97 protein-coding genes and 3 pseudogenes (1 of these 100 cut by a window edge) are annotated in these 112,840 nt (G+C 74.3%); 33 read left to right on the forward strand and 67 right to left on the reverse strand.

Features of this window, described 5'->3' with window-relative positions; translation table 11 throughout:
• Positions 1–434: 434 nt before the first annotated feature.
• The 5 genes from ACFY3N_RS28560 to ACFY3N_RS28580 all read right to left on the reverse strand — a co-directional run bounded on the left by ACFY3N_RS28560 (position 435) and on the right by ACFY3N_RS28580 (position 5,171).
• Positions 435–776 (reverse strand): hypothetical protein, encoded by a 342-nt coding sequence (locus ACFY3N_RS28560; RefSeq protein WP_390819638.1) that lies wholly within the window; start codon positions 774–776, stop codon positions 435–437.
• Positions 773–1,246, reverse strand: a complete 474-nt coding sequence (locus tag ACFY3N_RS28565) for a DUF6232 family protein (protein WP_390819639.1) — start codon at positions 1,244–1,246, stop codon at positions 773–775. Before ACFY3N_RS28565 ends, ACFY3N_RS28560 begins: the two co-directional genes overlap by 4 nt.
• A gap of 773 nt (positions 1,247–2,019) precedes the next feature.
• Complete coding sequence (locus ACFY3N_RS28570; RefSeq protein WP_390819640.1) at positions 2,020–3,285, reverse strand: ABC transporter substrate-binding protein; 1,266 nt, start codon at positions 3,283–3,285, stop codon at positions 2,020–2,022.
• 114 nt (positions 3,286–3,399) lie between these two features.
• Positions 3,400–4,221 carry a carbohydrate ABC transporter permease gene (locus ACFY3N_RS28575; protein ID WP_390819641.1) on the reverse strand — a complete coding sequence of 274 codons (822 nt, stop codon included), beginning with the start codon at positions 4,219–4,221 and terminating at the stop codon, positions 3,400–3,402.
• Positions 4,218–5,171, reverse strand: coding sequence for a carbohydrate ABC transporter permease (locus ACFY3N_RS28580; protein WP_390819642.1), 954 nt, complete (start codon positions 5,169–5,171; stop codon positions 4,218–4,220). The genes ACFY3N_RS28575 and ACFY3N_RS28580 overlap by 4 nt, the downstream gene beginning before the upstream one ends.
• 430 nt (positions 5,172–5,601) lie before the next feature.
• Here ACFY3N_RS28580 and ACFY3N_RS28585 point away from each other — a divergent pair, with 430 nt between their 5' ends.
• Together ACFY3N_RS28585 and ACFY3N_RS28590 are read left to right on the forward strand one after the other, a co-directional pair.
• Entirely contained in the window at positions 5,602–8,232 is a 2,631-nt protein-coding gene (locus ACFY3N_RS28585; protein WP_390819643.1) for a family 78 glycoside hydrolase catalytic domain, read from the forward strand.
• 76 nt (positions 8,233–8,308) lie between these two features.
• Positions 8,309–9,304 (forward strand): LacI family DNA-binding transcriptional regulator, encoded by a 996-nt coding sequence (locus tag ACFY3N_RS28590; RefSeq protein ID WP_390819644.1) that lies wholly within the window; start codon positions 8,309–8,311, stop codon positions 9,302–9,304.
• Positions 9,305–9,320: 16 nt separating this feature from the next.
• Here ACFY3N_RS28590 and ACFY3N_RS28595 read toward each other — a convergent pair whose 3' ends face one another.
• Positions 9,321–10,352, reverse strand: coding sequence for a LacI family DNA-binding transcriptional regulator (locus tag ACFY3N_RS28595; RefSeq protein WP_390819645.1), 1,032 nt, complete (start codon positions 10,350–10,352; stop codon positions 9,321–9,323).
• Positions 10,353–11,118: 766 nt separating this feature from the next.
• Positions 11,119–13,212: a beta-glucosidase gene (locus ACFY3N_RS28600; protein ID WP_390819646.1), complete on the reverse strand. Its 2,094-nt coding sequence runs from the start codon at positions 13,210–13,212 to the stop codon at positions 11,119–11,121.
• Between the two features lie 731 nt (positions 13,213–13,943).
• Between ACFY3N_RS28600 and ACFY3N_RS28605 the strand changes: the two genes are divergently transcribed.
• Positions 13,944–14,138 (forward strand): alpha/beta fold hydrolase, encoded by a 195-nt coding sequence (locus ACFY3N_RS28605; RefSeq protein WP_390819647.1) that lies wholly within the window; start codon positions 13,944–13,946, stop codon positions 14,136–14,138.
• Between the two features lie 52 nt (positions 14,139–14,190).
• Here ACFY3N_RS28605 and ACFY3N_RS28610 read toward each other — a convergent pair whose 3' ends face one another.
• Entirely contained in the window at positions 14,191–14,547 is a 357-nt protein-coding gene (locus ACFY3N_RS28610; RefSeq protein WP_390819648.1) for a winged helix-turn-helix transcriptional regulator, read from the reverse strand.
• Between the two features lie 140 nt (positions 14,548–14,687).
• Here ACFY3N_RS28610 and ACFY3N_RS28615 point away from each other — a divergent pair, with 140 nt between their 5' ends.
• On the forward strand, positions 14,688–15,719 hold the full coding sequence (locus tag ACFY3N_RS28615; protein ID WP_390819649.1) for a zinc-binding alcohol dehydrogenase family protein: 1,032 nt from the start codon (positions 14,688–14,690) through the stop codon (positions 15,717–15,719).
• A gap of 303 nt (positions 15,720–16,022) precedes the next feature.
• Here the strand turns inward: ACFY3N_RS28615 and ACFY3N_RS28620 are convergent, their stop codons facing one another.
• Positions 16,023–16,994 carry a pirin family protein gene (locus ACFY3N_RS28620; RefSeq protein WP_390819650.1) on the reverse strand — a complete coding sequence of 324 codons (972 nt, stop codon included), beginning with the start codon at positions 16,992–16,994 and terminating at the stop codon, positions 16,023–16,025.
• 442 nt (positions 16,995–17,436) lie between these two features.
• On the opposite strand from ACFY3N_RS28620, the gene ACFY3N_RS28625 reads away from it, so the two are divergent.
• Positions 17,437–18,270 carry a pentapeptide repeat-containing protein gene (locus ACFY3N_RS28625; RefSeq protein WP_390819651.1) on the forward strand — a complete coding sequence of 278 codons (834 nt, stop codon included), beginning with the start codon at positions 17,437–17,439 and terminating at the stop codon, positions 18,268–18,270.
• Positions 18,271–18,357: 87 nt separating this feature from the next.
• Here ACFY3N_RS28625 and ACFY3N_RS28630 read toward each other — a convergent pair whose 3' ends face one another.
• A complete protein-coding gene (locus ACFY3N_RS28630) occupies positions 18,358–18,762 on the reverse strand; it encodes an SRPBCC family protein (protein WP_390819652.1) in 405 nt (134 codons plus the stop codon).
• 79 nt (positions 18,763–18,841) lie between these two features.
• Positions 18,842–19,036, reverse strand: a complete 195-nt coding sequence (locus tag ACFY3N_RS28635) for a DUF2795 domain-containing protein (RefSeq protein ID WP_390819653.1) — start codon at positions 19,034–19,036, stop codon at positions 18,842–18,844.
• A gap of 203 nt (positions 19,037–19,239) precedes the next feature.
• On the opposite strand from ACFY3N_RS28635, the gene ACFY3N_RS28640 reads away from it, so the two are divergent.
• Entirely contained in the window at positions 19,240–19,899 is a 660-nt protein-coding gene (locus ACFY3N_RS28640; RefSeq protein WP_390819654.1) for a lysophospholipid acyltransferase family protein, read from the forward strand.
• Between the two features lie 8 nt (positions 19,900–19,907).
• Here ACFY3N_RS28640 and ACFY3N_RS28645 read toward each other — a convergent pair whose 3' ends face one another.
• A complete protein-coding gene (locus ACFY3N_RS28645) occupies positions 19,908–20,351 on the reverse strand; it encodes a DNA-binding protein (RefSeq protein ID WP_390819655.1) in 444 nt (147 codons plus the stop codon).
• A 164-nt stretch (positions 20,352–20,515) separates the two neighbouring features.
• Between ACFY3N_RS28645 and ACFY3N_RS28650 the strand changes: the two genes are divergently transcribed.
• Positions 20,516–21,994 carry a glutamate-cysteine ligase family protein gene (locus ACFY3N_RS28650; RefSeq protein ID WP_390819656.1) on the forward strand — a complete coding sequence of 493 codons (1,479 nt, stop codon included), beginning with the start codon at positions 20,516–20,518 and terminating at the stop codon, positions 21,992–21,994.
• Between the two features lie 38 nt (positions 21,995–22,032).
• Here ACFY3N_RS28650 and ACFY3N_RS28655 read toward each other — a convergent pair whose 3' ends face one another.
• Positions 22,033–22,419 (reverse strand): hypothetical protein, encoded by a 387-nt coding sequence (locus ACFY3N_RS28655; RefSeq protein ID WP_390819657.1) that lies wholly within the window; start codon positions 22,417–22,419, stop codon positions 22,033–22,035.
• A gap of 310 nt (positions 22,420–22,729) precedes the next feature.
• Here ACFY3N_RS28655 and ACFY3N_RS28660 point away from each other — a divergent pair.
• Positions 22,730–22,930: pseudogene (locus ACFY3N_RS28660) on the forward strand (hydrogenase expression/formation protein HypE); the annotation flags it as partial.
• Positions 22,931–22,979: 49 nt separating this feature from the next.
• Here ACFY3N_RS28660 and ACFY3N_RS28665 read toward each other — a convergent pair.
• Entirely contained in the window at positions 22,980–23,702 is a 723-nt protein-coding gene (locus ACFY3N_RS28665) for an FAD binding domain-containing protein (RefSeq protein ID WP_390819658.1), read from the reverse strand.
• Positions 23,703–23,910: 208 nt separating this feature from the next.
• Entirely contained in the window at positions 23,911–25,362 is a 1,452-nt protein-coding gene (locus ACFY3N_RS28670; protein ID WP_390819659.1) for a WGR domain-containing protein, read from the reverse strand.
• A 130-nt stretch (positions 25,363–25,492) separates the two neighbouring features.
• On the opposite strand from ACFY3N_RS28670, the gene ACFY3N_RS28675 reads away from it, so the two are divergent.
• Positions 25,493–37,297 carry an amino acid adenylation domain-containing protein gene (locus ACFY3N_RS28675; RefSeq protein WP_390819660.1) on the forward strand — a complete coding sequence of 3,935 codons (11,805 nt, stop codon included), beginning with the start codon at positions 25,493–25,495 and terminating at the stop codon, positions 37,295–37,297.
• Here ACFY3N_RS28675 and ACFY3N_RS28680 read toward each other — a convergent pair.
• Positions 37,274–37,825 carry a tellurite resistance TerB family protein gene (locus tag ACFY3N_RS28680; RefSeq protein ID WP_390819661.1) on the reverse strand — a complete coding sequence of 184 codons (552 nt, stop codon included), beginning with the start codon at positions 37,823–37,825 and terminating at the stop codon, positions 37,274–37,276. The two genes, ACFY3N_RS28675 and ACFY3N_RS28680, sit on opposite strands and share 24 nt — an antisense overlap.
• 177 nt (positions 37,826–38,002) lie before the next feature.
• Between ACFY3N_RS28680 and ACFY3N_RS28685 the strand changes: the two genes are divergently transcribed.
• The gene (locus ACFY3N_RS28685) at positions 38,003–39,136 is read left to right on the forward strand and encodes an acyltransferase family protein (RefSeq protein WP_390819662.1); all 1,134 of its coding nucleotides are present in this window, start codon (positions 38,003–38,005) and stop codon (positions 39,134–39,136) included.
• Positions 39,137–39,383: 247 nt separating this feature from the next.
• Here the strand turns inward: ACFY3N_RS28685 and ACFY3N_RS28690 are convergent, their stop codons facing one another.
• Together ACFY3N_RS28690 and ACFY3N_RS28695 are read right to left on the reverse strand one after the other, a co-directional pair.
• Positions 39,384–40,616 carry a ricin-type beta-trefoil lectin domain protein gene (locus tag ACFY3N_RS28690; protein ID WP_390819663.1) on the reverse strand — a complete coding sequence of 411 codons (1,233 nt, stop codon included), beginning with the start codon at positions 40,614–40,616 and terminating at the stop codon, positions 39,384–39,386.
• Positions 40,617–40,780: 164 nt separating this feature from the next.
• On the reverse strand, positions 40,781–41,137 hold the full coding sequence (locus tag ACFY3N_RS28695; RefSeq protein WP_390819664.1) for a hypothetical protein: 357 nt from the start codon (positions 41,135–41,137) through the stop codon (positions 40,781–40,783).
• A gap of 276 nt (positions 41,138–41,413) precedes the next feature.
• On the opposite strand from ACFY3N_RS28695, the gene ACFY3N_RS28700 reads away from it, so the two are divergent.
• Entirely contained in the window at positions 41,414–41,836 is a 423-nt protein-coding gene (locus ACFY3N_RS28700; protein ID WP_390819665.1) for a DUF350 domain-containing protein, read from the forward strand.
• 376 nt (positions 41,837–42,212) lie between these two features.
• On the opposite strand, the gene ACFY3N_RS28705 is transcribed toward ACFY3N_RS28700, so the two are convergent.
• The 10 genes and pseudogenes from ACFY3N_RS28705 to ACFY3N_RS28750 form a co-directional block, all read right to left on the reverse strand.
• Positions 42,213–42,737, reverse strand: coding sequence for a hypothetical protein (locus ACFY3N_RS28705; protein WP_390819666.1), 525 nt, complete (start codon positions 42,735–42,737; stop codon positions 42,213–42,215).
• Positions 42,738–42,885: 148 nt separating this feature from the next.
• A complete protein-coding gene (locus ACFY3N_RS28710) occupies positions 42,886–43,848 on the reverse strand; it encodes a YihY/virulence factor BrkB family protein (RefSeq protein ID WP_390819667.1) in 963 nt (320 codons plus the stop codon).
• Between the two features lie 388 nt (positions 43,849–44,236).
• Positions 44,237–44,578 carry a DUF3140 domain-containing protein gene (locus ACFY3N_RS28715; RefSeq protein WP_390819775.1) on the reverse strand — a complete coding sequence of 114 codons (342 nt, stop codon included), beginning with the start codon at positions 44,576–44,578 and terminating at the stop codon, positions 44,237–44,239.
• 5 nt (positions 44,579–44,583) lie between these two features.
• Complete coding sequence (locus tag ACFY3N_RS28720; RefSeq protein ID WP_390819668.1) at positions 44,584–44,814, reverse strand: DUF2945 domain-containing protein; 231 nt, start codon at positions 44,812–44,814, stop codon at positions 44,584–44,586.
• Between the two features lie 129 nt (positions 44,815–44,943).
• The gene (gene katG, locus ACFY3N_RS28725) at positions 44,944–47,175 is read right to left on the reverse strand and encodes a catalase/peroxidase HPI (protein ID WP_390819669.1); all 2,232 of its coding nucleotides are present in this window, start codon (positions 47,173–47,175) and stop codon (positions 44,944–44,946) included.
• Between the two features lie 33 nt (positions 47,176–47,208).
• Positions 47,209–47,646 (reverse strand): Fur family transcriptional regulator, encoded by a 438-nt coding sequence (locus tag ACFY3N_RS28730; protein ID WP_390819670.1) that lies wholly within the window; start codon positions 47,644–47,646, stop codon positions 47,209–47,211.
• A gap of 109 nt (positions 47,647–47,755) precedes the next feature.
• A complete protein-coding gene (locus ACFY3N_RS28735) occupies positions 47,756–48,301 on the reverse strand; it encodes a DUF488 family protein (RefSeq protein WP_390819671.1) in 546 nt (181 codons plus the stop codon).
• A gap of 197 nt (positions 48,302–48,498) precedes the next feature.
• Positions 48,499–48,621: pseudogene (locus tag ACFY3N_RS28740) on the reverse strand (diacylglycerol kinase family lipid kinase); the annotation flags it as partial.
• 57 nt (positions 48,622–48,678) lie between these two features.
• Complete coding sequence (locus ACFY3N_RS28745) at positions 48,679–50,730, reverse strand: discoidin domain-containing protein (RefSeq protein ID WP_390819672.1); 2,052 nt, start codon at positions 50,728–50,730, stop codon at positions 48,679–48,681.
• A gap of 129 nt (positions 50,731–50,859) precedes the next feature.
• On the reverse strand, positions 50,860–51,210 hold the full coding sequence (locus ACFY3N_RS28750) for a hypothetical protein (RefSeq protein WP_390819673.1): 351 nt from the start codon (positions 51,208–51,210) through the stop codon (positions 50,860–50,862).
• 132 nt (positions 51,211–51,342) lie between these two features.
• Here ACFY3N_RS28750 and ACFY3N_RS28755 point away from each other — a divergent pair, with 132 nt between their 5' ends.
• Together ACFY3N_RS28755 and ACFY3N_RS28760 are read left to right on the forward strand one after the other, a co-directional pair.
• Positions 51,343–52,173 (forward strand): PP2C family protein-serine/threonine phosphatase, encoded by an 831-nt coding sequence (locus tag ACFY3N_RS28755; protein WP_390819674.1) that lies wholly within the window; start codon positions 51,343–51,345, stop codon positions 52,171–52,173.
• Positions 52,174–52,224: 51 nt separating this feature from the next.
• Positions 52,225–53,232 carry an MASE1 domain-containing protein gene (locus ACFY3N_RS28760; RefSeq protein ID WP_390819675.1) on the forward strand — a complete coding sequence of 336 codons (1,008 nt, stop codon included), beginning with the start codon at positions 52,225–52,227 and terminating at the stop codon, positions 53,230–53,232.
• A gap of 338 nt (positions 53,233–53,570) precedes the next feature.
• On the opposite strand, the gene ACFY3N_RS28765 is transcribed toward ACFY3N_RS28760, so the two are convergent.
• Positions 53,571–54,356, reverse strand: coding sequence for a L,D-transpeptidase family protein (locus tag ACFY3N_RS28765; RefSeq protein WP_390819676.1), 786 nt, complete (start codon positions 54,354–54,356; stop codon positions 53,571–53,573).
• Positions 54,305–55,333 carry a hypothetical protein gene (locus tag ACFY3N_RS28770; RefSeq protein WP_390819677.1) on the reverse strand — a complete coding sequence of 343 codons (1,029 nt, stop codon included), beginning with the start codon at positions 55,331–55,333 and terminating at the stop codon, positions 54,305–54,307. Before ACFY3N_RS28770 ends, ACFY3N_RS28765 begins: the two co-directional genes overlap by 52 nt.
• Before the next feature lie 160 nt (positions 55,334–55,493).
• Between ACFY3N_RS28770 and ACFY3N_RS28775 the strand changes: the two genes are divergently transcribed.
• Positions 55,494–56,207: a hypothetical protein gene (locus tag ACFY3N_RS28775; RefSeq protein ID WP_390819678.1), complete on the forward strand. Its 714-nt coding sequence runs from the start codon at positions 55,494–55,496 to the stop codon at positions 56,205–56,207.
• 15 nt (positions 56,208–56,222) lie between these two features.
• On the opposite strand, the gene ACFY3N_RS28780 is transcribed toward ACFY3N_RS28775, so the two are convergent.
• The 9 genes from ACFY3N_RS28780 to ACFY3N_RS28820 all read right to left on the reverse strand — a co-directional run bounded on the left by ACFY3N_RS28780 (position 56,223) and on the right by ACFY3N_RS28820 (position 66,346).
• Positions 56,223–58,121 (reverse strand): DUF2264 domain-containing protein, encoded by a 1,899-nt coding sequence (locus tag ACFY3N_RS28780; RefSeq protein ID WP_390819679.1) that lies wholly within the window; start codon positions 58,119–58,121, stop codon positions 56,223–56,225.
• Positions 58,118–59,143 carry a hydroxyacid dehydrogenase gene (locus tag ACFY3N_RS28785; RefSeq protein WP_390819680.1) on the reverse strand — a complete coding sequence of 342 codons (1,026 nt, stop codon included), beginning with the start codon at positions 59,141–59,143 and terminating at the stop codon, positions 58,118–58,120. Before ACFY3N_RS28785 ends, ACFY3N_RS28780 begins: the two co-directional genes overlap by 4 nt.
• Positions 59,144–59,174: 31 nt before the next feature.
• A complete protein-coding gene (locus ACFY3N_RS28790) occupies positions 59,175–60,038 on the reverse strand; it encodes a carbohydrate ABC transporter permease (RefSeq protein WP_390819681.1) in 864 nt (287 codons plus the stop codon).
• Entirely contained in the window at positions 60,035–61,024 is a 990-nt protein-coding gene (locus ACFY3N_RS28795) for a carbohydrate ABC transporter permease (RefSeq protein ID WP_390819682.1), read from the reverse strand. The genes ACFY3N_RS28790 and ACFY3N_RS28795 overlap by 4 nt, the downstream gene beginning before the upstream one ends.
• A gap of 25 nt (positions 61,025–61,049) precedes the next feature.
• Positions 61,050–62,381, reverse strand: coding sequence for an ABC transporter substrate-binding protein (locus ACFY3N_RS28800; RefSeq protein ID WP_390819683.1), 1,332 nt, complete (start codon positions 62,379–62,381; stop codon positions 61,050–61,052).
• Between the two features lie 119 nt (positions 62,382–62,500).
• Positions 62,501–63,610, reverse strand: a complete 1,110-nt coding sequence (locus ACFY3N_RS28805; RefSeq protein WP_390819684.1) for a substrate-binding domain-containing protein — start codon at positions 63,608–63,610, stop codon at positions 62,501–62,503.
• A gap of 201 nt (positions 63,611–63,811) precedes the next feature.
• Positions 63,812–64,609, reverse strand: a complete 798-nt coding sequence (locus ACFY3N_RS28810) for a transferase (RefSeq protein WP_390819685.1) — start codon at positions 64,607–64,609, stop codon at positions 63,812–63,814.
• The gene (locus ACFY3N_RS28815) at positions 64,606–65,871 is read right to left on the reverse strand and encodes a glycosyltransferase family 4 protein (RefSeq protein WP_390819686.1); all 1,266 of its coding nucleotides are present in this window, start codon (positions 65,869–65,871) and stop codon (positions 64,606–64,608) included. Before ACFY3N_RS28815 ends, ACFY3N_RS28810 begins: the two co-directional genes overlap by 4 nt.
• Positions 65,872–65,935: 64 nt before the next feature.
• The gene (locus ACFY3N_RS28820) at positions 65,936–66,346 is read right to left on the reverse strand and encodes a hypothetical protein (RefSeq protein WP_390819687.1); all 411 of its coding nucleotides are present in this window, start codon (positions 66,344–66,346) and stop codon (positions 65,936–65,938) included.
• A gap of 360 nt (positions 66,347–66,706) precedes the next feature.
• Here ACFY3N_RS28820 and ACFY3N_RS28825 point away from each other — a divergent pair, with 360 nt between their 5' ends.
• On the forward strand, positions 66,707–67,204 hold the full coding sequence (locus ACFY3N_RS28825; RefSeq protein ID WP_390819688.1) for a hypothetical protein: 498 nt from the start codon (positions 66,707–66,709) through the stop codon (positions 67,202–67,204).
• 54 nt (positions 67,205–67,258) lie between these two features.
• On the opposite strand, the gene pgm is transcribed toward ACFY3N_RS28825, so the two are convergent.
• The 8 genes from pgm to ACFY3N_RS28865 all read right to left on the reverse strand — a co-directional run bounded on the left by pgm (position 67,259) and on the right by ACFY3N_RS28865 (position 75,677).
• Positions 67,259–68,899 carry a phosphoglucomutase (alpha-D-glucose-1,6-bisphosphate-dependent) gene (pgm, locus tag ACFY3N_RS28830; RefSeq protein ID WP_390819689.1) on the reverse strand — a complete coding sequence of 547 codons (1,641 nt, stop codon included), beginning with the start codon at positions 68,897–68,899 and terminating at the stop codon, positions 67,259–67,261.
• 102 nt (positions 68,900–69,001) lie between these two features.
• The gene (locus ACFY3N_RS28835) at positions 69,002–69,430 is read right to left on the reverse strand and encodes a hypothetical protein (protein ID WP_390819690.1); all 429 of its coding nucleotides are present in this window, start codon (positions 69,428–69,430) and stop codon (positions 69,002–69,004) included.
• 54 nt (positions 69,431–69,484) lie between these two features.
• Positions 69,485–70,333, reverse strand: a complete 849-nt coding sequence (locus ACFY3N_RS28840) for an STM4011 family radical SAM protein (RefSeq protein ID WP_390819691.1) — start codon at positions 70,331–70,333, stop codon at positions 69,485–69,487.
• 11 nt (positions 70,334–70,344) lie between these two features.
• A complete protein-coding gene (locus ACFY3N_RS28845) occupies positions 70,345–71,721 on the reverse strand; it encodes an STM4012 family radical SAM protein (RefSeq protein ID WP_390819692.1) in 1,377 nt (458 codons plus the stop codon).
• The gene (locus ACFY3N_RS28850; RefSeq protein WP_390819776.1) at positions 71,718–72,539 is read right to left on the reverse strand and encodes an STM4013/SEN3800 family hydrolase; all 822 of its coding nucleotides are present in this window, start codon (positions 72,537–72,539) and stop codon (positions 71,718–71,720) included. The genes ACFY3N_RS28845 and ACFY3N_RS28850 overlap by 4 nt, the downstream gene beginning before the upstream one ends.
• Before the next feature lie 52 nt (positions 72,540–72,591).
• On the reverse strand, positions 72,592–73,767 hold the full coding sequence (locus tag ACFY3N_RS28855; protein ID WP_390819693.1) for an STM4014 family protein: 1,176 nt from the start codon (positions 73,765–73,767) through the stop codon (positions 72,592–72,594).
• Complete coding sequence (locus ACFY3N_RS28860) at positions 73,748–74,704, reverse strand: STM4015 family protein (RefSeq protein ID WP_390819694.1); 957 nt, start codon at positions 74,702–74,704, stop codon at positions 73,748–73,750. Before ACFY3N_RS28860 ends, ACFY3N_RS28855 begins: the two co-directional genes overlap by 20 nt.
• Before the next feature lie 7 nt (positions 74,705–74,711).
• Positions 74,712–75,677 carry an STM4015 family protein gene (locus ACFY3N_RS28865; protein ID WP_390819695.1) on the reverse strand — a complete coding sequence of 322 codons (966 nt, stop codon included), beginning with the start codon at positions 75,675–75,677 and terminating at the stop codon, positions 74,712–74,714.
• 220 nt (positions 75,678–75,897) lie between these two features.
• Between ACFY3N_RS28865 and ACFY3N_RS28870 the strand changes: the two genes are divergently transcribed.
• The 8 genes from ACFY3N_RS28870 to ACFY3N_RS28905 all read left to right on the forward strand — a co-directional run bounded on the left by ACFY3N_RS28870 (position 75,898) and on the right by ACFY3N_RS28905 (position 82,107).
• On the forward strand, positions 75,898–76,224 hold the full coding sequence (locus tag ACFY3N_RS28870) for a hypothetical protein (RefSeq protein WP_390819696.1): 327 nt from the start codon (positions 75,898–75,900) through the stop codon (positions 76,222–76,224).
• A gap of 55 nt (positions 76,225–76,279) precedes the next feature.
• Positions 76,280–77,332: a DUF6745 domain-containing protein gene (locus tag ACFY3N_RS28875; RefSeq protein ID WP_390819697.1), complete on the forward strand. Its 1,053-nt coding sequence runs from the start codon at positions 76,280–76,282 to the stop codon at positions 77,330–77,332.
• 89 nt (positions 77,333–77,421) lie between these two features.
• Positions 77,422–77,571: a hypothetical protein gene (locus ACFY3N_RS28880; protein ID WP_390819698.1), complete on the forward strand. Its 150-nt coding sequence runs from the start codon at positions 77,422–77,424 to the stop codon at positions 77,569–77,571.
• Between the two features lie 70 nt (positions 77,572–77,641).
• Positions 77,642–78,058, forward strand: a complete 417-nt coding sequence (locus tag ACFY3N_RS28885; RefSeq protein WP_390819699.1) for an ATP-binding protein — start codon at positions 77,642–77,644, stop codon at positions 78,056–78,058.
• 70 nt (positions 78,059–78,128) lie between these two features.
• Complete coding sequence (locus ACFY3N_RS28890; RefSeq protein WP_390819700.1) at positions 78,129–78,857, forward strand: adenosylcobinamide amidohydrolase; 729 nt, start codon at positions 78,129–78,131, stop codon at positions 78,855–78,857.
• Between the two features lie 148 nt (positions 78,858–79,005).
• Complete coding sequence (locus tag ACFY3N_RS28895) at positions 79,006–80,673, forward strand: PP2C family protein-serine/threonine phosphatase (RefSeq protein ID WP_390819777.1); 1,668 nt, start codon at positions 79,006–79,008, stop codon at positions 80,671–80,673.
• The gene (locus ACFY3N_RS28900) at positions 80,670–81,752 is read left to right on the forward strand and encodes a B12-binding domain-containing protein (RefSeq protein WP_390819701.1); all 1,083 of its coding nucleotides are present in this window, start codon (positions 80,670–80,672) and stop codon (positions 81,750–81,752) included. Before ACFY3N_RS28895 ends, ACFY3N_RS28900 begins: the two co-directional genes overlap by 4 nt.
• A gap of 58 nt (positions 81,753–81,810) precedes the next feature.
• On the forward strand, positions 81,811–82,107 hold the full coding sequence (locus tag ACFY3N_RS28905) for an STAS domain-containing protein (RefSeq protein ID WP_390819702.1): 297 nt from the start codon (positions 81,811–81,813) through the stop codon (positions 82,105–82,107).
• A 31-nt stretch (positions 82,108–82,138) separates the two neighbouring features.
• On the opposite strand, the gene ACFY3N_RS28910 is transcribed toward ACFY3N_RS28905, so the two are convergent.
• The 3 genes from ACFY3N_RS28910 to ACFY3N_RS28920 are packed head-to-tail and all read right to left on the reverse strand — an operon-like array spanning position 82,139 to position 85,676.
• Positions 82,139–83,704 carry an FAD-dependent oxidoreductase gene (locus tag ACFY3N_RS28910; protein ID WP_390819703.1) on the reverse strand — a complete coding sequence of 522 codons (1,566 nt, stop codon included), beginning with the start codon at positions 83,702–83,704 and terminating at the stop codon, positions 82,139–82,141.
• Positions 83,701–84,435, reverse strand: a complete 735-nt coding sequence (locus ACFY3N_RS28915; RefSeq protein WP_390819704.1) for a class I SAM-dependent methyltransferase — start codon at positions 84,433–84,435, stop codon at positions 83,701–83,703. The genes ACFY3N_RS28910 and ACFY3N_RS28915 overlap by 4 nt, the downstream gene beginning before the upstream one ends.
• Before the next feature lie 47 nt (positions 84,436–84,482).
• Positions 84,483–85,676: a lycopene cyclase family protein gene (locus tag ACFY3N_RS28920; RefSeq protein WP_390819706.1), complete on the reverse strand. Its 1,194-nt coding sequence runs from the start codon at positions 85,674–85,676 to the stop codon at positions 84,483–84,485.
• Between the two features lie 243 nt (positions 85,677–85,919).
• Here ACFY3N_RS28920 and ACFY3N_RS28925 point away from each other — a divergent pair, with 243 nt between their 5' ends.
• Genes ACFY3N_RS28925 through ACFY3N_RS28940 form a run of 4 tightly spaced genes read left to right on the forward strand, consistent with a single transcriptional unit; the run spans position 85,920 to position 90,758 of the window.
• Complete coding sequence (locus ACFY3N_RS28925) at positions 85,920–87,224, forward strand: polyprenyl synthetase family protein (protein ID WP_390819707.1); 1,305 nt, start codon at positions 85,920–85,922, stop codon at positions 87,222–87,224.
• Positions 87,221–88,750, forward strand: coding sequence for a phytoene desaturase (locus ACFY3N_RS28930; protein ID WP_390819708.1), 1,530 nt, complete (start codon positions 87,221–87,223; stop codon positions 88,748–88,750). Before ACFY3N_RS28925 ends, ACFY3N_RS28930 begins: the two co-directional genes overlap by 4 nt.
• Positions 88,747–89,748: a phytoene/squalene synthase family protein gene (locus ACFY3N_RS28935; RefSeq protein ID WP_390819709.1), complete on the forward strand. Its 1,002-nt coding sequence runs from the start codon at positions 88,747–88,749 to the stop codon at positions 89,746–89,748. Before ACFY3N_RS28930 ends, ACFY3N_RS28935 begins: the two co-directional genes overlap by 4 nt.
• The gene (locus ACFY3N_RS28940; protein WP_390819710.1) at positions 89,745–90,758 is read left to right on the forward strand and encodes a DUF5914 domain-containing protein; all 1,014 of its coding nucleotides are present in this window, start codon (positions 89,745–89,747) and stop codon (positions 90,756–90,758) included. Before ACFY3N_RS28935 ends, ACFY3N_RS28940 begins: the two co-directional genes overlap by 4 nt.
• 41 nt (positions 90,759–90,799) lie before the next feature.
• On the opposite strand, the gene ACFY3N_RS28945 is transcribed toward ACFY3N_RS28940, so the two are convergent.
• The 7 genes from ACFY3N_RS28945 to ACFY3N_RS28975 form a co-directional block, all read right to left on the reverse strand.
• Entirely contained in the window at positions 90,800–91,675 is an 876-nt protein-coding gene (locus ACFY3N_RS28945) for an SDR family oxidoreductase (RefSeq protein WP_390819711.1), read from the reverse strand.
• Positions 91,672–92,145, reverse strand: a complete 474-nt coding sequence (locus ACFY3N_RS28950) for a hypothetical protein (RefSeq protein ID WP_390819713.1) — start codon at positions 92,143–92,145, stop codon at positions 91,672–91,674. Before ACFY3N_RS28950 ends, ACFY3N_RS28945 begins: the two co-directional genes overlap by 4 nt.
• 45 nt (positions 92,146–92,190) lie before the next feature.
• Positions 92,191–93,837 (reverse strand): phytoene desaturase family protein, encoded by a 1,647-nt coding sequence (locus ACFY3N_RS28955; protein ID WP_390819714.1) that lies wholly within the window; start codon positions 93,835–93,837, stop codon positions 92,191–92,193.
• Positions 93,830–94,336: an SRPBCC family protein gene (locus ACFY3N_RS28960; RefSeq protein ID WP_390819715.1), complete on the reverse strand. Its 507-nt coding sequence runs from the start codon at positions 94,334–94,336 to the stop codon at positions 93,830–93,832. The genes ACFY3N_RS28955 and ACFY3N_RS28960 overlap by 8 nt, the downstream gene beginning before the upstream one ends.
• A 314-nt stretch (positions 94,337–94,650) precedes the next feature.
• Positions 94,651–95,526 (reverse strand): oxygenase MpaB family protein, encoded by an 876-nt coding sequence (locus ACFY3N_RS28965; protein ID WP_390819716.1) that lies wholly within the window; start codon positions 95,524–95,526, stop codon positions 94,651–94,653.
• 91 nt (positions 95,527–95,617) lie between these two features.
• Positions 95,618–95,884: a hypothetical protein gene (locus tag ACFY3N_RS28970; protein WP_390819717.1), complete on the reverse strand. Its 267-nt coding sequence runs from the start codon at positions 95,882–95,884 to the stop codon at positions 95,618–95,620.
• Between the two features lie 35 nt (positions 95,885–95,919).
• Positions 95,920–96,714 (reverse strand): restriction endonuclease, encoded by a 795-nt coding sequence (locus ACFY3N_RS28975; protein ID WP_390819718.1) that lies wholly within the window; start codon positions 96,712–96,714, stop codon positions 95,920–95,922.
• Positions 96,715–96,883: 169 nt separating this feature from the next.
• Between ACFY3N_RS28975 and ACFY3N_RS28980 the strand changes: the two genes are divergently transcribed.
• Positions 96,884–97,576 (forward strand): GAF and ANTAR domain-containing protein, encoded by a 693-nt coding sequence (locus tag ACFY3N_RS28980; protein ID WP_390819719.1) that lies wholly within the window; start codon positions 96,884–96,886, stop codon positions 97,574–97,576.
• Between the two features lie 15 nt (positions 97,577–97,591).
• Here the strand turns inward: ACFY3N_RS28980 and ACFY3N_RS28985 are convergent, their stop codons facing one another.
• Positions 97,592–98,173, reverse strand: a complete 582-nt coding sequence (locus ACFY3N_RS28985) for a hypothetical protein (RefSeq protein ID WP_390819720.1) — start codon at positions 98,171–98,173, stop codon at positions 97,592–97,594.
• A gap of 152 nt (positions 98,174–98,325) precedes the next feature.
• On the opposite strand from ACFY3N_RS28985, the gene ACFY3N_RS28990 reads away from it, so the two are divergent.
• Positions 98,326–100,917 carry a SpoIIE family protein phosphatase gene (locus ACFY3N_RS28990; protein ID WP_390819721.1) on the forward strand — a complete coding sequence of 864 codons (2,592 nt, stop codon included), beginning with the start codon at positions 98,326–98,328 and terminating at the stop codon, positions 100,915–100,917.
• A gap of 164 nt (positions 100,918–101,081) precedes the next feature.
• Here ACFY3N_RS28990 and ACFY3N_RS28995 read toward each other — a convergent pair whose 3' ends face one another.
• Entirely contained in the window at positions 101,082–101,270 is a 189-nt protein-coding gene (locus ACFY3N_RS28995) for a hypothetical protein (protein ID WP_390819722.1), read from the reverse strand.
• Positions 101,271–101,500: 230 nt separating this feature from the next.
• Between ACFY3N_RS28995 and ACFY3N_RS29000 the strand changes: the two genes are divergently transcribed.
• A complete protein-coding gene (locus ACFY3N_RS29000) occupies positions 101,501–102,466 on the forward strand; it encodes a DMT family transporter (protein ID WP_390819723.1) in 966 nt (321 codons plus the stop codon).
• Between the two features lie 105 nt (positions 102,467–102,571).
• Here ACFY3N_RS29000 and ACFY3N_RS29005 read toward each other — a convergent pair whose 3' ends face one another.
• The 3 genes and pseudogenes from ACFY3N_RS29005 to ACFY3N_RS29015 all read right to left on the reverse strand — a co-directional run bounded on the left by ACFY3N_RS29005 (position 102,572) and on the right by ACFY3N_RS29015 (position 106,270).
• Entirely contained in the window at positions 102,572–104,515 is a 1,944-nt protein-coding gene (locus ACFY3N_RS29005) for a DUF1996 domain-containing protein (RefSeq protein WP_390819778.1), read from the reverse strand.
• Between the two features lie 277 nt (positions 104,516–104,792).
• Positions 104,793–105,445 (reverse strand): annotated as a pseudogene (locus ACFY3N_RS29010) (lytic polysaccharide monooxygenase).
• Positions 105,446–105,637: 192 nt separating this feature from the next.
• Entirely contained in the window at positions 105,638–106,270 is a 633-nt protein-coding gene (locus tag ACFY3N_RS29015) for a GNAT family N-acetyltransferase (RefSeq protein WP_390819724.1), read from the reverse strand.
• Between the two features lie 105 nt (positions 106,271–106,375).
• Between ACFY3N_RS29015 and ACFY3N_RS29020 the strand changes: the two genes are divergently transcribed.
• The gene (locus ACFY3N_RS29020; protein ID WP_390819725.1) at positions 106,376–107,458 is read left to right on the forward strand and encodes a YihY/virulence factor BrkB family protein; all 1,083 of its coding nucleotides are present in this window, start codon (positions 106,376–106,378) and stop codon (positions 107,456–107,458) included.
• Between the two features lie 16 nt (positions 107,459–107,474).
• Here ACFY3N_RS29020 and ACFY3N_RS29025 read toward each other — a convergent pair whose 3' ends face one another.
• A complete protein-coding gene (locus ACFY3N_RS29025) occupies positions 107,475–107,927 on the reverse strand; it encodes a flavodoxin family protein (protein ID WP_390819726.1) in 453 nt (150 codons plus the stop codon).
• Between the two features lie 119 nt (positions 107,928–108,046).
• On the opposite strand from ACFY3N_RS29025, the gene ACFY3N_RS29030 reads away from it, so the two are divergent.
• Both ACFY3N_RS29030 and ACFY3N_RS29035 read left to right on the forward strand, forming a co-directional pair.
• A complete protein-coding gene (locus ACFY3N_RS29030) occupies positions 108,047–108,688 on the forward strand; it encodes a class I SAM-dependent methyltransferase (protein WP_390819727.1) in 642 nt (213 codons plus the stop codon).
• A gap of 97 nt (positions 108,689–108,785) precedes the next feature.
• Complete coding sequence (locus ACFY3N_RS29035; RefSeq protein WP_390819728.1) at positions 108,786–109,235, forward strand: SRPBCC family protein; 450 nt, start codon at positions 108,786–108,788, stop codon at positions 109,233–109,235.
• 249 nt (positions 109,236–109,484) lie between these two features.
• Here ACFY3N_RS29035 and ACFY3N_RS29040 read toward each other — a convergent pair whose 3' ends face one another.
• The 4 genes from ACFY3N_RS29040 to ACFY3N_RS29055 form a co-directional block, all read right to left on the reverse strand.
• Entirely contained in the window at positions 109,485–109,835 is a 351-nt protein-coding gene (locus tag ACFY3N_RS29040) for an ArsR/SmtB family transcription factor (protein WP_390819729.1), read from the reverse strand.
• 148 nt (positions 109,836–109,983) lie between these two features.
• The gene (locus ACFY3N_RS29045) at positions 109,984–110,409 is read right to left on the reverse strand and encodes an ATP-binding protein (protein ID WP_390819730.1); all 426 of its coding nucleotides are present in this window, start codon (positions 110,407–110,409) and stop codon (positions 109,984–109,986) included.
• Positions 110,406–112,136 (reverse strand): SulP family inorganic anion transporter, encoded by a 1,731-nt coding sequence (locus tag ACFY3N_RS29050; RefSeq protein ID WP_390819731.1) that lies wholly within the window; start codon positions 112,134–112,136, stop codon positions 110,406–110,408. Before ACFY3N_RS29050 ends, ACFY3N_RS29045 begins: the two co-directional genes overlap by 4 nt.
• A gap of 117 nt (positions 112,137–112,253) precedes the next feature.
• Positions 112,254–112,840, reverse strand: the 3' portion of a protein-coding gene (locus ACFY3N_RS29055; RefSeq protein WP_390819732.1) for a hypothetical protein. It continues 10 nt past the right edge of the window; only the last 587 of its 597 coding nucleotides appear in the window; its start codon lies beyond the right edge, outside the window; it ends in the stop codon at positions 112,254–112,256.

Genomic DNA, 112,840 nt, shown 5'->3' on the forward strand with positions numbered 1-112,840 from the left:
ACGAACTCATCACCGGCTCCCTCGGCGTCATCCTCATCGGCGCCTCCTTCTGGTCCTCCGTCCGCCGCAACAAGCGGCTCGCGGCGGCCGAGGGGGGCGGCACGGGCGGGAAGCAGGAGGAGATGGCCTCCGTGAGCTGATCGCCCCGGCGCCCGCGCACACCGATCGGTCCCTTGCCGCAGACGTACCGGCGGGGGACCGTTCGTCGTCCGCGCACGCGAAGGGGCGGCCCCGGCGCAGTTCACCAGGGGGTGGTCTTCCAGTGGACTCCGTCGGGGCCGTCACAGGGGTCGAGGGGCCCGTCCACGTCGAGGGACAGGAGTGGTCGGTCCACGATCTCCCGCTGCCGTGCGCATCGTTCGGCTGTGCCGGTGGGAGCGTGAACGAGTGGCGCGCCGACGAACACGGCACGGTCGGCGTCACCTTCGAGGACACTAGCCCAGCAGCGCGAGCAGCCGCCCCACCGCCTCCGCGGCGGGCTGGCCCACCGCGCCGACAGCGGCCGCGATCTGCGCGACGGACGCCAGGACGATGCCGCGCTCACGCAGGGCGTCCCGGTCCACAGTGAGTTCGGGCAGCGCGTCCTCGACGGTCCGGACCTGGTCCGGGGTGAGGTGGGGGCGCAGATCCCGGAGGAGGCGGCTGAGATCCTCGACGGCGGCGCGGAGTTCGACGTCCTGGGCGGCACCGCCGACGGTGCCGTAGTTGACGCCGATGTTCTCGCGGCCGCCGTTCATGTTGACCACGGGCCCGTAGTGGTTCGACGTATCGCTCACAGCTTGAACCCCGTGTTCTCCCGGCCACCGTTCATGTTGACGACAGGACCGTAGTTGTTGGTGTTCTTGTTGTTGAACTGCTGCACGATGGCGGTGAACTCGGCTTCCGGGTTGTCGATCGCGTACACGATCCGTCCGGCGATCCGCCGCAGCTCGTCCATGCTCGGCAGGGTCACGATCACTCTGGAGCCGCTGTTCATCTCGACGACCAGCACCGGCTTCGCCGACGTGAACAGGTCCTTCAGGACGACGGCCAGGCCGATCACGGCAACGACGAGCACGAGGTTGCCGTTCTCCCCGACACGCGCCTCGTCCTTGCTCGCGTAATTGAGCGCGGCATGAACCAGGACGGCGCCGACCAGCCACTTCAGGAAGCGGAGGACGGCCGCGCCCCAGTCGGGCTTGAGCCTGAAGGCGTCGACCCAGGCGATGTTGCGCAGCGGGATGGCCGCCGACCCCACCCACAGCATCCGGCGACCGACCCGGAGGACCAGAGGGCCTCCCCTGGAGGGAGCCGGCGGCAGCGGAGGAGGCTGGGGAGGCGGCTCGGGCGGTGGTGCGCCGACGTTTCCCGTGTGGTCCATGGCTCCCCCGTGGTGTCGTCACTCCCGCCCGCATGTCGCGGGAGCACCATTGAGCGCTTGCGGGTGATTATGGGGCAGACGAGAAGCAGCCAATCCGTCACAGGGTGGCCGATATACGACTTCGGGGCGGGCGGTCCGGGTGGTACACGGGCCGTACGGCAGACCGTCCCCCACCGGTCGAAACCGTTCCGTCCGCTGAAGCTGTCGGCGGAAAGCGGCATCCCACCTGCCGTTCCGCGCTTCTCCACCGCTCCTTCGTGCCCTGTGGCCCTCCGCTCCGCCGTAGGTGCGCATCCCCGTACCGGCCATCTCGGGGGGCGCCTCGACGAACACGATGCCGGTCATTTCCCGGAAACCGTGCGCTGACCGTCAAGGAAGTCTGCGCTCTCGGCGGAGGACCGGACCGATCAGGTGCGGCGCAATGGTGCTCCGGCTGGGAAGCGAGGGGTGCGGGAGGGGAGTCGAGCGGTTCCGGTGGAGAGGCTTCAGACGGCACTCTTTCGGGCTGCCGGATCTCAAAGAGCTCCGCAGCGTCGCCGTCCGGGATCGGCGGACCGGTCCACTTCGACGGCCGGTGGGCCCCGACCGGATCGGGGCCCACCGGGACGGCGCGCTTTCGGGGCGGCGCGGCACCCGCGCGTCCGTCGCGTCGTCGGGCGTCAGTCGGTCTCGACGGCGTCGTCCATGCTCTTGAGCGCTTCCTCGACGGTCGCGTCACCGGAGAACAGCTTCTGCACGGCGGTGAAGTGGGCCTGCTGCACCTCGGGGTTGGGCCAGCGCTGGTCCATGAACGGGATCGTCCTGCCGTCCTGCTGCATGTCGATCAGGACGTTCAGGGCGGGGTCCGCCTCGAAGGAGTCGTTGGGCAGGGCCGGGAGGGTGCCGCCTTCCTCGGCGTAGATCTTCTGGCCGTCCTGCGAGGCCAGGTACTCGATGAACTTCTTGCCCGCGTCCGCCTTCTTGCTCGCGGCGTTCAGGCCGTACGCGGCGGAGACGGCGCCCGGGATGCGGGTCTGGGCGGCGTCGTTCGAAGCGGGCAGCGCGAACATGCCCAGCTCGGCGTCGCCGGCCTCCTTCTGCACCTGCGGGATGCTGGTGGTGACCTGGACGACGCCGACGGCCTTGCCCGAGCCGACGTCGGACAGGGACGTCTCGTAGCTGGTGCCGTTGGGGTTCTCGGTGAAGCAGCCCGCCTCGTCGAGGTCCAGGTACTGCTGGAAGGTGTCCTTCCAGGCGGAGCCGGCGAAGGTGGCCTTGCCGGCGCTCAGCCGCTCGTCGAAGTCGGCGTCCTGGGTGTAGACCGTGGTGGCCGCGAGCGCGTAGCCGGCGAGCTGGGTCACCCACGGGGTCTGGTTGCCCAGGGCCAGCAGCACCTTGTCGTGGTCCTTCGCCTTCTCGCACAGGCTCAGGACGTCGTCCCAGGTCTTGGGTTCGCTGCCGCCGATCTCCCGCAGCGTCTTCTTGCTGTAGATGGCGCCGATGCCGTTGAAGGTGACGGGGACGATGTAGGTCTTGCCCTCGACCTGGGTGACGCTCTTGTCTCCGTCGGCGATGTCCGGCACGAAGTCGTAGCCGCTGAGGTCGGCCAGGTAACCGCCCTGCTGCAGCACCTGGACCGCCGCGGGGTTGCCGTTGCCGGGCCAGACGGTGAAGACGTCCGGTCCAGTGCCCGAGGACAGCTGGGTGCGCAGCGTGGACTGGAGCTGGTCGGTGTCGGCGTAGGTGACGTTGACGTCGATGTCGGGGTTGGCCTTCTTGAACGCCTTGACGACGGCGTCCATCGGGACCCGGTCGGTGGAGTTGGCGGCGACGCGCAGGGTGTCGCCGCCACCGCCACCGGTGGCGGCGTCGGAGCTGCACGCGGCGGTGAAGCCGGCCAGGCAGACGGTGGCGAGGGTGGCGGCAAGGGGACGGGATGCTCTCATGACGGCTCCAGGAGACAGTGGGACGTGGGGTACGCGGCCGGCACCGGGCATGTGACGCCGTTCGGGCGGCTCGGAGGGGGAAAACGGCGGAGTGGAGGAGGGCAGGGGGTGTGGTCAGCCCTTCAGCCCGCCGGCGAAGCCCTGGATGATGCGCTTCTGCATCAGGAAGTAGGCGATCAGGACCGGCAGGATGCCGATGATCAGCCCGGCGAAGACCATGGGCCACTGTGAGACGTACTGGCCGACGAACCCGAAGAGGGCGACGGGGATGGTCTGGCGGCCGGAGCCGCTGAGGTACAGCAGCGGGGTGAGGAAGTCGTTCCAGACGAAGATGACGTTGAGGATGACGACCGTGCCGGTGATGGGCCGCATCAGGGGAAAGACGACGCGGGTGAAGGCCCGGACGGGACCGCACCCGTCCATGAGGGCCGCCTCCTCGTAGCCGGGGTCGAGGGAGCGCAGGAATCCCGTGTACATGAAGACCGAGAAGGGCAGTTGCAGCCCGGTGTAGAAGATGATCAGCGCGAGCGGGTTGCCCAGCAGGTTCAGGTCGCGCATGGTCTGGTACAGCGGGATCAGCGCGAGCTGGAAGGGCAGCAGCAGGCCCAGCATGAACAGGGCGAAGACGCCGCGCGACCAGTACCGGGTGGACCTGGCCAGCGGATAGGCCGCCGCGGCCGCCAGGCCGACGATCAGCACGACGCTGCCGACGGTGACCAGGAGGCTGTTGCCGATGGCCGCGCCGAGCCCGGCCTGCCGCCATGCGTCGCCGAAATTGTCCAGCGTCGGGCTGGAGGGCAGGGCGATCGGCGAGGCGCCGTCGCCCTCCGTGCGCAGGGCCATGGAGATCAGGACGTAGACGGGGAAGGCGAACAGGAGGGCGACCACGATCATGACCGCTTCGAGGATGCCGGTGCGCCACGTGTAGCGGTTCATGAGTTCTTCTTCTCCTGGCGGCTGAGGTAGCCGTACTGAAGGCCGCTGACGACGACCACGAAGAGGGTCAGCACCAGACCCATGGCGATGCTGTAGCCGTACTTGTTGAACTGGAAGGCCTGCTTGTAGATGACGGTGGACAGGGTGTCCGTGGCCCCGCCGGGCCCGCCCTGGGTCATCACCCAGACCTGGTCGAACAGTTTCAGGCCGCCGATGACCGACAGCATCAGGTTGATGGTGATGGCCGGGGCCAGCATGGGGCGCACGACGTACCAGAACCGGCGCAGCGGTCCGGCGCCGTCGATGGCCGCCGCCTCGTAGATCTCCTGGGGGATCGACTGGAGACCGGCGAGGAAGATGACCATGGAGTAACCGGCGAACTGCCAGATGACCACCGCGACCACCGACCACAGGGCGATGTCGGGGTCGCCGAGCCAGTCCTGCGTGAGCGAGCCCAGCCCCACCGCCTCGAGCAGCGCGTTGATCGCGCCTTCCGGGGCGTACAGGTACTTCCACAGGTACGCGGTGACCACGGGCGTGATGACGGCCGGGGCGAAGAAGAAGACCCGCAGGATGGTGCGGGACTTGATCCGCGCGTTGACGCCCAGAGCCAGCAGCAGGCCGATGGCGTTCTGCACGACCGTGATCGCGATCGCGGCCAGCAGTGTGGTGCCCACCGCGTCCCGGGCCGCGGAGTCGTCCCACAGTTTCCGGAACTGGTCCAGGCCGACGAAGTTCTTGACCGGGCTGATGCCGTCCCAGTCGGTGAAGGCGAAGTAGCTGCCCTGCACGCTGGGCACGAGGACCACGAAGGCGAAGAAGACCAGGGCCGGCAGGACGAACCACCAGGGGGCCCTGTTCCCCGCGGCGCGCTTGCCGCCGGGTGGGGGCCCCTGCGTGGGAGGCCCGTCCCGGTGCTTGCGGTGAGGGCTGGTCGCCACTGTGGCCATGAGGGCTCTCCATCGAGTCACGCGGCGCCGTTCCGCCGCCAGGATGCCGTGTTAACGAAGCTGAAACGCTTCAAATCCTGGCGAGAAACTAGGTTCCGACGGCGACGGTGTCAAGAGTTCGATCCGCATTCCTCGACCGGGCGCGCGCTCTTCGCTCGACACCTCCGCCCGGCCCGCCTTGGCGACAGACCGAGCAGTCCTATGCGTCACCACAGCTCACACCAGCCTTGTCGGCACAGCGGCGACCGATCGGAGACGACTTCCCGCGTCGAGGACTGCTTGACGTAGTGACGCGGACGTTCGTACGGTGAGCCCGACTTCACGGTTGAAGCGTTTCAAGCAGTTTTTCGTTTGACCGACAACCCTTCCCAGGGACGAGGACACCGCGGCCGGTCCAGCCACCCGGTCGGAACAGAACAGGAGCCGATCCATGCCCGAGAACCCGTCCGCCGACGCGTCCGTGGTGGTCGCTGCGCCGACCGTCGAGCACCACTGCGGCGGCCTCGGCATCGGTGAGGCCCGCCCACGGCTGTCCTGGGTGACCGAGTCCGCACCGGGTGGATGGCTGCAGAGCGCCTACGAACTGGAGATCTCCCCCGAGGCCGGCCCGGTGTGGAGCAGCGGCCGCGTCGAAAGCGGCGAATCCGTCCTCGTCGCCTGGCCCGACGACATCCCCCCGCTGGGCTCACGCGAACGCCGCACGGTGCGCGTACGGGTCTGGGGCACCGGCGGCACCCGTTCCGACTGGAGCCCTCCCCTCGCCGTGGAGGCGGGGCTGCTCGACACCGGCGACTTCACCGCCATCATGATCACGCCGGCCGTGCCCGAACTCACCAGGCCCGCCCTGCTGCGCACCTCCTTCGACCTGCCGGCCCCCGTCGTGCGCGCCCGCCTGTACATCACCGCCCACGGTCTGTACGAGGCCGAGATCAACGGCACACGCGTCGGCGAGGAAGTCCTCGCACCCGGCTGGAGCAGCTACCACCACCGGCTGCGCTACGCCACCCACGACGTCACCGGCCTGCTGACCGAGGGCCCCAACGCGCTGGGCGCCTGGCTGGGGGAAGGATGGTTCAGCGGACGTTTCGGCATCCACGGCGGCCGCACCGCCCTCTACGGACAGCACACCGGCCTGCTCGCCCAGCTCGAGGTCGACTGCGCCGACGGAAGCCGCGTCGTGGTCGGCACCGACGAACGCTGGCGCTGCGCCTACGGGCCCATCACCTTCGCCGGCCTCTACGAGGGCGAACGCTACGACGCCCGCGCCGAGCTGTCCGGCTGGTCCCTCCCCGGCTTCGACGCCTCCGGCTGGCAGTCCGTCCGCCCCGTCCCCCACGACCCCGGCACCCTGTGCGCACCGAGCGGCCCTCCGGTACGCCGCGTGGAAAGCCGCGCCCCCGAATCCGTACTGACCTCCCCCAGTGGCAGGCGCATCCTGGACTTCGGCCAGAACATCGCCGGCCGGGTGCGCATCCGCGTGCGCGGCAGGGCCGGGACCACCATCACCCTGCGCCACGCCGAGGTCCTCCAGGACGGCGAGCTCTACACCCGGCCCCTGCGGCACGCGACCTCCACCGACACCTACGTCCTCAAGGGGAGCGGGGCCGTGGAGGAATGGGAGCCGCGCTTCACCCTGCACGGCTTCCGCTACGTCGAGGTCACCGGCTGGCCCGAGGACCAGGCGCACCTCGACGTCACCGCCCAGGTGATCCACACCGACATGCGCCGCACCGGCTGGTTCTCCTCCTCCGACGCCCTGCTCGACCGTCTGCACGAGAACGTCCGCTGGAGCATGCGCGGCAACTTCGTCGACGTCCCCACCGACTGCCCCCAGCGCGACGAACGCCTCGGCTGGACCGGCGACATCCAGGTCTTCGCCCCCACCGCGTCCTTCCTCTACGACTGCGCCGGCTTCCTCACCTCCTGGCTGGCCGACCTCGCCCACGACCAGTACGCCGACGGCACCGTCCCCTTCATCGTCCCCGCCATCCCCGTGCCCGAGTGGACGCCCGCCTGGCCGGCGGCCCTGTGGGGCGACGCCGCCGTCCTGGTGCCGTGGACCCTGTACCAGCGCTTCGGCGACCGCGGCGTGCTGCGCGCCCAGTACGCCAGCGCCCGCGCCTGGGTCGACCTGATCGCCTCCCAGCGCGGCGAGGACGGCGTATGGCGCCACGGCAAGCAGCTCGGCGACTGGCTCGACCCGGCCGCACCCCCGGAAGACCCCTGGCAGGCCCGCACCGACCCCTATCTGGTGGCCCACGCCTACCTGGCCCGCTCCGCGCAGGTCCTGGCCCTGATCGCCGGCGAACTCGGCGAGGGCGCCGACGAGCACCGCTACCGCACCCTCGCCGAGGAGGCCCGCGCCGCCTTCCTGCGGGCCTTCGTCGGACCCGACGGTCGCATGACCTCCGACACCCAGACGGCCTACGCACTCGCCCTCCGCTTCGACCTGTTCCCGGACACCGCGTCGAGGGCCGCGGCGGGCGAACGGCTCGCCGAACTCGTGGGCAAGGACGGTCACCGCATCGCCACCGGCTTCGCGGGGACGCCCGAGGTCTGCGACGCGCTCAGCGAGACCGGCCACGACGACACCGCCTACCGGCTGCTGCTGCAACAGCAGCGCCCCTCCTGGCTGTACTCCGTCACCCAGGGCGCGACCACCGTGTGGGAACGCTGGGACAGCATGCTGCCCGACGGCACCGTCAACCCCGGCGAGATGACCTCGTTCAACCACTACGCGCTCGGCGCCGTCGCCGACTTCCTGCACCGCGTCGTCGCCGGCCTGGCCCCCGCGGCCCCCGGCTACCGGCGCCTGCGCATCGCCCCGCGCCCCGGCGGTCACCTCACCCACGCCGAAGCCCGCCACCTCACCCCCTACGGAACGGCCGAGGCCGGCTGGCGGCTGGCGGACGGCACCCTCGCCGTCACCGCGACGGTGCCGCCCAACACCAGTGCCGACATCGACCTGCCGGGCCTGGACGTCATCACGGTCGGCAGCGGAACCCACCGCTTCGAGGTGCCCTGGCCCGCTCGGCCGTCCGGCCAGGACGGCCAGGACTAGACGGATACGATGTGGCTCAAGGCTTGAAGCGTTACAACCGACCGTCGCCGGGCGGCCGTTCGAAGGGCTCGTGGAGATGAACACCATCGGGATCAAAGACGTCGCGCTGCACGCGGGTGTCTCGATCGCAACCGTCTCCAACGTGCTCAACCGGCCCGAGAAGGTGGCGCGGGCGACGCGGGAACGGGTCGAGAGCGCCATCGACGTCCTCGGCTACGTCCCCAATCTGGCCGCACGGCAGCTCACCGGCAGCCGCGGCAGCATGGTCGGTCTGGTCGTCTTCGACGTGCGCAACCCCTTCCTCACCGACGTCGCCCGCGGCGCCGAGGACCTGCTGCACGCCCAGGACAAGACCGTCATGCTGTGCAACAGCGACGTCCTGGCCGACAAGGAGGAGCGCTACCTCCAACTGCTCGCCCAGCAGAACGCCACCGGCGTCCTGATCACGCCCGCGGACCTCAGCCGCGGCTGGCTCGACGGCGTCCGCGCACGCGGCCTGCGCATCGTCCTGCTCGACAACGCCGACACCTACCCCGACGTCTGCTCCGTCGCGGTCGACGACGTCGCCGGAGCCGACGCGGCCACCACCCACCTGCTGGCCCGCGGGCACCAGCGCATCGCCTTCGTGACCGGCCCGATGCACATGCGCCAGTCGCAGGACCGTCTCGCCGGCTGCACGCAGGCCATCGAGCGTGCGGGCCGGCCCGCCGACGCCCTGCACGTCGTCGAGACCGCCGCGTTCACCGTGGACCAGGGCCGACGCGCCGGCGAGCAGCTGCTGACCGCCGGCGAACGGGTCACCGCGGCGTTCTGTGCCAACGACCTGCTCGCCCTGGGCCTCATGCAGACCGCGTTCCGCGCGAAACTGCGCATCCCCGACGACCTCGCCGTCGTCGGCTACGACGACATCCACTCGGCCGCGACCGCCGGTGTACCGCTGACCTCGGTGCACGTGGGCGGGTACGACCTGGGCAAGGCCGCGGCCGAGCTGCTCCTGGACGAAGACCGCCCCGGCCACACCCATCGGCGCCTGGTGTTCCCGCCCCGTCTGGTCGAACGCGGCTCGTCCTGACACGGGCACCCGGCGTTCAGCCTCGATCGGGAGGCGCACCGCTGGAGGCGCGGACGACCAGCGACGGTGTGACGACGTGGTGCTGCGGCTCGGTGCGCCCGTCGATGCGTTCCAACAGCATCGCGACCGCCCGCTGCCCCATCTCGGCGCCGCGCTGGTCCACGGAGGTCAGCGAGATGGCCGGGTGCGCGGCCAGGTCGGTGTTGTCGTAACCGACCAGGGAGACCGAACGAGCGGCGCCGTGCTCCACCAGCGCGGCCAGGGCGCCGAGGGCGAGCTGGTCGTGGCTGGCGAACACGGCCGTGGGCCAAGGCCGTTCGGCGAGCAGGTCGCCGACGGTGGCGCGTGCGCTCGCCTCCGTCTGACCGGTGCCCGCGACCCTGGCACAGAGCCCGTGGCCGGCTGCTTCCACGGCCTCCTCGAACGCACGCAGCCGCAGCGCGTGCGGGCTGCCGGCGTCGGGGGCGCTGATCGCCGCGTGCTCGGTCAGATGCACGATGCGCCGGTGGCCGAGCCCGAGAAGGTGGTCCATGACCTGCCGGGTGCCTGCGATGTCGTCGCCCACGACGGTGTCGTAGTGCGCGGAGCGGTCGTGCCGCCCGAGCATCACCACGGGGACACTGCTCGCCAGCCGCTCCAGCCACGCGGCGTCCACCCGGGGCGAGACCACCACGATCCCGTCCACCTGGCGGTCGGCGAGGGCCTCGATCGCTCCGTAGCCCTCCCTGCCGTCGGCGGGCGCGATGACCAGCTGGTAGCGGGTGCCCGCCAGCGCCCGCATGGCACCGTCCACGATCTGGGTGAGGAACCGGTTGCCGAGGTGCGGTACCTCGAGGCCGAGGGTGTAGCTCGCGCCGCGCAGGGACCGGGCGGCCACGCTGGGCCGGTAGTTGAGCTCCTCGATGGCCGCGTTGACCTTGGCGCGCATCGCGGGGCTCACACCGGAGGCGTCCCGGATCACCTTGGAGACCGCAGCCCGGGACACTCCGGCCGCCCGTGCCACGTCCTGGATCGTGACCGACCGGCGTCTGCTGCTGGCCTGCGACACGTGGTCCCTCCCGTGCGATCACCGTCACCGCAGCCTTCCCTATCGGACACGGGATCCGCAAGCCTCCCCGGGCGCCCCGGGGGATCCGGGGTGTCCGGGCACGGTGGGACGCGGTGCGGACGGCCGGGCGTTCCCGGTGCGGGCGGTGGTCGGCGTCTCACGGGATGTCCGTCCGTTCGGCGCCGCCCCTCGGCGACGGTCCTCTCCGCGTACGGCCGGACGACGACGGGACCGACGAGCCCGTACGGCTGCTTCGCGTCGTACGCGGCGTTGCCGAGCAGCGTCGCCACGTGCGCCTCGGTCACGTTCCGGCCGGTCCTCACACGGCCGGCCGGACCGACGGCCGGGGTGCCCGACGAGGTCGGCCTCCGGCAGGGCCCGTCCGTCGACCTCGGCGGTGCGGGTGCCGTTCACCCCGCCCGGGTCGAGCGTGGCTCCTCCGTTCCTCACCACGGACGCGTCCAGGCCGACGGCGGTGCGGTACGCCGACGTCCCGGACCGGTCCTCCAGGCCTGCGACGTCCGGCAGTGTCCGGCAGTGTCCCGTCGGCGCCGCGTCTCGTGCCGGCTGGTCCCATGCCCGTTCCCCGTGGGGTGCGGGGGGGGGGGGGGGGGCGGCCCCCCCGGGGGGGGGGGGGGGGCGGGGGCGCGGGGCGGGGGGGGCGCGGGGGGGGGGGGGGGCGGGGGCGGGGGGGGGGGGGGGGGGGGGGGGGGGGCGCCGGGGGGCGGGGGGGGGGGGGGGGGGGCCCCCCCCCCGGCCGGGGCGGTCAGCGCTTGCCGAGGGTGAACCTCGTGGACAGCGTGGTGTCCGAGGACGTGCCCACGTGCGCGGTGAAGGTACCGGAGGGGGTGCGCCACGCGTCGCGGTCGCTGTCGTAGTACTGGGTCAGGCGACGGGTCTCGACCTGCTTCTCCGTCAGCTTGATCGTGACGGTCCTGCTCTGGCCCGCCTTCAGGGACACCCGGTCCCAGGCGATCAGACGCGCCGACGGCTCGTCCGCGCTGCGCGGCAGCTCCAGATAGACCTGGGGCACCTCGGTCCCGGCCCGCTCACCGGTGTTGGACACCTTGAACCGGACGGTCAGCCCTCCCTCGCCGGAGGAGGAGACCTTCAGCTCCGAGAGGGCGAAGTCCGTGTACGACAGACCGTGCCCGTACTCGAACAGCGGCTCCTCGCCCTGCGCCCGGTACCAGCGGTAGCCGACTTCCAGGCCCTCGCTGTACTCGACCTGGCGGATGGTCTCACCCTCGGCGCGCACACCCGGGTACTGCGCCTCGGTGCGGGCGGGCTGCTGCTCCTCGGAGGTGGGGAAGGTCATGGGCAGCTTGCCGGAGGGGTTGACGTCACCGAACAGCAGCGCGGCGATGGCCGGTCCGGCCTGCTCGCCCGGGTACCAGGTCTCCAGGACGGAGTCGACCTTCGACAGCCACGGCATGGTGGTGGCGGTACCGGTCTCCAGCACCACCACGGTCGAGCGGTTCCGGTCCGCCACGGCATTGATCAGCGCGTCGCCGCCGGCGTCCAGGCTCAGGTCCTTCGGGTCGGCGAACTCGCCCACCTGCTTGTAGCCGAAGACGACGGCGACGTCCGCGTCGGCGGCGACCTGCGCGGCACGCCGCGCGTCACTGCCGTCGTCGTAGACCACCTCGGCGCCGAGCCTCGCCGCGCGCTCGGTCAGGGAGTCCAGCGGTGCGATCATGTCCTCGCAGGCCATGGTGTTGCGGCCGCTGGTGGTACCGCCGAAGTTCAGCGGGAGGCTGCACAACTGCCGTGCGGTCATGCCGGAGTCGGGGTCGTTCGAGGCGACCGAGCCGATCACCGCGATCTTCTCGCCGCTCCGCTCGTCCAGCGGCAGGGTGTCATCGCTGTTCTTCAGCAGGACGGAGCCCTCCTCGGCGATCTGCCGGGCGAGCGCCTTGTGCGCGGGCGTCGAGACGTCCGCGGCCGGCTCGGAGGGCAGCGCGCGGTCGAACAGCCCGCCGCGGATGTAGGAGCGGACGACGCGGAAGGCGGCCTGGTCGACGTCCGCCTGGGTGATGTCGCCGGCGGCGAGGGCGGCGTCGAGCTTGTCGGGGGTGTAGTGGAGGGGCCGGTTCAGTTCCTGGTCCAGTCCGGCCTTGAGCGAGGCGGCGGTGGAGTGGACCGCTCCGAAGTCGCTCATCACGTAGCCGTCCAGGCCCAGTTCGTCCTTGAGGCTGTCGTTGAGCAGCGGATTCTCACAGGCGTACACGCCGTTGATCTGGTTGTAGGAGCACATGACGCTCTCGGGCTCGCCCTCGTCCAGGGCGATGCCGTAGGGCAGTTCGTAGATCTCCTTCAGCGTCCGCTCGTCGATGTTGGAGGAGCTGGTCGCCCGGTCGGCCTCCTGCTCGTTGGCCACGTAGTGCTTGAGGTCGGCCAGGACGGGCTTGTCCTCGTTGCTCTCGATGCCGCGGGCCTGGGCGCCGGCGAGGACGCCGTTGACGACCGGGTCCTCGCCGAAGTACTCCGGCGTCCGGCCGGCCAGCGGGGTGCGGCCGGCGCCCACGCCCGGTCCGAGGACGACGTTCTTGCCCTTGTCGAAGGCCTCGCTGCCCATCGCCCTGCCCTTGGCGTAGGCGGTCTCCTCGTTGAAGCCGGACGCCAGGGCTATCTGCGCCGGGAAGGTGGTGACGCCCTCGCCGGAGCGCACCCCTTCGGGGCCGTCGACGTAGGTGACGCTGGGGGTGCAGACGACCTGCACCGGATAGGTCACGCCCTGGAAGTCGGTCCGGGTGGGGTCGTTGGCGGGCTGCTCGACCAGCCAACGGTACTTCTGGTGCCGGGTGCTGGCGGTGAGCAGGGCCTTGGCCCGCTGATCGGCGGACTTCCGGGTGTCCATCCACGGCACCTTCGCGCAGTCGTCGGCCGGGCGATGGCCTGCGGACGCGGTGCCGACCGTGGTCGGCATCAGCGTGATGAGCAGGGTGGACGCGACGATCGCAGCGCCTTTGAGTCGACGGCGGCTCGCCGTTCGCGATCGCTGCCATTCGGACACGATGCCTCCTTGTAACGTTTCAATTCAGGGCCGCACGCGCGGAACCCACACGTGAGGCCGCAGGGGGCCGAAGCCATGAGGGGCAGAGGAACGAGGCGGACCAGGAGAGCGGCGGGACCGCGTCTGGCGCATGCGGCGCAGGCCTGGCGCCCCGCGCGCGGATGAGCGGGCACGGAGGTGCACCGCCTGGCCGCCCGAGCATAAAAAGCGCACTCCACGGGCTTGTTGCTGCATCACCATCGACGCCTCCCGGGAAGCGGGGACCACGGCTCGCCCCACCATTCGAAGCACCGCGTAGATCGATCCACGCGGTGACGGCCTCACCGTAGGGCGCGCCCCGCGCGACGGCAATGCCTTGGACAAAAAACGTTTTACGCGAAGGGGTCGGAGCGAAGTCACCGCAGGACGCGGTGCCCGCAGTCGCAGACGTGCCGGCAGCTCTTCCCGCTGAGGCCGGGGGGCGAGAGCGCCGGGCAAGAACTGGAAGGTGACCCAAGGCTGTTGAAGGCGCCAACGGCGCCGGGCCGTGCACCACGAGCGCCGGAAGGGGGGGCGAATCCGCCTTCCGCGAGGGCGTGCCTGCGGCATCACTCCCGGCGCTGGTGGCCGGCGGCGCCCCCGACGTGATGATCCACGCCTACGCCGCGTACGCGATGCCCCAGCGACTGCCCGATGCCGAGGTCGCCCTCCACAGCGACGCCGGGCACGGTTTCGTCTTCCGTCGCCCGGAGGACTTCGCCCGCGAGGTCAACGGGTTCCTGGACCGGTGACCGGCCCCGGGCACCGCCACGGTCCGGACGGCCACGCCCTCCGGGACGCCCGTCAGGTGATCTCGTCCATGTGGTCCTCCACCCAGTCGCGCAACCGGGCCAGCGGCTCGGCCACGCTGCGACCGAGCGCGGTCAGTTCGTACTCGACGTGCAGCGGCACCGCGGGGTAGACGGTCCGCTCCACGAAACCCCGGTCCTGCAGGCGGCGCAGCGTGGCGGTGAGCACCTTGGGGCTCACCCCCTCGAGCCGCTTCTGCAGGGCCCCGAAGCGCTGCGGCCCCTCTTCCATGGCGCCGATGGCCAGCGCCGACCACTTGTTGGCCAGGAGGTCGAGCACATCGCGGCACGGGCATTGCGCGGCGTACACGTCGTGATGGTCGTGCCGCTGGGACTCGCAGAGTGCCACCATGGGGTCTCCCTCGCCTCCGTCACCTCTCCCACCAGCTTACTTCCCTGAGGGAAGTAGTGGCCCTTGCGGGTTACTACCTCCCCAGAGCTACGTTACGGGCGCAGCGGAAGCCCGCTGTGCCATCACCAGGAGGAGCAGTCATGAGCCGGATCCCGCAGACCATGCCCGCCGTCGCCTACCGCAGGAGCCTGCCGGTGGACGACGCGGAGAGTCTCGTGGACACGACCCTGCCGGTACCGGAGCCAGGGCCGCGCGACCTGCTCGTGCGGGTCGAGGCCATCGCGGTCAACCCGGTCGACTACAAGATCCGCCAGAACAGCGACCCGGGCGGCGAGCCCAAGGTCCTCGGCTGGGACGCGGCGGGCACCGTCGTCGCCGTCGGTGAGGAGGTCGAGTCGTTCCGGGTGGGCGACGAGGTCTTCTACGCCGGAGCCCTCGACCGGCCGGGGGCCAACTCCCTTTACCACGCGGTGGACGAGCGCATCGTCGGCCACAAGCCCGCCTCGCTCTCCTTCGCCGGGGCGGCGGCCCTGCCGCTGACGTCGCTGACCGCCTGGGAGGGCCTCTTCGAGCACCTCGGTCTGCACACCGGCGCCCTCAAGCAGTCGGGGACGCTGCTGGTCACCGCCGCCGCGGGCGGTGTCGGAGCCATGGTCTCCCAGCTGGCCCGCGCCCTGACCAGCCTGACGGTGATCGGCACCGCGTCCCGCCCCGAGACGGTCGAGTTCGCCCGGCGCATGGGCGCCGCGCACATCGTCGACCACCGCGAGCCCCTCGTCCCGCAGGTGCGCGAAGCGGCCCCGGACGGCGTGGACTTCGTCTTCGGCACCACCGGAACCGACCAGAACCTGGCCGCCTACGCCGACCTCGTCAGGCCGTTCGGACGGATCGTGGCCATCGACGACTTCGGCCCGGTCGAGATCGGTCTGCTGAAGTCCAAGAGCATCTCCTTCCACTGGGAGTTCATGTTCACCCGGTCACTGCACCGCACCGCCGACCTGGCGGAACAGGGCCGCATCCTCGGCCACATCTCCCGGCTGGTGGACGCCGGCATCCTCACCACCACGGCCACCACCGACCTCGGGAAGATCAACGCCGAGCACCTGCGGGAGGCCCACCGCGTCCTGGAGTCCGGCAGGGCCATCGGCAAGATCACGATGACCGGTTTCTGACCGCGGTCCCGGGGAGGGAGCCGGCCGGAAAGCCGAAGCCGGGTTCTCGTCGGGACCGGGCTCTCGTCAGGACGTGCTGCGTGACCTTCGGGACCGGGGTCCGGCTCCTCGCTCACCGGCGGGAGGGACCGGGGTCCCGGCTCCTCGCTCACCGGCGGGAGGGAGCGAGGCCGGTGAGGAAGTGCCACCAGCCCCGGCTCTGCCCGTCCTTGGCGCACTGACCCGCGCCACCCCCAGTGGAGTCGCCGGGCAGACGCGGCGGCGTTCTCGCACCCCTTGGCGCAGAACCCCCGTTCTCGCGGGTCAGCGCATCCTTCCTCGCGGCTTCAAGGGGGCGTTCGGCAGCTCCGGCGCGGGCAGTGCGGCCCCGTCGTACCCGCGCACCTCACCGAAACGGGTCCCCGTCATCCAGTCCTCGCGCGCCTGGACGATGTCGTCGTGCGACCGTCCGATGAAGTTCCACCACATGACGATCTCCTCCTGGAAGGGCGGTCCGCCCAGGAGGAGCAGCCGGGCCGGCTCCGTCGCCCGGTTGGTCAGGGTGAGGGCGGTGCGGCCGGGGGGCGCGTAACCGAGTTCGGCCGGCTTCAGGGGGGTGTCGGCGAGGAGGACGTCGCCGCTGTCGACGAGTACTCCGTGTTCGAAGCCGGGGTCGACGTCGAGGGCCACGCGGGCACCCGGGTCCAGGGTGATCTCGGCGCCGAGCAGCGGGGTGAAGGTGCGCACCGGCGAGGTGTCGCCGGCGAGCGTGCCCAGGAAGACGCGCGCCTCGCCGCCGTCCAGCGCGACCGGGGCGGGGACGTGGTGCTGGAAGTCACGGGCCGTGTCGCGGTGTTCGCCGGGCAGTGCCACCCACAGCTGCGCGCCGTGCAGGATCCGGGTGCTCCGGGTGGAGACCTCGGAGTGGCTGATGCCGTACCCGCCCGTCATGAGGTTCAGCTCGCCGGGCCGGACGAAGGCGTGGCTGCCGAGGCTGTCGCGGTGTTCGATCTCGCCGCTGAACAGCCAGCTGACCGTCTGCAGGCCGGTGTGCGGGTGCGGCGGCACCCGCATGCCCCCGGACTCGGTGATGTCGTCGGGGCCGTAGTGGTCGGCGAAGCACCAGGCCCCGATGAGCGTCCGCGCCCGCTGGGGCAGGGTCCGCCGTACCCGCATGGCCCGGGGGCCGCCGAGGGGTACGTCCCTCGGGGTGAGGACCTCGATGCCCGGCGGGGGCGGTCCGTCGACGTCCGCGCCGCAGATCGACTCCGTCGGGTGCGTTTCCGTGTTGCTCATGGGCCGGCCCTCCACCACCACAGAAAAGTTCGGATTTCAACTTTAATGGGTCGATCATAGGCCGGATGTCCCAGGATCGCGCATCCGAGGGCGCGCGAGGCCGGCAGCGCGCCGACGGCACGGTGGCGGCCGGCCGCCGGTGTCCTCGGGGCGGTACGCCGCGGGACGGCGGTGACCATCGGGGGGTGCCGGTCTCCGGGTCCTCGACGATGCGGCAGGGCGGACCGAACACGTCCCCACCGGTCCGGCGGCACCGTCGCGGCCGACGGGTTCCCCTCGGCCGCGACGGTGCCGGCGGCCCTCCCGTCGTGCGCGGCTCCTTCACGCCCCGGTGACCGGCAGCCCCCGGGCGGCCGCCGCACCGGCCGTCCCCGGGGATCCGCGGACGCACCGTCTGCGAGAATGGGCGCCGACCGCTCATCGCACCACGGGAGCCCGCACTGTGTCACCCCAGCACGAAGCCCCCTCGGTCTCCGCGGGCGGCAAGGACCTGCAGGCCGACTGCGCCAACTGCTTCGGCCTGTGCTGTGTGGCCCTGCCCTTCGCCCGCTCCGCCGACTTCGCGGCCGACAAGGCCGCCGGGCAGGCCTGCTCCCACCTCGGGACGGACTTCCGCTGCGGCATCCACGAGGGGCTGCGCGACCGGGGCTACCCCGGCTGCACCGTCTTCGACTGCTTCGGCGCCGGACAGAAGGTCTCGCAGGTCACCTTCGGCGGCACCGACTGGCGCCGGGCGCCGGAGTCGGCGCGCTCCATGTTCCGGGTCTTCCCCGTGATGCGACAGCTGCACGAACTGCTCCATTACGTCACCGAGGCCCTCGGTCTCGCGGCGGCCCGCCCCGTCCACCGGGAGCTGCGGCGGGCGCTGGCCCGGATCGACGGACTGACCCGCGGCAGCGCCGAGTCGGTCGCCGGGCTGGACGTGAACGCGCTGCGCGGCGAGGTCAACCCGCTGCTGCTGCGGGCCAGCGAACTCACCCGGGCCCGGATACCGGGACGCAAGAGGGATCACCGCGGAGCCGATCTGATCGGCGCGCGGCTGTCCGGCGCCGGCCTGCGGGGCGCGAGCCTGCGCGGCGCCCTCCTGGTCGCCGCCGACCTCGGCGGGGCGGACCTGCGCGACGCCGACCTGATCGGCGCCGACCTGCGGGACGCGGACCTCGGCGGCGCCGATCTCACCGGCGCGCTCTTCCTCACCCAGGCCCAGCTCGACGCCGCCCGGGGCGACGCGGCCACCGTGCTGCCTCCCGCCCTCCGCCGCCCCGCCCACTGGTAGGCGCGGGCGGTCCCGGCAGTCCGGCGAGCACGCCGTCCGGGGCCGGCGGGAGGTGGCGGTGGCGGACGCCGGTGGCGTGACGGCCGGTCAGCCGTCGGCGCGGCGCCGCACCTGTTCCTCCAGACGCCGGAGGCAGGTGTCCAGGGCGTCGCCGACGGTCTCCTCGCCCGGGTCGTGGCCGTCGTCGAAGAAGGACAGGTGGACCGTGACCTCGCTGGCCCCGCTGCCGATGCCGGCGACCTGCAGCCAGCCGGTGTAGCCGCCCTGCTCCCGCGTGCCCCATTCGAGCCGCATCTGGTCCCGCCGGGCACGGAACAGCGCGGGGATGTCCTCGTCCGAACGGTCCTCGTGCACGGTGACGGCGGGCAGTTCCTCGGCGTGCACGTGCAGGACCCCGGGCAGCCAGTCCTCCATCCGGTCGATGTCGGCCGCCCGGTCGAAGACGCGCTCGGGCGCCGCGGGCATCGTGTGTGAACGCTCGTACTCGGTCATCGCGGTACCGTCCCTCGTGTCGGGCGTCCGGCGGGGCCGGGGCTGCCGTGCGGACAGCCCCGGGACCCGGGACACGGCGCTATTCGTTGCCGAAGACCGCCTTCTGCACCTCATTGGGGCCGTCGAACCGTTCGGTGCCGGTCTGCGCCAGCTTCTCGACGAGGGTGTCGTCCGCGCCGTTGCTCTTCGCCACCGAGACGAGGTCGTCGCGGTCGGCGGGGTAGTCGGCGCCCTTGAGGGCCTTCTGCAGGTCGATCGGGCTGAGGTCGGCCATGGCAGCCTCCCGTGGTGGAGCGGCGCGGTGTGTCCGCGCGAGGACCCGGCGGGTACCCAGGGCGCCCGGAGGTGATTCAGCCGTGGTCCCGGCCCCGGGCCGAGTAGGCGGCGGCGCCGGTCCGAGTACGCGTACTCAGGCGCGGGGAGCCCGGCGCGCCCGAAGCTGAACGGCAGGAATCCCGTCTGCCGGAAGGACGTCCCTTGCTCAGCCGTGCCGCCGCCGTCCTGCTGCCGTTGTTCGGGCGGCTCACCGTCACCCGTGAGACCGACGGGCCGTTCCCCGCGGGCAGTGTCTTCGTCGCCAACCACGACTCGATGGCCGATCCGGCGCTCGTCCTGGCCGCTCTGCGCAGGGCGGGCGTGGCACCGGCCGTCCTGGCGACGGCGGGGCTGTGGCGGGTACCGGTGCTGGGGCGCGCCCTGTCGGAGGGCGGACACGTTCCCGTGCACCGGGGGTCGGCCCGCGCGGCGGACGCACTGGAGGCCGCGGCGGAGGTGGTGCGGTCGGGACGCCACGTGCTCATCTACGCGGAGGGCGGCCTGCCGTCGCGCCGGGACGCGGGGTGTGCCGCGCCCCGGCCGTTCCGCACCGGGCTTGCCCGGCTCTCGGCAGCCACCGGCGCCGCGGTCGTCCCCGTGGGGCAGGCGGGGGCCCGGCGGCTGGCCTCCGGGCCGGTCGCGAAGCAACTGGCCGGTGTGCTCACCGCTCCGTTGCGCCGTCCGCGCCTCCATGTCCACATCGGCCGTCCCGTGCACCTGCCGCCCGGGACGGCGGCCGGCACGGAGGCGGCGCACCGGGCGGTGAGCGCCGCCTGGCGGCGAGCCGCCCGGGCCGTGGGCGAGCCGGTCCACGACGGCTGACCGGGCGGCTACCGGTCGCCCGTGTCGGTGCGGCCGGCCAGGCGCTCGTAGCGCTGCCGGGCGGCCTGCGGGCTGCGCAGGCCGAGGCCGAAGGCGATCTCGGGCCAGGTCATGCCGCGTCCGCGCGCCATCTCGAGGAGTCCCACCTCCAGCTCGTCCATCTCCGCGCGGGCGCGCGGTACGAGGCTCAGCGCGGCGGTGATGTCCGCGCGGTCCACCTCGGGTTCGCCCTCCACGGGCAACGCGGTGCCACTGAGCAGGAAGGCCACGAGCCTGACCGCCTCGTGCGGGCCGATCACGCCGGGGTGGATCTGGCGGCGGCGCTGTTCGTCCGTGGCCGCGTGCCGCTCGGCGATGCGGAACAGGGAGGCGTGCACCCGCTGCGCTCGCGCCGCGTCGGAACTCGGCGGTGTGAAGGGGTCGTCGGGCTGTTCGGGAGTCGTCGGAGGCATGGCACGAGCATCAGGGAGTGAACATTGTGTTGTCAACGGAAAATTCACCACGGAGACCGACGGCTTCCCGCCCCAGGACGCCTCGGCTCGCGTGGTCGGACCCGCCCGCCGGTGCGACGCTGGGGTGGACAGGTTCCGAGGACGAGAGCCCTGGAGGGAGACCGATGGGACGGGACGTCCCGGCGCTCACCTTCACCCGCGAGGACCGCCGCCGCTATCGGATCAAGATGCAGGAGTGCCTCGAGACGTTCGCGCACATGCTGCGCGCGTCACGGTTCGAGGCCGAGCGGCCCCAGGTGGGGCTGGAGATCGAGCTGAACCTGGTCGACGACCGGGCCGAGCCCGCGATGCGCAACACCGATGTGCTGGAGGCGATCGCGGACCCGGCCTGGGCGACGGAGCTGGGCCGGTTCAACCTCGAGATCAACATCCCGCCGCGGCAGCTCACGGCGGGCGGCCCCGACTCCTGGGAGTCCGAGATCCGCGCCGCGCTGAACCACGCGGAGGAGCGCGCCGGGTCGATCGGCACCCGTCTGATCATGACGGGCATCCTCCCCACCCTGCGCCAGGAGGACGTCGGCGAGGGGGCGCTGTCGGAGAACCCGCGCTACCGGCTGCTCAACGACCAGATCTTCGCGGCGCGCGGGGAGGACCTGCACATCGAGGTGACCGGCGTCGACCGGCTGCGCACCTACGCGGACACGATCACCCCGGAGGCCGCCTGCACCAGCACGCAGTTCCACCTCCAGGTGTCCCCGGAGCAGTTCGCCGCCTACTGGAACGCGGCCCAGGCGATCGCCGGGGTGCAGGTCGCGCTCGCCGCCAACTCGCCCTTCCTGTTCGGCAAGGAGCTGTGGCACGAGACCCGCATCCCGCTGTTCGAGCAGGCCACCGACACCCGCCCGCAGGAGATCAAGGTGCAGGGGGTGCGGCCCCGGGTGTGGTTCGGGGAGCGCTGGATCACCAGCGTCTTCGACCTCTTCGAGGAGAACCTGCGCTACTTCCCGGCCCTGCTCCCCCTGTGCGACGAGCAGGACCCGGCGGAGACGCTGGAGCGGGGCGACATCCCCGAGCTCGCCGAACTGACGCTGCACAACGGCACCATCTACCGCTGGAACCGCCCGGTCTACGCCGTCGCCCACGACAAACCGCACGTGCGGGTGGAGAACCGGGTGCTGCCCGCCGGCCCGACCGTGGCCGACACCCTCGCCAACGGCGCCTTCTACTACGGGCTGACCCGCGCCCTGATGGAGGAGGACCGTCCGGTGTGGTCACGGATGTCCTTCGCGGCCGCCGAGGACAATCTGCGGACGGCGGCGCGGTACGGCATCGACGCCCGGCTGTACTGGCCCGGGATGGGCGAGGTGCCCGCGTCCGAACTGGTCCTGCGGCGGCTGCTGCCGCTGGCGCACCGCGGGCTGGAGCGCTCCGGCATGGACGACGCCTGGCGCGAGCCGCTGCTCGGCGTCATCGAGCAGCGCTGTGTCACCGGCCGCAACGGAGCGGTGTGGCAGAAGGAGATGTTCCACCGCATCGAGACCTCGGCGCACTGCGGCCGCCACGAGGCGCTGCGGCGCATGACGCAGCAGTACATCGACTACATGCACCTCAACGCCCCGGTCCACACCTGGCCCGTCGACTGATCCGGGCGGCGTCCGGTGCCGGGCCCGGACGCCGCCCGTCAGCCCGGCCGGCGTCCGGTGCCGGAGTCGTCGGGGTCGGCCCCGGTGAAGGCGGACTCGTCCTTCGTGCCGCCGGGGCGTGCGGAGCGGCCCCGGCGGCCCGGGTCCCGCCTGCCCTTCTCGCCCCGGTCCGCGTACTCCTCGCCCCGCCGCGCGTCGCTGGGCACGACGTCGCCCGGGACGGATGTGCGTTCCTCCTCGACGTGCTTGCGGCCCGCTCCGCGCGACGGCGCGTGTTCCTCCGCGTGGAAGGAGCGGCGGGCGCTCGGGTTCTCCTCCTGCCGTCTCTCGTCGGCGTCCGGGGACCAGCCGTGGTGCCCGCTCCCCCGGTGACGGCCGGCCCCGCGGCCCGGTGACGGTTGCGGCGACTTGCGATCCTCGGGCATGTGTCGGCCCACCTGTCCGCTCTCGTGGGGGCACGTCCCTCCGCACCCCGGCAGCAAAAGCGTCCCACTCATTGTATTTCAGGGCATATCGGTTGATCCGGGTTCGGTCGTGCCGCCCGGTTCACCGTCCAGGTCACCCGGCCGGCCCAGCGCCGGGCGGGTTCTCGCGGCGCACGCTCGCGGCGCGCGGCGAAGAGGGCCGGGAGCGGGCGCCGCGTGGCCGTCGCGCCACCGGCCGCGGTGCGCGAGCGGGAACCCGCCCGCGTGGACAGGATTCTCCCCGGCCCCGGCGCCCCGCACCACGCACGGAGGAGAGCTCGTCGCCTTCGTGCCGCGGGAGCACGCGGACGCGGTCCTGGCCACGATGAAGGGACATCACCCGGGCGCCGGTGCCGCCGTCATCGGCGAGGTGGCCGCGGAGCACCCCGGCATGGTCGTCGCACGGACCGGACCCGGGGGCATCCGGGTGATGGACCCACCGATGGGCGAACAGCTCCCGCGGATCTGCTGAGTGGTGCGCGCCGGTGCGCCACCCGGGCGGTCCGGGTGGCGCGCCCGGGTCAGCGGCCGGCGGTGCGGTCCAGGATCGCGGTCACCTCGCGGCGCACCTCGTCCCGTGCCTCGGCAGGGAGGGACCCCAGGTCCGTGCGGTCCAGGGTCCGCAGCACCTCCTCGGCTCCGGTGTGGCAGGGCGCGGTCTCGCTGATCACCTCGTAGCCGTCCCGGACGGCGACGAGGAGACGGCGGGCCCCGTCGCTCCCGTGGTGCACGGCGGTGGCGACGACGAAGGGCGGCGGCCCGCCCGGTTCACCGTCCGCCTTGTGGTAACCCGTGGCCACGGGGTCGCGCCAGCGGATGCCGAGCAGCACATGACGCTTGGCCACCACGTCGGCCAGGTCGGTCTCGTAGGCGCCGTCCCGGTCCAGTACGGTCGCCCGCGCGTCCAGGACCAGCGCCGCGGGCAGCAGACAGCGCAGGGTGCTGCCCACGATGTTGCCGCCGACGGTGGCCGTCCGGCGTACGGCGCCGGTGCCCACGGTGGAGGCCGCACGGCGCAGCACGTCCGGCACCCGGTCGTCCACCTGGTGCAGCAGGACGGCGGCGCCCAGCGCCTCGCGCTCTATCAGGTTGGCCTGGGGGAGTCTGCGCAGGGACATCGCCTGCTCGGGGAAGCCGTCGCGCTGCCAGAGGGCCCACACGAGGGTGGCTCCGCCGACGGGCACCGCCCCTTCGGCCAGATACCGCCGGGCTTCGGACAGGGACGTGGGCAGACGCAGCAGCACGACGGTCGACCTGCTTTCCTGAACATGGCCGGGAAACCACGGCTTTTCACGGGGTGATCGCGAGCACTGCATTGTCCGTGGCCGTGCGGGGGGCGCGTACAGGGCTCATGGGTTCACCGTGCGCACCCGCCGGCGGCGGGACCTCGCGTTTCCCCGGCCGTGCGCCGGGGAACGGCCGGGTCGGCTGCCGGGTCGGGGCGCGTCCCGGTCACCGGAGCCGGCGGATCTCGCCGCGCACCCGGTAGAAGCCGCCGGCCGCCGGGTGCAGCGCGTCCACGACATAGCGTGCGCCGGGCTCCCGTATCGCCCGCGGGAACTGCACGTTCCAGGACCCGTCGTAGCCCTCGGAGACGACGTGGACGCGCAGCCGGCCGCTGTCCTGCACGCATTCGACGACGACGGCGCCGGAGGGAGCCTGCGCGACGGTCGCCACCGCGGCCGCGGCCGTGGCCGGCGCGTAGGTCGGCAGGGCCGCGGCGAGCTTGACGTCCCGCGCGACCGGCACCGTGCCCTGCTGCGCCGCGGCGACGGCGGCCTCGCTCGCGTCCACGCACACCAGCGAACCGTCCGTGGTCACCAGGTAGAGCCGCTCGTCGCGGTACTGCATGGACAGCGCCGATCCGCCTCCCGTGCCGAGCTTCCACAGGCGCGTGCCGTCCCGGTCGAAGCAGTAGACGGACGACGCGGCGTCGCCGGCGAAGACGAACCGTCCGCCCGGGGAGGTGGCGCAGGAGTACACGGCGCTGTCGCAGGCGTAGGTGGCCTCGATGGTGCCGGTCGCCTTCGACAGCCGCTGCACCACACGGTGCGCCGTGCCGGCGTAGACGGTGTCGTCCTCCTGCCAGCCGAAGAGCACCCCGCCGCGGGTGGGGGTGTGCCACAACTCGCCGCCGCCGTCGGGCGCGTAGGCCGTGACGCCCCCGTGGTGGCCGTGGTAGACGGCCCGGTCGTCGGCGCGGACCATCCAGGCGTGCTCGCCCTGGCTGCGGCGGGTCCACTGGTGCTCGTCCTCGTGGTCGATGACCGTGAGGCGGCCGTCGCGGTCCGACACGTTCAGCACGCCCTCGTGGATGTCCAGCCAGAAGATGTCGACGTCCGCGGCGATGTCGTAGGCGGCGAACGGCAGCTTCGAGGAGAGGTCGTAGACCCGGCCGTCGTCGCAGCCCGCGTAGATCCAGAAGTCGTCCGCGACCAGGCACTTCACGCCGTCGGGCAGGCTGAAGCGGGCCAGCACCTCGCCCTCGTGGTCCAGGGTGAAGACGTCACCGGACTGATTGCCGACCCAGCAGCGCTCGTCGTCGACGTGGATGCCGAACGCCGAGGAGCCGGTGCCGAACCGCCACAGCACGGGGGCCACGGCACGCGCGGTGGACGGGGCCGAGACCACCTGACGCCGGGTCACCGCGCGCGGCGCCCGCTGCCCCCGCACCGCCGGCGCGTAGCCCTTGCGGACCTTCTCCCCCACCTTCTTCGCCGCGGCGGCCTGCGCCTTCGCGGCCGTGGGGAACGTCGACGTCTGGGTCTGTCCCGTCGCGCCGATCCTGCCGTAGCGCACCGTCACCGTCTGGCCGTCGACCGTCACCTCGTAGAACTTGTGCGCGGCGCCGTCCTCCTGCGACAGCTCCAGATACGTCGTCGACCCCGTGGAACCGGCGGACATGGCAAACCCCTCCCCAGACGGAACCCGCGGCCGTTCCGCCGGGTCCTACTGATCAAACCGTAGGCGCCGCCACTGACAACGGGGTCGGTCGCCGCCGCCGGCCCGTCGCCCCGCACGAACGAACGGACCCATGAACGCCACAACGCTGCTGGACGTCCTGCTGGACGCCGCCCGCCGTGCCCCCGACCAGGTGGTCGTCCACGTCCGGGGGGACGGCGGTGAAACACCCGTCACCTTCCGGCGGCTGCTGGAGGACTCCCTGCGCGTCGCGGGCGGTTACCGTGCCGCGGGAGTCGCACCGGGCACCTGCGTGCCGGTGGTCGCGGACCGCGGTGAGGACTTCCAGCCCCTGTTCTGGGGCGCGCTCGCGGCCGGTCTGGTGCCGGTGCCGCTGGCGCCCGACGTGCGGCGGGTCCGCCCCGTGTGGGAGCACCTCGGCCGCCCCCCGGTCGCGGTGGACGAGGCCTGCGCGGACGTGGCCGGCCAACTCCCGGACGGCGCCCGTGCGCTGCGGCTGGAGGAGCTGCGGACGTCCCGCGCCGTCGAGTCGCCCGCCGGCGCCGCCCCGGACGACCTGGCGTTCCTGCAGTTCTCCTCCGGCAGCACCGGGGCGCCCAAGGGCGTGGAGCTGACCCACGCCGCCGTGCTGGCCAACCTCCGCCAGCTGACCGGGGCCGCCGCGCTCACCGACCGGGACGTGGTGGTCGGCTGGATGCCGTACTTCCACGACATGGGGCTCATCGGCACCCATCTGGCGCCGCTCGCCGCGCGGGCCAAGCAGGTGCGGATCGCCCCGCTGTCGTTCGCGAAGAACCCCCGGCTGTGGTTCGACGTGGCCGCCGCGCACCGGGCCACCCTCCTGTCCGCCGCCAACTTCGCCCTGGCGCTGACCGTCCGCCGGGTCCCCGAGGAGGTGTTCGCCGGGCTCGACCTGAGCACGGTGCGGCTGATCCTGGTGGGCGCCGAGCCGATCTCGGCGACGGTGTGGCGGGACTTCACCGCCAGGACCCGGCCGTCCGGGCTCGACCCCCGGGCGGCGACGCCCGTGTACGGACTGGCCGAGGCGACCCTGGCCGTCACGTTCCCGCCGCCGGGCGAGGTGGCCGTGCCCGTCGCGCTGGAGCGTGCCGCGCTCAGCCGGGGACGGGTGGTGGAGCGGGAACCGGGCGGTGACGCCGTGGAGTTGATGGACGTGGGGCTGCCGGTGCCGGGGTGCTCGGTGCGCGTCACCGACGACCGCGGCCGTCCGCTGGGCGACCGGCGGGTGGGGCACGTCGAGGTGCGCGGCCCGCAGGTCGCCCGCGGGTACCACGGTCTGCCGGAGGTTACGGCGGCCGCCTTCGCCGACGGCTGGCTGCGCACCGGCGACCTCGGTTTCCTCCGGGACGGCCGGCTGTGTGTCAGCGGCCGCCACAAGGACGTGCTCTTCGTCAACGGCCGGACGTTCCACGCCCCGGACATGGAGGAGGTCGCGGCGGCCACTCCCGGGGTGCCGTCCGGGACGACGGTGGTGATCGGGTCGACCGACCCGGTGACCGGTGGGGAGCGGGTGGTGGTGTTCGTGGCCTGGGCCCGGCCGCCGCGTTCCGCGGCCGGGGTGCTGGACCGGGTCGCGGGGCGGGTGCGGGCGGCGCTGGGCCACGACGACGTGCGGGTGTTCGCGCTGCCGCCGTCCGCCTTCCCGCGCACGACCAGCGGCAAGGTGCAGCGGCGGCGGATGCGGTCACGGTTCGAGGCGGGGGCGTACCGGCCCACGGCGGCCTCCGGGGCGGCCCCGGGGAACCGGGAGCCCGCGCGGCCGTCCGGCGGCCCGGCGCCGGCGCCCCGCTCCCGCGCACAGGTGCGGGGCGTGGTGCGGGAGGTCTGGGCGGGGGTGCTGGGGATACCGGAGCCGTCGTTCGGGGACCGGGACCGGTTCGCCGAGCTGGGCGGCGGCTCGCTCAAGGCGATGGAGGCGCTCGCCGAGCTGGAGCGGGCGCTGGACGTGACGCTCGGGCCGGCCGTGATGCGCAACGACACGGTGGCCGCTCTCACGGACCATCTCCTGGACGCGGCGGGGCAGCGGGCGTCCGGGAGCCGGGAGGACGCGGACGGTACGCCGTCACGGCGCACGGAGACCGCCGTGGTGGGGCTGGCCTGCCGGTTCCCCGGCGCCGGCACGCCGGAGGAGTTCTGGGAACTGCTCGCCGCCGGCCGCGACGCCGTGACGACGGTGCCCGCGGGCCGCTGGGGCCCGGCCGGGGCGGCGGAGGACGGACGGTGGGGCGCCTTCCTGGACGACCCCGCCGCCTTCGACGCCGGCCACTTCGGGATCGGCGCCGAGGAGGCGCGCGCGCTCGACCCGCAGGCACGGATCTTCCTCGAACTCGCCCACGAGGCACTGGAACGCGCCGGATACGCCGGGCCGCGCCGCCACGGGCTGCGGATCGGCGTCTTCGCCGCCGTCGGCGACAGCGGCTACCGGCAGATCCTCGCCGACGCCGCCCCCGGCGCCGCACAGCCGGCCGCGGCCGCCCTGACCGGCAACCTCCCCAATCTCGTCGCCGCCCGGGTGGCGCACTGCCTCGACCTGGACGGCCCGGCGCTGGCCGTGGACACCGCCTGCTCCTCGGGCCTGGTGGCGCTGCACCTGGCCCGGCGCAGCCTCGCGGACGGCGAGTGCGACATCGCGGTCGTCGGCGGCGTCAACCTGCACCTGACCCCGGCCGCGCACCGGTCCCTGGAGGCGGCGCAGGCCCTGTCGCCGACCGGGCGCAGCCGCGCCTTCGGCTCGGCGGCCGACGGGTTCGTACCGGGCGAGGGCGGGGCGGCACTCGTCGTGCGGCCTCTGGCGGAGGCCCGCCGTGACGACGACACGGTGCTCGCCGTGGTCCGCGGCACCGCCGTCAACAACGACGGCACGTCGCTGAGTCTGATGGCGCCCAACCCGCTGCGCCAGCGGGAGGTGATCACCCGGGCCTACCGGGACTGCGGCGTCGACCCGGCGTCGGTGACCTACGTCGAGGCGCACGGCACGGGCACGGCCGTCGGCGACCCGACCGAACTGCGGTCCCTGGCGCACGCCTTCCCGCCCCGCCCGGACGGCCGGCCCCGGCTGCTCGGCTCGGTGAAGACCAACCTCGGGCATCTGCTGAACGCGGCCGCGCTGCCCTCGCTGGTGAAGGTGGTCCTGGCCCTCGGTCACGGCCGGCTGCCCGCCTCGCTGCACCACACCCCGCCCTCCGCCGCGGTGGAACGGTCCGGGTTCGCCCTGGTCACCGGCTTGACCGACTGGGATTCGGACGGACCGCGCAGGGCGGGCGTCAACGCCTTCGGCTTCGGCGGCACCAACGCGCACGCCGTCCTGGAGGAGGCCCCGCCCGCACCGGAGCGCACCGCGCGCCGGGCGGGCGGCGGCCCTCGTCTGCTGACCCTTTCGGCGGGCAGCGCGGAGGGGCTGGAGGCGTGGACGTCGCGGCTCGCGGAGCATCTGCGCGAGCACCCGGAGCTCGACGAGGCCGACGTCTGCGCGTCGGCCGCCGCGGCACGGGACGACCGGCCCCACCGTCTCGCGATCGTCGCCGACGGCGATCTGCGGGAACGGCTCGCCGCGGCGTCCACGGCGGTTCGGGGCGCGCTGGCCGAAACGGTGACGCACCGGCCCCGGACCGTCTTCGTCCTGCCCGGTCAGGGCGACCTGCGGCCGGGTCAGGGCCGGGCACTGCACGCCACGGCACCGGTGTACCGCGCCACGCTCGACGAGGCGTCGGCGCTCGTCGGCACGGTGTGCGGACGGGAGCTGAGGGACTGGTGCGTCGACGGCGACGTGACCGAGGACGACCTGGCCGCGACGGAGGTGGCGCAGCCGCTGCTGGTCGCGCACGGTGTCGCCCTCGCCCGGCAGCTGACCGCCTGGGGCGTACGGCCCGACGCGGTCGTCGGGCACAGCGTCGGCGAACTCGCGGCCGCCTGCGTGGGCGGGACGCTGTCCCTGCGCGAGGCGGTCACGTTCGCGGCGGAACGCGGCCGGCTCATGGGCGGGTCGACCGCGCCGGGCGCGATGGCGGCCGTGCGGGGCGCCGGGGAGCGGGAGGTGTCCGCCCTGGTGGACGCCTCCGGGGGCGAACTGGCGGTCGCGGCGTACAACGGGCCGGGGCGGCTGGTGATCTCCGGTACCCCCGACGCGGTCCGCCGGGCGTCGCGGCGGCTCACCGAACAGGGCGCGGCCGTCCGCCCGTTGCGGGTGTCGCGCGCCTTCCACTCCCCGCTGATGGAGCCGGTCGCGCAGGCCCTGGCGGACGCGGCGCGCGGGCTGGCGCCGACGGCGCCCTCGACGCCGGTGATGAGTACGCTCACCGCCGCGTGGCAGCCGCCGATGACCCCGGACCACCTGCGCGAACACGCCCTGCGGCCGGTGCGGTTCGACCAGGCGGTGGCGCGCCTGCTGGAGGAGGGCTACGACACGTTCGTCGAGCTCGGTCCGGCCCGGACGGTCCCGGCGAACGGTGACGCCTTCGTGGTGACCGTGCCGGAAGCGCCGGGCGGAGCACGGGAGTTGATGGAAACCGTGGCCCGGCTGTGGACCCGGGGCGTACCACTGCATCGCACGACCCTCGACGAGGGCCACCGCCGGATACCGCTACCGCCCTACCCGTACCGACGACGCCGCCACTGGCCCGCCCCCACCGCGCACACCCTGCTGCACGACGTGGTGTGGCGGCCGGCACCCCCGTCCGCTGCCGGCGGTCGTGCCGCTGGGGAGGCACCCCGTGGGCGCCGGGCCGCACAGCCCCACCTCCGGCCGGCCCCGGCGCACCCCGGCGGCGGCACCGTCGCGGTGACCGGCGCGGATCCGGCGGCGGCACACCGACTGGCCGACCGGCTGGCCGCCCACGGCGTGCCCGCGGTCACGGCGGCGGACGACGTCGAGGCCCTGGAAACCGTCGTCCTGGTCGGCGGTACGGCTCGACCGCACACGGCGGCGGACCTCGCCGAGCACCAGCGCGACGCGGTCACGGCGTTGAACGACGCACTCGCGCTGCTCGACCGCACCGGCGCCCGCCGCCTGCTGGTGGTGACCCGGGACGCGCACGTCACGGGCCACGGCCCGGAGCACCCGAACCCCGCCCAGGCGATCCTCGGCGGACTGGCCCTGGCCGTGCCCGAGGAATCGGCGGGGGTCGTCGCGAACTGGGTCGACCTCTCCTCCCTCGACGACGAGGAGCAGCACCTGCGGGCGCTGCTCGCCGAGACGTCGGCGCCGCAGGCGGAGGGAGCCGTCGCCTGGCGGGCCGGGCGGCGCTCGGTGCGCGTCGTCGTGCCCCGGCCCGGGGAACGGACGGCCGGCACGGCCCCGCTCCCCGCCGACGGCGCCTACCTCATCACGGGCGGCGCCGGAGGCATCGGCTCCGCCCTGGCCCGGCACCTCGCCGGCCGCGCCCGCCCCGTCCTCGTACTGTCGGGGCGCTCCCCCCGCCCGCCCGAGGGCCTGCTGGAGGAGCTCACCGCTCTCGGCGCCGACGCCCGCTACGTCAGGGCCGACCTCACCGTCCCCGGCGACGTCGAACGGCTCGTCGCCGGCCTCCCCCGGCTGGACGCCGTCTTCCACGCGGCCGGAGTCGCCCGGCCCGGCAGTCTGCGCGGGACGGACGTGCGGGAGACGACGGAGGCGCTGGGCGCCAAGACGCTCGGCACCGTCCTGCTGGCCGCGGCACTGGACCGGCACGGTCGGCGCCCGGGGGTGTGCGTCGCGTTCTCGTCGGTGTCGTCGGTGCTCCCCGGCCTGGCCGGCGCGCTGGGCGCGTACGCGGCGGCGAACGCCTTCCTCGACTCCTTCGCCGGCGCCGAGCGGCGGGCGGGCCGCCCGTGGCTGTCGGTGAACTTCGGGCCGTTCGGCGAGACGGGTCTCGCCGCCGGGGGTGTCGGCGGCCGCGCGGCCGCCGCGGGCCGGCCGCTGGCGACGGCGCCCGCGCTGGCGGCCCTGCGGTCGGCCTGCGGCACGGACGTGGCACAGCTGGTGCTCGCCGATCCGACGCCCGCGGCACCCCCGGCCACCCCCACGGCGCCCCCGGCCACCCCCACACCGCCTCCGGTCACCCCCGCGCCGTCCCCGGGTGACGCGGCGAGCCGGCGGGCCTCGGCCTCCCCCGGTACGGCGGCCGTGCTGCGGGAGCTGCTCGCGCAGTGCCTCGGGGTCCCGCCGGCGGAGGTCGACGACGACACGCCGTTCCTGACCCTGGGCCTGGACTCGCTGGGCGCCGTCGATCTCGTCAAACGGCTGGAGCGGAAGCTGGGGCGGGACCTGCCCACCACGCTCTTCTTCGAGCACCGGACCGTGCGCGAACTCGCCGCCCACCTCGACGACCGGGCCCCGGACCGCCCGGACGGCGAACCCTTCGCGCTGACGCCCGTCCAGCTCGCGCTCCACACCAGCAGCCTGCTCCACCCGGACGTCCCGGCGCGCGGCCATCTGCGGCTGACGATCCGCGGTCCGCTCGACACCGGCCTCCTCGGCCGGGCGCTGGCGCATCTGGCGGAACGGCACGGCATGCTGCGGCTGCGGGTGGACGCCTCGGGCGGGCGGCCGACGCAGCGGGTGGCGGCGCCGGTTCCGGTGGGGGACTGGTACGAGGTGCTGGACTGCGCCGCCGAGGACCTGGCCGGCACCGAGTCCGCCGTGTGCAACCGGCCCTTCGACCTGACGGCGGGTCCGCCGGTACGCGCCGTGCTGCTCCGCCAGGAGCCGGAACTCGCCCATCTGCTGCTGGTCGTGCACCATGCGGCCGCCGACGGGTACAGCCTCAACGTCCTCGCCGGGGAACTGTGGACCTCGTACACCGCGCTGTGGCACGGAGAGCCCGTGCCACGGCCGGTGCCACCGGCGCCGGACTTCGCGCGGTACGCGGCGAGCACGCGGCGCTCCGGCGTGCCGGATGCCGTCCGGCGCTACTGGGCGGAGCGTCTCGCCACCCGCGGCGCGCCCCTGCCACTGCCCTACGACGGTGATCCCGACGCTCCCGCGACCGGCCCGATCGTCCAGCACCACGGCGCGTTCGACGCGGAACCGGGCGCCGGTCTCGAACGGCTCGCCGCCGCGCACGGCCTGTCCCTGTTCCATCTGCTCCTCGCCGCGTACGTGCGCTGTCTCGCGCGGTGGACGGGGCGCCGGGACGTCGCCGTGAACGTGGCCAGGGCCGGCCGCGACGACCGCTTCGACGGGGTGGACCGGCTCGTCGGCCCGCTCGCCGACACCCTGCCACTGCTGTGCGAGGTGGACGGCGAGGAGCCGGCCCTGGCGCTGGCGGAGCGGTTGCGCCGCCTGTGGCTGGAGACCGAGCGGCACGCCGGGGTGAGCAGCCTGGACCTGGCCGGGATGCTGCCCGGCACCGGTACCGGGCCCCGCACGGTGAGCCCGGCGGGCTTCAGCTTCGCCCGGTTCCCGGCCGCGGCGGCCCCCGGCTGCCCGGTGGAGGTGGGGGCGACCGCGGCCGGCACCGGGTCGGCGACGACCCGGCTGTCCCTGCTGTGCTGGGCGGACGGTCCGGTGCTGCGCATGTCGTGGAACTTCCCGGCGCCGCTGTTCGAGCGGGCCACCGTGGCACGTCTGGACCGGGAGTTCCGCGGGGAACTGGAGGCCGTGCTGCGCGCTCCCGCCGAACCGGCGCCGTCCCCCCGGACCGACGGGCGCGTTCCCCTGGTCACCCGGCTGCTCGACCGGTTCCGTGCGCGCTCCGGCGCGATCGCCGTCGACGCCGGGGACGCCTCCCTCACCTACCGGGCGCTGGACCGCGCCTCCGCCGCTCTCGCGGCACGGCTGCGTGGTCACGGCGTCCGTCCGGGCGATCTGGTCGGGCTGCTCACCGAGCCGGGCGCGGACACGGTGGTGGGTGTGGTGGGCATCCTGCGGGCCGGGGCCGGCTGGGTCCCGCTCGATCCGGAGCATCCCCGGGCACGGCTCGCCGATCAGCTGACCCGTGCGGGCGTCTCCACGGTGGTGTGCCACTCCCCCACCCTGCGGCTCGCCGGGACCCTGGCCGGCGTGCGGACGGTGGCGGCCGACGGCCCGTCGGACGACGACGGGCGCACCGCCGCCGCACCGGATCCCGGGGCGGTCGCGTACGTGATCTTCACCTCCGGGTCGACGGGACGCCCGAAGGCGGTGCCGGTCACCCACCGGGCGATGGAGAACTACCTCGACTGGGCCGTCGACACCTTCGGCTACGGCCCCGACGACCGTCTCGCGCAGACCGCGTCGCCGTGCTTCGACGCCTCGGTGCGCCAGTTGCTCGCGCCGCTGATGGCCGGCGGCACCGTGGTGACCGTGCCCCGGCACCTGCTGCGCGACCCCGAACTGCTGCTGGAGCACGTGGAGCGGACGCGGACGACCGTGTGGAGCTCCGTTCCGACACTGTGGGAGCAACTGCTGTCCGCCGCCGAGGCGCGGGCGGCGCGGGGCCTGGAGCCGGTGGACCTGTCGGCGCTGCGCTGGGTGCACGTCGGCGGTGAGGCGCTGCCCGTGGAGCACGTGCGGCGCTGGTTCGACCTGTTCGGCGGCGGCACGCGCATCGCGAACCTGTACGGGCCGACCGAGGCGACCGTCAACGCCACCTGCCACCTCATCGACACGCGCCCGGGCGACGAGGTGCGGCGGCTGCCGATCGGGCGGCCCGCGGCCGGTGCCCGGCTGGAGGTGGTCGGCCCCGACGGGGCCGTGTGCGGGGCGGGCGAGGCCGGGGAGCTGCTCATCTCGGGCGTCGGCCTGACCTCCGGCTATCTGGGCGAACCGGAGCTGACCGCGCGGGCGTTCACGATGCGCGGGGGGCGGCGCTGGTACCGCAGCGGGGACCGGGTGCGCCGGTCGGCGGACGGCGTCCTGGAGTTCCTGGGCCGGGTCGACGACCAGGTGAAGATCCGCGGGAACCGGGTGGAGCCGGGAGAGGTGGAGGCGGCGCTGCAGACCTGTCCCGGTGTCGGGCGGGCCGTGGTGCTCGCGCACGAGGGACGGCTGCTCGCCTTCGTCACCCCCCGGACGGGGGCCGAACGGCCGGTCGCGGGCGAGGTGCGCCGGCAGGTGGCCGGGCTGCTGCCGGCGTACATGGTTCCGGCGCGGATCACGTGCGTCGACGCGCTGCCGCTGACCGGGACCGGCAAGGTCGACCGGGCGGCGCTGCCGGCGTCGGCCTCCGGGACCGTCCCCGGCGGCCCGGCCACGCCGTCCGGTGACGGGAGGACTCCCCCGGCCACGGCGACCGAGCGCCGGCTGGCGGCGGTCTGGCGCGAGGTGCTGGGGATGACCGCCGTGTGCCGGGAGGACGACTTCTTCGAGCTGGGCGGCGACTCACTGCTCGTCCTCCAGGTGTTCGCCCGCCTGGCGGAGCACACGGGTCCGCTGCCCCGGCCGACCGTGGTCTACCGCCACCGCACCCTCGCCGCGCTGGCGCGGGCCGTGGACGCCGCCGCGGCCAGGGACGCCGCGGCCGGGGACGCCGAGCCCGTCCCGGCCGCCGGCCGGGATCCGGGCCCGTTCCCGGTCACCGCCGGTCAGCGCGGGTTCCTCCTCGCCGAGGCGCTCTCGCCGGGCGGCGGAACGTGGCTGGCGCGGCTTCGGCTCTCCGGGCCGCTGGATCCGGACCTCTTCCAGCGGGCGGTGGACGTGCTGGTGGAGCGTCACGGCATGCTGCGCACCGTCTTTCCCGCCGGCGCCCGGCCGCCCGTCCAGCAGGAGCTGCCCCGGTCACTGCGCCTGCCGGTCGACTTCGAGACGGTCGCCGGCCCCGCCGAGGTGGACGAGCGGGCCGCGGCCGAGGCCGGGCGGCGTCTGGAACCCTGGGCGTGGCCGCTGCTGCGGCTTCGGGTGCTCACCCTGGAGCGGCAGGAACACGTCCTGCTGGTGCACGCGCACCATCTCATCGGCGACGGGTACAGCTCGGCGCTGCTGATACGGGAACTCACCGAGGAGTACGACCGGTTGGCGGGCGGCGCCGTGCACGGACCGCCCGCGCCGCGGGCCGGCTTCCGCGACCACGCCCTGGCGGTGGCCGGATCCGGCACCGGCACACCCGCCACGGCGGAACACCGGGCCCGGTCCGGCCGGCTGAACGCCCCGTACCGGCCGCCGGTGCTGCGCACCGCCGGTGTGAGCGGCGAGCACCGTTTCGAGTCGGCCGGGTTCACGCTCGACGCGGCGCTGACGGCCGCCCTGCGCGAGGTCGCCTCGGCCGCGCGGACCACGCTGTACGCCCCGCTGCTGACCGCCTACTACCAGGAGTTGACGGCGGTGACGGGCCAACCGGACCTGGTCGTGGGCCTGGCGGTCAGCGGCCGGGACGGTGCGCTGCCCGACGCGCACCGGATCTTCGGGCCGTTCGCCACCGCCGTACCCGTGCGGCCGGCCGGTGCGGCCGGCGCGCCCCTCGCCGACGGGGAGTTCGGTGACGCGCTGCGCCGGATCGCGGCCGAGGCCGAGGAGGCGCGCGCCCACGAGGACGTGGTTCCCCGGCACGCCGACGGTCTGCCGGTGACGGCGCAGTTCTTCTTCACCCACCTCGACTTCGCCGCGCTGGCCCCGCGGGGCGACGGCGCGCTGCGGGTGTCGTGGGAGGCGGGGGACAGCATGTTCCTGCCGCCGTCGTCGGCGACGGACCTGTTCATGGCGGTACGGCCGGACGGTGACGGGCTGCGGGTCACGCTCCGGGGCTGCGCCGCCGCGTTCCCGCCGTCCGCGCTCGACGGCTTCGCCCGCTCGGTGCGCGGCCGTCTGGTGCGGGCGGCCGGGAACCGCCGGGTCGTGGTGCCCGCGCCGGGGAAACGACGGGGGACGATGGACGCGGCTCTCGTCGGCTATCTGCCGGCGCCGGGGCATCTCGCACGCCTGGCCGGTCTGCCCGAGGCGGCGCTGCCCCGGGCCGAGGTGCGCGACCTGCTCTTCCCCGACGGCGGCCCGAGGCTGCTGGAGACGGTGCGCACCCCGCTGGGCCGGTCGGGTTTCGTGTGCGTGCCGCTGTTCGCCGACGAACTCGGGCGGGGGGCCGGTCTGGTGGACCACACCGCGCGCGCGGTGTCGCTGGCCGCCTCCCTGGGCGCGCGCTGCGTGTCCCTCGCCGGGATGATCCCGTCGCTGACCGGATACGGCTTCGACGTGCTGCGGCACCGGCAGTACCCGACGGCCGTGACGACGGGGCACGCGGCGACGGTGGTGTCGGTGGTCAGGACCGTGCACGCGGCGCTGGACGCGACCGGCCGGGACCTCGCGGACCTGGAGGTGGCGTTCGCCGGGCTGGGTTCGATCGGCGCGTCCTCGCTCGAGCTGCTGCTGTCGCTGGCCGCCCGCCCGCCCCGGCGTCTGCTGCTGTGCGATGTGCGCGGCAGCGGGCCGCGGCTGAGGGAACTCGGCCGCCGGCTGAGGGAGCGCGGGCTGGCCGGCGAGGTGCGGATCACCGAGGCGCAGCGGATGCTGCCGGACGCCGTGCACGCCGCGGATCTGCTGGTGACGGCGGTGAGCGGGGCGACGGCGGTGCTCGACGTCGACCGGCTCCGGCCCGGTGCCGTCGTGGTCGACGATTCCTTCCCGCACTGCTTCGACACCGGACGGGCGCTCGCCCGTATGCGGGAACGGAGCGACGTCCTGGTCCTGGGCGGCGGGCTGCTGCGGGTCGGCGCCACCGGCCGGGAGGTCGCCGCCGGCCTCCCGGCCGCGGCGGCGGCCGGCTACCTCGCCCAGCCCTGGATCGAGGGAACCCTGGCCTCCTGCCGCACCGAGTCCCTGCTGCGCGCCTCGGACGACCGGCTGCCGCTGGTGCACGGCCTGGTGGACGCGGCGGTGGCGCGGGCCCACTGGGACGCCGTGGAGGAGGCCGGGATCACGGCGGCACCGCTGCACCTGCTCGGCCACACCGTCGGCCCGGCGTCGGGCGCCGGCCTCCCCGAACCGCCGTCAGATACCGAACTCCGCCGGTGACAGGCCGAGGGCCGAGCAGGCGTCGCGCACGGCGTACTGCTCGGCCGGCTCGAAGCGGCCGTCGGCCCCGGCGACGACCATGCCGGTCTGGACGACGGCCCGGGCCTCGGCCGGCTTCTTCGCGGCCTTGGCGATGTCCTCCAGCGCCCGGGCCTTGCCCAGCTCGAAGTTGGCGGTGAGCCGGTCCACGTGCTCGTTGAACCGCTTGCGGAGCTGGTCCGCCGGGAAGTTCTGCAACACCTCGTTGGAGACGATCAGTTCCTCCACGCGCTGCCGCTCGGCCGGGTCGACGCGTCCGTCGGCCGCGGCGACCAGCGCGCACATCGCCATGCTGGCGTCCCGGTAGGCGCCGCTCTTGAGTTCCGCCTTGGCCGACGCGAGCTGGGACTTGAACAGCCCCATCAGCTGGGCCTTGGAACCGCCGCCCGAGGAGGAGGCGTGCCCGTGCTGCTGTCCGCCCCCCGCCCGCGCGCCCTGGGACTGCTGGAGGGCCCTGGCCTGCTCCTTGAGCCGGTCGAACATCGCCACTTGGTGCCACCTCTTCTGTCGCTGTCACGGTCCGTCCGGTCAAACGGACGGGGCGGCGACCATGTTCCCGTGCGGTAAAAGAAAAGCAAAGCCGACGGCGCCGGGCATCCGGGCGTCCGGGTCGGCGGCCGGCACATCACAGGTTTGGCCACCCGCGGAACGGGTGAGGCGGCTGGGATGTCCTCGCCCCGCGATCCCGCCGCCGCACCCCGTACCGGAGACACCGCCGCGTCCCGGCCGGCCCGCACGGCCGACGCCGGCGGAACGGAACCACGGCGGGCGCCCGCCGGAAGGAAGGACGACACGTCCCGGCGGGCGCCGCGGCGTGACGCGTTCTTCGACAACGCCAAGTACCTGGCGATCGTGCTGGTCGCGGTGGGGCACGCCTGGGAGCCGCTGCGCGACGGCAGCCGGGCCGTCAGCGCGCTGTACCTGCTCGTCTACGCGTTCCACATGCCCGCGTTCATCGTCCTCGCGGGCTACCACTCGCGCGGTTTCGACGGCAGTCCGGAGCGCGTCAGGCGCCTGGTCACCGGCGTCGCCCTGCCGTACATCGTGTTCGAGACGGCGTACACCCTCTTCACCCGGTGGACGGACGGCGTCCCCGACCGGCCGATCACGCTTCTGGAGCCGCTGTACCTGACCTGGTTCCTGGCCGCGCTGTTCGTGTGGCGGCTCACCACACCGCTGTGGAGGACCCTGCGGTGGCCGGTTCCCGTCGCGCTCGTCGTCGCCATGCTGGCGACGGTGTCCCCGTCGCTCGGCGAGGACCTCGACGTGCAGCGCACCCTGCAGTTCCTGCCGTACTTCGTGCTCGGTCTCGTCCTGCGGCCCGAGCACTTCCGGACGGTGCGCCGCCGCCGGGTGCGGGTGCTGGCCGTACCGGTGTTCGCCGGGGCGCTGGCCGTGGCGTACTGGGCGGTCCCGCGGGTGACGTCCGCCTGGCTCTACCACCGCGACAGCGCCCAGGAGCTGTCCGCCCCGGCGTGGTGCGGCCCCGCCGTGACCCTGGTCCTGTTCGGCTGCTCGCTGCTCCTCGTCGCCTGCTTCCTCGCCTGGGTGCCGGAGCGGCGGACCTGGTTCACGTCGCTGGGCGCGGCCACGCTGTACGGCTACCTCCTGCACGGTTTCGTCGCGCAGGTCAGCAAGTACTGGGGCTGGTACGACCCGGAGTGGCTGTACCGCCCGCCGGGCGCGATCACGGTCACGCTGGTCGCCGCCGTGGTGGTGACGGTGCTGTGCACCCCGCCGGTGCGGCGGGTCCTCCGCTGGGCGGTGGAGCCGAGGCCCGCCTGGGCGTTCAGGCGCTGACCGGGCCGGAGGCTCCTTCTCCCGATCGTCGACGGCTGCTCCACCCGCCTTCGTCCGCGCCGCACAGGATTCGGTCATGGGCATGCCCGCAACAGCCGGTGTGCCCTTCGTCGTGCGGCGGCCGGGGTGGTGCTGCCGGTGGACCTCACCACCCGTACCGCGTCGTTCAGGACGGACTCGCCGGCGGTGACGCGCCGCCCCGGGCCGGCCGGTCCGGGGCGGCGCGTCCGTCCGGACGGGTGCGGGTTCAGCCGACCGTCCACTTCTGGTTGGCGGCGCCCGTGCAGGTCCAGATCTGCAGGCGGGTGGCGTTGGCGGAGTTGTTGCCGGTCACGTCCAGGCACTTGTCGGCCTGCGGGTTGACGATGTCGCGGGCGGCGGTGACGACCCATCGCTGGGCGGCGGTGCCGTTGCAGTCCCAGAGCTGGACCGGTGTGCCGTCGGCCGTGCCGCCCGAGGTGACGTCCAGGCACTTGCCGAGCGCGCGGATCGTGCCGTCGCCGCCCACGGTCCAGTTCTGCGCGGCGGTGCCGTTGCAGTCGTAGAGCTGTACGGGGGTGCCGTCGGCGGTGCCGGCGCCCGCCACGTCCACGCACTTGCCGGCCAGGCCGCGGATCGCGCCGCCGGCCGGGGAGTCACCGGTCGTCACCGACACGTGGTCCACCACGAGTTGCTGCGGGAAGACGGTCGAGCCGTCCGGGTCCCCGGGCCAGTAGCCGCCCACCGCCAGGTTCAGGATCAGGAAGTACGGCTTGTTGAACACCCACTGCTTGCCGCCGAGGTCGGCGGGGGTGCGCCGCTGGTAGACGTTCCCGTCGACGGACCAGGTGATCGAGTCCGGTGCCCAGTCGACGGCGAAGGTGTGGAAGGCGTCCGCGAAGGCCTGGCCGCCCGGCAGCGTGTAGCCGGCGCCGATGCCGCCGGAACCGGAGTAGCCGGGGCCGTGGATCGTGCCGTGCACCGTGGAGGGTTCGAAGCCGACGTTCTCCATGATGTCGATCTCGCCCGAGTCCGGCCAGTCGACCGGCGTGCCCAGCATCCAGAACGCGGGCCACATGCCCTGCCCGCGCGGGACCTTCATCCGCGCCTCGACGTGACCGTACTGCGCGGTGAACCTGCCGGAGGTGTTGAGCCGGGCCGAGGTGTACTGGCAGGTGCCGTACCAGCACTGGTAGCCGGCCGGGTTCTCCTTGCGGGCCGTGATCACCAGATGTCCCCGGCCGTCCAGGGCGGCGTTCCCGGTGCCGGCCGTGTAGTACTGCCGCTCGTGGTTGTTGACGTTGTCGCCGGTCTCGGTCTGCCACTTCGAGGAGTCGACCGCCGCGCCGGCGGGCCCGTCGAAGGTGTCCGAGAACGTCACGGCCGCCGCGGCGGTGGCACCGGCCGGTTCCGCCGTCGCGGTCCCTGCCGCACCGGACGCGACCAGCGCGGCGGACACGGCGGCGATCAGCCAGGTGCGGAGTCTGCGCGGAGAGGACATGGCTCTCCCTTTCCGTACGGCGCCCCGGATGCACGGGCGCGCCGACCGAGGTTGTGGGGGGACGTGCAACCACTTGATTCAAGGAGTGGGACAAGAGGGCGTCAAGTACCTGGTACGGACCAGGAATCGCCGGTGCGACGTCCGGGCCGCGGCCCGGGCCCCGTTCACGCCGTTGTGCCCCACGAGGTCCGGTGTGCGCAGCCGGGGTCGTGCTCGGTCGCGCACGACGTCCACCAGCGTTCGCAGCACGCGGCCTCCACCTCGGCCCGTGCGAGCGCGGCGGCCGCCGCGTCGCGCCACGCCGCCCGGCGCCCCTCCCGTTCCCGCAGGACGGCGACGGTGCGCCGTTCGTCGGCGATGACGGTCTCCCGCACGACACCGATCACGGGAGCGAGCGAGGCGACCACCATCGCGAGGGTGGTCCAGAGGGGGACGGTGCCCCAGGTCCGCACGGCGCAGAAGGAGAGCCAGAGGGCGACGACGGCGTACATGGCGATGAGAGTGCGGCTGCCCCTGCTCATGGCTGGTTCTCCTTCTCGGCCCGTCCGGTGGACTTCTGATGCCCCGGATGCGCGCCGGCATGACTCCCCGGCGGCGGCACCGGGCAGGTCCCTTTCCGGACCGCCGCGCCGCCCCGGCAGGCCATCGCGTGCGAGGTCTCCCGCGAGCCCGGCGGCCGGCATCCGCCGGACGGCACGACAGGGCACCCGACCGGGGTGTCGAACGGGTGCGCTACATTTTGCTCGCCCTCGACCGCGATCACTCACGATCTCTCACGCTACGGAGCCGGCAACCCCATGAGCGACATCGTCAACGGACTCGGCCGGGCCACCGCCTACGGCGCACTCGGACTGGTTCTGCTGGTCCTCGGCATCGTCCTGGTCGACGTGCTGACGCCCGGAAAGCTCGGCCGGCAGATCTGGCAGGAGCGCAACCGCAACGCCGCGGTGGTGCTGAGCTCCTCGCTGCTCGGCATCGGCGGGATCGTGTTCACGTCGATCTGGACCACGTACGAGGACTTCGGCAAGGGGCTGGCGTCGACCGCGGCGTTCGGCGTGCTGGGTCTGGTGATGATGGCCGTGGCGTTCCTGGTGGTGGACCTCATCACCCCGGGGCGGCTGGGCGCCACGCTGGTCGAGCCCGAACCCCATCCGGCGGTCTGGGTGACGGCGTCCTGCAACCTCGCGGTGTCCGCCGTCATCTCCGCGTCCATCGCCTGACGCGGGCGCCTCCGCACCGCCCGGCTTCCGCGTCCCGGGACGCGGAAGCCGGGCGGTGGCGGTTCGGGAGCGGTGGCAGGTGAGCGTGTCCGGCGCCCGCGTCACCGTCGTCGGCGAGGCCCGGGCCCTGTTCGCCGCTGCGGGGGCCCTCCTCCCCCACCGCGTACGGGTCGAGGGAAGGCAGGGGGCACCCTCAGACCGAAAACCCTTCAGGTACATGACAACAATACCGGCGCGTCCGCCCACGGCGTTGCGGGCAGAGATTTCGGGCGTCTTGTGGCCGCACTGCCGCCCCGGTCGGCAGCGGGACACGGATCCGGGCACGGGCCGCATGCCCGAGGCACGGCCGAACCTCGGCGCGCCCGCCCCGCCCCGGTCAGGCCACGCGGGCGCGCTCCCGTGCCGGGCGTGCCGGCTCGGGCCGGGCGCGGGTGACCGGCTCGGGGCGTGTGGCCGACGGGGCGCGCGTGGCCGACTGGGCGCGCGTCGCCGACTGGGCGCGGGCGGCCGACTGGGCGCGGGCGGCGGGGCGGACGCGGTACGTCGTGCGGTTGGGGTCGACGACGGGCTCGCCGAGGGTGATCCGCCCGGCCGCGTGCAACTCGTCGCATTCGGCGGTGGGCAGGGCGGCGTAGCAGCCCCCCGTGCCGGTGGTCGAGTCGAGCGGGCGCCAGTAGCTGTACCTGCGGCGGCCGTTGGCGTACTCGGTGACGTACGTGGGAGTACGGGGGTCGGAGATGATGCGCAGCACGTCGGTGCGGGTGGTGTCGGCCGGGGTGCGCGGCCGGGAGGGGACGGTCGGGAACTCGGTCGTTATCGGCCCGCCACGACGGTGATCCGGTCGGCGGCGCGCGGTCGGCAGAGTGAGGAGGGTGTTCGGGCGGTCGACGGTGGCGAGCATCAGCAGGACCTTTCCGGAGCCGGGATACGAGACCGTCTACCCAGCGCGGCGCCGGAGTTGATCTCCTTTTCCGATCATTGTGCAACCTCACACCGACAACGCGCAGACGCCACGCCCATGTTCGGGCCGGCGTGTTCGCCCCGGCCGGTCAGGAGCCCGGTCCCGGGTCCGGGTGGACCGCCGCGTCGATGCCGGCGCGCGCCGCTTCGAGCTGGGCCGCGAAGGCGATGCCGAGGAAGAGGGCGACGGCGGTGAGGTAGGCCCACAGCAGCAGCGCGACGAAGGCGGTGAGCGGCCCGTACAGGGCGCCGAACGCGCCGCTTCCCTCGACGTACAGCGCGAGCAGCCACGTCGCCGCGACCCACAGCAGGAGATGCACGGCAGAGCCGAAGGCCAGCCAGGTGTATCCGGGCTGGTTGCGCCGGGGCGACCAGCGGAAGATCACCGCCGAGGCGACCCACGCCAGCGCCAGCCCCACCGGCAGCTCCAGCACGGTCCACCACCCCGCGCCGCCGGATCCCCCGGCCACCCGGACCACCGCGTCGCTCACCGCGTCGCCGGCGACGAGCACGACGAACCCGAGGACCAGCGGGAGGCCCGCGGTGAGCGCGAGGAGGACGGCCCTGCCGTACTTGCGGGGGAAGGGACGGTCGCGTTCGATCCCGTAGATGCGGTTGGCGCCCCGCTCGATCTGACCCATGGCGGAGGCGAGGTTCAGCAGGGCGAAGCCCAGGCCGAGCCAGAGCGCCAGCGCGCTCCCGAAGTCGTCGTGGGCGCTGCGCCGGGTTCCCTCGAAGGCGTCCTCGACGATGTCGGCACTGGCGCCGGGCACGATCCGGCCGAGGGTGAGCTCGATGACCCGGCCCATGCTCTCGGTGTGCACGGAGGTCGCCAGGCCGACCAGCGCCACGGTGAACGGCACCAGTCCGAGGACGACTTGGAAGGCGAGCGCCCGCGCGTTGGAGAAGCCGTCCGCGTAGCGGAAGCGGGCGAAGGAGTCGGTCAGCAGCCGCAGGCCCCCGTAGTGCCGCAGCGCGGCGAACGCCTCGTCGCCGGAGAGTTCCTCTCCGATCATGTCCCGGGTCTGCGGGACGTGGACGACGGTTCCCATACGCGGACGCTCCTCGCATCGAGTGGCTCTGCTCCACTCATTGATGGCCCGTTTGCCCTCCGTCACACCTGCGGCGTACCGCGCCGCAGGTGGGGGGCAGGGGGAGTCCACGAAGCACCCGGTCGTGCACGCCGTGCCGCCGTCGCGGGAGGTGGCCGGTGTCCACGCGGGAACCGGGCACGCCCCCATCCGTCCACGAGGGGGTCGCGGTCGAGGGGCGGGGTGGCCGTACCGGCGTCGCGGGCGGGCGCGTGACGCCGTGGCGCGTGCGGTGGGGACAACGCTGCGACGGCGCACGGCGGTCGTGTTCACCGGCCGGCCCCACCGGGGCGGATGCCTCAGGGGTGCAAGGCCCCGGGGGCTCCGGGATGTCCGTGGGCGGATGGCGTCAGGACGCGTCCTCGAGCGGGTCGTGGCCCCAGTTCATCAGCGAGTGGCGCCAGCGCGTGTCGCGTACGTCGCCGGACGGACGCTGGGCGAGGTGGCGGCGGATGTAGCCGACGACCTTGCGCATGTGCTGGTAGTCCTCGTCGGAGAGGTCCTTCCGGCCGGCGCGGAGGATGCCGACGATGCGGCGGCCGGACGCGTGGCCGGTCGACTCGCCGCCGTCGCCGTGCTGCCCCGCGCCGCGGGACTCGTCGGTGGCCAGCCACTTCTCGAGGTCGGCCGGCTTCATGTTGACCAGCTCGCGGAACTCGTCCCACGTCTCGTCCCGGCGTTCCGGTTCCACCGCGCTCACTTCTTCCTCCTGAGCGCGGAGGGCTTGTGGACCGCCGGCTTGCCCGACTTCTCACTGCGCACCTCGTACTGCGGTTCCTCCTCCGAGGCGGCGACCGTGCGCCCGGCCGCCTCGGTGCGTTCGGTGATCTTCTTCTCGACCTTGCCCGTGGTCTCGCTGCCGTGACTGCTCCAGGCGACCTCGTCGCCCTGGTGGAGATCCTTGCCGCGGTCGGTGCCCTCGCCCATGTCCGGCGCCTCCTTCGGTGGTGGTCGGCTCGTTTCCACCCTGGTGGCACGACGGTCCGAGCGCATCTCGGGGCGGCACGGCTCCGGGCCGGCCCCGGAGGGCCGGCCCGGAGCAGCGGGACGAGGGGATCAGACGAGGTCGAACCGGTCGAGGTTCATGACCTTGTCCCACGCCTCGACGAAGTCCTTCACGAACTTCTCCCCGGCGTCGTCGCTCGCGTAGACCTCCGCGAGCGCGCGCAGCTCGGAGTTCGATCCGAACACGAGGTCGGCACGGGTGCCGGTCCACTTGACCTCGCCGGTGGCCGTGTCGCGGCCCTCGAACGTGGTCTGGTCCTCGGACGTCGACTTCCACGTGGTGCCCAGGTCGAGCAGGTTGACGAAGAAGTCGTTGGTCAGGGTGCCGGGGGCCGTGGTGAACACGCCGAGCGAGGACTGCTGGTGGGTCGCGCCCAGGACCCGCAGGCCGCCGACGAGGACGGTCATCTCGGGGGCGCTCAGGGTCAGCAGGTTGGCCTTGTCCAGCAGCAGGAACTCGGCGGGCAGGCGGTTGCCCTTGCCGAGGTAGTTGCGGAAGCCGTCGGCGGTGGGCTCGAGGGCGGCGAACGACTCGGTGTCCGTCTCCTCCTGCGACGCGTCCACGCGGCCCGGCGTGAACGGGACCTCGATGTCGAAGCCGGCGTCCCTGGCGGCCTTCTCGACGCCCGCGGCACCGGCCAGCACGATCAGGTCGGCGAGCGAGACCCGCTTGCCGCCGGACTGGGCGGCGTCGAAGGACTCCCGGACGCCCTCCAGGGTGCGCAGCACAGTCGCCAGCCGGTCGGGGTCGTTGGCCTCCCAGCCGCGCTGGGGCTCCAGGCGGATGCGCGCGCCGTTGGCGCCGCCGCGCTTGTCGCTGCCGCGGAAGGACGAGGCCGACGCCCACGCCGTCGACACCAGGTCGGACACCGACAGGCCCGAGGCGAGGATCTGCTCCTTGAGGGCGGCGACGTCCGCGGCGTCGATCAGGTCGTGGGTGCGCTCCGGCAGCGGGTCCTGCCACAGCAGGGTCTCGGCGGGCACCTCCGGGCCGAGGTACAGCGACTTGGGACCCATGTCGCGGTGGGTGAGCTTGAACCAGGCGCGGGCGAAGGCGTCCGCGAACTCGTCCGGGTTCTCCAGGAAGCGCCGGGAGATCGGTCCGTAGACCGGGTCGAAGCGGAGCGCGAGGTCCGTGGTCAGCATCGTCGGCTGGTGGCTCTTCGACGGATCGTGGGCGTCGGGCACGGTGCCCGCCCCCGCGCCGTCCTTCGGCCGCCACTGGTGGGCGCCCGCGGGGCTCCTGAACAGCTCCCACTCGTAGCCGAAGAGGATCTCGAAGAAGCTGTTGTCCCAGGTCGTCGGGGTGTTGGTCCACGTCACCTCGAGGCCGCTGGTGATCGTGTCACCGCCCTTGCCGGTGCCGAAGGTGCTCTTCCAGCCCAGCCCCTGCTCCTCGAGGCCGGCGGCCTCCGGGTCGGGGCCGACGTGGTCGGCCGGGCCCGCGCCGTGGGTCTTGCCGAAGGTGTGGCCGCCCGCGATCAGGGCGACGGTCTCCTCGTCGTTCATCGCCATGCGGCGGAACGTCTCGCGGATGTCGCGGGCCGAGGCGATCGGGTCCGGGTTGCCGTTCGGGCCCTCGGGGTTGACGTAGATGAGGCCCATCTGGACGGCGCCCAGCGGGTTCTCCAGCTCGCGGTCGCCGGTGTAGCGCTCGTCGCCGAGCCAGGTGGACTCGGGGCCCCAGTAGACGTCCTCCTCCGGCTCCCAGACGTCGGCGCGGCCGCCGGCGAAGCCGAAGGTCGTGAAGCCCATCGACTCCAGGGCGACGTTGCCGGAGAGGATCAGCAGGTCGGCCCAGGACAGGCTCTTGCCGTACTTCTTCTTGACCGGCCACAGCAGGCGGCGGGCCTTGTCAAGGTTGGCGTTGTCCGGCCAGCTGTTGAGCGGGGCGAAGCGCTGCTGACCGGCCCCGGCGCCGCCGCGGCCGTCGCTGATGCGGTAGGTGCCCGCGCTGTGCCAGGCCATCCGGACGATGAGGGGGCCGTAGTGGCCGAAGTCGGCCGGCCACCAGTCCTGCGAGGTGGTCAGCACCTCGGCGATGTCCCGCTTCACCGCCGGAAGGTCGAGGGCCGAGAACGCCTCGGCGTAGTCGAAGTCCTCGCCGAGCGGATTCGCCACGGCCGGGTTCTTGGCGAGGATCTTCAGGTTGAGGCGCTCGGGCCACCACTGGCGGTTTCCGCCGCCCTGGGTGGGGTGCGGGGCGCGCCCGTGCGCGACCGGGCAGCCACCCGCTTCCTCCGTCTTGGGTTCGGTGACGATCGCGTCGTGGTTCTCGGTCATGGGAGTCCTTCCGGGCGAAAGAGTTCGCGCAGTTCAGCTGCTGCGGGAGGGGGAGCAGTCGGGGCACAGGCCCCAGAAGACGACCTCGGCCTCGTCGATCGCGAAACCGTGACCGCCGGACGCGGTCAGACAGGGCGCGTCACCGACCGTGCAGTCGACGTCGGCGACGACGCCGCAGGAACGGCACACCACGTGGTGGTGGTTGTCCCCGACCCGGCCCTCGTAGCGGGCGGGGCTGCCGGCCGGCTCGATACGGCGCACGAGCCCCGCCCCGGTGAGCGCGTGCAGCGCCTCGTACACCGCCTGCAGGGAGACATGCCCCGTGCGCCGGCGCACTTCGGAGGCGATCGCCTCGACTCCGAGGTGGCCGCCCTGGCGGACGGTGTCGAGGAGGGCGACGCGGGCGGCCGTCGCGCGCAGGCCCGCTCCGCGGAGCTCCTCGGCGGTGGTCGGCGGCCGGGATGCGGTCATGCGCCGAACCTATAGCCCAAGACACGAATAATTCCAGGGAACGAACAGGTCCAGTCTTGGGTCGCGTCCGGTAACGGCGGGTGACTCCCGAGTTGCGTCGCGCCGCCGTTCAGCGTGCGGCGGCCTCGGTGTCGTCGTAGACCAGCAGTCCGTCGTCGCGCAGACGTGCGCCCGGTGTGGGGACGTGCCGTGTGCGGCGTCCGTCGTGCATCAGGTGACGCACGGGGACGCCGCGGGCCAGGACGGCGAAGTCGGCGATGAGCCGCCGGTGGCACCGCCACCACACGGCCTCGGCGCACATCACCGCGGTCGGCTCGCGGGCCGCCTGTTCCAGCAGGGCGTCCATCGCGGCGCCGAACCCGGGGGTGCGGGTGTGGGCGGCGTAGCCGCGGAAGGAGTCGTTGCGCCAGACGGTGTCGGGCGAGTCGGGCGGCGGTGCGCGGAAGCCGCCCAGGTCCCGTTCCCAGCGGTAGGCGATGCCCGCCCCGGGCAGCCATTCGGCCAGCCGTGTCCGCGCCAGGTCGGGATCGCGGCGGCTGCCGGGGCCGATCCGGACGTCCACGACGGCGGCGATCCCCGCGTCGCGCAGCAGCCGGGCCAGGGCGTCCCGGCCGGCGGTGCCGTGGCCGAAGGTCGACAGTTCGTGCGGGGTCATGGCACCTCTCCTCGCGGTGGGTACGGACTCCGGGCTCCGGGCGGACGCGGCACCGGCCCGGTTCCGGCGCCCTGCGGCGCGGTGCCCCGCGTACGGGTTCCCCGCCGGCGCCGGATTCCTCCGCGGCGCGTGCCCGCCGCGCGGTCGTACGGCCTCCGGCGGGTGGGGCGGTCGAGGCCGTGGCCGGTGCCGCCGTGGGCGATGACGCGGCCGGAGCCGTGGTGGCCGGAGCCGGCGGCCACCACGGTGCACCCGGTGTGCGGGTGCTCCTCGCCGTCGACGGTGACCCGGTAGCGGGCGGGCCGCCGGGTGGTGACGCTCGGCGTGGTGCGCGAGCTCGTCAGCCGTGCTCCGCCGCAGGGCGGTCGGGCACGCGGTCAGCGGCCGTGGACGCCGACCTCGCCGATCGAGTACCCCCACTCGGTCCCCCGCTCCAGGAACCGGACGCGGAGATGGCGGGCGGGTGAGGGGGTGAACACGGCCGTGTCCAGGCCGCCGTCGCCGGAGGCGGTGGACCAGACGGTGCGCCAGTCGGTGCCGTCGGCGGACAGCTCGATGCGGTACGACCTGCCGTACGCGCGTTCCCAGTCCAGGGTGACGCGCCCGACCCGGTGGGTGGCGCCGAGGTCGATGCCCAGCCACTGGCCGTCGCTCCAGTCACTGGCCCACCGGGTGCCCCGGTCGCCGTCCACGGCCCGGCCGGGCGCGTAGCTGGTGAACGGGTTCCATTCCGTCGAACTGGCCGTGGCGGACGCGCCGTCGGCGAGGTTCACCGCGGCCCGGTGCCGCTCGGCGGCGCCCCAGGTGTCGAGGTAGGACTCGGCGCCCTTGAAGAGGTCGTCCACCACGTGCTGCCCGCCGACGCGCCGGATGTCCTCGATCCAGTCGGGGACGAGGCCGTAGTGCGCGGCTCCGTCGGTGTTCAGGTCCCAGATGCGTTCACCGGTGGTCTGCCGGTCGAGCACGGAGCCGCCGTCGGCGCTGCGGAAGGGGTAGGTGACGGCGTCGGGTGCGTCCGCGCCGCGCGGGGCCGGCCAGCCGCCGACGCCGTTCATGTCCGTGCCGTAGCCGTAGCCCACTCCGTACGTGTCGCGCAGTGCCCCGGTGCGGTCCGCCTCGGCGACGAAGTCCTCCGAGCCGTGCATGTACTGGGCGACGAACCCGCCGAGGCCGTAGACCCGTTCGGTCCAGTCGAGGTCCATCCAGCTGTGCGAGGAGAGGACGCCGGGGTAGGACTCGGCCTCGAAGAGGTCGAGCACCCGGCCGGTGGCCTTGACGCTCATGTGGTCGATCTCGAGCATCATGTTGCGCTTCATCATCCCGCGCACGGCGTACTCGCCGAGTGCGGTGAGCCCGCGGACGTTGCACCGCGCGTCCTCGTCGTACGACGGAACCTCGACGCCCGCCGGGAGCTCCTTCTCGGCGCCGGGCGCGGAGGCGAGCCCGATGGGGTTGTCGGCCTGCGGGCCGGTGCACTCCTCGGTCTGCCAGAAGGTGCCGGTGGACAGGAACTGCCCGACGTTGATCGCCGTGCCGAGCGCGCCCTCGTCGAAGCGCACCCCGCACAGCGCGTTGTCGAACTTGTGGCACAGGAACATGCTGCGCACACCGAGGGCGTACAGCTCGTCCAGTCCGGCGTCGATGTCGGCCCTGTCGCACTGCGCGATGTCCAGGACCTGCTTGCACCCGAACGGTTCGGAGGTCTCGACGCCGAGGACGACCGCGAGCTTGCCCTGCGCGATGACGTCGCGGGCCTGCGCGCTGTCGGTGACGATCCGGAACCAGCCCCTGCCCGGCCCGCCGTACATCCCGTCGACGTAGGCCTGCAGGTCGTACGTCAGCTTCGCCTGCAGCCGGATGGACGTCATCTCGTCGCAGCCGCGGTCCTTGAAGAAGTACACGGAGCAGATCACGCCGTTGGTGACGAGGTCGTTGACCAGCACCCGCTGGCCGCCGCGCCAGGCGCGTTCGATCCAGGCGTAGTAGTTCTGCTGGTGGGTCAGGGAGTCGTGGGCGGGCCAGTCCTTGAACGTGGGCCAGCCGACCGGGTCGTGCTTGCCGTCGCCGCCGCCTGTGAGGAAGTCGAAGACGGCGAGCGAGCCGTCGGGGTAGTGCTCGGGGCAGTCCCTGAGCGCGTCGGCGATCCCCTTCGCGGAGAACGCCTTGCCGCAGATGAGCCGGCCGCCGAACGCCTCGTTGGCCATGACGTGGTTGTGCGCGTCGACGAACCCGCGCACCTCGCCCGCGGCGTTCGTGCCCTTGAACGGCTCCCCGGTGACGCCGATCCCGGAGTCGGGCGCGGGCCGGGCGACCGGGTCCCACCAGTCGCCGTCGGCGGCGGAACTGGGCGTGGGGCCCAGGGCCGCGGTCAGCAGGAGGAGGAGCAGCGATACGACCCCGAGGTGTCGTCGTGTGCGATACGTGGTCATTACGCACGTCCCTCCGTCGCGGAGTTGTCATGACCGGCGCAAAGATATGGGGCGAGGATCGCTACTGGCGCGTACGGCGTCAAGTGCGCGCGCGCCACCTGTCCGCGGGCACGGGCGGGTCGGCCGGAACTACCCCTCGCCGCCCGTCTCGTAGTGCAGGGAGATCGAGCGCAGGACGTCGCCGGAGGAGACGTCGGTGCGGCCCTCGTCGTGGATCTCGGCGAGCTGGACGAAGGCGAAGGTGAGCGCGGAGGTGATCTGCACGATGGCAGGGCCCAGCTTCTCGGTGACGATCTCCGCCACCTCGCGCGCGCTCGCGTCGGCGGGCAGCTGGATCCGCGGCAGCATCTCCTCCAGGAGCTGGGCGACGGCCACGCTCCCCGTCACGTCGGCGTCCGGGTCCGCGCGGAGCCGCCGCCGCATCTCGAGGGCCTCGGTCAGGATCCCCACACCCCGCTGCATGATCTCCCGCTGCTCCATGGGCACAGCCTAGACATGGACTGGCTCGGCCGAACCGATTCCGATTATCATCCTTTACATATATGAAGGAGAGCTTTGTCCATCGAGGGCGGCTGCCGCGCGTGCGGGTGCCCTCGTCCGAGTGAGTGATCCATGTCCCGCACCGGCTCCACGGACGACGGCGACGAGCTTCTGGTCAGGCTCGAAACGCTGACGGCACAGGCACGCGCGCAGGCGGAGGTGCAGCGCTCCCGGGTCGAACTGGCCATCGAACTGCAGCGCGGCATGCTGCCCAGGGGGCTGCCCGCCGCCGACGGGGTGCGGCTGGCCGTGCGGTACGCGCCCGCGTACCAGGGGCTCAACGTCGGCGGCGACTGGTACGACGCCTTCACCATGCCCGACGGCCGGATCGGCCTGTCGATCGGCGACGTCCAGGGGCACAACATCGAGGCGGCCGCCTTCATGGGGCAGGTCCGGGTCGGGCTGCGGGCGCTCGCCTCCGTCGACAGCGAACCGGGCGAACTCCTCGCCCGGACCAATGAACTGCTGTTGTCCCTCAGCCCGGATCTCTTCGCCACCTGCACCTTCATGCGGCTCGATCCGGCCACCCGGCTGCTGGAGAGCGCCCGGGCCGGGCACCTGCCGTGCGTGTGGGCCACCGCGGACGGCCGGTCCGGGGTGACCGAGGACGAGGGAGGCCCTCCGCTGGGGGTCCTGTCCGGGACGGTCTACCCCGTCACCCGCTACCGGCTCGACAAGGGCGGGGTGTTCGTGATGGTCACCGACGGGGTGGTGGAAGGCCCGTCCATGCACCTCGACGAGGGGCTGGACCAGGTGGTGCGGCTCGCGGGCATCGCGGCGGTCGCGCGCATGGACACGGACGCGCTCGCCGCCGCCGTGATCAAGCAGGCCGAGCGGGTGGGGCACGACGACGACGCGGCCGTCATGGTGATCGGGCACGACGGACCGGCCACTCGGCCGTAGGGCCGCAGGCCCGCCCGTCTCATCTCGCCGACGCGGCGGCCCCGGTGTCTGATGGCCTGTGTGGTGGCTCGTCAGGATCTTCGCGCATCGGCCGTCTTCGTGCTGGAGACGCTGGCCGTCGCCGCCTGCTCCTACGCGGGCGGACGACTGGGGCTGCTGCGCGAGCTCCGCATCGACGGTGCGGTGGTCTCACCCGTCTGGCCGCCGACGGGCGTGGCCGTCGCCTGTCTGCTGGTCCTCGGGCTGCGCTGCTGGGTGGGCATCGCACTCGGCTCCCTGCTGATCCTCATGCACCTCACCTCGCTGCGGCTGCCCTCGCTGGGCGTCCTCGTCGGCAGCACCGCCGCGCCGGTGTGCGGGTACCTCCTGCTCCGCGGGGTGGGCTTCCGCAACGATCTCACCCGATTACGGGACTGTCTGCACCTGGTGTTCCTCGGCGCCCTCTCGGCGATGCTGATCAGCGCGACCACCGGCGCCGTCCTCCTCCTGGCCACGGGCGACCTCCCGGCGGGGAACCTCTGGGTGGTGTGGCTGGCGTGGTGGGTGGGCGACGCCATGGGCGTACTGCTCGTCACCCCGATGCTGCTCACGCTGTACCGCGTGCGCGCGCCGGTGCACTGGTCGAGGTGGAAGGAGGTGGTGGGGCTGGTGCTGACCACGGGCGCCCTCGTACCGCCGGCGACGCAGAGCCGGGCCAGTCTGCTGTTCGCCGTCTACCCGCTGCTGATCTGGGCGGCCCTGCGGTTCCAGCTCGCGGGCAGCATGACGTGTGCCCTGTTCGCGTCCGTCATGGCCACCATCGCGGCGACCGACCACGTCGGACCGTTCGAAGGGCTGACCGAAGTGGAGGTCCTGGTCAGCCTCCAGGCGTTCAACGGGGCGTTGGCCCTGACCGCCCTGCTGCTGTCCGCGGTGATCGCGGAGCAGCGCAATACCCGGCGCTCCGTGGAGCGCGCCTGCCAGGAGCTGGTCGAGGTGCTGGAGCATCTGACGGCGGGGGAAGCGGCGGCCCGTCCCCCGCCGCGGGACGAGGGCGGGCGGCTGCGGAACGCGGAGTGACGTCCCCCGCCCCCGGCCCACGCTCCCCGGCCCCCCGCCGAAAGGGGCTCCGGGGCTTGTCCCCCGGGGGACGAGGGGGCCCTCCCGCTCGAGTGGAACCGAGAGCGGGGAGGGCAGGGCGGCGGGGGGCGGCAGGGGCGAACGGTACGACCGCAACCGGCGAGGCCCTCGTCCTTCCCGGCCGGGCTTCCCGGCCTCCGGGCCCCCGCGCAACGGATCCCTTCATGCGCCCCGCGTTCCCGGACCGTCCCGTTCCCGGCGAGGCAGCGGGCGGTGGGCCCGGAGCCGTGTCGAAGGAGCCGGCATCGCACCGCGCCCGGCACGGCCGGGCGGGCCGCTCACTCTCCCAGGGAGTCGGCGTCGCCCATGACGATCACCGGGTGCCGGTCCGGGTCGAGGGTGCGCAGGAGTTCCTCCATGTGGCGCTCCGAGAGGCTGACGCAGCCCTGGGTGGGCCCCTGGTGGTCGACGTGCAGCCAGATGCCGCCGCCCCGCTCGGCGCCGAGCGGACGGGTCGGGTCCAGCGGGGACGTGCCCGGCTCGCGGTTGTAGTCGATGGCGATGACGTAGTCGAAGGAGCCTTCCAGCGGCTCGCCCTCGAAGCCGGTGCCGCCGACCGCGAACCCCTCCGACTGGTCGTAGGGCAGCTCGGTGCCGGGGTCGGGCAGCAGCCCCCCGGCGTCGGTGAGGGTGAACACGCCGACGGGTGAGCGGAGGTCGCCCGCCCAGTGGTCGTCGGTCCAGCCCCTGAGGGCGTTGTGCGCGGGCCATGCCGGGCCGCCCTCCCACCCGGAGCCGGTGTGCTGGTACAGCACGGCCCGGGAACGGTTGGCGTCCCTGCCGAAGCCGGTGACGACGACCACCTGGCGGGCGTTCGCGGGAATCCACGCCCGGGTCCGGGGGCCGAGGCCGGGGATCCGGGCGGGCGGTGGCGCCTCCGCTCCGGCGCCGGGCCGGCCCTGTGCGGTGTTGGCGGTGCCCGGCGCGGTGCCGGGCACGGTGCCGGCGGTGCCCGGCGGGCCGCCCGCCGGGACGTCCCGCGCCGTGGTTCCGGTGCCCGCCCCGCATCCGCTCAGGGCCGCCAGCACGACGAGGGCGACGGCCGCCGCCGCCCGGCCGCGCACACGGACGGAGGCACCGGCCCGCCGGCCGGCACGGTACGGAGCACGGTGACGCGGACGGGGCGGGCAGTCGATCGATGAAGCCATGTCCTCAGCCTGACTTCGACTTCCCGGAAACGCGTCAGCTCCCCGCGCGAGTCCGCCGAAGTCCCCCGTCTGCGCCGCCCGGGAAGAGCGCGGCAGGGGGTCCGTCCGGGTGACGGGCCCCGCCCCGAGTGGAGTACGGGCCCGCCGGACGGAGCACCGCGCAGGGACGGCACCGCCGGTTGATCGCGCACTGCGAGCCGGGTCCCGACCGGTGCGTCCCCTTCGGCCGGACCGGTGGGGGTGACGGTGTCGCCGCCCGCGCCGGGGCCGAGCTCGACCACGACACCGCTGGGGTCGGTGTCGGCGCCCGGTTCGACCGTGAGGGTGGCGGGGTGGCCGGTGGACTCCCCTTGGACGCCCCGCTGCCGGTCGTTGGCGCGGGTCGCCACGAACGAGTGAATTGCGGAGGGGGTTTCGATCGGCGGCTCCTCCGGGTTGCCGCCGTCGTCACCGCCGTAGACCCCGGTCTCCGGCAACTGGGCCGCGTTCCAGCCGGGTCGGCGCTCGCCCGGACGCGGACGCGGCGACGTCGCGGACCGGAAGTCCACGGTGACCGTGCTGCCGGTGTCGGGGCCGGAGCGGTGGGCGGCGTGGTGAGGGGAGCCGTAGGTGCCGCCCTCGACGGAGAGGGCCCGGGTGCGGGCCTCCCGGCCGGTGGGCGGTTCGAGGACGGTCCGCCCGGCCTCGACGGTGCCGCCGGGGCCGGCGCGGATCCACCGGGGGAGGGTCCCTGCCGGGCCCTCCCCGTGGTTCAGCCGGCTGCCGCCGGCCGCGCCGGTGTGGGAGCCGTCGGCCGTGCCGCTCGTGCCGGGCGCCGGGTCGGGGCAGCGGACGGCTTTCGGCGCGGCGGTGGCCGTACCGGGTGGGAGGCCGGAACGTCTCCGGCCTCCCACCCCTTCTTGTCGATGGTGTGCGCACCGCCTCCCCCGGGGCCGCGCCCCCCGTACCGCGTGAGAACGTCAACCGATGACCGCGCAGGAGAAACGGTCAACCGCACTCGGCCGTACCATGGCTGGCCACCGGGGGAACCCACCGGCAGAAAGGGGCACCGCCATGTCCGGGAACTCGACCGCGGCCACCGACCTCACCTCGCAGTACTCCGCTCAGGTCGCGGGTGATCTGGAGCGCAACGTCAAGGAGCAGGAGCGGGTCACCGCGGAGATCGCCGCGCTGCAGGAGCAGTTGGTCGTGCTGCAGCACGACCACACCCTTCTGGTGAACATGCGGCAGGCGCTGGGCCTCGCCTCGGCCCCCGCCGAGGCCGTGGGCACGCCCGAGCCCGTGGGCACGCCGGAGGCCGTGGACGCGCCGGAGGCCGACCCGGTGCCGGGCGGCGCGACCGTGCCGGCGCCCCGCGGGAAGGGCGGTGCCACGTCAGGGGCCAGGTCGGGCGCGGAGAAGCCGAAGCGGGCGAGGAGGACGGCCGCGCGCACCGCGTCCGGCAAGTCCGCCACTCCGGGGAGGTCCACGCGCAAGCCGCCCGCCGCGAAGGAGGAGAAGCCCAAGGCGGACGGACCCAAGCTGGTCGAGCTCGTCCGCCGGCACCTGGATGAGCAGAACGAGCCCCGCTCGGCGGCGGAGGTCGCCGGCGCGCTCGAGCAGGCCCACCCCGAACGCGCCATCAAGACCACGGTCGTGCGCAGCACCCTGGAGGGCCTCGTCGCCCGCAACCAGGCCCAGCGCACCAAGCAGGGGACGTCGGTCTTCTACACCACCCCCGACAGCACCGGGCAGGCCCCCGGGACCGGCGACGACGCGCGGTCCTGACGCCGCCCCGGCCGCTCACCGCTCCGTGTGACGCACCTCCACCGGATCGAAGGCGATCCGGGTGCGGGCCGTGCCGCCGGCCCAGGCGACCTCGACCGTCCCGTCGTCCACCCGGACCTCTTCGACCGCCTCCGACAGGGGCGCGGCGTCCGCGTCCGCCGTGAGGGAGGCCAGGCTGACGTGCACGGAGGTGCCCGCACAACTGCCGGTGAGGCGCGGGACGCGGGCCCAGGGGGTCCAGGCCGTGCCCTGGGGGGCGCGGACCGGGCCGGGTGACGGGTCGTCCCAGCCGTGCAGGCCGTACAGGGCGGAGGTCAACGGCTCCTCGGGGCCGGTGGCCCAACCGGTGTGGGTGACCCGGGCCCCCGCCGGCGCCCCCACGACGCGGTGCACGCGCAGCTCGTGGCGGCCGCGCGCCACCGTCACGCTCTCCACCCGCAGGCCCGGAACCATCGGCGGACCGCCGGCGAACACGGGCCGGTGCCACGAGGCCGCCCAGCCCCAGCCGTCGCCGTGCCCCGCGCCCAGGGGGTGGATGCGGCGGCGCACACTGTGCCGGCCACCGGTCTCCACCGACAGGTGGTTGTCGGCGACGTTCCCGGGTGCGGTGGGGCCGGTGCGGGTGGAGTAGGCCTGGCGGCCGTAGTGCGGGTCGTCCTCGGCCGCCGTCTCGCCCTCGTGCGGGCGCACGTGGTCGCTGCCGTGGTTGTGCAGCCGTACGATCCCGTCGGCCCGCGTCGCCTGGAGAAGCAGTCCCGGCGCCGGCAGCGCCAGCACGCGGTCGGCCTCCTCCACCGGTGCCGGTTCCTCGCGGGCCGTCCAGAACGCGTGGTCCGCGGGGGCGAGCAGCGCGACGAACGCCTTCGACGCCCAGTACGGTGACGCCGGGCCGGAGTAACCCTGCAGACTGGCCTCGTGCGGGCCGTACCAGCCGCAGCCGAGCAGGCCGTCGGCGCTCAGCGCGCCCCGGTCCAGGAAGTGGCGCAGGCTGCCGCTGGCGATGCGCCGGGAGGCGCCCGGGGTCAGCGGGGTGTGACCGGTGACGGCGCCCAGCGCGACGGCCGCCGAGGCGGCGAAGCGGTACGTCAGCGACCGGCCGAAGTGCAGCGGCGCCCCGTCCGCGCCGAACATCAGGGCGAAGCCCGCCAGGTGGGTGCGCAGCCGTCCGCCGTGGTGGGCCGACGCCTCCTCGTCGCCCGCCAGATGGGCGTCGAGGACCGGGTACAGGTGCAGGGCCCAGCCGTTGTAGTGGTCGAAGGCGCGTCCGTCCCCGTCGGCGTACCAGCCGTCGCCCCGGTACCAGCCCTCCAGCAGTTCCAGCGCCCGCCGCCGGGCCGCCGCCGTCTCGGCGTCACCGCGCCCGACGGACTCCAGGAACCCGGCGACCGTGTACGGGAAGAGGTACCAGTTGTTGGGTGCCGGGGTGTGCCGCAGCGAGCCCCGCAGCCACTCCTCCGTGCGGTCCTGCACGCCGGGGTCGAGCCGCTCCCACAGCCAGGGCGCCGTCAGCCGCAGTCCGAGCGCGACCGACGCCGACTCGACCATCGGCTGGCCCTGCACGTCGAAGTCGAGGATCAGCGGCCAGGACTCGGTGTCGTCGCGGCCCGGGGTGCGGGTGCCCGCGGCGAGTCCGCTCGCGTACCGCTCCAGCAGGCCGTGCGGGTCGTCCCCGCCCGCGCCCGCGACGCGGAGGGCGGCGGCGAGGAACGTCCTGGCATAGCCTTCGAGTCCGTCGGAGCGCACTCCCGAACGGGAGGGGCGTCCCGGCAGGTCCAGCAGTGCGCAGCCGGGGGTGCTCCAGCGCCAGGCCGCCGTGAGGAGCCCGTCGGCCACGGCTTCCCAGTGGGCGCGGGTGTAACCGGTGCGGGGGCTGATGTCGTGGTCGTCGGCGGGCAGTTCGAAGGGGTCGCTCATGCCAGGAAGGCCAGCCTTTCGCGTCGTACGGGGTGGAGGAAGCCCTCTTCGGAGGTCCAGCGCGCGATCTCGGAGAGGGCGAGATCGGCCAGCCGGCGCCACTCGTTGCCCTGGGAGCCGGCGAGGTGGGGGGTGAGGAGGACGTTGTCGCACTCCCACAACGGATGCCCGGGCGGCAGGACTTCGGGATCGGTCACGTCGAGCACGGCGCGGACGCGGCCGGCCAGCGCGGCGTCGGTGAGCGCCTCCTGGTCGACGACCGCGCCGCGCGCGGTGTTGATCAGTACGGCGTCGGGGCGCATGGAGTCGATCAGTTCACGGCCGACCAGCCGGCGGGTCTCGGGCAGCAGCGGGGTGTGCACGCTGACGGTGTCGGCGCGCCGGAACAGCTCCGCCAGGCCGACGCGCTCGACGCCGAGTTCCCTCGCCCCGGCCTCGTCGACGAACGGGTCGTACAGCAGCACGTCGACGTCGTGCGGGCGCAGCAGTTCGATGACCCGGCGGCCGATGAGGGAGGCCGACAGGATGCCGACGGTGCGGCGGTGGCTGCCGACCGAACGGGGGGTGCGCAGCCAGTCCGGCCGGGTGCGCGAGGCGCGGTAGTCGCGTGCGCTCTCCAGGGCCCGCTTGGCGGTGAGCAGGATCATGGCGAGGGTGTACTCGGCGACCGGGACCGCGTTGGCCGCGGCGGCGGAGGACACCTCGATGCCGCGTTCCCAGCAGGCGTCGGTGACATGGCCGCGCACGCTGCCCGCGGTGTGCACGACGGCCCGCAGCCGGGGCGCCGTGCGCAGCACGTCCGCCTCCAGGGGCGGGCAGCCCCAGCCGGTGACCAGCAGGTCGACGTCGGCGAGCACGGTGCGGGCGCGGGGCGTGGTCAGGTCGTCCAGGACCGGGAGCGGTGCGAGGTCGCACAGGTCGGCGAGGGCCGCGAGCGACTCGGCGTCGAGGACCGCCGAGGCGGCGTCCGGGGACATGGCCAGTGCGGCGCGGGGGCGGGGGCCGGGCGTGGGCTCGGTCATGGTGGCGGCGGAACTCCTTGTGCGAACGGGGTCACTTCACGGCGCCGGCGGTCAGGCCGCTGCGCCAGAAGCGCTGGAGCAGGGTGAAGGCGAGGACGAGCGGCAGCACGGCGAGCAGCGACCCCATGATGACGACGGGGTAGTACTCCGGTGAGACCGACGCGGAGCTGTTCCACTGGTACAGGCCGAGGCTGACGGGATACAGGTCCTGGTCGGACAGCATCACCATGGGCAGGAAGAAGTTGTTCCAGATCGCGGTCAGCTGGAAGAGGAAGACGGTGACCAGGCCGGGGCCGAGCATCCTGAGCGCCACCCGGGCGTAGGTGGTCAGCTCGCCGGCCCCGTCCACCCGCGCCGCCTCCAGCACCTCGTCGGGCACGTAGCCCCGGCTGAAGACGCGGCCCAGATAGACGCCGAACGGATTGAACAGCACCGGGACGAACACCGCCCAGAAGGTGTTGACCAGGCCGGTTCCGGAGGCCATCAGGTACAGCGGCAGCGCGAGCACCGTCTGCGGCACCATGACCGCCGCAAGGACCAGGCCGAACAGCTTCTCCTTGTGCCGGAAGCGGTACTTGTCGAAGGCGTAGCCGCAGGCGACGCTCACCAGCGCGCCGAGGGCGGCGCCGAGGACCGCGTACAGCAGGCTGTTGACGTACCAGCGGCCGTACAGCCCGCCGTCCATGGCGAACAGGTCCTCCAGGTTCTGCACGAAGGAGAAGCCGCCGAGGGACAGCAGGTCGCTGCCGAACAGCGCGTCGCGGTTCTTCGAGGCGGCCAGGACCAGCCACAGCACCGGCAGCAGCGTGTAGAGGACGGAGACCGCGACGACCACGTTGACGGTGGCGCGGCCCAGCAGCCTCGGACGGAACGGGGAGCTGTCGGTGGCGCTCATCGGGCCTCCTCCGGGACGTCGGCGCGGCTGGTGAAGCGGGTGACGCCGTAGGACAGGGCGACGGTGCAGACGAGCAGGACGACCGAGGCGGCCGCCGCGAGGCCGTAGTTGTTGCGGGTGAAGGCCGCGTCGTAGATGTACATGCTCGGCGAGAACCGGGAACTGATCATGGGGGAGGACTGGCTGAGCAGCATGGGCTCGGTGAAGAGCTGGAGCGCCCAGATCAGGGTGAAGATCGTGACCATGACGACCGAGGCGCGCACCAGCGGCGTCTTGACCTGGAGCGCGGTGCGCACCGGTCCCGCGCCGTCGACCACGGAGGCCTCGATCACCTCGCGGGGAACGGCCCGCAGGGCGGCGTAGAAGACCACCGTGTTGTAGCCGAGGTTGCTCCACAGGGCGATGTTCACGATGGACGGGATCACCGTGTGGATGCCGAGGAAGTCGACGGTGACGTCCGCCCGGGCGAACAGTTCGATCACCGGGCTGATGCCGGGCGTGTAGAGGTACAGCCAGATGAGGGCCGCGATGATGCCGGGCACCGCGTGCGGCAGGAACAGGCCGAGCTGGGCGAAGGCGCGCAGCCGGACCACGCCGGAGTCCAGCAGCAGGGCGAGCGCGAGCGCTCCGACGACCAGGAGCGGGAGGTAGACCAGGCAGTAGAGGGCGACGGTGCCGAGGCCGCCGAGGAAGGTGGGGTCGGTCAGGACGGCGGCGTAGGAGCGCAGGCCGACGAAGACGGTGCGCTCGGGGCCGAAGCCGAGACCGGGCTGGTCGTCGCCGTAGAGGCTGAGGTACACGGCGGTGCCGACGGGGATCAGGAAGACGGTGACCAGCAGGGCGAAGAACGGTGTCATGAGGACGCCGCAGGCGGTCAGCCGCCGGCGTCCGGCGGCCCTGCGGGCGCGCGGGCCGGAGGCGGAGGACGCCGGTGCGGCGGCGCCGGGTGCGCCGGCCGGCACCCGTGGCGGGGTGGTCGTGGTCATGGGGTGTCACCTGCCTTTCGTCGGCTCAGGTGCTGTGCTGGGTGGTGGACAGGCCCAGGGCCCTGAGGTCGGGCATGGTGCCCTCCTGGGCGGTGCGCAGGGACTCGACGAGGGTGCCCCGGCCGCCGCCGACGCGGGCGAAGGCGTCCTGCATGACCTTCTGCGTCGCGCTCATCCGCGGGCCCCAGAGCCAGTTCCCGCCGATCTTCTCGGCCTCCTGCTCGAACAGGGTGTAGATGTCCTGTCCGCCGTAGTACGACCGGTCGAACGCGTCGCGGCCCACCGCGACCAGGTCGGGTGCGGCCGGGTACTGGCTGCTGGTGCCGCTGGACAGCCGGGCGCGCAGGGCGTCGGGGTGGGAGACCTGCCACTCGATGAACTCCATGGCCGCCTCGGGATGCCGGCTGTCCTTGGTGACCGCGAAGGTCGAGCCGCCGTGCGTGCCGACGGAGGGGCCGGCGGTGTCCCACTGCGGCAGCGGGGCGATCCGCCACTGTCCCTTCTGCCCGGGCCGCGCGTTCATCTGCGCACCGGCGTCCCAGGCGCCGCTGAGCCGGGTGAGGACCAGGCCGCCTCCGATCTGGGCGTCGGACTGCCGGCTCTCGACGGCGTTCACGAAGACGTCGTCGCGGTCGATGAGCCGCTGCCAGTAGCCGGCGACCCTCCGGGAGGGCGCGTCCGCGAGGGAGACGTTCCAGGCCCCGCGCGAGGTGTCGAACCACCGGGCGCCGGCCTGCCAGGCGTACGCGGCGAACTGGGTCATGCCGTCGGTGGGGAACAGCGCCAGCCGCCGGTCGGGCGCCTTGCGGCGGACGGTCGCGGCCTGTTCGGCGTACTCGTCCCAGGTGCGCGCGGCCCGCAGCCCGTACGCGTCGAACAGGTCGGCGCGGTAGTGCATCACCATCGGTTCGACGTCCAGCGGCACGCTGAACACCCGGCCCTCGAAGGTGGTGAGCCCGAGCGCCTGCGGCAGCAGCCTGCGGCGCAGGCCGTCGCCGACCAGGTCGGTGATGTCGCGGGCGACGCCGTCGATGGCGTACCCGGGGACCTGCGGATACTCGATGGTGGCGACGTCGGGCGCGTTGCCGGCCCGGGCGGCGTTGCTCAGCTTGGCGTAGCCGCCCTGTCCGCCGGAGGGGATCTGCTGGAACTCCACCTGGACGGTCCGGTGGGTGCGGTTGAACGCGTCGACCACCTCCTGGCTGCCGCGCAGGGCGGACCAGAAGGTGATGCGCGTGGTGGTGCCCGTGCGTGCCGGCGCGGCACCGTTCTCCCCGCTGCAGGCGCCCACGGCTCCTGTCAGCGGTACGGCGGCCGTCGCGGCGAGCACGGACCGACGGCTGGGTCGTCCGGGCATGGCGCCTCCCGCGGCTCCTGCGTGTCCGGGGACACGGCTGTTCGGGACACGGGAATCCTCAATGCCCGACCGACAAACGGTCAATAGAGCGATCAGAGGAAAATAAAACGTTCAAACGCTCATTCATGCCGTCCGGCGGCACCGGCCCACGCCCGGGTCGATCCGCGCACGCTCAGCGCCGGCAGCAGTTCGATCCGCCGCACCGGTCCCCCGCCGCCGCGCGGCGCGTCGAGCCGCCGGAGCAGCAGCTCCGCCGCGGTCCGGCCGACGTCGGCCTTGGGCGGGGCGACGGCCGTCAGCGGCGTGGTCCCGAGCCCGGCCACCACGTCGTCGTACGCCACGACCGAGCACTCCTCCGGCACGCGCACACCGCCGTCCGTCAGCCGCTGCACGAGCATCAGCGCGTCCACGTCCCCGTGCAGCACCGCCGCCGTGGCCCCCACCTCGCGCAGCAGCGCGGACAGTTCCGCCGTCTCCTCCGGCGCGTACGGCCCGTCGTGTCCGGCCTCCGGGGCGCACAGCGCCCACGCCCACTTCTCCACCAGCGGATGCGCGCCGGCGATCCGGGCGCACGCGGACCGCAGGGTGCGCGCGGTGGGACTGTCGTCCCGGGTGGCGAACACGATCCGCCGGTGGCCGAGCCCCACCAGGTGCTGCACGGCGAGATGGACGCCGTAGGCGTGGTCGGAGCAGACCGAGTCCATCGCGTGCAGCGCGCTGCCCGGCCGGGGGCGCCGCTCCATCAGCACCGCGGGCACGTCCAGCGCGGCGAGCCAGCCGTAGTCGCCCTCCTCGTCGGCCCGGGTACGCCAGCGGGGGGCCAGCAGCAGGCCCGCGGCGCCGTCCGCGAGGGCCCGCTCCACCAGCGGCCGCTCGGCGCCGGACACCTGCGGCGCGATGTGCAGCGCGATCCGCTTGCCGGCCGCTTCGAGCACCGAGCGGGCGCCGTGCAGCGACTCGTACAGGTAGCTGTGCCGCTCCGGGACGACGACGGCCACCGCCTCGCCGCCGGGCGCCGGGGCCGCCGGCGGGTCCTGGGCGGCGAGGGCGGAGCGCACCACGCCGTGGCCGCGCCGCAGCCGGCCCTCGCGGGCCAGCTCCTCCACGTCCCGCCGCACCGTCACCACCGACACCTGGAGTTCGGCGGCGAGGTCGCTCACCCGCGCCGAGCCCCGGGACTCGACGGCCGCCAGGATCCGCTGCCTCCTGAGCTCCACCGGCTCCCGCATGAGGCCCTCCCCGCAGCTGAATGTTCGTTTGAACGATACGGGCATCATAACGATCGCTCGGGGCGGCGGGAGCCGTCGGGCGGACCGGCGGCGGTCACGCGGTGTGGCCGGCCGCCGGGCCCTCCCGCTCGCCACGCGGAACGGCTCCGGCGGGGAAGGACCCGCAGGAGGACGCAGAGAGCGGGGAGGCGGTGCGGCCGTTCAGCCGAGGGCGGTCACCTCGACGGCGAGGTCGTTGTCGACCGTGTAGTAGGGGCGTACCGCCGACCCGCCCGCGGTGACCCGCGGATACACGAACACTTCCTTGCGGTCCGCCACGTCGTCGAGGAGGCGGCCGACCCTGGTCAGCGGCGCGTCGGCGGCGGGGCGGAGGAACACGTCCCAGACCCGGCTGCCGGAGGCCACGAGGTCCTCGCAGGCGACGGTGAAGGAGAAGCCGCCGTCCCGGGCGGGCCGTACCGGAACGCCGTGCAGGGTGTTCTCGCCGCCCCGCAGCCGCAGCACCGCCTCCGCCCCCTCGGAGAGCACGGCGCCGTGCAGACGGGCGCCGACCGTGATCGTCCCGTCGGCGACGTCGACGGGGCCCGCCTCCGCGTGGGCGGTGCGCAGCCAGGTCCGTATCGCGAGGAAGCCGTCCTTGGTGGCGTACGGCACCCGGACGGCCACCGGTGCCGGCCGGTCGGGCGGGCCGCCGCCGACGAGTGCCCGCAGGTCCCGCAGGCCGGGGCGCAGCCGCTCCCGTCCGGCGTCCGGACCGTGCAGCAGATACGTGTCCCAGCGGCCCTCCGCGAGCCGGGGCAGTGGTTCCAGCACGGCACGGAACTCGCCGTCGTCGCCGTGGGGTTCGAGGTCGAGGGTGCGGGTGGTCTCCTCGGGCCGGCCCTTCTTGGGGCGCAGCACCAGCGACAGCCGGGGGTGCGTGGACGCCGGCGGCCGCAGGCGGAAGGTGATCCGGCCGTCGGCGTCGACGGAACAGTGGGTGCGCGGGGCCGTGCTCATCGGCGTCCCTTCCGTACGGTGCGCAGCGCGTTCGACGCGGCGGCGCGGGCGAGGTCGCGGGCGGCGTGGCCCCGGCTGACGAGGGTGTGGTGCGGTCCGCCCTGCTCCGGGGCGCCGCGCCGCCCGCCGTTCCTGGCCTCGACCGCCTCCTGGAGCAGGCGTTCGGCGTGGGCCACGACCGGGCCGGGGGCGAACCGGCGTGCGTTGGCCACGGCCGCCCGGCCCATGCGGCGGCGGCGCTCGTCGTCGCGCACCAGGTCGAGGAGGGCGGCGCCGAAGGCCGCGGCGTCCCCGACCGGCACCAGCCGGCCGTCCTCGCCGTCCTTGATGATCTCGCCGGGCCCGTAGGGACAGTCGGTGCTCACCACGGGCAGTCCGCAGCGCATCGCCTCGACGAGGGTCATGCCGAACGGCTCGAAGTTGGAGGCGGCCGCGCCGATGGAGCCCTTGACCCACTCGGCCTCCATGGGGGTCGCCGCACCCATGAGGAAGACGTTGTTCCACAGGCCGAGCGTCTCGATCAGGGCGCGCAGCCGGTCCTGCTCCTCGCCCTTGCCGTAGATGCGCAGCTGCCAGTCGGGATACTCGGCGGCCACTCGGGCGAACGCCTCGATGATCAGGTCGTACCGCTTCACCGGGACCAGCCGGCCCGCCGCGACCACGACCTTGGCGGTGCCGTCGGCGGCGGGCAGCACGGGATCGGGAACGCTGTTCGGGAGCGCCTCCACCCGCACCCCGGGCAGCCGCATCTTGCGCCGGTAGGAGTCGGCGTCCGCCTCCGTGACGGTGGTGAGCACGTCGAGCCGGCGGTAGGCGCGGCGCAGCACGGTGCGCAGCGCGGGCGGATGGTTGTCGAGGGTGAGGTGCTCCTGGCCGACGCGCAGGACGTGCTCCGGGGCCTGGAGCGCGAGGTGCACGTTGAGCCCCGGCCGGGTGCCGATGACGACGTCGGCGTCGGTGTCCGCCAGGCACTGGGCGATCCGCTCGTCCGTCAGCCCGCTGTACTGGTGGTGGCGGTACTCGGCGGCGGGGAACACCCTGGCGGGCCCGTGGCGCAGCGGGTGGTCCTTCTCCCGCCGCAGATCCACCAGCGCCCGCAGCCGCACCCCGGGGTGCGGGGTGAGGTTGGGGTGCTCCCGGTGCCGTAACACCGAGACGATCTCCACGTCGTGCCGTTCGGCCAGCGCGGCCGCCAGGTTGAACGTGGTGGTGATCGTGCCTCCGATCCCATAGGCGTTGTGGATCAGAAAAGAGATCTTCATAGCGGTCCAGACCGCATAAGACGTTCAGGAGTTGTCCGCCGTTATCAGTTTGTGGCCGCGATGATCACTGTTGTCGGTCTGCCGGATTCCCTCGCCGGATACGCATGCCGGGCCGGCGGCGGTGGACGGTGAGGTAGGTCAGGCCCTCGGGACCGGCGGTGAGGCTGCGGGTGGAGCCGTGCGGGAGCCAGGTCAGGGCGCCCGCGAGGAGGGGGCGGGGTCCGTCGGGGCCGGTGAGCGTGCCGCGGCCGGCGAGGACCAGCAGGAGGACGTCGAGGTCGGGCTCGCGGTGGGTGCCGACCCCGTGCCCGGGCGGGATGCGCACGACGTTGGCGTCGAGTTGACGGCCCGGCTCGGCGAGCCGCCACAGGGCGCCGGCGGACGCGTCGTCGAGGGCGGCCAGGGCGGCCGTGTCGCACAGGACCCGCGGGAGCGGGACGTCCTCGCCGGGGGTGCCGCTGCTTTCTGGCGTCATGAGATGTCACCGTCCCGGGTGCGTGGACGCGTCGGCCGTCCGCGGCCGCCTTTCAAATGTGAACCTAGCATGCAGATTTGGGTGGTGCCGGTCACGGCCCGGTGTCCACCGGCCGTCCGGGCCGGCTGCGGCTGCGGTTCGGCGGCCGCGGGGGCTCGCCGAACGCGGTGAGGGCGCCGGCCGCTGTCGTGGGGCCGGCCACTCGACGATCGCGGCGATCCCGGCGCGGCGCCGTGCGGTGACGTCCTCGACCGTGCGCCGGCCCCGTCTCAGCCGTATGTTCGGTTCTGCGGGCCGCTGTTCATCCGTTTTCGCGCTGTGCAATGATCCTGGCGGGATTCTCGAAAGGAACGAACGGACGTGACCGCGCAGAGGCCGGACGACGGCGGAACGCCGGAGGGACGGGACGGTGCGCCGTCGCTGCCCGAGGACGTCTGGCAGCGGTTCCTCACCGACGACGAGCGCGCCATCCGGGCCACCGCCCCCAGGGAGCCCTCCGCGCTGCAGCGGACGCGGCCGCGGACCGGCGGCGGTGCGCGGCGGGCGGACGCCGGCATCGAGGCGGTCGGTGATCTGTGGCGTCCCGACGACCCGTGGGAGGGCCCGTCCTGGCGGGAGATGGACGGGCGCGCCAGGCTGCGCCGCGTCGGCCGGGTGGTGGGCACGGCCGCCGCGCTCGCCCTGGCACTGGGCGCCTGGTCGCAGCTGTCCACCGGTGCGGGCACACCGGACGAGGGGCCCGGTGACACCGTTCTGCAGCAGTCGGAGGAGGCTCCGGCGGAGCTGCCCACGGCGACGTCCCTGCCGCCGGACCTCACCTCCCCGCCCCCCTCCGCCCCGGGCCTCCGGGCCGGCTGACGCGTCCCGGCCGACCGCGGCGGGCGGCCGGGGCGCGCCCCCGCGAGGTACGGCTCAGTCGCTCAGTGCCGCGAGGACCACGGACTTGGCCTCCTCCTGCACCCGGCGGAGGTGGTCGGGGCCCTGGAAGGACTCGGCGTAGATCTTGTAGACGTCCTCGGTGCCGGAGGGGCGGGCGGCGAACCAGGCGCTGTCCGTGGTCACCTTGATGCCCCCGATGGACGCGCCGTTGCCCGGCGCCTCGGTGAGCACCGCGGTGACCGGCTCCCCCGCCAAGGTGTCCGCGGTGACCTGGGCGGGAGACAGCTTCGCGAGGCGGGCCTTCTCCTCCCGGGTCGCCGGGGCGTCGATCCGCTCGTAGGCGGGCTCGCCGAAGCGGGAGGTGAGCGCGGCGTAGTGCGCGGAGGGCGTCTTCCCGGTGACGGCCGTGATCTCGGACGCGAGCAGCGCCAGGATGATGCCGTCCTTGTCGGTGGTCCACACCGAGCCGTCCCGGCGCAGGAAGGAGGCGCCGGCCGACTCCTCACCGCCGAAGCCGAGGGTGCCGCCGGCCAGTCCGTCCACGAACCACTTGAAACCGACCGGCACCTCGACGAGTTCGCGCTTCAGGTCGGCGGCGACCCGGTCGATCATCGCGGAGGAGACCAGGGTCTTGCCGACACCGGCCGCGGACGGCCACTGCTCGCGGTGCGCGTAGAGGTAGCCGATCGCCGTGGCGAGGTAGTGGTTGGGGTTCATCAGCCCGGCGTCCGGGGTGACGATGCCGTGCCGGTCGGCGTCGGCGTCGTTGCCGGTGGCAATGTCGAAGCGGTCCCGCTGCGCGATGAGGGACGCCATGGCGTGCGGCGAGGAGCAGTCCATCCGGATCCTGCCGTCCCAGTCCAGCGTCATGAACCGCCACGTCGGGTCGGTGAGCGGGTTGACCACGGTGAGGTCGAGCCGGTGCTGTTCGGCGATCCGGCCCCAGTACGCGACGGACGCCCCGCCCAGCGGGTCGGCGCCGATCCGGACGCCGGCCGCGCGGATCGCGTCCAGGTCCAGCACGTTCGGCAGGTCCGCGACGTAGGTGCCGAGGAAGTCGTAACGGCCGGTGCCGGGGGCGGCGAGGGCACGGGCGTACGGGATGCGGCGGACGTCCTCGAGGCCGCCCCTGATGATCTCGTTGGCCCGGTCCTGGATCCAGCCGGTGGCGTCCGAACCCGCGGGGCCGCCGCTCGGCGGGTTGTACTTGAACCCGCCGTCGGCGGGCGGGTTGTGGGACGGGGTGACGACGACACCGTCCGCCAGGCCCGTGGTGCGGCCCCGGTTGTGGGTGAGGACGGCGTGCGAGACCGCCGGGGTCGGGGTGTAGCCGTCCGCGCCGTCGATGAGCACCGTGACCCCGTTGGCCGCGAACACCTCCAGGGCGGTGACCCGCGCGGGTTCGGACAGCGCGTGGGTGTCGGCGCCGAGGAAGAGGGGCCCGTCGGTCCCCTGGCCGGCCCGGTACTCGCAGATGGCCTGGCTGGTCGCGGCGATGTGGTCCTCGTTGAACGCCGCCGTCAGGGACGAGCCGCGGTGCCCCGACGTCCCGAAGGCGACGCGCTGTCCCGGATCGTCGGGGTCGGGGTGCAGCGCGTAGTACGCCGTGACCAGCCGAGCGACGTCGACGAGATCCTCGGGGCCGGCCGGGCCGCCCGCTCGCTCGTGCTGCATGTGCCCACTCCTCCGCATGGGTTGATTCCTCGCTTGCGGAGACATCTTTCCTCTTCGGGGCCGCACCGCGCGAGTGGGGCCCGGCTCCGCGCCGTCCCGGTGTCAGATCCGGCCGCCGGTCATCCGGGTGAGGGGGCCGTGGGTGTGACGCTCGGCGCGCCGGCCCACCGCGTAGGAGGCGGCGGTCAGCGCGGTCAGGCCGGCCGCGGCACCGGCGGCGACGAGCCTGCGGTTGGCGATCACCGTCCAGGCCGTCTTGGCGCCGGCGGCGACCTGGCCCGAGGTGGCGACGACCGCGCGGCGGCCCGCCTCGACCCCCTTGGCCGCGGTCTGCGCGGCGCCGCTCGCCACCTGGGCCGCGCGCCCGGCGCCCGACGCGGCCCCTGACGCGACGTCACCCGCCTTGTCGGCGGCCTTGCCGGCCGTCCGCCCGGCGGGTGCGGTCGCCTTGTCCGCGGTCTCCCGCGCCTTGGTCGCGGCGGACCGGGCGGACGTGGTCTTCTGATGCGAGTTCTTGTTCTGTTCGCTCATGGACACCGCCTTGCCGCTGGGTCCCGCGGCAAACACGTCCCCGCGCGCGGTCCGCTACCCGGCCGGGGCCGGTATCCGTTCCAGCACACCGCCCGCGAACACGTCGTACAGCGGCAGGGTTTCGAGGTGGACGTAGCCGATGTGGCAGTCGCAGGCGGCCAGGGGACAGGGGCGCGGGCGCAGCGCCTGCCGGTAGCTGCCGTCGTAGAGGTTGCCGAGCTCGGCGCGGACGAAGTGGCAGCGGCGGACCGTGCCCTCGCCGTCGACCGAGATCACGGACTCCCCGGTGCGGCAGGGCAGGCCCGCGCTGGCGTGGGGGCGGCGGCTGTAGGGGAAGAGCGGGTCCAGCGCGGTCCACACGCCGGCCTCGGCGTCGTCGTAGGTGTGTCCCTCGGCGGCGTTGACCCACAGGTACACCTTCTCGGGCAGCTCGGCGCGCAGCCGCCGGGCCGCGTCGAGGTGCTCGGGCAGTCCGACGACGCCGACGCTGAACCGGACGCCCAGGCGGTCCAGTTCGCGGCACTTGGCCAGGAAGCGGTCGTAGGGGGTCTGGCCCGGGTGGTACGTGCACCACAGGGCGAGGGTGTCCGGGTCGGCGTCGGCGAGCCAGTCGGTGCGGCAGCTGAGGTTGGTCTGGATGGCGACGCGGCGGATGTGCGGCCGGTGGGACAGCCGGGTCAGGGTGTTCCGGTACCAGGAGCGGACCAGGCCCTCGCCCCAGGGGGTGAAGAGCAGGGAGAGCCGGTCGGTGGTCTGCGCTTCGGCCCAGTCCGCGAACCTCTCCAGGCAGGCGCGGTCCGCGCGGAGCTGCTCACGGCTGTCGCGGCGCTTGGCGAAGGGGCAGTACGGGCAGTCGTAGTCGCAGGAGGCCAGCGGGCCCCGGTAGAGGAGGGTCAGGTCCATCGGGTACGGGCTCACTTCCGCTCGTAGGCGGCCATGGCGGCCCGCACGGCCGGGGAGAACAGCTCCGGGCCGATGGCGTCGGAGTGGGCCAGGCCCTCGGGCGTCAGGCGCAGGCGCGCGGCGCCGGGGCCGGCCTCCTCCTCCAGCCAGCCGCGGTCGGCGAAGCGGGAGAGCTCGGCCGGGAAGTCGTCCGCCGGGGTGCGGCCGCCGAAGCGGGCGCGGTAGTCGGCGGGGTCGAGGCCTTCCGCCTGGAGCAGGGACTGCAGCAGGTGCCGGCGGCGCGCCTCGTCGGTGTCGATGCGACGGCCGTACTCGGCGTGGGCGAAGTCGGCGGCCGGGCGGGAGACGTAGTCGTCGACGATGCCGCGGATCTCGTGCATGCCGACGGCGTAGTCGAACGAGTAGTGCAGGCCGGCGGTGTAGGAGCGGGCGCCGCAGCCGAGGCCGATCATGCCGTCGGTCTGGCAGGCGTAGTCGTCCGCGCCCTGCGGCGGGGCGTCCGCGCGGCGGAACATGCGCATGGAGTGCTGCGCGTAGCCGTGGGCGAGGAGGTGGTCGCGGCCCAGGCGGTACAGGCGCAGCCGCTGCGCGTCCCAGGCCGGGTCCGGGTCTCCGGCTCGGCGGCCGAGGCCGGTCAGGGGGCGTATGTAGAGGGGGTAGAGGTAGAGCTCCTCGGGGTGCCAGGCGAGGGCCGCGTCCAGGGAGCGCAGCCAGGTGTGTTCCGTCTGGCCGTCGATGCCGTAGATCAGGTCGATGTTGAGGACGGGGATGCGGGCGTCGCGGATACGGCCGAGGGCCGCCTCGACGTCGGCGCGGCGCTGCGGGCGTACGGCGGCGCGGGCCTCGGCGTCGTCGAAGCTCTGCACGCCCAGGCTGAGGCGGGTGGTGCCGCGCGCGGCCAGTACCTCGAGCCGGTCGGCGGTGGCCGTGGCGGGCGAGGCCTCCACGGACAGCGGGACCGCGCGCAGGTCGGCGCCCATGCGGTGTTCCGCGATGTCGCACAGCCGCTGCAGTTCGGCGGCGGTGAGGAAGGTGGGGGTGCCGCCGCCGAAGGCCGCGGTCGCGAACCGCACCGGTTCCCGCTCCCCCAGCGCCTCCCGCACCGCGGCCGCCTGCCGGTCCAGGGCGTCCAGATAGGCGCCGGTCAGGCCGTCGGGGGCGCCGATGCGGGTGAACAGGTTGCAGAAGCCGCAGCGGACCTCGCAGAACGGGATGTGCAGGTAGAGGGAGAGGGCGTCCTTGGGTTCGGCGGCCCAGAGGGCGTCGAGGCGGGGGCGGTCGGCGAGTGGACGGTAGGCGGTCTTGTGCGGGTAGGCGTAGACGTAGCTCCGGTACGGGCTCGCCGGGACCTCGGTGCCGGTCCGGGCAGGGGTGGCGGTGGTGGTCATCGGGCGGCCTCGGCGGGGGTGCGGTCCAGGAAGAAGTGGGCGTAGGGCACGGTCCACACGGACGCGTGGCCGATGCGGTGGCCGGTGTAGCCGTCGTCGCCGTAGGCGGTGCCGTGGTCGGAGCAGACGACGGCGAAGCAGCGGCGTCTGCTGCTCGCGGCGGCGAACAGCCGGCCGACGTGCCGGTCCACGTACTCCAGGGCGGCGGCGTGGGTGGCGCGCGTGTCACCGTCCTCGCGGGTGGCGCCGGGCCGGTGGAACCAGTTGGGCTGGTGCAGTGCGGCGACGTTGACGAAGAGGAACAGGCGCTGCTCACGGGGCAGTTCGCGTACGACGTGTTCCGCGCGGGCCACCTGGGCCTCGAACGACGTGGGCGAGGCGACGCCGAACTCCGGTTCCCAGTGGGACTCCTGGAACAGGCCGGGCAGCACCGAACCGAGCGGGCCCCGCTTGTTGAAGAAGCCGGTCCCGCCGACGCACACCGTGCGGTAGCCCTCCCGCGCGAGGCCGGACACCAGGTCCGGGGTGTCGTACACGAAGGTGCCCCCGGCCGTGGTCTCGCTGCCGGCGAAGCGGGCCGCGAAGAGGCGCGGATGCGGGCCGGGGGCGACGGGTGTCGGCAGGAACCCGGCGAAGATCGCCTGGTGGGAGGCGTAGGTGAAGCTGCCGGGGGCGTGCCGCCGCTCCCAGCGGCCGCCGGGCAGGTGGCGGGCCAGGTTCGGGATGCGTCCCGCGGCGGCGAGTTCGGCGGCGACGTCGAAGCGGAGGGTGTCGAGGGTGACGAGGAGGATGTCGTGGCTGCCGACGATCTCGTTCATGTCCGGGTGGTCCGGTGCGGCGGCCGCGCGGGGGCCGGGCGCGGGCGTCGGTTCAGGCGCTGACATGGGTGGTCCCCGTTCTGTACTGGTGGTGCGGGTGGGACGGACCGGTGGTGCGGCGCAGGACCGCCGCGACCTGGGCCGCGTAGGTGTCGAGGCCCTCCGCCCCACTGCCCGGCAGTCCGGTGAGGCGGGGCAGCAGGTCGCCGAAGGCGTTGACCTCGCCGACGGCGAACCGGCGCCAGCCGACGGCCGGGAGCAGGTCGACGCCGACGCACAGGGTGCGCGGGAAGCAGGCCGCCGCGCGCTCGCACACGGCGAGGACGTCCGCCCACCGGCCGCCGGCCGCCCCGACGGCGTCGCGCACCGCGCCGAGGTCGCCGCGGGCGCCGCCGAGGTGGAGGTTGGTCAGGGGCGAGGCGCTGGTGCGCACGACGGCGTGGGTGGCGCGGCCGGCCACCACCACGACCCGCAGATCGGCGGCGCGGCCCCGCTGGGAGGCCTTGGGCAGCCAGCGCTCCAGGTGGAGGCCGTCGGGGGCGAGGGCGTCCACGACGGCGGCGATGTCCGCCTCCCGCTCGTAGCGGCGCACCGTCAGGGAGTTGAACAGCTCGCCGTCCTCGGTGAGTTCGACGGAGGTGGTGGCCCGGACACGGCCGCTGCCCGACGCCTCGACGGCGAGCACACCGGAGGCCGAGGAGCCGTGCGCGAGCTTGACGAAGAGTCTCGGCATACGGTGCTCGCGCATCAGAGTGCGCACGTCGTCCCAGCCGGTCACCCGTACGGCGTCCGGGCCGGAGGTGGGCGACCGGGGCACGGGGACGTCCGCCGCGTCGAGGACGGCGTGACAGCGCCGCTTGTCGAACAGGACGGCCAGTTCGTCCGCGTCGTCGAGCCGGATGCCGCCCCGCAGTCCGCGCGCCGCCTCGGTGAACCGCGCGTACCAGCGTGCCGAGCCCTCCACGCGGGTGGGGTCCTGGACGCCCCTCAGCAGCCGGTCGACGTCGGGATCCCCGCCGGGCGAGTCGAGCCGGACGGTCTCGTCTGCGGCGAAGTCGGCCCCGCCCTCGCGCAGGACCCGCGCCCAGGGGACCACCCGCGGCGCGGGCAGTCCGGCCGCGCGGGCGGCGTCGGCGAAGAGGGTCGTCCTGCGGTTCCCGGGATTGCCCACGACGGCGAGGCGCACGGGTGCGCCGGCCCGGCCCGGTTCACTCCCCGACCGCGACATAACGCTCCTCGGGCCGGTGCCTGCTGCGGCGGGCGGGCGTGAGGCCGAGGTCCTGGATGTGCGGTCCCAGCGTCTCGCGCACGCGGCGGGTCATCTCCTCGCTCATGAAGTGGTGCCCGAGGTCGAGCGCCCGCAGATGGCTCAGCGGCTGCCCCGAGAGCAGCGCGGCACCCCCGTCGTCGCTGAGCGTGCCCATGCTCAGGTCGAGGGAGTCCAGGCCCGCGACGACGGGCGCGGCGGCCACGGCGGCGGCGATCTCGTCCTGGATGTCGCTGTTGCACAGGCCCAGGTGGGCGAGCCGGGGGCTGCGGTCCAGCATGGCGAGGAGGGCCCGGACGTCGGCCGCGGTGCAGTCACCGCCGTACCAGCTGGTGCCCAGCCACAGCTCCAGGTGGTGCAGGGCGGGGAGGTCGCAGGCCGCCAGGCCGCGGACCGGCTCGGGCGGCAGACCGCCGGACTCGATGCGCAGCCTGCGCAGTTCCTCGTGCCGCAGCGGCTCGATCACCAGGTTCTCGGCGCCGCGCAGGCCGAGTTCGTACAGACCGGGCCAGGCGCGCAGCACCCGGCCGGCGTCGCCCTGTTTGATCCAGGAGATCTCGGACTCCTCGGACTCGACGTCCCCGAGGAAGACCGCCCGCAGCCTCGGCAGCCGGTGTGCCCCGGCCGTGATCAGGTCGAGGGCGGGGCCGATGCCGTGCTCGTCCCACTCCTGCCACCAGGCGCCGACGACGAGGGCCACGACCTCGTCGGTGCGGACCCGGTCCAGGAAGGAGCTCCACCGCTCCTCGAACGGCACCTCCTCGTCGGCCGTGAGCCGCCAGGCGACCGAGGCGGGAGGGATCGGGTGCGGGCCGGGGCCCGGCTCCTCGCCGGGGCCGGCGAAGTGGTGCACGGGCAGGCCGTGGAAGCGCGTCAGATGGGAGGGGTAGTAGCGCACGCGGAGCTCACTCCCCCACGCTGACGTAGCGGTGGACGGTGCCGTCCTCGTCCTCGTCCTCGTCCTCGTCCGCGTCGTCCGGGTCGAGGTCCACCTCGACGCCCGCGGCTTCCAGCGTCTCGCGGATGCGCTGTCGCAGGGGCTCGCTCAGGTAGTTGTGGTGCAGGTCCAGCTTCTTGAGATGGGTCAGGGGCTGACCGCCGAGGAGGGCGGTGGCGCCGTCGTCGCCGAGGGTGCCCATGGACAGGTCGAGCACCTCGAGCCGGGCGACAACCGGCGCGGACGCCACGGCGGCGGCGATCTCGTCCTGGATGTCGCTGTTGCGCAGGGCCAGGTGCCGCAGCCGGGGCAGCCGGGCGCCGGAGAGGATCGGCTCCAGGTCGGCCGCCTCGCTGTCCGCACCGTACCAGGAGGTGCCGAGCCACAGGTCGAGGTGTTCCAGCGCGGGCAGTTCGCTGGCCGCGACACCGCGGACCACGCCCACCGGGAGGCCGCCGGTCTCCACGACCAGCTTGCGCAGGCCGTCGTGGCGCAGGGCGGAGAACTCCAGCCCCTGGCCGCCGCGCACACCGAACTCCTCCAGCGCCGGGAAGGCCGACAGCAGCGGTGTCACGTCGCTCTGGGTGATCCAGGAGATCTCCGCCTCCTCGAACTGTATGTCCCCGAGGAACAGCGACCGCAGGCCGGGCAGCCGGTCGCGCGCGGCCACCAGCGCCTCGACGACGTCACCGGAACTCTTTTCGCACGGGTCCTCCCAGGCGCCGACGACCAGGGCGCGGACCCGGGTGGTGTCGACCGCGGAGCGGAAGCGGGCGAACGCCTCGGTCCACCGCTCGTAGTCGTTGTAGGTGTGGCCGGTGATCCGCCAGGCCACGGCGTCGGGTCCGGGCAGCTCACGCGGCGTCTCGCCGGGCCCGGGGAAGGTGAAGGCGGGAAGTCCGTACAGCTCCTCGAGGTGGCCACCGATGGTCATACGGGCTGCTCCTGTCGTGCGACGCGTGAAGGAAGGCGGTGCGTGGGCGAGGCCGTCACGGGCACGGGGTGCGGACCGTCCGGCGATGCGTGCAGCAGTTCTACCAACAGGGACTGACAGCGCCCGGCGGAGGGTCCGGTGACGGTCCGTTGTCAGTGCCGGCTCGTACTGTCCGCCCATGGACTCCGGAGCACCGTGCGCCGGAGCGGAGGGGAGAGCCATGTACCGGCAGGGAGACGTGCTGATCGTGCCCGTCGCGGACGCGGCGGTGCCGTCCCACGTCCCGGACGCGCCCAAGGAGCCGCGCGACGCCCGGGGCCGGCTGGTGCTGGCCCTGGGGGAGGTCACCGGACACGCGCACGCGGTGCTCGGACGGGGCGAACTCGTCCGCGAGCCGGGTCCCTTCGGACCGTTCCTGCTGCACCTGCCCGAGGGCGGCCGGGTCGTCCACGAGGAGCACGCCACGATCACGCTGCCGAAGGGCTGGTTCCGGGTGATCCGGCAGCGGGAGTACGTCCCCGGCTCGGTGCGGCTCGTGGCCGACTGACGGTGACGGCGGCACGGGACACCACGACACGACGGGGAGGCAGAGGACGTTGACGATGACGACGACGCAGGAGAGCGGCCGGGCGGCCGCGGTGGCGGGGAGCGCCGAGGGGACGGCGCGCTGGCGCGCGTGGGCCTCGGCCGCCGTGCCCGCCGACCGTGCCGCCGCGGAGGAGGGCGTCCGGCTGGCCTACCGGAGCGCCGGGCTGAGGGAGCCGGAGCGGGTGATCTGGGCCGGATCGCCGCGCGAGGGCGTGACGCTCGTCCGGCAGGGCGCGGACTTCGGGGCGAGCGTGCGCGAGGCGGTGCGCACCGCACCGTGGGCGGCCGAACGCGGCCGGTGGTACGAGAAGCTGGGCGCGACGGGCTGGTCCCGGCACTGGTCGGTGACCGGCGGCGCGCTGTGGGACGCCACGCAGGCGCTGGTCGACCGGATCCGCGCCGGGGTGCTCGAGGAACTCGCCGCCGACGACCCGGCGGCCCGGACGGAGATACGGCTGATCCTGCTGGACGCGCTGCTCGGGCAGCACGACGCGCCCTGGCTGTCCGCCCTGCACACCGGGGGGACGGCGCTCGCCGGACCGGCCCGGGTGTGCCGCGCCGCGGGCTGGTGGTGGCCGTTCGAGAAGGTCGCGGTGGTGTGCGAGCGTCCCGTCGCCCTGCACCGGGACGAGGCCGGCCGGCTCGACCACGGCGACGGACCCGCCCTGGAGTTCCCCGACGGCTTCGCCCTGTGCGCCTGGCGCGGCATGCCGGTGACGCGTGCCTTCCTGGAGGAGCTGCGCACCCTCACCCCGGAGCGGATCCGGCAGGAGGACAACGCCGAACTGCGGCGGGTGATGCTCGAGTACTACGGCTACGACCGCTATCTCGCCGGCTCCGGGGCGCGGCCCCTGCACCGGGACGGCACGGGCACGCTCTGGCGCATCGACCTGGACGGCGACGAGCCGGTCGTCATGGTCGAGGTGCTCAACTCCACGCCCGAACCGGACGGCACCCACCGCACGTACTGGCTCCGTGTGCCGCCGACGACCCGGACGGCCCGGGAGGGGGTGGCGTGGACGTTCGGTCTGGGGGCGGAGGCGTACGAGCCGCTGGAGGAGACCTGAGCCCGTGCGGCCGTCCGGGGGCTGACTCCGCCCGCAGGGGGTAGGCGCAGAGCAGCAGGCACGAACCGGACCCGCGGAAGGGAGCACCCATGCCGAGCATGGTGGAGCGCATCAAACAGTTCGCCAGGAGCCCTCAGGGGCGGCGTACGGCCGAGCAGCTGCGGCGGGCGGCGGCCGACCCCCGTCGCCGGGCCCAGGCACAGCGTCTGCTGGGCCGGCTCCGCGGCGGCCACCGCTGAGCCGTTCCGCTTCCGCGCGGTCCGGTGCGTACCCGTCCGGGCCGCGTGGCGATGACCGGGGAGGACCTCCATGAACGAGTCGTCGGTCCGCACGGTGGGCTGGGCGCGCTCACTGCCGATGGACCACGGGGTGAAGGCGGCCCGCGACTGGGCGCGCGAGCACCTCGTCTCACTGGGCTGGGACGAAACCGCTCCCGAGACGGCGGACGCCGTGCTGCTGACCGTCTCGGAACTCGTCACCAACGCGCACGTCCACGCCCGCAGCAGCGCACAGCTGGTCATGTCGTGGGACAACAGCTGTCTGCACATCTCGGTGCACGACAGGTCCGCCACCCTGCCCGCGCCCCGGGAACCGAGCACCGAACGCGCCGGCGGACGCGGCATGTTCCTGGTCGACGCCCTGGCCGACACGTGGGAGGCCCGCCCGTGTCCCCACGGCAAGACCGTCACCGCCTGCTTCCGGGCACCGAAGGACGCACGGAACTGACCCCTGTGCGGGGCGGCCGGCCGGTCCGGCCCAGGATCGGCCGGCCGCCCCCCGCAAGGAGCCCCGCACGGTGACCGCCGTGCTCCCCCAGCCCCGCACCGCCCCCGCCCTGCCGCTCCCGCGGTTCCTGACCCGCGCCGAGAACGGCGAGCGGCTGCACGCGCTGCTGTGGACCGCGGGCCCCGGCCGGCGGATGATCAGCAGCGCGGTGCTGGGCGGCGGCATCGGCGAGCGGAACCGGATCCTCAACGCCCAGGTCCCCCACGGCTACCCGCGCACCGACCCCGGCCGGCACCTGGCGGACCTCGCGGCCGCCGCGGGCGCGCGGGGCCCGGGGGTGGGGCTGATGACGGCGGCGGACGTCTCGGCGTACGCGCACGCGACGGACGCGGGCGCGGAGGCCTACGTCACGGCGGGCGTCGACGTGCGCGGCTGGGCCGCACGGGCCGGGGAGGGCACGGGCGGACCCCAGGACCCCGGCACCGTCGACACCGTCGTCGCCGTGCCGGTGCCGCTGAGCGACACCGCTCTGGTGAACGCTGTGACCACGGTCACGGAGACGAAGGTGCAGGCCCTCCTGGAGGCGGGTCTCGACTGTTCGGGCACGCCCACCGACGCGGTGTGCGTCGCCGCCCGCACGCCGGGCCCGGACGAGGAGGAGCACGCCTTCGCCGGGCCCCGTTCCCTGTGGGGGGCGCGGCCGGCGCGCGCCGTCCACCACGCCGTGCGCGAGACGGTGACGGCGGCCCGGGCGCTCCCGCCGCCCGGCGGGCGGCACGCGGGGAACGGGCAGGAGTAAGGACGCCGCCCCGGGGTACGCGTGCGCCCGTCGGGCACCTCGTCGCCGGGGCAGGTTGATTTCGCGGACACGGATGGGGGACCGTGGCATCTGCATCCAGTTTCCCGGCAGAAAGGTGGTGGGGTGCGCACGGCGCGTGCCTACGCCTGTGATTCCTTCCCCCGGCTCACCCGCCCGCCCTCGCGGCACGGACGTCCGTACCGGTCCGACGTGGAAGGACGCCCCCTGCCCGGTGGTGGTCCTCGACGCGAAGGGCACGGTCGTGGACCTGAACCCGCCCGCCCGGCTGGTGCTGACGGACCGCCACGAAGGAGGCGCCCCACGGGACGTGGTGCCGGCCTGGCTGGCGGACGCGCACCGCGGTCTCACCGACGGGACGGACGCCGTGCCGACGGGCCCGTCTGCCGCCGGGGAGATCGGTGACCGGTTCTTCGAGGCGCACCCCGGCCCGGTCACGGACGGGGGCGTCGTGTGGTGGCTGGTGGACGGCACCGACCGCCGTGAGGCGGAGAGGTCCCTGCGGAGCGCCCGGGAGCAGGCGGAGATCCGCGCCATGGTGTCCAGTACCCTGCTGGCGTCGTTGAACGTGCCGCGCTGCGCGGAGGTCGCGGCGCACCTGGCGGCGGAGCACCTCGCCGACGCCGCGCTGCTCGTCCTGCCGCCCGTCGGGCGCCGCCACCCCGTGACCCACGCCCTGCGCGGCGGGCCCGCGGAGCACACCTCGCTCCAGTTCGACGCCCGGAGCGTCCCGGGGCTGGCCGAGGCCCTCCAGGGGTTCCCGCCGGTCCCCGCGCGCTGGCTCGATCCCGGCGCCCTCCCCGAGTGGGTCGTCCCGGCGGGCTTCGGCGGGCCCGTCGGCTCCGTCATCGTCACGCCGCTGCCCGGCCACGGGGTGTCCGCCGGTGCGCTGATCCTGCTGCGCGCCAGCACGGAGCGGGCCTTCACCCCGGACGAGGAGGGGTTCGCCCGGCTCTTCGCCGCGCGCGCGGGCGCCGCGCTGTCGGCCGCGCGCCTGTACAGCGAGCAGAGCGCGATCACCACCACGCTGATGCGGGAACTGCTGCCGCCGACACTGGAGAGCCTGCACGGGGTGGAATACGCGGGCCGCTACCGCGCCGCCCGCGACCACGAGCGGGTCGGCGGTGACTTCTACGACGTCCACGCCGGAACCGACGCCTCGCAGGAGACGTTCGTCGTGCTGGGCGACGTGGCGGGCAAGGGACTCGACGCGGCGGTCCTGACCGGGAAGATCCGCAACACGCTGCACGCGCTGCTGCCGCTGGCGTCCGACCACGAACAGGTCCTCACCCTGCTCAACGGGGCCCTGCTCAGCTCGCACCACACCCGCTTCGCCACCCTGGTGCTGGCCTCCGTCCGCAGGGACGGGCACCGGGTGCGGCTCCGGCTGACCAGCGCCGGGCACATGCCGCCGCTCATCGTCCGCGCCGACGGCCGCGTCGAGGAGGCGGCCACCCACGGCACCCTCGTCGGAGCGCTGCCCTCCGTCTCGGTGCGGACGGCCGAGGAGGTGCTCGCGCCGGGGGAGACGTGTCTGCTCTACACCGACGGCATCACCGAGGCCCGCGGCGGACCGCTGGGCGACGAACTGTTCGGGGAACGCCGTCTGCGGCAGGCTCTGGCGGAGTGCGCCGGCATGCCGGGGGACGCGATCGTGGAGCGGGTGCAGATGCTCGCCGCGCAGTGGCTGGGCAGCGGCAGCCACGACGACATGGCCACCGTCGCCATCAGCGCGCCGCGCACGGCGCCGACGGCCGACGCGGACGGCGTCGGCGGACTTCCGGGGAGGAACACGTGAGCGGGACCCGCCGGTCGGCCGCCGTGCTGCGCGACAGGCTCTGGCGGGCGGTGATCGAGGGCAGTGAGTACGACGCCGTCGACGTGGTGCGGGCCGGGCTCGGCACGGGCTGGGACGAGGAGGGCCTGCTGCTCGACGTCGTCGCGGCGGTGCAGACGAAGATCGGTCTCGAGTGGGCCGCCGACCGCATCACCGTCGCCCAGGAGCACGCTGCCACGGCCATCAACGAGCGGGTGATCGCCGCGCTCGTCCACCGTCCGGCGGCGGGCAGGCCCGTCCCCCCGTACCGCGGGCGGGTGACGGTCACCTGCGTCGACGGCGAGTGGCACGCCTTCCCGGCCCGGCTCGTCGCCGAGGTGCTGCGGCTGCGGGGCTGGCAGGTGGACTATCTGGGCGCCCAGACGCCGACCCCCCATCTCGTCGCCCACCAGCACCACACCGACTCCGACGCCGTCCTGCTCTCCGGGTCGATCCCCACGCATCTGCCGGCGGCGCACGCGGCCATCACCGCCTGCCAGGCGGTCGGGGTGCCCGTGCTGGCCGGCGGCAGGGCCTTCGGGGAGGACGGCCGGTTCGCGCGGGCACTGGGCGCCGACGCGTGGGCCCCGGACGCCCGCGGCGCGGCCGCCGTGCTGGAGGCCGGTCTGCCGCGTCCCATGGCGGTCCGGCAGGCGGTCGACGACCTTCCGCACCTGGCGGACCAGGAGTACACGATGGTGGTCCAGTCCCGCAGCCGCCTGGTCAAGCAGGTGCTGGCGGACCTGGAGGACCGTCTCCCGGCGATGCGCGGGTACAGCGACGCGCAGCGGGAGCGGACCGCGGAGGACCTGGTCCACATCCTCGACTTCCTGGCCACCGCGCTCTACATGGACGACGCCGAGGTGTTCACCGGGTTCCTGGACTGGACCTCCGAGGTGCTCGCGGCGCGCGGGGTTCCGGTGCACTCCCTGGTGGCGGGGCTCGAGATCGTCGCGGAGCAGTTGTACGACTTCCCCCGGGGCCTGGGGTTCGTCCGCGAGGGCGCGGCCCGGCTCCGCGGCCCGGCGGGCGACGCCGTCGTTCCCGGCACCGTCGTATGAGCGCCCCCACCGCGCCGGAGACCGCCCCGCCCCGGCGCCGGAGACCGGGGCGCCGACCGTGGCGGTCCGCGGTGAGCTCGACGACGCGGGCGGTCAGGAGCTGATCGCCCGCGTGGTGGCGCACCTGAGCGGGCCGGAGCCGCCGCGTTCCGTGCGGCTGGACTTCCGCGAGCTGGAGGGCATCGATCCGCTGGGGCTGGCCGCACTGCTCATGATCCGCCGTCACACCAGTGCCGCGGGCGCGGTCCTGTTCCTGGACAACCGGCCGCAGATCCTCGAACGCCTCCTGCGGCAGACCAACGTCCTCGACCACCTCACCGCGGCCGGGGCCGGGCGGCCGGGATCCGGCGGCTGACACCGGACCCCGGACCCGCGGGGGCGCCCGGTCAGCCGGACCGCCGCCGCCCCAGTCCGGCCAGGCCCCGCAGCAGTGCGCCGCGTCCCCGTTCGGGCACGGTCCACAGGGTCTGTCCGCGTACTCCCCAGCGCTCCAGGAGGGCGTTGGCGGCGAGGAAGCCGGTCGTCGCCGCGCGCTCCATGAGGGCCACGGGCAGGCCGGTGCGCACCAGGTCGCCCGCCACCACGAGGCCGGGGTCCGGTGTGCGTACCGTCGGCCGGTCCTCGTACCCCCCGACGGGGAACAGGGGGCAGTCGGACCGCCACAGGTGGTGGGCGTCGACGATCGTGGCGTGGCCCGTCTCCGGGTAGACGCGGTGCAGCTGGTCGACGAGCCGCTTCTGCTCGGTCTCCGGCGAGTCCCCGGGATGCCGCGCGTACGCGTGGAGTTCGACCACGGAACCCCCGGTACGGGCGGCCCAGCGGCCCGCTTCGTCCTCGTAGCGGTCCAGCACACTGATGTTGTCGAGGCCGTCGTACCCGCTCGTGCCCAGGAACGCCGGCCGGTCGGGTGCGACGGGCCGGTCCAGCCACAGGCGGGTGACCAGGAACGGCGGGGCGTTGCGCAGGCGTGCGACCCGTTCCCGCCACGCCTCGTCGCCCAGCCGGCCGGAGCGGGCGACGAGGGAACGCAGTCCCGCGGCGTCGAGGGCGAGGACGACGGTGTCGTGACGCCGCTCCGCTCCGGCGGTGGCGACCTCGAAGCCGCCGTCCCCGGTGGGGGCGATGTGCTCCACCGCCGTGCCGGTGTGGATCCCGGCGCCGTGCCCGCGCAGGTAGCCGGCCAGGGGTTCCCACAGCGCGGCGGGGAAGGGCGCGTCGGGCACGTCGAACAGCAGCCCCTCGGCGGAACCGAGGAAGTAGATGTGGAACATCAGGATCATCTCGGCCGCCGACAGCTGCCGGGGATCGGCGAAGAAGCTGCGGGAGAACACCTCGAACGCCAGGTGGCGGGCGCTCGGCGGGAAGCGGACGGCGTCGAGGAAGTCGTGGGCGCTCACGCCGTCGAAGCGTTCGTAGACCTCGGGCACGCGCACGTCGAGCAGCGGGAGGGCCGCGACCGGGTTCATGCGGCGCAGGTCGGCCGGGCGGAAGGACGGGCTGAGGGCGACGAAGCCGAGCGCACTCCACGGCGGGGTGCGCGGGACGTGGCGGAAGCCGTCGCGCAGGCCGTCCGCGTGGTGCAGCGGGTAGTCCGCCAGGCCGGTGAGCCGTTCCAGTCCCGGATCGGTACGGCGCAACAGACCGCGCAGGTTGTAGTACTGACGGAAGAAGGCGTGGAAGCCGCGGCTCATGGTCGCCGGGGTGCCGTCGGCCAGGGCGACCGGCCAGCCGCCGACCCGTCCGCCCAGGAAGGGTTCGCGCTCGTAGAGCGTCACGGCCACGCCGCGCTCGGCGAGCGCGGTCGCCGCGGCCAGTCCGGCGATCCCGCCGCCGACGACGGCGGCCGTCGGGCGCGCGCCCTCGATCCGGCGCGCCCCGGGCGGGGGCGTGAGCACGCGGGCGCGGCGGTCCCGTCCGTGCCGGGTGGCGTCCGGACGGCCGAGGGGCGTCATGCCTGGGCTCCGTTCCCCGTGCGGGGCCGGCGGCCCACGAAGGTGTGGGTGATGCCCGTCTGCCATCCCGGCAGGGGCAGGACGCGCACCGCGTCGAAGCCGGTCGCGCGCAGCCGGCCGGCGAACCGGTCCGCGGTGTCGAACTCCACGACGCTGCGGTGGAGATGGCGGTACAGCTCGCCGTCGCCGAGCACGGTGGCCGCCGGCTGGACGAGGCCGCGGCACACCGCGGTCCACACCGCGCGGTCCACGCGGCGTCCGCCGAGGGTGTATTCGTGCACGCCCAGTCTCCCGCCGGGGGCGAGCAGGTCGCGCACGGTGGTGAGCACGGCGTCGGGATCGGAGACGTTGCGGAAGAGATAGGCCGCGAACACCGCGTCGAACGGCCCCTCCACCCCGGCCTCGGCCAGCCCCTCCGCCGCCGCCCGTACGAAGGTCACACCGTCCGGCCAGGGTTTGGCGGCGGCCCGTTCGAGCATGCCGGCCGAGGCGTCCACCGCGACGATCCGCGCGCCGGGCAGCACCGCGGCGAGCGCGGCGGTCGACGCCCCGGTGCCGCAGCCGAGGTCCAGGACGCGCAGGCCCTCGCCGCGCCGCGGCAGCCCCAGACGGCGGGCCGAGCGGCGCAGGTGGGCGTGGTAGCCGGGGTTGGCGGCCACGAGGGCGTCGTAGCCACGGGCCGCGTGGTCGAACGCGGTGGCGAGGTTCTCGTCGCGCAGCAGCAGGGTCATGCAGTCTCCTGGAGCAGAGGGGTCCGGGCGGGTGCGGGCGGCCCGGGTCAGGGGCCGTCGAACGGGCGGCGGGGCAGGGTGGGCAGTTCCAGCGCCGAGCGGAGCATGGGGCCGACCGGGGCGTGCAGGCCGACGGCGAGGTCCTCGTGGAGCCGGGTCCGGCCGTCGAGGAAGCGCAGCAGACGCCGCATGGGCACGCGGGTGAAGAGGCGGGCGAACAGCGCGGGGCCGTCGGCCCGGCCGCTGTCCAGGGCCCGCAGCAGGACGGCGTCCATGGTCCGGGAGCGGGCGGAGTGGGCGGGGGGCGGCACCGGGGTGCGGCCCCGGCGCAGGGCGGCGGCGACGGCGCTCGTCTGGCGCTGGATCCCGGCGAAGGTGTAGCCCGTCGAGGGGCGGGTGGCGCCGCCCGCCGCGCCGATGCGGAAGACGGAGGCGCCGACCTGGCGGGGCACCGGGGCGTCGGTCATCGGGATGACGCCCGTCTCGGTGGAGAGGACCCGCAGTTCGCCCAGCCGGAGCACGTCCCCGGTGTAGTGCCGCAGCGCCGACCGGTAGCCGTCGGCGGTGAGCGGGCGCGGGGAGAACTCGGTGTACTCCACCAGGGCCTCACGGCGGCCGACGGGCAGGACGTAGCCGAAGGACAGGCCGGTCCCGGGCTGGGGGGTGCGGAAGTCCATCAGTTCCGCGGTCCGGCCGTCGAAGACCGGGCGGGCGGTGCGCACGAACCAGCCGTGGAAGTGCTGCAGCAGCGTGGTGCGGGCGGCCGGCAGGCTGCCCGGGGGGCGCGAGTCGAACACCCAGCGGGCCCGCAGGACGCTTGTCCGGCCGGCGCCGTCCCGCAGGTGGACGAGCGCGCCCCCGGACACGTCCTCCACGGCCTCGACGGTCGCCTCCAGGCGGCGTACGGCCGGGGATCCGGCCAGGTCGTGGGCGACCAGGTGCTCGAAGTCGTCGGACCGGATCATCTTGTAGCGCAGCGGGGCGATGTCCCCCTCGATCGCCGGGCCGGAGGGGGGACGCACCCGCAGGTGCCGCCAGGTCGCCGTGACGGCGGCGTCGAAGCGGCCCGTGCCCGCCTCCCAGAAGCACCAGGTGCGGCGCGGGGGCCGCAGCGGGCCGGGCGGGGCGTCCACCAGGACGACCGACGGCGCCCGGGACTCCGGCGCGGTCCGCGACAGACGGTGGGCCAGGGACAGTCCGGCGGCGCCCGCCCCGACGATCGCCACCTCGGCGTCCAGCACGACGGCACTCTCCTTCCGTTCCTCGGCACACGCGCCTCATCACCATTCCTGCTTGTGTGCCCGATCGGATTCAGGTCACTCGAACGTGTGATGAACCGCCACCGGTGAGACGGGGCGCGCAGGGGGAAGGCATGCGGCGGCAGTTCGTCGGACCGTTCCGGCTGGTACCGCATCCGCGCGCGGTGCGCGAGCGGAAGGGCATCGAGGACGCGATGATCGGTGTTCAGGACGAGAGGAACCGGGATGGGCCGTGCACAGGCGGAGGATCACGATACGGCGGGGCCTCGGCTCGTCGGGGGGCCGGCGTCGGCACGGGCCCGGCCCGACGGCGCGCGGCCCGGCGCCCGGTACGACGTGACGCACGCGGCGCGCCCGCCGTGGCACGAGGACGCGTCCGCCGTGGACCGGGACGTGGCCGGCGCGGTCGGACGCGTGCTCGACCACGTGCTGGCCGACCGGGTGGAGCGGGCACGCGACCTGGACCCCCTGTTCGGCGACGACGTGGCCGGGCGCGTCGCGCGCTTCACCCGGGCGGGCGGCAAGCGCACCCGCTCGCGTTTCCTGTGGTGGACGCTGCGCGCCTGCGGCGGTGAGGGCGCCGTCCCGGTCGCGGCGGCCCTGCGGATCGGCGCGGCACTCGAACTGCTGCAGACCTGTGCGCTCGTCCACGACGACGTGATGGACGGTTCCGTACTGCGCCGTGGGCGGCCCGCCGTCCACGTCGACGTCGCCGCCCAGTACGCGGACGCGGCGCCGGCCGGGCGCGCCGAGCGCCTCGGCGGCGGGACCGCCGTCCTCACCGGCGACCTGGCACTCGCCTGGGCGGACGACCTCCTGGCCGAGGTCCCGCTGGAGAGCGGCACCGCGCGGACGGTGCGCCGGCTCTGGAGCGACATGCGCACCGAGATGGTGGCCGGCCAGTACCTGGACCTGCACGGGCAGGCGACCGGGTCGCGGTCCCTGCCGCGCGCGCTGCGCACCGCCCGCCTCAAGAGCGCCCTGTACTCGGTCGAACGGCCGATCGCCCTGGGGGCCGCGCTCGCGGGTGCGGACGAGGGCACCACGGCGGCCCTCTGCGCGGCCGGGCGCTGTGTGGGCACGGCGTTCCAGCTCCGCGACGATCTCAGCGACGTGTTCGGTGATCCCCGGTACACCGGCAAACCGGCGGGCGGGGACATCCGCGAGGGGAAGCCGACCTGTCTGGTCGCGCTCGCCCACGCGCGTGCCGCGGCCGCCGGCGACCGCCGGGCCCTGGACGTGCTCGAGCGCTCGCTCGGCCACGAGGCGCTCACCGGGGAGGGGCTGGAGGAGGTGCGGGAGGTCCTGGCCGGCACCGGGGCGCGGACCGCGGTCGAGGCGATGATCGACCGTCTGGTGGCCCAGGGGCTGCGGCACGTCGACGGCGCCCTCCTCGATCCGCACGGCGGGCGGCGGCTGCGGCTGCTGCTGGCCTCCGCGGCGGGTGAGGGGCCGCCGCGGGACGCGCCCCCCTGCGGCACCCGGCCGGGGCCCGTCCGGGCCGCCGCGGGCGAGGAGGCCTGCCGGTGAGCCGCACCGTGGCGGGCCGTACGGACCACGTCGTCGTCGTGGGGGCCGGGCTGGCCGGGCTGTCGGCGGCGCTGCACCTGCTGGGCGCGGGCCGCCGCGTCACCCTCGTCGAGCGGGACGCGTCGCCCGGTGGACGCGCCGGGCGCCTGGACCTCGACGGCTACCGGATCGACACCGGTCCCACCGTGCTGACCATGCCCGATCTGGCCGACGAGCCGTTCGCCGCCGTCGGCGACAGTCTGCGGGAGCGCGTGGAGCTCGTGCCGCTGCACCCGGCGTACCGGGCCCGCTTCGCCGACGGGAGCAGCCTCGACGTGCACACGGAGGCCGACGCGATGGCCGCGGAGGTCGAGCGTTTCTCCGGTCCGGACGAGGCCGCGGGGTACCTGCGGCTGCGCGACTGGCTGGAGAGGCTGTACCGGGCGCAGATGCGCCGCTTCATCGACGCCAACTTCGACTCCCCGCTCGGCCTGCTGAGCGCGGACCTCGTCCGGCTGGCGGCGCTGGGCGGTTTCGGACGGCTCGACGCGCGCATCGGGCGTTTCCTGCGGGACGAACGGCTGCGCCGGGTCTTCTCCTTCCAGGCCCTCTACGCGGGCGTCCCGCCGGAACGGGCGCTGGCCGCGTACGCGGTCATCGCCTACATGGACACCGTCGCCGGCGTGTACTTCCCGCGCGGCGGGATGCACGCGCTGTCGCGGGCCATGGCGGACGCCGCCGCCGACGCGGGCGCCGACCTGCGGTTCGGCCACGAGGTGACCCGGCTGGAACGCTCCGGCGACCGGATCACCGCCGTCGTCACCGACCAGGGCCGCATCCCCTGCGACGCGGTCGTCCTCACCCCCGACCTGCCCGTCGCCTACCGGCTGCTGGGCCGCGCGCCGCGGCGCCCGGTGCGGCTGCGGCACTCCCCGTCCGCGGTCGTGCTGCACCTCGGCACCGACCGGACCTGGCCGGAGCTGGCCCATCACACCCTCTCCTTCGGCGCCGCCTGGCGCGGCACCTTCGACGAGCTCACCCGTACCGGCCGGCTGATGAGCGACCCGTCGCTGCTCATCACCCGGCCCACCGCCACCGACCCGTCCCTCGCCCCGCCGGGACGCCATCTGCACTACGTCCTCGCGCCGTGCCCCAACACCGACATCGGGCCGGGCGCCGCCGCCTGGACGGACCTGGCGCCGCGCTACCGGGACGCGCTGCTGCGGGAGCTGGAGCGGCGCGGGCTGGCCGGGCTGGGGTCCGCCGTCGAGACGGAGTGCGTGGTCACGCCCGCCGACTGGCACGCGCAGGGGCACGCGGCCGGCACGCCGTTCACCGCGGCCCACACCTTCGCCCAGACGGGGCCGTTCCGGCCCCGCAACCTGGTCCGCGGCACCGAGAACGCCGTGCTGGCCGGCTGCGGCACCACCCCCGGTGTCGGCGTGCCGACCGTGCTGGTGTCCGGGAAGCTGGCCGCGGCACGGATCACCGGCGGCCCGCGACGGCCGCGTCTCCCCCTCACTCCCCCGCAGGAGGCCTCCGTATGACCGACCGTGAACTCGACGCGGCCGGAGTCACCGATCCGGCGCTGCGCGAGGCCTACCGCCACTGCCGCGGGCTCAACGCCCGGCACGGCAGGACCTACTTCCTCGCCACCCGGCTGCTGCCCGTCGGACGGCGCCCCGCCGTGCACGCCCTGTACGGCTTCGCCCGCTGGGCCGACGACATCGTCGACGCGCTCGGCACCGGGGCGGACACCGCGCGCCGTGACGCCGAACTCTCCGCGCTCCAGCGGGAACTGGACAAGGGGCTGCGGGACGGGAACAGTGCCGAACCCGTGGTGCGGGCGGTCGGCGACACGGCACGCCGGTACGGCATCGACCACGGGCACTTCGCCGACTTCATGACCGCGATGCGTTCCGACCTGGTGGTCACCGACTACGCCGACTACGCGGCCCTGCGCCGCTACATGCACGGCTCGGCGGCGGTCATCGGGCTGCAGATGCTGCCGGTGCTGGGCACGGTCGCCCCGCGCGAGGCGGCCGCGCCGCACGCCGCGGCCCTCGGGGTCGCCTTCCAGCTGACCAACTTCCTGCGGGACGTGGGCGAGGACCTCGACCGGGGGCGGGTCTACCTGCCCGCGGACCTGCTCGCCGCGCACGGCGTCCACCGGGCACTGCTGCGGTGGAGCCGGGACACCGGCCGCCGCGACCGGCGTGTCACCGCCGCACTGAGGGAGTTCGAGGCACTGACGCGGGGCGTGTACCGGGAGGCGGCACCGGGGCTCGCGATGCTGGAACCGGTGTCCCGGCCGTGCGTCCGTGCGGCGTTCGTGCTGTACGGCGGGATCCTGGACGCGGTGGCGCGGGACGGCTGGTCGGTGCTGCACCGGCGGGCGGTGGTCCCCCGGCGGCGGCGTGCCGTGGTCGCCGCCGACGGGCTCGCCCGGGTGGCCGCCGCCCGGCTGCGGGCCCGCGGCGGCGGCCGGCCCCCGGAGGTCGGTCCGCTCGCCCCGTGCCCGTCGGTTCCCGAGGAGGTCGCGTGAGCACCGGATCCGGGAGCCGCCGCCGGCGCCTGCCGCTGTCCCTGCGCCGGCGCGCGGTGCCGTGGGAACGGCAGCGTCCCACCTGGCGCGAGGCCCGGCCCGCCGTCATCGCCGGGGCGCTGAAGCGGGCGCAGGCGCGTCCGTCCGGCAACTGGTACGTCGTCGGCGCCTCCCGCGACGTGGGCGGTGACCGTCCGCTGGCGCGGACCGTGGCGGGGCAGGAGGTGGTGCTGTGGCGGGACGCGGACGGCCGTCCGGTCGCCGGGCCCGGGATCTGCCCGCATCTGGGCGCGCCGCTGCGGGACAGTCCGGTGCGCTGCGGCACGCTGGTGTGCCACTGGCACGGACTCGCCCTGGACGGGGGGCCCTTCGCGGGCTGGGAGCCGTTCCCGGCGTACGACGACGGCGTCCTGCTGTGGGTGCGGCTGGACGCGGTGGGCGGCGAACCGCCGCTGGACAGGCCGGTGGTGCCGCGGCGGCCGGCGCCTGCGCGCGCCCTGGCGGCGGTGTACACCGGCGTCGGGGTCTGTGAGCCCGAGGACGTCGTGGCCAACCGTCTGGACCCCTGGCACGGGGCCTGGTTCCACCCCTACTCGTTCGTCGACCTCACCGTGGCCGACGCGCCGGGCGGCCCGGACGGGGCCGAGGAGGGCTTCACCGTGGACGTCTCCTTCAAGGTGGCGGGACGGCTGGTGGTGCCGGTGCGGGCGGTGTTCACCGCGCCCGGGCCGCGCACGGTCGTCATGCGCATCACCGAGGGCGAGGGGGTGGGGTCCGTGGTGGAGACGCACGCCACTCCCCTGGGGCCCGACAGAGACGGGCGGCCCCGTACGGCGGTCGTCGAGGCGGTGGTGGCGGCGTCCGACCGTCCGGGTTTCGTCCTGGCGCGCGGTGCGGCGCCGCTGCTGCGTCCGCTCGTACGGGCCGCCGCCGGACGGCTGTGGCGCGACGACCTGGCCTACGCGGAGCGCCGCTGGTCGTTGCGTTCCACGGGGCGCTTCCCGGGCTGACCGGCCGGACCGGTCAGGGGCGCCCGCGGGTACCGCGTCGGTCAGGGGCGCCCGCGGGCCCGGTCGGCCTCGCCGCCGGCGCCGAGGAGCCCGGTGTGCCGCAGTGGCTCCTCGGCCTCCAGCCGGGCCAGTTCCCGGCGGGCCACCCGCAGCACGACCGGGGGCAGCGCGGCACGCGCCGCCTGTGCCAGACGCAGCCAGCGGGGCACGTAGACGGCCGTGCTGCGGTGTTCCACCGCGGCACCGAGCCGGGCGGCGACCAGGTCCACCGGATACAGCCGCCGGGCCGGCGGCGGCATGTGGCCGCGCAGTTCCCGCAGCACGGGATGGCGGTCCGCGTCGCGGATCATGTCGGTGTCGGTCCAGTTCAGGTAGCCGATGCCGACGGCGACACCGTGGTGCGCCACCTCGGCGCGCAGGGAGTGGGCGAAGGCCTCCACGCCCGCCTTGGAGGCGCAGTAGGCGCTCATCATCGGGGCGGCGCCGATCGAGGCCAGCGAGGCGACCTGGAGGTAGTAGCCCTTCGTCGCCAGCAGATCCGGCAGGAAGGCGCGGGCCGTGGCCGCGCTCCCCGTCAGGTTGACGTCGATCACGCGGCGCCACAGGGCCGGGTCCGAGGTGACGAACGGGCCGCCCTCCGCGACACCGGCGTTGGCCACCACCGCGGAGGGGACGCCGAGGCGTTCCCTGACCCCTTCGGCGGCCCGCTCCAGCGCGGCCTCGTCGGTGATGTCGAGCTCGCACGCCCAGGACCGCGTGGGCAGGTTCTCCGCCACCGCTTCCAGGCCGGACCTCTCGTGACCGAGCAGCGCGATCCGGGCGCCGCGCCGGGCGAGGTCGCGGGCCAGGGCCGCGCCGACCCCACGTGCGGCGCCCGTGACCACGACGGTACGTCCGCGCAGCGGGCCGCCGCTCACCGGCCGTCCCCTCCGCCGGACGGCGGGCCGGTGTCGGGGCGGGCGGTGTGGTCGGGGTGGCCGACGGTCCGGCGGGCCTCCTTCATCTCCGCCTCGTGGAGGTGGTCCCGGCCCTCGGCCAGTTCCTCGACGGCGGCCTGTTCGATCTCCTTGAACGGCCAGTAGTACGTGGTGTCGTAGGCCTCGACGATCTGGAACGTCCAGTGCCCGGGGATGACGTTGCGGCCCAGCACCTGGGTCCGCACCGTCTCCGCCCAGTCCGGGTGCCCGGCCTTGTGCAGCAGTTCGACCGCCCGGTCGAGTTCGAGGTCGGCGGTGCCGGTGAGCTGGTGGAAGCTGTAGAGGTGGCCCCGGGCCCGCTCGGTCGTCTCCAGCGCCTTCGACAGCGAGCCGAGCGCCTCCACCGTCTCGTCGCTCACCCCTTCCGGGCGCCGGTGGGCGAGGTCGGGGCCGTCGTCGTGTCGGGTCATCGTCCCGCCTCCTTCGGTCGTGGTCCATGCGGTCGTGCGCACCGGTCATCCACCGCCGTTCCCGCGCCTGCCGGGTTGCCGGCGGCCGGTGCGGTCGCGGCGGGCCAGCAGCCGCTGCGCTCCGGCCAGGCCGGGCGCGAAGGCACGGCGCAGCGCGGCGCGTGCGGCGTTGGCGCCCGGCGCGCCGTGCACGCCGCCGCCCGGGTGGGCGCCGGCGGACGCCAGGTACAGGCCCTTGACGGGCGTTTCGGGTCGCCCGGTGCCGGGGACCGGGCGGAAGAACAGTTGCTGGTGCATGGCCGTGGTGCCGCCGTTAATGGCGCCGCCGTACAGGTTCCGGTCGAGGGACTGGAGGGTGGGCGGGGCGAGGACGCGCCGGGACCTGATCCTGGACCGGAAGCCGGGCGCGAAGCGTTCCACCTGGCGCTCCACGCGGTCGGCCATGCGTTCCTGCTCCCCGGCGTCCCAGGCGCCGGTGAGCGAGTCCTCGCCCGCGTCGCCGGTGACGTCGTGGGGCACGTGGGTGTAGGCCCACGCGGACTCGGTGCCCCGCGGGGAGCGGGAAGGGTCGGCGGTCGTCATCTGGCCGAACAGGCAGAAGGGGCGGTCCGGGACGCTGCCGGTGGCGAGCTGGGCGGCGAAGCGGGTGAGTTCGTCGATGCCGTCCGCGAGATGGACGGTGCCGGCGCCCGCAGCCTGCTCGCACCGCCAGGGAACCGGGCCGTCCAGCGCCCAGTCGACCTTGAAGGTGGCGAAGTCCCACTGGAAGCGCCGCAGGTCGGACAGCACCTGGGCGGGAACGTCCTCGGGGCCGAGGAGTTCGCGGTACAGGGCGGGCACGGCCACGTCCGCGAGGACGGCGCGGCCGGCCGCGACCGTCTCGCCGTCGGCCGTGCGCACCCCCGCCGCCCGGCCGTCGCGGACCAGGATCCGGTCGACGCGCCTGCCGCAGCGCAGCACCCCGCCGCGCGTCTCGAGCCGGCGCGCCAGGGCCTGGGTGAGGGCTCCGGCGCCGCCGGCCGGCACGGGGAAGCCGTAGGTCTGTCCGAGCATCGACATCAGCCAGCCGAAGCCGCCGCTGCCCGCGGCCTCCGGGGCCAGGTCGGCGTGGAGCGCGTTCCCGGCCAGCAGCAGTCCTCCGCCCTCGCCCCGGAACTCCTCCTCCGCCATGCGGCGCACCGGCAGGACCAGGGTGCGCGCCATGCGCAACCCGCCCGCGCCGCGCAGCCCGACGGCCAGCCGGAGCCCGGAGCGGACCGGCGGGAAGGGGGTGAACAAGGCGTCCAGGAGGTCCGGCCGGAGGTTCTCCCAGATGTCGTGCAGACGGCGCCAGGCGGCGCCGTCGCCCGGCGCGAAGGCCTCCAGCGAGTCGGCGGTGACGTCGACGCGGCGGTCCAGGACCGCGCACCGGCCGTCGCTCAGGGGATGCGCGACCACGTGCGGAGCATGGCTCCAGCGCAGCCCGTGGTGCTCCAGGTGCAGCCCGGAGACGACCGGGGAGGCGGCGGCGAGCGGGTAGAAGGAGCTGCAGAGGTCGCTGACGAACTCGGGGTCGGCGCCCCGGTCGTGGCGCACGGCGCCCCCCGGCTCCGGCTGCTCCTCCAGCACCTCGACGCTCCAGCCGGCGTCGGCGAGCAGGTTGGCCGCGACCAGTCCGTTGGGGCCGGCCCCGATCACCACGGCGTCAGGCACGGGCGCCTCCCCCGTCGTGGTCCGGTGACACCACCTGGCCGAGAGGGCGGTGGCGCTCCGCCTCGGCCTCGTCCGTCTCGCAGATCCTCGCCAGCCTGGCGAGCATGGCGCGGTGGCGGATCTGGATCAGGGCCTCCACGGCCACGTTGTGCACCGCGCCGCCGGCCCCTCTCAGCGGGTGCTCGTCCACGATGACCAGGCAGTGGTCGCCCCAGGGCCGCAGCTCGATGGCGATGCGGGCCGTGCCGAGGGGGCCGGCCTTGGCCTCCAGCTCCAGCGCCTCGCCCGGCAGACAGCGCCGGACGACGGTCTCGTTGGACAGGCTCAGGGGCCCGAACCGGACCTCGAAGCCGATCGCCGAGCCGAGCTGCGGCCAGTGTCCGCGCACCGGTTTCGACGAGGAGGTGCCCACCACCCAGTCCGCGTACCGGGTGCCGTCCTCCAGGACGGCCCAGACGGACTGCGGGCTCGCACTGATCAGACGATGGCGAACCGCCACTTCGACCTCCTGTGTCCGCGCGTGACGTCGGTCAGCACTGAGTGCCCCTTCTGGCGGGGGTCAACCGGCGGGCCTGTATCGGGGCGGGGGTGCGCCGCCCGGCGCCATGGGGGCCCCGTGTCGGTGCGGGCCGGGGGTGGGTCGCGCGGCCCGGCGCTCGCGGGGTGCCTCCCCCGCTCTCGGCTCCGCTCGAGCGGGGGACCCCCATCGCCCACCCGTGCCGCCCTGGGGGGGGCGCCTCCCAGGCCTTTGAGGCACTGGGGGAGGCACGACTTGCCCGCGGCTGACGCGACCGGTGCGGCCGGTGTACGGAGTCAGGTGGTGGTTTCGCGGGTGGGGGTCAGGGCCCAGCGGATGCCTGCGGTGACGGCGGTACCCAGGGGGCGTACGCAGACGCCCTCGGCCGGGGGTACGCGGGGCAGCCACAGCGCGCGGGAGGCCCAGCCGGGCAGCAGGGACACGGCGTTGGCGGCGAGGACGCCGTACGGCAGCCGGGCGAGCAGCGGGACGGGCGGGTTGAGCAGCAGGAAGCGGGCGGCGGAGCGCGCCTCGGGGGTGGCGCGCAGCTCGCCGCGGTAGGCGGCCAGCCGCTCGGCGAGTCCGGCGCGGTCGACCGGCGGGTCGGGCACGCCGAGCGCGGTGGCGATGCGCGCCATGTCGGCGACGTACGCGTCACAGCCCTCGTCGTCCAGGGGGCGGGCCCCGTAGCGCTGGTGGGCGCGCAGGAACATGTCCACCTCGGCGGTGTGCACCCAGCACAGCAGCCGGGGGTCGGACGCCCGGTACTCCTCGCCGTCGGCGGTGGTGCCGCGCACCGTCCCGTGGACGGCCCGTACCCGGTCGACGGCCCGCTGGGCGCTGTCGGCGGTGCCGTACGTGGTGACGGCGAGGAAGGTGCTGGTCCGCTGGAGGCGCCCCCAGGGGTCGCCGCGGAACCCGGAGTGCCCGGCGACGGCGGCCATGGCCAGCGGGTGGAGCGACTGCAGCAGCAGGGCCGCCAGTCCGCCGATGAACATCGACGCGTCCCCGTGCACCCTCCTGACCGGCCGGTCGGGGCCGAACCAGCGCGGGCCGGGCGTGCCGTGGATGCGCGCGCGGTTGTCCGGGCCGTCCGGACCGGCGACCCGGGAGAAGATCGCGTGACCGATCCGGTCGCGCAGTGCCGAGCCGCCTTCCGTCAGCAGTCCCATGGCTCGCTCCGTCCTCCTCGCGCCCCCGGCGCCCCGCCGGCGTCCACCGCTACACCTGCCCCGGTCCGGTCCCCCGTACCCGGCCGGACGGCTAGGGCGTGTCGCCGCGCCAGTCGTACACCCGGGCGCCGGCGCCGCGGGGCACGTACACCGCGCGGCCGCCCGCGCCGTAGCGGCCCAGCTCGGTGGGCAGGCCGACGCCGTGCCGCAGTTCCGTCTCGCCGCGGCCGGTGACGTCCAGCAGCAGACCGTCCAGCGGGCCCCCGGCCAGCTCCACGTACGACCGCCCCTCGCGCGGGCCCGGATCGTCGTGGTCCGCCCCGTAGACCCTGCCGCGCATGAACTCCAGTTCGTCCATACCGGCAGGGTGGCATCCGGCACTGACAACCGGGCCTACGCCCCGTCCGCGCCCGCCGCCCAGGGTACGGGCGCCCGTCCCTCGCTCCAGGCGAGCAGGGCGTCGCGGTTCACGCACACGATGCCGCACTGCTCGGCGTACTCGACGGCCGGCGCGGTGAAGTCGCTGGTGGTGACGACGAGGGCGACATCCGCCCCGTGGACGGTGAAGCAGGTGCCGCCGAAGCGCTGGAGGTCCTGCGAACCCACCTTGTTGTCGCCGCCGTAGCGCTTGCACTGGACGACGAGGCGGCGGCCGTCGGGGGTCAGGCCCGTCACGTCGGCGCCCAGGTCCCCCGCTCCCCCGACGACCTCCACCCGCGCACAGCCGTCCCGCACGCACAGGTCCGCTATCGCCGCCTCGAACTCCTCGGGGCTCAGGGCGTCGTGGTCGATGCCCGGGACGGCGGGCGCGACCACCGTGGGGAGGACGTCGTCGTACGGTTCGGCCGGTGCGGGGATCACGGGCGGGAGCGGGGACGGGACGGGCTCGTCCAGGGCGTCGAGCGCCGTCGACGTGCCCTGCTCCAGGGCCTCGCCCGCCCGGCGGGCGATCCTCGCCGCGGACAGCCGGCGCCGTCTGCGTCCGTGGGCCAGCAGGACCGCGACGACCACGCACAGCAGGACGACGGCCCACACCGGGCGCCGCTGCACCACTCCGGCCAGCGCGCGCACCGCGAAGCCGCCGACGATCAGGGCCGTGGCGAGCAGGCCGAAGAACACGGCCGTCGCCCGCAGGTCGAAGCGCCGCCCGGGGTGCCCGGGACGCGTACGGCGCTGGGGCATGGTCACCCTGGTGGTTCCTCTCTCGCGGCCGGCAGGACGTGCGCCCGGGGGCCCGGCCGGGCCCCCGAAGATCGCATACGCCGTCTGCCCCGGATCGGGCCGTTCACCGGCGTGCCGCACATCGGTGCGGGGTAGGGGCGGTGTGTGCTGACTGCGGCAACCAGGGAGGCGGACGGTGGACTGGCGGAACTTCGCGCAACAGATGGCCTCCATGGCGCGTGACCTGCTGGCCGAGCACACCCTCGACTCGACCCTGGAGCAGATCTCGCGCAAGGCGGTGGAGCTCGTCGACGGCTGCGACGCCTCCGGGATCCTCGTCCTGCGGGGCGACCGGGTGACCTCGCTGGCGCCGACCGCGCAGCTCGTGACCGAGAGCGACCGCCTCCAGGAGCGCCTGCGCGAAGGGCCCTGCTACGACGCGGCCCGGCCCGACCGGGCCGAACGCGTCTTCCGCATCCCCGACTTCACCGCGGAACCCGAACGCTGGACGTCCTTCGTGCCGCGCTGCCGGGAGCTCGGGGTGGGCAGCATGATGGGCTTCCTGCTGTACACCCGGGAGGAGGAGCTGGGAGCCCTCAACATGTACTCCTACAAACCGGGCATGTTCACCGAGGACAGCGAGACGGCCGGCTGGCTGCTGGCCTCCCACGCGGCGGTCGCCTTCTCCACCGCCAAGACCGACGCCCAGCTGCAGGACGCCATCGCCACGCGGCATCTGATCGGCGAGGCGATGGGCATCCTGATGGGCCGCCACCGGATGACGGAGGACCAGGCCTTCGACCTCCTGCGCACCCGGTCCCAGCGCACCAACACCAAACTGCGCGAGGTGGCGCGCCGGGTCTGCGAGACGGGCACCCTGGAGCGGTGACCGCCCGGCGGTCGCTCAGCGGCCGCCGGTCCAGCCGTGGGCGACGTCGATCACGAGGTGGTCCTCGAGCCGCAGCACCCGGAACGGCAGCCGCGCCCGCACGCCGAGCCCGATCTGGGTCTCGCCCTCGAAGCTGCCGGCGAACCGCGCGTCCCTGAACGTGCGGTACCCGGTGAGGTCCACGCCCGGCAGGGGGCGTCCGGCGCGCGCGGGATAGGTGGGCTCGCCGCTCTCGGGGGCGTACGAGGGCGCGGCCACCCGCACCTCGAGCACGGCGCCGCCGGAGACGGGAATGTACCGGCCCGACCCGTCCTGGTGGAGGCGGTCGACGTACTGGACGACGTGGCCGAGGCCGCCGCGCGCGGCACCGGGCAGATCGACGACCATGCGGTCGTAGCAGGCGTGCCGCCCGGTCCTGACGTCCCGTACCGGCGTGGACGTGCTCCCGGGGACGGACTTGGGCAGGCTGCCCCAGCCGGTCGGGCACGCCGCGGCCCGGGCCGCCGTCGCCTGGGTGGCGACGGCCGGGACGGCAGCCGTGCCCAGTGTGGCGCCCACGAGTGCGAGAGTCGCACAGATTGTTCTCTTTCGAAGCATTTTCAGCCCCCTGGGCTCGCATCCTTCTGATATCGGGTGAGACGAGCGGGATGCCCAGAAGGTTGCGGCTCCGCCGCGCCGGACCGCCCGGCATGACACATCCTGGTGGGAAGCGAACGAAGGTCCGTGCGTCCGCACCGGGAGGGCGCGACATGGATGATGCAGCCGCCGCACCGCGCGGGGAGCGGCCGGCGGGCGTGCTGGGCGACGGCGCCGGGGAGAACCCGGGCGCGGAGGAGTTCCGGACCGTCCGTCCGGCGGCCCGGCTCGAGGACGCGCTCGCGGAGCCCGTGGTGGCGGCGGTCCAGGGCATCGGCGGACACGGCGGACTGGTGTACCTGCGCTCGCGGGACCGGCGCTCGCTGGTGCTGTGCGTGGTGACCGGCGTACCCCGGTCGCTGCTGAAGTCCTGGTGGCGGGTGCCGGTGGGCGGCGCGCTGCCCATGTCCGAGGCGTACCGCAGGAGCGAGAGCCTGTGGCTGCCGGACGAGCGGGCCATGATGCTGCGCTTCCCGCAGTTCACCGCCGCGCTGCCGTACTCGTTCGGCTCCGCCTTCCACCCGGTGCACGTCGGCGGCGAACCCGTGGGGGTCCTGTGCGTCCTGCGGACGGCCGCCGGGGAGCCGGTGGACGAGCGGGAGGTGCGGGCGGCGCTGCGCGACGCCGGGCGGGACATGGAGGGGCGTCTCACCGAGTTCGCCCGCCGGGTGCCCGGCCGGGAGGGCCCGGACGCCGTCGCGTACGGCATCGACTACGACGACCAGCCGGTCGGCGTCAGGCTGCCCACGCCGCCCGCCCGGGCCGTGTCGGTCGGCATGGTCGAATGGGACCTGGGCAGCGACCGGTGGTCCGGGGACGACGACGCGCTGTCCCTGCTGGGTCTCGTCCGGGAGGAGTTCGGCGGCACCATGGCGGAGGTCGAGGGCCAGGTGTGCCCCGACGACCTGTACGAACTGCGGACGGGTCGGCGGGACGCGGCGGACACCGGGCAGATCAGGGGCCGGCGCTTCCGCGTGCTGGACCAGACCGGGGACGACGGGCGGATCCGCTACCGGCCGGTCGAACTGTGGGGTCACGTCGTGCGGGTGCAGGGCACCACCCGGCTGCTGGTGGGCGCCCTCGTCGACGCGGCCGGCGGGGTCACCGCGGCGGAGGCCGCCGAGCGGCTGCCCGACGGGGTGTTCTCCCTGGACCAGGACGGCCGGATCGTCTACGCCAACCGCCACTGCCAGGAGCTGCTGGGCTGCGACCTGGAGCACATGCTCGGCCACCACCCGTGGGACGTGCTCACCTGGCTGAGCGATCCGGCCTACGAGGACCGCTACCGGGCCGCGATGCTGTCCCAGGAACCGGTGTCGTACCTGGTGCACGACCCGGACGGCGTCTGGCTGGGGTTCGTGCTCTACCCCGGGGTGCACGGGCTGACCGGCCGGGTCTTCCTCACCGGCGCCCCCGCCGGGGCCGAACCGGGCCAGGGCCTGGTACCCGCCGGCCAGGAGGCCGCGGCGGCGCCGGAGCCGGTCGCGACGGCCCGCGCGGGAGCGCTCTACCACGTGGTGCAGATGGCCAGCGTGCTGACCGAGGCCGTCACCGTCCGGGACGTGTGCCGGGCCGTCGCCGAGCAGCTGCTGCCCGCGTTCGGCGCGCAGGAGATCGCCCTGTACACGATCCGTGACAACCGGATGTACCTGCTGTGGGAGTCCGGTTATCCGGAGCACTTCCTCGATGCTTTCGAAGGTGTGCCGCTCAACGCGAACCTGCCCGGTGTGCACGCCCTGACCACCCGGCTCCCGCTCTTCTTCGAATCGCCGGAAGCGCTGTTCAACGCCTATCCCCAGCTCGTCCTGGACTCGATGAACGCCTGGGCGTTCCTGCCGCTGATCGCCTCCGGCCATCCGGTCGGCTCCTGCATCCTCGGCTGGAGCGCGCCGCACCGGTTCACTCCCGAGGAGCGCACCGCGCTGACCGCGCTGGGCGGTCTGACCGCGCAGGCGATGGAGCGGGCCCGGCTCTACGACGCGGAGTCCGCCGTCGCACGGGGACTGCAGGAGGGACTGCTGCCGCACCGGCTGCCCGCCATCGACCGGCTGCTCACCACCGGCCGCTACCTGCCCGGCACCCAGGGCATGGCCATCGGGGGCGACTGGTACGACGTGATCAGGACCGGGCGGGGGGTGGCGCTGGTCATCGGCGACGTCGAGGGGCACAGCGTCGGGGCCGCCGCCGTCATGGGGCAGCTGCGCAGCGCGGTGCACGCCTTCGCCGCCAGCGGCCGGCCGCCGCAGGAGGTCATCACCCACACCAACCGGCTGCTGACGGAGCTGGCGACGGACCTCTTCGCCACCTGCTGCTACGTCGAGCTCGACCCGGCGACCGGCCGCGCCCTGGCCGTGCGGGCGGGACATCCCCCGCCCCTGCTGCGTCATCCCGGCGGGCACACGGAGAGCCTGGACCTGCCGGGCGGCGTGCTGCTCGGGGTGCAGCCGGAGGCCGACTACCCGGTCACGGCCCTCACCCTGGCGCCCGGCAGCGTCCTCGCGCTGTACACGGACGGGCTCGTCGAGACGCCCGGTGGCGACATCGGGACGGGCATCGAGGTGGTCCGCCGCTGTCTGGCCTGCAGCCGCACCGACTCGGTCGAGGAGCTCGCCGACCAGCTGATCAGGACCGCCCGCCGGACCGAGGACCGCCCGGACGACGTGGCGCTGCTGCTGACGGCGTACGACTGGCGGTCCGGGCGCTGACCGGCGCCCGGCCGCCGGTCGCCGGACGGGCGGGGCGCGGGTGGCGGGCGCCGCGGCCGATGCCGGGCAGCGGTCCCGGCTCGGCGTCCGGCACCCCGGCCGGCCGGGCTCGCCCCCCCCCGCACGAGGACGTGGCGGCGGGCCCGCACGCCTCCGCGGCGGTCTCACAGGCAGTAGCGCACCAGCCACTCGTCCGGGTCGTAGGCGTGGCGGGCCGGGTCCGGCACGGTGGCCGGGCGTTCCTCGACCATGTCCTCCACCCGGACCGGCTCCGGGAGGCGTCCGAAGCGGGCGTGCCGCGCGGCCTCCGCCGCGTCCGTGCCCCCGTGCGCGCGCACCGTCCCCTTGTCCACGGCAACTCCCCCTCTCACGGCCGGCCGGCGCTTCCCCTTCGGACGGCACCGCGGCCCTGGCGCCAAGTGTCACACGTACCGGGCCGTCCCCGGAACCGGCGCCGGGACGTCGGGGAGGCCGGACGCCGGCTCCGGGGGGAGAAGGAGCGGCCTCCCCGCCGGATTGGTCCCCGACAGCGGGAGGGAAGTGGACCTCTCGGCGGGCCGCCGTCCTTCCTAGCGTCGGTGCCATGAACACCGTCACCACGCGCGGGGCCCTGCTCGCCGCGCTCGCCTGTGTCCTCGTCGGAGGCTCCTTCACCGCCAACAGCGTCCTCGGCGACTACCCGTACGCGGGCGGTCAGTTCCTGCGGTACGCACTGGCCTGCCTGCTGCTGTTCCCCCTGGCCGGCCGGGGCACGGCCGCCAGGCTGCGGTCGCTCCCGCCGCGTCTGTGGGCCCGCCTGGCGCTGCTCGCCGCGGTCGGCATGGTCGGGTTCAACCTGGCCGTCCTGGCCGCGGAGCGGACCGCGGAACCGGCGGTGCCCGGCGTCTTCGTGGGCTGCGCGCCCGTGGTGGTCGCCGTCCTCGTCCCCCTGCTGGAGGGCCGGCGGCCGCGGCGGGCGGTGCTGTACGGGGCGTCGGCGGTGGCCGTCGGCGCCTTCACCGTGCAGGGCTGGGGGCGTACGGACGGGGCGGGCCTCGCCTTCTCGCTGTGCGCGCTCGTCGGGGAGGTGGGGTTCGCCGTACTGGCCGTGCCCGTGCTGCGGCCGCTGGGTCCCCGCCTGCTGTCCGCCACGGTGTGCGGCGTCGCCGCGGTCGAGTCGGCGGCGGCCGGGCTGCTGCTCGACGGGTCCGCGTGGCTGCGCCGCCCGGACGGGACCGAGACGACGGCGCTGCTGTGGCAGGCGGTGGTGGTCACCGTCATCGGCTTCGTGTGCTGGTACACGGGCGTGCAGCGGATCGGCGCCGAGCGGGCCACCCTGTTCTCCGGGCTGATCCCGGTGGCGGCCGCGTGCACCGCGCCGCTCGTCGGCACCGGCTCCTACGGCGCGGCACAGGCGGTGGGCAGCGTCCTGGTCGGCGCCGGGGTCGCCCTGGGGTCCGGCGCGCTGAGCGTGCCCGGACGCCCGCGCCGGCTGCGTGCCCTGCCCGAACGGGCCGGCTCCTCCACGGCCGGCGGGCCGGACGCCCTGGCCGGCGCCCCGAAGCGATGAGCCCGCGCCTTCACGCTCACGCCGCACATCGGTGCGGAAGGGGGGAAACGCGAGAGGCGGCAGGCCCCTGGCGGGGTCCTGCCGCCGTTCACCCGCCGCGCCGGATCAGGCTCCGCGCCGTACGCTCCGCAGGACGAAGAATCCGAAGACCACCAGCACTCCGCCCACCGCGGCGGGCCAGAGCCCGGCGCCGGTCTCGGCGAGACTGCCGGCCCCGGCCCGCGCCCCGGTGCCGTCCTCGGATCCGAGTTCCGGGAGACTGCCGGGCACCTCGGCGGCCTGGGCCGCCTGGCCGCCCCCGTCCTCGCCGCCCTCGGCGCCGTCCTGGTTCCCGGCCGCGGCGTCCTCGGCCGGGGTGGAAGCCTTGACGTCGGGCTGATCGGGCTGCTCGGACTGTGCGGCGCCGCCGCCCTCCGCGGGCTCCCCGGCGGCAGGGGTCTTCGACGGCTGCTCCTGTCCGTCGCCGCCCTGCTCCCCGTCGTCGCCGGGCTTGCCGCCGTCACCGTCGCCGTCGCCCTGGCCCGGGTCGTCGGGCGTGGCCGTGGGCTCCTCCGGCTGCTGGGGTTCCTGGGGTTCCTCCGGCTGCTGGGGCTCCTCGCTCGGCTCGCCGCCGCCACCGTTGCCGGCACCGCAGGTGCGGCCCTCGTTGATGCAGTCGACGACCTCGTTCATCAGGTCCTCGTCGAAGACGTTGATGAAGTCTCCGTGGTCCGTGATCGGCTTGTGCAGCTGCTCCGGGAAGGAGTCCACCGCGAACAGGGGGGTCGTCTCGCCGCCGTCGTCGAGGCTCGGGGCGTCGATGTCGTAGACGATGCGCTGCACCAGCTGCGGCACCGGCTCGAAGCCCGACGGGCAGTTGCCCTCGGCGTCCGTGAACGCCATGTGCGTACGGTGGTTGGCGCTGTCGATGTTGCGGCCGTCCCAGCAGCTCTGGAAGTCGAACGTGCGCACCACGTCACTGCCCTGCGGGCACAGCGGGTACTTGTCCGTCAGCTGCCGGTCCTCGAAGCCGGTGCAGCTCCAGGAGGCGTTGGCGTTGGCGGGGCCGTTGACGAACGACTTGGCGTCGCCGGTGATGATCCGCAGCAGCCGCGGCATGGCGGTGACCGCGCCCCGCGGGTTGCCGACGAAGGTCAGTGTGACCTCCTTGGGCGTGACGATCTCACCGGCGTTGCCCTCGATGCCGCCGCCCGGGGAGTCGGCGTCCTGCTCCCGGGTCCCGTTCTGCAGCCGCAGCACGGGCCAGTAGTACGACGACCTGTCGCCCTGGTCGGCGCAGCTCGTGTCCGCCTGCGCCAGGTCCTCGTCGCTGGAGAAGGCGTTGGTGGCCTGGTTGCCGATGTAGTCGTGGAAGTGGTGGGCGCCGTTGCCGACGCCCGGGGCGGCGATCACGTTGTCCGAGTTGAACAGACCGTTCTCGTTGACGCCGCACTCGCTGGTGAAGGTGCCGCGGGAGGCGTTCTCCGTCCGCTCCGGTTCGGCGGCGTCGGGCCGGACGCTCCTGATGTCGACGTAGTCGCCGGCGACGGGCCCATTGCCGGCCTGGCCACCGTTCCCGCCCTGGTCCCGGCCCTGCTGGTCCTGGCCGTCGTCTCCGCCGCCCGCCTGCTCGCCCTCGCCGCCGGCGCCCTCCTGCCCGGCGCCCTCCTGCCCGGCGTCCGGCTGCGCGGGGGCGTTGCCGGACTCGCGCACGGCGCAGGCGGCGAGTTCCTCGAGGCCCGCGGGCCGGTCGCCGACCCGGTCGACGGCGGCCGCGATGCGCGCGAGGGTCGCGGAACGCTTCTCCTCGAGCGGCCCGGCGATCACGTTGTCCGCGAAGCCCGGATCCTGGCGGAGGGCCTCGGCCGACTCCCCGAGCCGCTTGTAGGCGTCGGCGATCTGCGCGTCCAGCGCGGCGAGTTCCCCGTCGACCTCCGCCCGCGCCTCCTGCGGCACCGACGTCAGCCGGGTGGCCACGTCCGGGCAGTCGATCGTGGCGCCCGAGAGGACCCGGCCGTCGCCCGGCGCGCCCTCCTCGGTCGCGGAAGCGTAGACGTTGGCCGCCATCATCCCGCCTCCGCCCAGGATCAGGGCGAAGGCGGCGAGCGTCGCGCGCTGTTTGGGGCGTCTGCGTGTGTTGCGTGCCAAGACGGTGCTCCTACGCTTCTGTCGCGGGGGGTGGCAGGGGATTCCCACGCCCCGTACGCAGACGGACCGCCGTGCGTTCAAAGGAGTCACGGATTCTTCGCGGAACCTCGGAGAAGCCCGGCCCCGCACGCGCCGGTCCCCGCCGGACTCCTGCGTTCCGGCGGGGACTCGGGGACGGGAGCGGTGAAGTGCCGTCGGTTCAGCCGAAGTTCACGTCACTGCACAGGAAGTACGTCTGGTCCATGTGCGAGGCCCGCCGGATCGTGTGGACGAGGTGGCGGCCGCTGAGACCGGAGGTGCTCACCGGGATCGAGCAGTTCCGGCCGGGCGCGTACGCGCCGGTGCGGGTCACCGGCTGGAGGTCGTCCCGGCCCGGTTGCCGGGCGGCGGGTCGAAGCCCTGCCGGGTGACGTGGACGAGGAAGCAGTCCGCGCCGTGGCCGGCCTGGTCGTACAGCCGGACGGTGAGGCTGTCGTCGACGTCCGTCGTCTTCCAGGCGCCCACCGTGTCCAGGGAGTCGTAACGGCCGCCCTCGGTGTGCCCGCCGCTGCACAGCCGGCCGTCGGGGACGACGGCCTGGAAGTCGCCGGCGGAGCCGTTGCGGTAGAGGCCGTTCCGGTTCCACATGGCGTTGGGGTCGTCCTGCCACGCCTGCCGGCACATCGGGTCCTGCTGGGCCATGGCCGGGTTCTGGAAGTCGCTCCCCCGGCGCTGCCGGCATCCGTAGCTGCAGGACGCGGGGTCGGCCACCGAGCCGTGGGCGACGGCGGTGCCGCTCCAGGGGACCAGGCAGAGCGGCACGGCGGCGACGGTGCTCAGGGCGAGCGCCGGACGGAACCGGAACGGTAATATATCATGACCATGCCAAGTCGCGAGTTCCCCCTTCCCGCCGCGGGGGTGCGGGCGTGCGCTCCCACGGCCACCGTGGGAGCGCTCCCAATTCACAGGCCGCGCCCCTCGGTGCGGGGCGGCAACGCGCATTCGCGCCGCTTCCGCGCCGGCCGTGGCGCATTCGACGCGTTCGACGGAGGCGGGCGCGGCCCCTCAGATCCCGTCGAGGTCGTGCGTCGTACGGCCGAGGCAGACGACCGAGTCGTCCATCGGCGCGTCGATCTCCTCGAAGCCCATGCGGTCGTAGAAGGCCCGGGCGGGCTTGTTGGCCGTCGCCATGACGAGGTGGACGGACGGCACTCCCCCGTCCCGCAGCGCTTCGAGGAAGGTCCGCATCAGCCGCCGGCCGTGGCCGCGCCCCTGCCAGTCGGGCAGCAGGTCGATGTGCAGGTGGGCCGGCCAGGCGGCCAGTTCCGGGACGATCATCCGCTCGGGGTGGTGCAGCAGCCGGGCGATCACCTCGTCCGGGGTGGCCGGCGGCCCGGACGGCTCGGGGTGGCGGTCGGCGACCAGCGGCAGCCACACGGCGCGGAAGGCCCGGGCGAAGCGGACGGTGTCGGCGGTGCCGACGATGTAGCCGACCGCCCGGCCCCGGCCGTCGTCCAGCACGAAGGCCAGCTCCGGCTCCAGATGGACGTAGGGCGCCGCGAAGGTGTCGGGGAAGACACCGGGGTCGGTGTAGTGGGGGCGGCTGTCCTGGCCGTTGTGCGCGGTGCGGATGCAGATGTCGTCGAGGGCCTGCCGGTCCTCTCGGCGGTACGGGCGGATCCTGGGGGACTCGGTCATGCCTGGCATCCTGCATCCCTGGGAACGCTCCCACAACCCCTTTCCGACCAGGCCGAAGCCCGGGTCCCCGGCTTAGCGCACCGGCGCCTGGTTACCCGGGAGGGCATGAAGCTGCATATCCCTGGGATGAACGGCCGGCAGGCCGACGAGAGCGCGACGGACGAGTCCCGTCCGGGTCACCGGACCGATGCGGCGGCGGACGATCCCGGGCCGAGCGACGCGGTGGAGCGGGCGGCACCGGACACACCGGGCAAGCTGCCGAAGGGGGCGTGGGGCGCGGCGCTCAAAGGCAGTCTGCGCGAGTTCAAGGACGACGAGCTCACCGACCGGGCCGCGGCGCTGACGTACTACGGCGTGCTGTCGCTGTTCCCGGCGCTGCTGGCCCTGGTGTCGGTACTGGGCCTCACCGGCAGGTCCACCACGGACAAGGTGCTGGAGAACCTCAAGGAACTCACCGCTCCCGGCGCGGCCCGCGACATCATCACCCAGGCGGTCCAGCAACTGCAGGGCAGGGCGGGCATCGGGTCGCTCGTGGCGGTCGTCGGCCTGCTGCTGGCCGTCTGGTCGGCGTCGGGCTACGTGGCGGCGTTCATGCGCTCGGCGAACGCGGTCTACGACATGCCCGAGGGGCGCCCGGTCTGGAAGGTGCTGCCGGTGCGGTTCGGGGTGACGGTCGCCCTTCTGGTACTGGCCGTGATCAGCGCGCTGATCGTGGTCTTCACCGGTGGACTGGCCCGTCAGGCGGGCGACCTGCTCGGTCTGGGCGACACCGCGCTGACCGTGTGGTCGATCGCCAAGTGGCCGGTGCTGGTCGTCCTGGTCGTCGTCATGATCGCGCTGCTGTACTGGGCGGCCCCGAACGCCAAGGTCAAGGGGTTCCGGTGGATCACTCCGGGCAGTTTCCTGGCGCTGCTGATCTGGCTGGTCGCCTCCGCCGGGTTCGCCCTCTACGTCGCCAACTTCGGGTCGTACAACAAGACGTACGGCACGATGGCCGGTGTCATCGTGTTCCTGATCTGGCTGTGGATCACCAACCTGGCCATTCTGCTGGGGCTGGAGTTCGACGCGGAGATCGCCCGGCAGCGGGCCATCGCCGGGGGCCATCCGCCCGAGGCGGAGCCGTACACGCAGCCGCGCGACACCCGGGCCTGGGACGAGCAGGACCGGCGGCGCATGGACGAGACCTGACGCGCCCCGGGCGGGCTCATTCCATCAGGCCCGCGGCGACCGTGGCGCCCAGCTCCCGGCACCGCTCACCGGCGGCCCGGTCCGGCTCGCCGGTGACGGTCACGGCGTCGGCCGCGCGGCGCCAGCCGAGGCCCGTCGTGATCGACTCGATGCCCCGCACCGCGCCCGTGACGTCGTTCCCGCCGTGCACGTAGTACCCGAAGGGCCGGCCCCGGGTGGTGTCCAGGCACGGGTAGTAGACCTGGTCGAAGAAGTGCTTGAGCGCCCCCGACATGTAGCCGAGGTTCGCCGGGGTGCCCAGGAGATAGCCGTCGGCGTCCAGGACGTCGGCGGCGGTGGCGGACAGCGCCGCCCGCCGCACCACCCGGACCCCCTCGATCTCCGGGGCGGTGGCGCCGGAGAGGACGGACTCGAACATCGCCTGGCAGTTCGGCGAGGGCGTGTGGTGGACGATCAGCAGAGTCGGCACACCCCGACCCTGCCGTGCCGGCCCGCGTGCCCGCAAGCCGCCACGGGCGGTGTCCCGTTGTCACGGCGGGGCGGGGATGGCACGATGCCCCGCATCGGTACGCGGAGACGGGGTGCGTCTTGGTCGACGAGGATCACGGATCACCGGCGGCGGCGGTGTTCGACGCCCTGGGCGGCGAGTACGAGAAGGCGTTCGCCTCCTCGTCGGCGCACCGGGCGTCGCTGGACCGGCTGCTCGAAGGGCTGGCGCCCGGCAGCAGGGTGCTGGACGTGGGCAGCGGGACGGGCCGTCCCACCGCCGCCGCGCTCGCCGGGGCGGGTCACCGGGTGCTGGGCGTCGACGTGTCCCCGGTGATGGTGGAGATCGCCTCCCGGCAGGTGCCCGGGGCCGGGTTCCGGTGCGCCGACATCCGCCGGACGCCCCTCGAGGACGGCTCGTTCGACGCGGTCTGCGTGTACTTCGCGCTGCTGCAGATGTCCCGTGCGGACCAGTCGGAGGTGGTGCGCCGGCTGACGCGGGCACTGCGCCCGGGCGGCCTGCTGGTGCTGGCCACCGTGCCGCTGGACGTCGAGGGGTTCGACGGCGTCTTCATGGGGCGGGACGTGCGCGTCACCAGTTTCGCGGCGGAGGACCTCGTCGCCCTCGTGCGTGCGGCGGGCCTGACGGTGGAGTCGCAGGAGAGCGTCATGTTCACCCCGACCCACCCCGACGCCCGGCCCGAGCCGCAGCTCTTCCTGCACTGCCGCCGCGAGGAGGCCTGACGCCCCGGCGGGCCGGTGCGACGGATCGCCATGATTGCCCGGTGCGGAAACAGGTACCCGTACCCCGTTCCCCATCGGAAAGCGAGGTAGCCGACGCATGTCGCAGGTAGAGGAATCGATCGAGGTCGACGTCCCGGTCCGCACCGCCTACAACCAGTGGACCCAGTTCGAGAGCTTCCCGGAGTTCATGGGCGGCGTGGAGCGCATCGAGCAGCGCAGCGACACCCTGACCCACTGGGTGACCAAGGTCGGGGGCGTGGAACGGGAGTTCGACGCCGAGATCACCGAGCAGATCCCGGACGAGCGCGTCGCCTGGACCACGGTCGGCGGTGAGGCGAGGCAGGCCGGTGTCGTCACCTTCCACCGGGTGCGGGACACCACCACCAAGGTGATGCTGCAGATGGACTTCGACCCGCAGGGCGTGGCCGAGAGCGCGGGTGACAAGCTCGGCTTCGTCAAGCGGCAGGTCGGCGGTGACCTGAAGCGGTTCAAGGAGTTCATCGAGCGGCGCGGCCTGGAGACGGGCGCCTGGCGCGGCGAGGTCTGACCGCCGCGAAGGCGGTGCCGTCCGGGTTCCGCCCCCGCTCCCCCGTCGCCCCGGCCCCGTCCGGCACGACGGCCCCCGTGGTGGCCGGCGGGGCGGGGGGGCCCCCCCCCCCCGCCCCCCGGGGGGGGGGGGGCCCCGCGCGGCGGGGGGGGGGGGGGGGCGGGGGGCCCCCCCCCCCCCCCCCCCCGCCCCCCGCCCGCCCCCCCCCCCCCCGGGGGGCCCGGCCCCCCCCCCCCCCCCCACGGCCGTCTACGGCAGGGGCTTCGGCTCGCCCTGCGCGGCCTGGAGGTCGGCGAGCAGTTCGGCCTGCCCCGCGAGCACGCCGGACAGGATGGTGCGCGCCACCCGCAGCAGCTCCGCCACGTGCGGGCTGGTCAGCGAGTAGTACACGGTCGAGCCCTCCTTGCGGCCGACCACCAGGTTCGCCCGCCGCAGCACCGCCAGCTGCTGCGAGAGGTGCGCCGGCTCGATGCCCACCTCGGGGAGCATCTCCGCGACCGCGTGCTCGCGCTCGCTGAGCAGTTCCAGCACGCGGATGCGGGCGGGGTGGCCCAGCGTCTTGAAGAACTCGGCCTTCAGCTGGTACAGCGGCGTGGTCATCGTGCCGTCCCCTTTCCGGCGCGGCAGCACGGCCCGCACGGCCGGTCCTCGGTCCATCGCCTCATCTGTTCGTCGGCGTCCGCCTCGACGCTTTCCGACATTAGCAACTCGGTACATCCCCGCCGTCCGGCGGCCGGACCCGGCGGGCTCACAGGGGGAGCGTGATCCAGACGCTCTTCCCCCGGCCGTCGGCGTCGCCCCGGACCACGGCGGTGCCGCCCAGGCCGCGGGTCAGTTCGACGACCGTGGCCAGCCCGCCCGGTCCGGCGCCGTCCGGCCCGGACAGCCGCGGCAGGTAGGGGTGGCGGTCGTGCACGGCGAGCACCAGGCACCCGGGACCCGCCGCGTAGACCACCGTCGTCTGCGGGGAGGCCTCGGCCGCGTGCCGGACGCTGTTGGCCACCAGTTCGCCCAGGATCAGCAGCGCCGGGCCCACCGCGGGGTGGCGCTCGCCGATGCCCCACTCCGCCAGGGCCCGCTCGGCCGTTTCGCGGGCGAGGCGCACGGCTCCGGGCCCGGTGGGCACGGTGAGCACATGGCGGTGCGGCAGGGTGTTCGGCACGGAGGCCGTCACGGCGCCTCCCGGGTGGGCGCGGGCACCGCGGCCACGGGCCCCGCCGTCCGCAGGGCGCCGGCGCGTTCCAGGTGGTCGCGGGCGGCGCGGATCGCCTCGGGGGTCGTGGCGTACTCCCGGCCCTCGTGCCGCAGCAGTTCCAGGACTCCCACCGAGGCGAGGGCCCGGCGGTGCTCCGGGCGGACACCGGACGCCATGACGACGATGCCGCGCCGGCCCAGTTTCGTCACCGCGTCCTTGAGGACCAGGGCCCCGGTGGCGTCGACGACGCTCACGTGGGACATCCGCAGGACGACCACGCGTACGTCGGCGAGTTCGGTCAGCTCCAGCAGGAAGCGGTGGGCGGCGGCGAAGAACAGCGGGCCGTCGAGGCGGTAGGCGACGATGTGCCCGGCCAGCAGCTCGTGCTCCTCGTCCGTGTGGTCGCCCCGGTCGAGCGGCAGCGGGGCGAGCCGGGCCTGCCGGGCGACGGCGCGCAGCGCGAGCACGCCGGCGACGGCCAGACCGATGACCACCGCCTGGACGAGGTCGAGCACGAGCGTGGCGACGGCGGTCAGGACGAGGATCAGCGCGTCGGAGCGGGTGGCACGGGCCATCGCGCGCAGCGAGCCGACCTCGACCATGCGCACCGCGGTCGCCAGCAGCACGCCGGCGAGGGCGGCGAGCGGGATCCGCGACACCAGCGGGGCGGCCGCGAAGACGATCACGGCGAGGACGGCGGCGTGCGTGAGCGCGGCCAGCCGGGAGGTGGCGCCGGTACGGACGTTGACGGCGGTGCGGGCGATGGCGCCGGTCGCCGGGACGCCGCCGAACAGCGGGGCGGCGATGTTGGCGAGGCCCTGGCCGAACAGTTCGCGGTCGGGGTCGTGCCGCTGTCCGACGGTCATGCCGTCGGCGACGGAGGCGGACAGCAGCGACTCCAGGGCCGCCAGGGCCGCCACCGCCAGGGCGGGCGCGAGCAGGCCGCCCAGGGCGCCCGGGTCCACGAAGGAGAGGGAGGGGGCGGGCAGGCCCGGGGGCAGGCCGCCGATCAGAGGCACCCCGTCCAGGCCGGCCGCCCGGACCACGACGGTGGCCGCGACCACCGCCAGGACGGAGAAGGGGACGGCCGGTTTCCAGCGCGCCCCGAGCAGCATCGCGCCCGCCACCGCGAGCGCCAGCGCCAGGGCCGTCCAGTCGGGGGCGCGGGCGAACTCCCGGCAGGCCCGCCAGGCCACCACCAGGACCCGCTCCCCCTCGGGCGCCGGCACGCCGAGGGCGTTCGGGATCTGCTGCAGCCCGATCACGCACGCGATGCCGAGCGTGAAGCCCTCCACCACCGGCGCGGGCACGTACCGCATGCTCCCCCCGGCCCGCAGCAGCGCGAGCGCGACCAGGATCACGCCCGCCATCAGACCCACGGTGAGCACACCCGCGGGTCCGTGGTCGGCGACGATGGGCACCAGGACCACGGTCATCGCCCCGGTCGGCCCGGAGACCTGGAGGTCGGAGCCGCCGAACACGGCCGCCAGGGCCCCGGCGACCACGGCGGTGGCCAGCCCCGCCTCGGCGCCGAGCCCGGAGGAGACACCGAAACCGAGGGCGAGCGGCAGCGCGACGACCGCGACGGTCAGACCGGCGAGCAGGTCCCGGCGGGGATGGCGCCGCATCCGGTCCGCATCGGCGCGGGCCGGCAGCAGCGAGGTGATCCGGGACCGGACTCCGGCCTGCGGCAGCGGTACGGACACGGGCCCTCGACTTCGGCTGCGACTGTATGACAAGAAAAGCATGTAGCCAATTGCTAAATTTTGCAATTCAGCAGATCGGTGAGGGCCTGGAAGACCTGGTCGCCGTCCCTCCTCGCCTCAGCCCGTCATGCGCCTGCGCCACGCCGGCTCGACCCGGCGCCACTCGGTCTCCCACTCGGCCAGGCGCCGCAGCTGCAGCCGGGCCTGGACGAGCCGGCCGCCGAGCAGGACCAGTCCTCCGGCGGCGACGGCGACCGTGACACCGGCCATGACGGTCTGGAACCGGGCTTCCGCGCCGGCGGGCGGTGCGGGGACCAGCCGGCCCGCGGGGTCCGTCCACACGGTGACCCGGGCGCCCGCCGGGCTCCCCGGGTCGACCTCCGCCCGGCCCGTGCGGACGGTTCCGTCGGGGGTGGTCCACCGCACCTCGGCCCATACGCCGCCGTCCCCGTCCTGCGTCACCGGCGCGGAGAGCCCGGCGGCGTCCTCGGCCAGTACGGCGGGGACGGGAGTGGCCCGCTCCCGGCGCTCGGCGAGCGACCCGTCCACGGCTCCGGCCGCCGTCAGACCGGAGAACGCCCCGAGCAGCAGGGCGAGGACGAGCGTGGCGAGCACCAGCCAGGCCTCGGCCAGATCGCTGCGGCGGCGCAGCGGGTTCCTCCGCCACCGCCACAGCCGCACCCTCCGGGGCCTCGCACCCTGCG

Origin of the sequence: Streptomyces sp. NPDC000348 (assembly GCF_042898795.1) — a bacterium.
Classification (GTDB): domain Bacteria; phylum Actinomycetota; class Actinomycetes; order Streptomycetales; family Streptomycetaceae; genus Streptomyces.

Excerpts from the sequence above, each read along its gene's own strand:
- ACFY3N_RS28565 (WP_390819639.1), bottom strand. The coding sequence starts at position 1,246 with ATGCTGTGGGTGGGGTCGGCGGCCATCCCGCTGCGCAACATCGCCTGG.
- ACFY3N_RS28570 (WP_390819640.1), bottom strand. The coding sequence starts at position 3,285 with ATGAGAGCATCCCGTCCCCTTGCCGCCACCCTCGCCACCGTCTGCCTG.
- ACFY3N_RS28575 (WP_390819641.1), bottom strand. The coding sequence starts at position 4,221 with ATGAACCGCTACACGTGGCGCACCGGCATCCTCGAAGCGGTCATGATC.
- ACFY3N_RS28580 (WP_390819642.1), bottom strand. The coding sequence starts at position 5,171 with ATGGCCACAGTGGCGACCAGCCCTCACCGCAAGCACCGGGACGGGCCT.
- ACFY3N_RS28585 (WP_390819643.1), top strand. The coding sequence starts at position 5,602 with ATGCCCGAGAACCCGTCCGCCGACGCGTCCGTGGTGGTCGCTGCGCCG.
- ACFY3N_RS28590 (WP_390819644.1), top strand. The coding sequence starts at position 8,309 with ATGAACACCATCGGGATCAAAGACGTCGCGCTGCACGCGGGTGTCTCG.
- ACFY3N_RS28600 (WP_390819646.1), bottom strand. The coding sequence starts at position 13,212 with ATGGACACCCGGAAGTCCGCCGATCAGCGGGCCAAGGCCCTGCTCACC.
- ACFY3N_RS28610 (WP_390819648.1), bottom strand. The coding sequence starts at position 14,547 with ATGGTGGCACTCTGCGAGTCCCAGCGGCACGACCATCACGACGTGTAC.
- ACFY3N_RS28615 (WP_390819649.1), top strand. The coding sequence starts at position 14,688 with ATGAGCCGGATCCCGCAGACCATGCCCGCCGTCGCCTACCGCAGGAGC.
- ACFY3N_RS28620 (WP_390819650.1), bottom strand. The coding sequence starts at position 16,994 with ATGAGCAACACGGAAACGCACCCGACGGAGTCGATCTGCGGCGCGGAC.
- ACFY3N_RS28630 (WP_390819652.1), bottom strand. The coding sequence starts at position 18,762 with ATGACCGAGTACGAGCGTTCACACACGATGCCCGCGGCGCCCGAGCGC.
- ACFY3N_RS28635 (WP_390819653.1), bottom strand. The coding sequence starts at position 19,036 with ATGGCCGACCTCAGCCCGATCGACCTGCAGAAGGCCCTCAAGGGCGCC.
- ACFY3N_RS28645 (WP_390819655.1), bottom strand. The coding sequence starts at position 20,351 with ATGCCTCCGACGACTCCCGAACAGCCCGACGACCCCTTCACACCGCCG.
- ACFY3N_RS28650 (WP_390819656.1), top strand. The coding sequence starts at position 20,516 with ATGGGACGGGACGTCCCGGCGCTCACCTTCACCCGCGAGGACCGCCGC.
- ACFY3N_RS28655 (WP_390819657.1), bottom strand. The coding sequence starts at position 22,419 with ATGCCCGAGGATCGCAAGTCGCCGCAACCGTCACCGGGCCGCGGGGCC.
- ACFY3N_RS28670 (WP_390819659.1), bottom strand. The coding sequence starts at position 25,362 with ATGTCCGCCGGTTCCACGGGGTCGACGACGTATCTGGAGCTGTCGCAG.
- ACFY3N_RS28675 (WP_390819660.1), top strand. The coding sequence starts at position 25,493 with ATGAACGCCACAACGCTGCTGGACGTCCTGCTGGACGCCGCCCGCCGT.
- ACFY3N_RS28685 (WP_390819662.1), top strand. The coding sequence starts at position 38,003 with ATGTCCTCGCCCCGCGATCCCGCCGCCGCACCCCGTACCGGAGACACC.
- ACFY3N_RS28690 (WP_390819663.1), bottom strand. The coding sequence starts at position 40,616 with ATGTCCTCTCCGCGCAGACTCCGCACCTGGCTGATCGCCGCCGTGTCC.
- ACFY3N_RS28695 (WP_390819664.1), bottom strand. The coding sequence starts at position 41,137 with ATGAGCAGGGGCAGCCGCACTCTCATCGCCATGTACGCCGTCGTCGCC.
- ACFY3N_RS28700 (WP_390819665.1), top strand. The coding sequence starts at position 41,414 with ATGAGCGACATCGTCAACGGACTCGGCCGGGCCACCGCCTACGGCGCA.
- ACFY3N_RS28705 (WP_390819666.1), bottom strand. The coding sequence starts at position 42,737 with ATGCTCGCCACCGTCGACCGCCCGAACACCCTCCTCACTCTGCCGACC.
- ACFY3N_RS28710 (WP_390819667.1), bottom strand. The coding sequence starts at position 43,848 with ATGGGAACCGTCGTCCACGTCCCGCAGACCCGGGACATGATCGGAGAG.
- ACFY3N_RS28720 (WP_390819668.1), bottom strand. The coding sequence starts at position 44,814 with ATGGGCGAGGGCACCGACCGCGGCAAGGATCTCCACCAGGGCGACGAG.
- katG (WP_390819669.1), bottom strand. The coding sequence starts at position 47,175 with ATGACCGAGAACCACGACGCGATCGTCACCGAACCCAAGACGGAGGAA.
- ACFY3N_RS28730 (WP_390819670.1), bottom strand. The coding sequence starts at position 47,646 with ATGACCGCATCCCGGCCGCCGACCACCGCCGAGGAGCTCCGCGGAGCG.
- ACFY3N_RS28735 (WP_390819671.1), bottom strand. The coding sequence starts at position 48,301 with ATGACCCCGCACGAACTGTCGACCTTCGGCCACGGCACCGCCGGCCGG.
- ACFY3N_RS28745 (WP_390819672.1), bottom strand. The coding sequence starts at position 50,730 with ATGACCACGTATCGCACACGACGACACCTCGGGGTCGTATCGCTGCTC.
- ACFY3N_RS28750 (WP_390819673.1), bottom strand. The coding sequence starts at position 51,210 with ATGGAGCAGCGGGAGATCATGCAGCGGGGTGTGGGGATCCTGACCGAG.
- ACFY3N_RS28755 (WP_390819674.1), top strand. The coding sequence starts at position 51,343 with ATGTCCCGCACCGGCTCCACGGACGACGGCGACGAGCTTCTGGTCAGG.
- ACFY3N_RS28760 (WP_390819675.1), top strand. The coding sequence starts at position 52,225 with ATGGCCTGTGTGGTGGCTCGTCAGGATCTTCGCGCATCGGCCGTCTTC.
- ACFY3N_RS28775 (WP_390819678.1), top strand. The coding sequence starts at position 55,494 with ATGTCCGGGAACTCGACCGCGGCCACCGACCTCACCTCGCAGTACTCC.
- ACFY3N_RS28780 (WP_390819679.1), bottom strand. The coding sequence starts at position 58,121 with ATGAGCGACCCCTTCGAACTGCCCGCCGACGACCACGACATCAGCCCC.
- ACFY3N_RS28785 (WP_390819680.1), bottom strand. The coding sequence starts at position 59,143 with ATGACCGAGCCCACGCCCGGCCCCCGCCCCCGCGCCGCACTGGCCATG.
- ACFY3N_RS28790 (WP_390819681.1), bottom strand. The coding sequence starts at position 60,038 with ATGAGCGCCACCGACAGCTCCCCGTTCCGTCCGAGGCTGCTGGGCCGC.
- ACFY3N_RS28795 (WP_390819682.1), bottom strand. The coding sequence starts at position 61,024 with ATGACCACGACCACCCCGCCACGGGTGCCGGCCGGCGCACCCGGCGCC.
- ACFY3N_RS28800 (WP_390819683.1), bottom strand. The coding sequence starts at position 62,381 with ATGCCCGGACGACCCAGCCGTCGGTCCGTGCTCGCCGCGACGGCCGCC.
- ACFY3N_RS28805 (WP_390819684.1), bottom strand. The coding sequence starts at position 63,610 with ATGCGGGAGCCGGTGGAGCTCAGGAGGCAGCGGATCCTGGCGGCCGTC.
- ACFY3N_RS28810 (WP_390819685.1), bottom strand. The coding sequence starts at position 64,609 with ATGAGCACGGCCCCGCGCACCCACTGTTCCGTCGACGCCGACGGCCGG.
- ACFY3N_RS28815 (WP_390819686.1), bottom strand. The coding sequence starts at position 65,871 with ATGAAGATCTCTTTTCTGATCCACAACGCCTATGGGATCGGAGGCACG.
- ACFY3N_RS28820 (WP_390819687.1), bottom strand. The coding sequence starts at position 66,346 with ATGACGCCAGAAAGCAGCGGCACCCCCGGCGAGGACGTCCCGCTCCCG.
- pgm (WP_390819689.1), bottom strand. The coding sequence starts at position 68,899 with ATGCAGCACGAGCGAGCGGGCGGCCCGGCCGGCCCCGAGGATCTCGTC.
- ACFY3N_RS28835 (WP_390819690.1), bottom strand. The coding sequence starts at position 69,430 with ATGAGCGAACAGAACAAGAACTCGCATCAGAAGACCACGTCCGCCCGG.
- ACFY3N_RS28840 (WP_390819691.1), bottom strand. The coding sequence starts at position 70,333 with ATGGACCTGACCCTCCTCTACCGGGGCCCGCTGGCCTCCTGCGACTAC.
- ACFY3N_RS28845 (WP_390819692.1), bottom strand. The coding sequence starts at position 71,721 with ATGACCACCACCGCCACCCCTGCCCGGACCGGCACCGAGGTCCCGGCG.
- ACFY3N_RS28850 (WP_390819776.1), bottom strand. The coding sequence starts at position 72,539 with ATGAACGAGATCGTCGGCAGCCACGACATCCTCCTCGTCACCCTCGAC.
- ACFY3N_RS28855 (WP_390819693.1), bottom strand. The coding sequence starts at position 73,767 with ATGTCGCGGTCGGGGAGTGAACCGGGCCGGGCCGGCGCACCCGTGCGC.
- ACFY3N_RS28865 (WP_390819695.1), bottom strand. The coding sequence starts at position 75,677 with ATGACCATCGGTGGCCACCTCGAGGAGCTGTACGGACTTCCCGCCTTC.
- ACFY3N_RS28870 (WP_390819696.1), top strand. The coding sequence starts at position 75,898 with ATGTACCGGCAGGGAGACGTGCTGATCGTGCCCGTCGCGGACGCGGCG.
- ACFY3N_RS28875 (WP_390819697.1), top strand. The coding sequence starts at position 76,280 with ATGACGACGACGCAGGAGAGCGGCCGGGCGGCCGCGGTGGCGGGGAGC.
- ACFY3N_RS28880 (WP_390819698.1), top strand. The coding sequence starts at position 77,422 with ATGCCGAGCATGGTGGAGCGCATCAAACAGTTCGCCAGGAGCCCTCAG.
- ACFY3N_RS28885 (WP_390819699.1), top strand. The coding sequence starts at position 77,642 with ATGAACGAGTCGTCGGTCCGCACGGTGGGCTGGGCGCGCTCACTGCCG.
- ACFY3N_RS28910 (WP_390819703.1), bottom strand. The coding sequence starts at position 83,704 with ATGACGCCCCTCGGCCGTCCGGACGCCACCCGGCACGGACGGGACCGC.
- ACFY3N_RS28915 (WP_390819704.1), bottom strand. The coding sequence starts at position 84,435 with ATGACCCTGCTGCTGCGCGACGAGAACCTCGCCACCGCGTTCGACCAC.
- ACFY3N_RS28925 (WP_390819707.1), top strand. The coding sequence starts at position 85,920 with ATGGGCCGTGCACAGGCGGAGGATCACGATACGGCGGGGCCTCGGCTC.
- ACFY3N_RS28935 (WP_390819709.1), top strand. The coding sequence starts at position 88,747 with ATGACCGACCGTGAACTCGACGCGGCCGGAGTCACCGATCCGGCGCTG.
- ACFY3N_RS28950 (WP_390819713.1), bottom strand. The coding sequence starts at position 92,145 with ATGACCCGACACGACGACGGCCCCGACCTCGCCCACCGGCGCCCGGAA.
- ACFY3N_RS28965 (WP_390819716.1), bottom strand. The coding sequence starts at position 95,526 with ATGGGACTGCTGACGGAAGGCGGCTCGGCACTGCGCGACCGGATCGGT.
- ACFY3N_RS28970 (WP_390819717.1), bottom strand. The coding sequence starts at position 95,884 with ATGGACGAACTGGAGTTCATGCGCGGCAGGGTCTACGGGGCGGACCAC.
- ACFY3N_RS28985 (WP_390819720.1), bottom strand. The coding sequence starts at position 98,173 with ATGCTTCGAAAGAGAACAATCTGTGCGACTCTCGCACTCGTGGGCGCC.
- ACFY3N_RS28990 (WP_390819721.1), top strand. The coding sequence starts at position 98,326 with ATGGATGATGCAGCCGCCGCACCGCGCGGGGAGCGGCCGGCGGGCGTG.
- ACFY3N_RS29000 (WP_390819723.1), top strand. The coding sequence starts at position 101,501 with ATGAACACCGTCACCACGCGCGGGGCCCTGCTCGCCGCGCTCGCCTGT.
- ACFY3N_RS29005 (WP_390819778.1), bottom strand. The coding sequence starts at position 104,515 with ATGATGGCGGCCAACGTCTACGCTTCCGCGACCGAGGAGGGCGCGCCG.
- ACFY3N_RS29015 (WP_390819724.1), bottom strand. The coding sequence starts at position 106,270 with ATGACCGAGTCCCCCAGGATCCGCCCGTACCGCCGAGAGGACCGGCAG.
- ACFY3N_RS29020 (WP_390819725.1), top strand. The coding sequence starts at position 106,376 with ATGAAGCTGCATATCCCTGGGATGAACGGCCGGCAGGCCGACGAGAGC.
- ACFY3N_RS29035 (WP_390819728.1), top strand. The coding sequence starts at position 108,786 with ATGTCGCAGGTAGAGGAATCGATCGAGGTCGACGTCCCGGTCCGCACC.
- ACFY3N_RS29040 (WP_390819729.1), bottom strand. The coding sequence starts at position 109,835 with ATGACCACGCCGCTGTACCAGCTGAAGGCCGAGTTCTTCAAGACGCTG.